111 protein-coding genes, 1 tRNA gene, 1 pseudogene and 1 riboswitch (2 of these 114 only partly in view) are annotated in these 114,280 nt (G+C 68.6%); of the genes and pseudogenes, 50 read left to right on the top strand and 63 right to left on the bottom strand.

The annotated features are described in order from the left end of the window. Positions 1-918: the final stretch of a trehalose-phosphatase gene (gene otsB, locus BS329_RS04080; RefSeq protein WP_076155801.1), read on the top strand. Its footprint begins 1,611 nt before the window's first position; only the last 918 of its 2,529 coding nucleotides appear in the window; its start codon lies beyond the left edge, outside the window; the stop codon is at positions 916-918. Between the two features lie 339 nt (positions 919-1,257). Here otsB and BS329_RS04085 read toward each other — a convergent pair whose 3' ends face one another. Both BS329_RS04085 and BS329_RS04090 read right to left on the bottom strand, forming a co-directional pair. Continuing rightward, on the bottom strand, positions 1,258-2,214 hold the full coding sequence (locus tag BS329_RS04085; protein ID WP_076155802.1) for a glycoside hydrolase family 6 protein: 957 nt from the start codon (positions 2,212-2,214) through the stop codon (positions 1,258-1,260). Between the two features lie 117 nt (positions 2,215-2,331). Beyond that, positions 2,332-2,997 (bottom strand): C39 family peptidase, encoded by a 666-nt coding sequence (locus tag BS329_RS04090; RefSeq protein WP_076155804.1) that lies wholly within the window; start codon positions 2,995-2,997, stop codon positions 2,332-2,334. Between the two features lie 158 nt (positions 2,998-3,155). Here BS329_RS04090 and BS329_RS04095 point away from each other — a divergent pair, with 158 nt between their 5' ends. Together BS329_RS04095 and BS329_RS04100 are read left to right on the top strand one after the other, a co-directional pair. Next, positions 3,156-3,797: an RNA polymerase sigma factor gene (locus BS329_RS04095; protein ID WP_084749427.1), complete on the top strand. Its 642-nt coding sequence runs from the start codon at positions 3,156-3,158 to the stop codon at positions 3,795-3,797. After that, positions 3,784-4,917: a CU044_5270 family protein gene (locus BS329_RS04100; protein ID WP_076155806.1), complete on the top strand. Its 1,134-nt coding sequence runs from the start codon at positions 3,784-3,786 to the stop codon at positions 4,915-4,917. Before BS329_RS04095 ends, BS329_RS04100 begins: the two co-directional genes overlap by 14 nt. Here BS329_RS04100 and radA read toward each other — a convergent pair. Both radA and BS329_RS04110 read right to left on the bottom strand, forming a co-directional pair. After that, positions 4,914-6,272: a DNA repair protein RadA gene (gene radA / locus BS329_RS04105; RefSeq protein ID WP_076155807.1), complete on the bottom strand. Its 1,359-nt coding sequence runs from the start codon at positions 6,270-6,272 to the stop codon at positions 4,914-4,916. The two genes, BS329_RS04100 and radA, sit on opposite strands and share 4 nt — an antisense overlap. 120 nt (positions 6,273-6,392) lie before the next feature. Beyond that, on the bottom strand, positions 6,393-7,109 hold the full coding sequence (locus BS329_RS04110) for a copper chaperone PCu(A)C domain-containing protein (protein ID WP_076156790.1): 717 nt from the start codon (positions 7,107-7,109) through the stop codon (positions 6,393-6,395). A 297-nt stretch (positions 7,110-7,406) separates the two neighbouring features. Between BS329_RS04110 and BS329_RS04115 the strand changes: the two genes are divergently transcribed. The 11 genes from BS329_RS04115 (at position 7,407) to BS329_RS04165 (ending at position 15,516) form a co-directional block, all read left to right on the top strand. Continuing rightward, positions 7,407-7,898, top strand: a complete 492-nt coding sequence (locus BS329_RS04115) for a CarD family transcriptional regulator (protein ID WP_005165253.1) — start codon at positions 7,407-7,409, stop codon at positions 7,896-7,898. Between the two features lie 59 nt (positions 7,899-7,957). Further along, positions 7,958-8,605, top strand: coding sequence for an IspD/TarI family cytidylyltransferase (locus tag BS329_RS04120; protein WP_076155809.1), 648 nt, complete (start codon positions 7,958-7,960; stop codon positions 8,603-8,605). Then, complete coding sequence (ispF, locus tag BS329_RS04125; RefSeq protein WP_076155810.1) at positions 8,602-9,072, top strand: 2-C-methyl-D-erythritol 2,4-cyclodiphosphate synthase; 471 nt, start codon at positions 8,602-8,604, stop codon at positions 9,070-9,072. The genes BS329_RS04120 and ispF overlap by 4 nt, the downstream gene beginning before the upstream one ends. 29 nt (positions 9,073-9,101) lie before the next feature. Continuing rightward, entirely contained in the window at positions 9,102-9,497 is a 396-nt protein-coding gene (locus tag BS329_RS04130; protein ID WP_076155811.1) for a PPOX class F420-dependent oxidoreductase, read from the top strand. Positions 9,498-9,510: 13 nt separating this feature from the next. Beyond that, on the top strand, positions 9,511-9,906 hold the full coding sequence (locus BS329_RS04135; protein WP_076155812.1) for a PPOX class F420-dependent oxidoreductase: 396 nt from the start codon (positions 9,511-9,513) through the stop codon (positions 9,904-9,906). Between the two features lie 105 nt (positions 9,907-10,011). Then, positions 10,012-10,698, top strand: a complete 687-nt coding sequence (locus tag BS329_RS04140; RefSeq protein ID WP_076155813.1) for an HAD family hydrolase — start codon at positions 10,012-10,014, stop codon at positions 10,696-10,698. Positions 10,699-10,744: 46 nt separating this feature from the next. Continuing rightward, entirely contained in the window at positions 10,745-12,136 is a 1,392-nt protein-coding gene (gene cysS / locus BS329_RS04145) for a cysteine--tRNA ligase (protein WP_076155814.1), read from the top strand. A 36-nt stretch (positions 12,137-12,172) separates the two neighbouring features. Then, positions 12,173-13,129 carry a 23S rRNA (guanosine(2251)-2'-O)-methyltransferase RlmB gene (gene rlmB / locus BS329_RS04150; RefSeq protein WP_076155815.1) on the top strand — a complete coding sequence of 319 codons (957 nt, stop codon included), beginning with the start codon at positions 12,173-12,175 and terminating at the stop codon, positions 13,127-13,129. Between the two features lie 101 nt (positions 13,130-13,230). Beyond that, positions 13,231-14,664 (top strand): MBOAT family O-acyltransferase, encoded by a 1,434-nt coding sequence (locus BS329_RS04155; RefSeq protein WP_076155816.1) that lies wholly within the window; start codon positions 13,231-13,233, stop codon positions 14,662-14,664. 13 nt (positions 14,665-14,677) lie between these two features. Continuing rightward, entirely contained in the window at positions 14,678-15,028 is a 351-nt protein-coding gene (locus BS329_RS04160; RefSeq protein WP_076155817.1) for a hypothetical protein, read from the top strand. An 8-nt stretch (positions 15,029-15,036) separates the two neighbouring features. Continuing rightward, a complete protein-coding gene (locus tag BS329_RS04165) occupies positions 15,037-15,516 on the top strand; it encodes an HIT family protein (RefSeq protein WP_076155818.1) in 480 nt (159 codons plus the stop codon). A 58-nt stretch (positions 15,517-15,574) separates the two neighbouring features. Here BS329_RS04165 and BS329_RS04170 read toward each other — a convergent pair whose 3' ends face one another. Further along, a complete protein-coding gene (locus BS329_RS04170; protein ID WP_076155819.1) occupies positions 15,575-16,306 on the bottom strand; it encodes an alpha/beta fold hydrolase in 732 nt (243 codons plus the stop codon). 87 nt (positions 16,307-16,393) lie between these two features. On the opposite strand from BS329_RS04170, the gene BS329_RS04175 reads away from it, so the two are divergent. The 5 genes from BS329_RS04175 (at position 16,394) to BS329_RS04195 (ending at position 20,180) form a co-directional block, all read left to right on the top strand. After that, entirely contained in the window at positions 16,394-16,954 is a 561-nt protein-coding gene (locus BS329_RS04175; protein WP_076155820.1) for a TetR/AcrR family transcriptional regulator, read from the top strand. Beyond that, complete coding sequence (locus BS329_RS04180; protein WP_076155822.1) at positions 16,951-17,556, top strand: transglutaminase-like domain-containing protein; 606 nt, start codon at positions 16,951-16,953, stop codon at positions 17,554-17,556. Before BS329_RS04175 ends, BS329_RS04180 begins: the two co-directional genes overlap by 4 nt. Positions 17,557-17,812: 256 nt before the next feature. Further along, positions 17,813-18,751, top strand: coding sequence for a hypothetical protein (locus BS329_RS04185; protein WP_143252896.1), 939 nt, complete (start codon positions 17,813-17,815; stop codon positions 18,749-18,751). 40 nt (positions 18,752-18,791) lie between these two features. Beyond that, complete coding sequence (locus BS329_RS04190; RefSeq protein ID WP_076155825.1) at positions 18,792-19,430, top strand: hypothetical protein; 639 nt, start codon at positions 18,792-18,794, stop codon at positions 19,428-19,430. A 66-nt stretch (positions 19,431-19,496) separates the two neighbouring features. Further along, a complete protein-coding gene (locus BS329_RS04195; RefSeq protein WP_076155826.1) occupies positions 19,497-20,180 on the top strand; it encodes an HD domain-containing protein in 684 nt (227 codons plus the stop codon). Here BS329_RS04195 and BS329_RS04200 read toward each other — a convergent pair. Together BS329_RS04200 and BS329_RS04205 are read right to left on the bottom strand one after the other, a co-directional pair. After that, positions 20,177-20,827 carry a class II aldolase/adducin family protein gene (locus BS329_RS04200; protein WP_076156793.1) on the bottom strand — a complete coding sequence of 217 codons (651 nt, stop codon included), beginning with the start codon at positions 20,825-20,827 and terminating at the stop codon, positions 20,177-20,179. The two genes, BS329_RS04195 and BS329_RS04200, sit on opposite strands and share 4 nt — an antisense overlap. A gap of 156 nt (positions 20,828-20,983) precedes the next feature. Continuing rightward, entirely contained in the window at positions 20,984-21,955 is a 972-nt protein-coding gene (locus BS329_RS04205) for a coiled-coil domain-containing protein (RefSeq protein ID WP_076155828.1), read from the bottom strand. Positions 21,956-22,078: 123 nt separating this feature from the next. Between BS329_RS04205 and BS329_RS04210 the strand changes: the two genes are divergently transcribed. From BS329_RS04210 to BS329_RS04225, 4 genes are all read left to right on the top strand, one after another. Then, positions 22,079-23,308 (top strand): DUF445 domain-containing protein, encoded by a 1,230-nt coding sequence (locus BS329_RS04210; RefSeq protein ID WP_076155830.1) that lies wholly within the window; start codon positions 22,079-22,081, stop codon positions 23,306-23,308. A gap of 47 nt (positions 23,309-23,355) precedes the next feature. Continuing rightward, positions 23,356-24,582, top strand: a complete 1,227-nt coding sequence (locus BS329_RS04215) for a DUF445 domain-containing protein (RefSeq protein ID WP_143252843.1) — start codon at positions 23,356-23,358, stop codon at positions 24,580-24,582. Positions 24,583-24,627: 45 nt separating this feature from the next. After that, positions 24,628-25,851, top strand: a complete 1,224-nt coding sequence (locus BS329_RS04220; protein WP_076155832.1) for a DUF445 domain-containing protein — start codon at positions 24,628-24,630, stop codon at positions 25,849-25,851. A 387-nt stretch (positions 25,852-26,238) separates the two neighbouring features. Beyond that, positions 26,239-27,552, top strand: a complete 1,314-nt coding sequence (locus tag BS329_RS04225; RefSeq protein ID WP_076155833.1) for an alginate O-acetyltransferase AlgX-related protein — start codon at positions 26,239-26,241, stop codon at positions 27,550-27,552. Here the strand turns inward: BS329_RS04225 and BS329_RS04230 are convergent. The 3 genes from BS329_RS04230 to BS329_RS04240 are packed head-to-tail and all read right to left on the bottom strand — an operon-like array spanning position 27,549 to position 30,200. Beyond that, a complete protein-coding gene (locus BS329_RS04230; protein ID WP_076155835.1) occupies positions 27,549-28,430 on the bottom strand; it encodes a metal ABC transporter permease in 882 nt (293 codons plus the stop codon). The genes BS329_RS04225 and BS329_RS04230 overlap by 4 nt on opposite strands. 4 nt (positions 28,431-28,434) lie before the next feature. Further along, positions 28,435-29,268 carry a metal ABC transporter ATP-binding protein gene (locus BS329_RS04235; RefSeq protein WP_076155836.1) on the bottom strand — a complete coding sequence of 278 codons (834 nt, stop codon included), beginning with the start codon at positions 29,266-29,268 and terminating at the stop codon, positions 28,435-28,437. After that, entirely contained in the window at positions 29,268-30,200 is a 933-nt protein-coding gene (locus BS329_RS04240; RefSeq protein ID WP_076155838.1) for a metal ABC transporter solute-binding protein, Zn/Mn family, read from the bottom strand. Before BS329_RS04240 ends, BS329_RS04235 begins: the two co-directional genes overlap by 1 nt. A gap of 200 nt (positions 30,201-30,400) precedes the next feature. On the opposite strand from BS329_RS04240, the gene BS329_RS04245 reads away from it, so the two are divergent. The 4 genes from BS329_RS04245 to BS329_RS04260 all read left to right on the top strand — a co-directional run bounded on the left by BS329_RS04245 (position 30,401) and on the right by BS329_RS04260 (position 34,061). Continuing rightward, complete coding sequence (locus BS329_RS04245; protein ID WP_076156798.1) at positions 30,401-31,501, top strand: LacI family DNA-binding transcriptional regulator; 1,101 nt, start codon at positions 30,401-30,403, stop codon at positions 31,499-31,501. 52 nt (positions 31,502-31,553) lie between these two features. Then, on the top strand, positions 31,554-32,054 hold the full coding sequence (locus BS329_RS04250) for a beta-class carbonic anhydrase (RefSeq protein ID WP_076156800.1): 501 nt from the start codon (positions 31,554-31,556) through the stop codon (positions 32,052-32,054). A 77-nt stretch (positions 32,055-32,131) separates the two neighbouring features. Beyond that, positions 32,132-33,007, top strand: a complete 876-nt coding sequence (locus BS329_RS04255) for an HhH-GPD family protein (RefSeq protein WP_076155840.1) — start codon at positions 32,132-32,134, stop codon at positions 33,005-33,007. An 88-nt stretch (positions 33,008-33,095) separates the two neighbouring features. Next, entirely contained in the window at positions 33,096-34,061 is a 966-nt protein-coding gene (locus tag BS329_RS04260; RefSeq protein ID WP_143252844.1) for a peptidoglycan recognition protein family protein, read from the top strand. Here BS329_RS04260 and BS329_RS04265 read toward each other — a convergent pair. Beyond that, positions 34,006-35,160 carry an MFS transporter gene (locus BS329_RS04265; protein ID WP_076155842.1) on the bottom strand — a complete coding sequence of 385 codons (1,155 nt, stop codon included), beginning with the start codon at positions 35,158-35,160 and terminating at the stop codon, positions 34,006-34,008. The two genes, BS329_RS04260 and BS329_RS04265, sit on opposite strands and share 56 nt — an antisense overlap. 174 nt (positions 35,161-35,334) lie before the next feature. Between BS329_RS04265 and BS329_RS04270 the strand changes: the two genes are divergently transcribed. Then, positions 35,335-36,792 carry a M1 family metallopeptidase gene (locus BS329_RS04270; protein ID WP_076155843.1) on the top strand — a complete coding sequence of 486 codons (1,458 nt, stop codon included), beginning with the start codon at positions 35,335-35,337 and terminating at the stop codon, positions 36,790-36,792. 28 nt (positions 36,793-36,820) lie between these two features. On the opposite strand, the gene BS329_RS04275 is transcribed toward BS329_RS04270, so the two are convergent. The 3 genes from BS329_RS04275 to BS329_RS04285 are packed head-to-tail and all read right to left on the bottom strand — an operon-like array spanning position 36,821 to position 39,813. Continuing rightward, positions 36,821-37,813 (bottom strand): LysR family transcriptional regulator, encoded by a 993-nt coding sequence (locus BS329_RS04275; protein WP_076155845.1) that lies wholly within the window; start codon positions 37,811-37,813, stop codon positions 36,821-36,823. Beyond that, complete coding sequence (locus BS329_RS04280) at positions 37,810-39,123, bottom strand: purine-cytosine permease family protein (RefSeq protein ID WP_076155846.1); 1,314 nt, start codon at positions 39,121-39,123, stop codon at positions 37,810-37,812. Before BS329_RS04280 ends, BS329_RS04275 begins: the two co-directional genes overlap by 4 nt. Before the next feature lie 3 nt (positions 39,124-39,126). Further along, positions 39,127-39,813, bottom strand: coding sequence for a tRNA-dependent cyclodipeptide synthase (locus BS329_RS04285; protein ID WP_076155848.1), 687 nt, complete (start codon positions 39,811-39,813; stop codon positions 39,127-39,129). A gap of 167 nt (positions 39,814-39,980) precedes the next feature. On the opposite strand from BS329_RS04285, the gene BS329_RS04290 reads away from it, so the two are divergent. The 3 genes from BS329_RS04290 (at position 39,981) to BS329_RS04300 (ending at position 41,847) form a co-directional block, all read left to right on the top strand. Next, complete coding sequence (locus BS329_RS04290; RefSeq protein ID WP_076155849.1) at positions 39,981-40,934, top strand: LysR family transcriptional regulator; 954 nt, start codon at positions 39,981-39,983, stop codon at positions 40,932-40,934. Between the two features lie 91 nt (positions 40,935-41,025). Further along, complete coding sequence (locus BS329_RS04295; RefSeq protein ID WP_076156804.1) at positions 41,026-41,376, top strand: rhodanese-like domain-containing protein; 351 nt, start codon at positions 41,026-41,028, stop codon at positions 41,374-41,376. Between the two features lie 30 nt (positions 41,377-41,406). Beyond that, entirely contained in the window at positions 41,407-41,847 is a 441-nt protein-coding gene (locus BS329_RS04300) for a thioredoxin family protein (RefSeq protein ID WP_076155851.1), read from the top strand. 17 nt (positions 41,848-41,864) lie between these two features. Here the strand turns inward: BS329_RS04300 and BS329_RS04305 are convergent, their stop codons facing one another. Continuing rightward, the gene (locus BS329_RS04305; RefSeq protein WP_143252845.1) at positions 41,865-42,647 is read right to left on the bottom strand and encodes an alpha/beta fold hydrolase; all 783 of its coding nucleotides are present in this window, start codon (positions 42,645-42,647) and stop codon (positions 41,865-41,867) included. Between BS329_RS04305 and BS329_RS04310 the strand changes: the two genes are divergently transcribed. Then, positions 42,646-44,088, top strand: coding sequence for a M1 family metallopeptidase (locus BS329_RS04310; RefSeq protein ID WP_076155852.1), 1,443 nt, complete (start codon positions 42,646-42,648; stop codon positions 44,086-44,088). The genes BS329_RS04305 and BS329_RS04310 overlap by 2 nt on opposite strands. Positions 44,089-44,390: 302 nt before the next feature. Here BS329_RS04310 and BS329_RS04315 read toward each other — a convergent pair whose 3' ends face one another. Next, positions 44,391-45,587, bottom strand: coding sequence for an FAD-dependent monooxygenase (locus tag BS329_RS04315; protein WP_244197028.1), 1,197 nt, complete (start codon positions 45,585-45,587; stop codon positions 44,391-44,393). Between the two features lie 61 nt (positions 45,588-45,648). Between BS329_RS04315 and BS329_RS04320 the strand changes: the two genes are divergently transcribed. After that, the gene (locus BS329_RS04320) at positions 45,649-45,957 is read left to right on the top strand and encodes an antibiotic biosynthesis monooxygenase family protein (protein WP_076155856.1); all 309 of its coding nucleotides are present in this window, start codon (positions 45,649-45,651) and stop codon (positions 45,955-45,957) included. Continuing rightward, positions 45,950-46,762, top strand: coding sequence for an SIR2 family NAD-dependent protein deacylase (locus BS329_RS04325; protein WP_076155857.1), 813 nt, complete (start codon positions 45,950-45,952; stop codon positions 46,760-46,762). Before BS329_RS04320 ends, BS329_RS04325 begins: the two co-directional genes overlap by 8 nt. A gap of 146 nt (positions 46,763-46,908) precedes the next feature. Here the strand turns inward: BS329_RS04325 and BS329_RS04330 are convergent, their stop codons facing one another. Beyond that, positions 46,909-47,922, bottom strand: coding sequence for an endonuclease/exonuclease/phosphatase family protein (locus tag BS329_RS04330; protein ID WP_084749378.1), 1,014 nt, complete (start codon positions 47,920-47,922; stop codon positions 46,909-46,911). Between the two features lie 125 nt (positions 47,923-48,047). On the opposite strand from BS329_RS04330, the gene BS329_RS04335 reads away from it, so the two are divergent. Then, complete coding sequence (locus tag BS329_RS04335) at positions 48,048-49,025, top strand: ATP-binding cassette domain-containing protein (RefSeq protein ID WP_076155859.1); 978 nt, start codon at positions 48,048-48,050, stop codon at positions 49,023-49,025. Further along, positions 49,022-49,819, top strand: coding sequence for an ABC transporter permease (locus BS329_RS04340; protein WP_076155861.1), 798 nt, complete (start codon positions 49,022-49,024; stop codon positions 49,817-49,819). The genes BS329_RS04335 and BS329_RS04340 overlap by 4 nt, the downstream gene beginning before the upstream one ends. Before the next feature lie 73 nt (positions 49,820-49,892). On the opposite strand, the gene BS329_RS04345 is transcribed toward BS329_RS04340, so the two are convergent. Continuing rightward, on the bottom strand, positions 49,893-53,075 hold the full coding sequence (locus BS329_RS04345; protein WP_076155863.1) for an AfsR/SARP family transcriptional regulator: 3,183 nt from the start codon (positions 53,073-53,075) through the stop codon (positions 49,893-49,895). Positions 53,076-53,271: 196 nt separating this feature from the next. On the opposite strand from BS329_RS04345, the gene BS329_RS04350 reads away from it, so the two are divergent. Together BS329_RS04350 and pcp are read left to right on the top strand one after the other, a co-directional pair. Then, positions 53,272-54,687, top strand: a complete 1,416-nt coding sequence (locus BS329_RS04350; protein ID WP_076155865.1) for a M1 family metallopeptidase — start codon at positions 53,272-53,274, stop codon at positions 54,685-54,687. Between the two features lie 27 nt (positions 54,688-54,714). Continuing rightward, positions 54,715-55,350, top strand: coding sequence for a pyroglutamyl-peptidase I (gene pcp / locus BS329_RS04355; protein ID WP_076155867.1), 636 nt, complete (start codon positions 54,715-54,717; stop codon positions 55,348-55,350). A gap of 136 nt (positions 55,351-55,486) precedes the next feature. Here the strand turns inward: pcp and BS329_RS04360 are convergent, their stop codons facing one another. The 4 genes from BS329_RS04360 to BS329_RS04375 form a co-directional block, all read right to left on the bottom strand. Continuing rightward, positions 55,487-57,247 carry an Hsp70 family protein gene (locus BS329_RS04360; protein ID WP_076156812.1) on the bottom strand — a complete coding sequence of 587 codons (1,761 nt, stop codon included), beginning with the start codon at positions 57,245-57,247 and terminating at the stop codon, positions 55,487-55,489. Between the two features lie 185 nt (positions 57,248-57,432). Then, a complete protein-coding gene (locus BS329_RS04365; protein WP_076155869.1) occupies positions 57,433-57,771 on the bottom strand; it encodes a helix-turn-helix domain-containing protein in 339 nt (112 codons plus the stop codon). Between the two features lies 1 nt (position 57,772). Continuing rightward, positions 57,773-58,042 carry a type II toxin-antitoxin system RelE/ParE family toxin gene (locus tag BS329_RS04370; RefSeq protein WP_244197029.1) on the bottom strand — a complete coding sequence of 90 codons (270 nt, stop codon included), beginning with the start codon at positions 58,040-58,042 and terminating at the stop codon, positions 57,773-57,775. Positions 58,043-58,459: 417 nt separating this feature from the next. Next, on the bottom strand, positions 58,460-61,018 hold the full coding sequence (locus tag BS329_RS04375) for an ATP-dependent Clp protease ATP-binding subunit (RefSeq protein WP_076155872.1): 2,559 nt from the start codon (positions 61,016-61,018) through the stop codon (positions 58,460-58,462). A 416-nt stretch (positions 61,019-61,434) separates the two neighbouring features. Between BS329_RS04375 and BS329_RS04380 the strand changes: the two genes are divergently transcribed. Next, positions 61,435-62,193 (top strand): (2Fe-2S)-binding protein, encoded by a 759-nt coding sequence (locus BS329_RS04380; protein WP_143252901.1) that lies wholly within the window; start codon positions 61,435-61,437, stop codon positions 62,191-62,193. Here the strand turns inward: BS329_RS04380 and BS329_RS04385 are convergent. Continuing rightward, the gene (locus BS329_RS04385) at positions 62,190-62,771 is read right to left on the bottom strand and encodes a TIGR03086 family metal-binding protein (RefSeq protein WP_076155876.1); all 582 of its coding nucleotides are present in this window, start codon (positions 62,769-62,771) and stop codon (positions 62,190-62,192) included. The two genes, BS329_RS04380 and BS329_RS04385, sit on opposite strands and share 4 nt — an antisense overlap. Before the next feature lie 66 nt (positions 62,772-62,837). Here BS329_RS04385 and BS329_RS04390 point away from each other — a divergent pair. Beyond that, positions 62,838-63,706: pseudogene (locus BS329_RS04390) on the top strand (AraC family transcriptional regulator). Here BS329_RS04390 and BS329_RS04395 read toward each other — a convergent pair. Next, entirely contained in the window at positions 63,688-64,041 is a 354-nt protein-coding gene (locus tag BS329_RS04395; protein WP_005165380.1) for a histone-like nucleoid-structuring protein Lsr2, read from the bottom strand. The pseudogene BS329_RS04390 and the gene BS329_RS04395 overlap by 19 nt on opposite strands. 151 nt (positions 64,042-64,192) lie before the next feature. Continuing rightward, entirely contained in the window at positions 64,193-65,704 is a 1,512-nt protein-coding gene (lysS, locus tag BS329_RS04400; RefSeq protein WP_076155880.1) for a lysine--tRNA ligase, read from the bottom strand. A 95-nt stretch (positions 65,705-65,799) separates the two neighbouring features. On the opposite strand from lysS, the gene BS329_RS04405 reads away from it, so the two are divergent. After that, positions 65,800-66,573: a class I SAM-dependent methyltransferase gene (locus tag BS329_RS04405; RefSeq protein ID WP_076155882.1), complete on the top strand. Its 774-nt coding sequence runs from the start codon at positions 65,800-65,802 to the stop codon at positions 66,571-66,573. Further along, positions 66,570-67,340: a class I SAM-dependent methyltransferase gene (locus BS329_RS04410; RefSeq protein WP_076155884.1), complete on the top strand. Its 771-nt coding sequence runs from the start codon at positions 66,570-66,572 to the stop codon at positions 67,338-67,340. Before BS329_RS04405 ends, BS329_RS04410 begins: the two co-directional genes overlap by 4 nt. A 133-nt stretch (positions 67,341-67,473) precedes the next feature. Here the strand turns inward: BS329_RS04410 and BS329_RS04415 are convergent, their stop codons facing one another. From BS329_RS04415 to BS329_RS04445, 7 genes are all read right to left on the bottom strand, one after another. After that, positions 67,474-68,265: a type III pantothenate kinase gene (locus BS329_RS04415; RefSeq protein WP_076155886.1), complete on the bottom strand. Its 792-nt coding sequence runs from the start codon at positions 68,263-68,265 to the stop codon at positions 67,474-67,476. A gap of 4 nt (positions 68,266-68,269) precedes the next feature. After that, on the bottom strand, positions 68,270-68,764 hold the full coding sequence (gene panD, locus BS329_RS04420; protein WP_076155888.1) for an aspartate 1-decarboxylase: 495 nt from the start codon (positions 68,762-68,764) through the stop codon (positions 68,270-68,272). Between the two features lie 12 nt (positions 68,765-68,776). Beyond that, the gene (panC, locus tag BS329_RS04425; RefSeq protein WP_076155890.1) at positions 68,777-69,685 is read right to left on the bottom strand and encodes a pantoate--beta-alanine ligase; all 909 of its coding nucleotides are present in this window, start codon (positions 69,683-69,685) and stop codon (positions 68,777-68,779) included. Then, positions 69,682-70,617 carry a Rossmann-like and DUF2520 domain-containing protein gene (locus tag BS329_RS04430; protein ID WP_425266351.1) on the bottom strand — a complete coding sequence of 312 codons (936 nt, stop codon included), beginning with the start codon at positions 70,615-70,617 and terminating at the stop codon, positions 69,682-69,684. The genes panC and BS329_RS04430 overlap by 4 nt, the downstream gene beginning before the upstream one ends. 135 nt (positions 70,618-70,752) lie before the next feature. Further along, positions 70,753-71,922 (bottom strand): PrsW family intramembrane metalloprotease, encoded by a 1,170-nt coding sequence (locus tag BS329_RS04435; protein ID WP_084749379.1) that lies wholly within the window; start codon positions 71,920-71,922, stop codon positions 70,753-70,755. 28 nt (positions 71,923-71,950) lie between these two features. Further along, positions 71,951-73,999, bottom strand: a complete 2,049-nt coding sequence (locus tag BS329_RS04440) for a DUF6779 domain-containing protein (RefSeq protein WP_076155894.1) — start codon at positions 73,997-73,999, stop codon at positions 71,951-71,953. A 69-nt stretch (positions 74,000-74,068) separates the two neighbouring features. Further along, complete coding sequence (locus tag BS329_RS04445; RefSeq protein ID WP_076155896.1) at positions 74,069-74,530, bottom strand: DUF3180 domain-containing protein; 462 nt, start codon at positions 74,528-74,530, stop codon at positions 74,069-74,071. A gap of 60 nt (positions 74,531-74,590) precedes the next feature. On the opposite strand from BS329_RS04445, the gene BS329_RS04450 reads away from it, so the two are divergent. Then, on the top strand, positions 74,591-75,532 hold the full coding sequence (locus BS329_RS04450) for a MerR family transcriptional regulator (RefSeq protein ID WP_076155897.1): 942 nt from the start codon (positions 74,591-74,593) through the stop codon (positions 75,530-75,532). 354 nt (positions 75,533-75,886) lie between these two features. On the opposite strand, the gene folK is transcribed toward BS329_RS04450, so the two are convergent. From folK to dacB, 13 genes are all read right to left on the bottom strand, one after another. Next, positions 75,887-76,390: a 2-amino-4-hydroxy-6-hydroxymethyldihydropteridine diphosphokinase gene (gene folK, locus BS329_RS04455; RefSeq protein ID WP_076155899.1), complete on the bottom strand. Its 504-nt coding sequence runs from the start codon at positions 76,388-76,390 to the stop codon at positions 75,887-75,889. After that, positions 76,387-76,746 carry a dihydroneopterin aldolase gene (gene folB / locus BS329_RS04460; RefSeq protein ID WP_076155901.1) on the bottom strand — a complete coding sequence of 120 codons (360 nt, stop codon included), beginning with the start codon at positions 76,744-76,746 and terminating at the stop codon, positions 76,387-76,389. The genes folK and folB overlap by 4 nt, the downstream gene beginning before the upstream one ends. Then, positions 76,739-77,581: a dihydropteroate synthase gene (gene folP / locus BS329_RS04465; RefSeq protein WP_076155902.1), complete on the bottom strand. Its 843-nt coding sequence runs from the start codon at positions 77,579-77,581 to the stop codon at positions 76,739-76,741. The genes folB and folP overlap by 8 nt, the downstream gene beginning before the upstream one ends. Beyond that, the gene (gene folE / locus BS329_RS04470; protein ID WP_076156816.1) at positions 77,578-78,192 is read right to left on the bottom strand and encodes a GTP cyclohydrolase I FolE; all 615 of its coding nucleotides are present in this window, start codon (positions 78,190-78,192) and stop codon (positions 77,578-77,580) included. The genes folP and folE overlap by 4 nt, the downstream gene beginning before the upstream one ends. After that, positions 78,161-80,587, bottom strand: a complete 2,427-nt coding sequence (gene ftsH, locus BS329_RS04475) for an ATP-dependent zinc metalloprotease FtsH (protein WP_076155904.1) — start codon at positions 80,585-80,587, stop codon at positions 78,161-78,163. The genes folE and ftsH overlap by 32 nt, the downstream gene beginning before the upstream one ends. Positions 80,588-80,777: 190 nt before the next feature. Continuing rightward, positions 80,778-81,611, bottom strand: coding sequence for an ESX secretion-associated protein EspG (locus BS329_RS04480; protein ID WP_076155905.1), 834 nt, complete (start codon positions 81,609-81,611; stop codon positions 80,778-80,780). A gap of 175 nt (positions 81,612-81,786) precedes the next feature. After that, complete coding sequence (locus BS329_RS04485) at positions 81,787-82,581, bottom strand: ESX secretion-associated protein EspG (protein WP_076155907.1); 795 nt, start codon at positions 82,579-82,581, stop codon at positions 81,787-81,789. A gap of 210 nt (positions 82,582-82,791) precedes the next feature. After that, entirely contained in the window at positions 82,792-84,165 is a 1,374-nt protein-coding gene (locus BS329_RS04490) for a WXG100 family type VII secretion target (protein WP_076155908.1), read from the bottom strand. 17 nt (positions 84,166-84,182) lie between these two features. Beyond that, positions 84,183-84,548, bottom strand: a complete 366-nt coding sequence (locus tag BS329_RS04495) for a hypothetical protein (RefSeq protein WP_076155910.1) — start codon at positions 84,546-84,548, stop codon at positions 84,183-84,185. Between the two features lie 144 nt (positions 84,549-84,692). Then, positions 84,693-85,256: a hypoxanthine phosphoribosyltransferase gene (gene hpt, locus BS329_RS04500; RefSeq protein ID WP_076155912.1), complete on the bottom strand. Its 564-nt coding sequence runs from the start codon at positions 85,254-85,256 to the stop codon at positions 84,693-84,695. 13 nt (positions 85,257-85,269) lie between these two features. Next, a complete protein-coding gene (tilS, locus tag BS329_RS04505; RefSeq protein WP_076155913.1) occupies positions 85,270-86,244 on the bottom strand; it encodes a tRNA lysidine(34) synthetase TilS in 975 nt (324 codons plus the stop codon). Further along, positions 86,241-87,269 (bottom strand): zinc-dependent metalloprotease, encoded by a 1,029-nt coding sequence (locus BS329_RS04510; RefSeq protein ID WP_076155915.1) that lies wholly within the window; start codon positions 87,267-87,269, stop codon positions 86,241-86,243. The genes tilS and BS329_RS04510 overlap by 4 nt, the downstream gene beginning before the upstream one ends. Positions 87,270-87,380: 111 nt before the next feature. Continuing rightward, positions 87,381-89,429, bottom strand: coding sequence for a D-alanyl-D-alanine carboxypeptidase/D-alanyl-D-alanine endopeptidase (dacB, locus tag BS329_RS04515; RefSeq protein ID WP_143252846.1), 2,049 nt, complete (start codon positions 89,427-89,429; stop codon positions 87,381-87,383). Positions 89,430-89,580: 151 nt separating this feature from the next. Between dacB and BS329_RS04520 the strand changes: the two genes are divergently transcribed. Further along, complete coding sequence (locus tag BS329_RS04520; RefSeq protein ID WP_076155917.1) at positions 89,581-90,099, top strand: inorganic diphosphatase; 519 nt, start codon at positions 89,581-89,583, stop codon at positions 90,097-90,099. Between the two features lie 120 nt (positions 90,100-90,219). Here the strand turns inward: BS329_RS04520 and BS329_RS04525 are convergent, their stop codons facing one another. From BS329_RS04525 to BS329_RS04550, 5 genes are all read right to left on the bottom strand, one after another. Continuing rightward, positions 90,220-91,488, bottom strand: a complete 1,269-nt coding sequence (locus tag BS329_RS04525; RefSeq protein WP_076155918.1) for a serine hydroxymethyltransferase — start codon at positions 91,486-91,488, stop codon at positions 90,220-90,222. Positions 91,489-91,509: 21 nt separating this feature from the next. Further along, a riboswitch (ZMP/ZTP riboswitch) is annotated at positions 91,510-91,593 on the bottom strand. 143 nt (positions 91,594-91,736) lie between these two features. Next, entirely contained in the window at positions 91,737-92,168 is a 432-nt protein-coding gene (locus BS329_RS04535; RefSeq protein ID WP_076155922.1) for an uL11 family ribosomal protein, read from the bottom strand. A 34-nt stretch (positions 92,169-92,202) separates the two neighbouring features. Continuing rightward, positions 92,203-92,724: a gamma carbonic anhydrase family protein gene (locus BS329_RS04540; RefSeq protein WP_076156822.1), complete on the bottom strand. Its 522-nt coding sequence runs from the start codon at positions 92,722-92,724 to the stop codon at positions 92,203-92,205. A gap of 86 nt (positions 92,725-92,810) precedes the next feature. Continuing rightward, the gene (locus tag BS329_RS04545) at positions 92,811-94,037 is read right to left on the bottom strand and encodes a M14 family metallopeptidase (protein WP_076155923.1); all 1,227 of its coding nucleotides are present in this window, start codon (positions 94,035-94,037) and stop codon (positions 92,811-92,813) included. 115 nt (positions 94,038-94,152) lie between these two features. Next, positions 94,153-94,740 (bottom strand): TetR/AcrR family transcriptional regulator, encoded by a 588-nt coding sequence (locus BS329_RS04550; protein WP_076155925.1) that lies wholly within the window; start codon positions 94,738-94,740, stop codon positions 94,153-94,155. Positions 94,741-94,863: 123 nt separating this feature from the next. Here BS329_RS04550 and BS329_RS04555 point away from each other — a divergent pair, with 123 nt between their 5' ends. Continuing rightward, positions 94,864-95,328, top strand: coding sequence for a GreA/GreB family elongation factor (locus tag BS329_RS04555; protein ID WP_076155927.1), 465 nt, complete (start codon positions 94,864-94,866; stop codon positions 95,326-95,328). Between the two features lie 157 nt (positions 95,329-95,485). On the opposite strand, the gene BS329_RS04560 is transcribed toward BS329_RS04555, so the two are convergent. The 6 genes from BS329_RS04560 to BS329_RS04585 all read right to left on the bottom strand — a co-directional run bounded on the left by BS329_RS04560 (position 95,486) and on the right by BS329_RS04585 (position 101,736). After that, the gene (locus tag BS329_RS04560) at positions 95,486-97,018 is read right to left on the bottom strand and encodes a PstS family phosphate ABC transporter substrate-binding protein (protein ID WP_076155928.1); all 1,533 of its coding nucleotides are present in this window, start codon (positions 97,016-97,018) and stop codon (positions 95,486-95,488) included. A gap of 72 nt (positions 97,019-97,090) precedes the next feature. Further along, entirely contained in the window at positions 97,091-98,578 is a 1,488-nt protein-coding gene (locus BS329_RS04565) for a flavin-containing monooxygenase (RefSeq protein ID WP_076155930.1), read from the bottom strand. Continuing rightward, complete coding sequence (locus BS329_RS04570) at positions 98,575-99,060, bottom strand: NAD(P)/FAD-dependent oxidoreductase (RefSeq protein ID WP_076155931.1); 486 nt, start codon at positions 99,058-99,060, stop codon at positions 98,575-98,577. The genes BS329_RS04565 and BS329_RS04570 overlap by 4 nt, the downstream gene beginning before the upstream one ends. Continuing rightward, positions 99,057-99,986: a reductase gene (locus BS329_RS04575; protein WP_076155933.1), complete on the bottom strand. Its 930-nt coding sequence runs from the start codon at positions 99,984-99,986 to the stop codon at positions 99,057-99,059. The genes BS329_RS04570 and BS329_RS04575 overlap by 4 nt, the downstream gene beginning before the upstream one ends. After that, positions 99,986-100,810, bottom strand: coding sequence for an SDR family NAD(P)-dependent oxidoreductase (locus BS329_RS04580; protein WP_076155934.1), 825 nt, complete (start codon positions 100,808-100,810; stop codon positions 99,986-99,988). Before BS329_RS04580 ends, BS329_RS04575 begins: the two co-directional genes overlap by 1 nt. Then, entirely contained in the window at positions 100,807-101,736 is a 930-nt protein-coding gene (locus BS329_RS04585) for an alpha/beta hydrolase (protein WP_208619146.1), read from the bottom strand. The genes BS329_RS04580 and BS329_RS04585 overlap by 4 nt, the downstream gene beginning before the upstream one ends. A gap of 44 nt (positions 101,737-101,780) precedes the next feature. Here BS329_RS04585 and BS329_RS04590 point away from each other — a divergent pair, with 44 nt between their 5' ends. Further along, a complete protein-coding gene (locus tag BS329_RS04590) occupies positions 101,781-102,434 on the top strand; it encodes a TetR/AcrR family transcriptional regulator (RefSeq protein WP_076155938.1) in 654 nt (217 codons plus the stop codon). Between the two features lie 367 nt (positions 102,435-102,801). Here BS329_RS04590 and BS329_RS04595 read toward each other — a convergent pair. Then, positions 102,802-102,875 (bottom strand) — tRNA-Thr (locus BS329_RS04595). 140 nt (positions 102,876-103,015) lie between these two features. Here BS329_RS04595 and BS329_RS04600 point away from each other — a divergent pair. Continuing rightward, positions 103,016-104,716 (top strand): hypothetical protein, encoded by a 1,701-nt coding sequence (locus tag BS329_RS04600; RefSeq protein ID WP_143252850.1) that lies wholly within the window; start codon positions 103,016-103,018, stop codon positions 104,714-104,716. A 467-nt stretch (positions 104,717-105,183) separates the two neighbouring features. Here BS329_RS04600 and BS329_RS04605 read toward each other — a convergent pair whose 3' ends face one another. The 6 genes from BS329_RS04605 to BS329_RS04630 form a co-directional block, all read right to left on the bottom strand. Next, a complete protein-coding gene (locus BS329_RS04605; RefSeq protein WP_076155939.1) occupies positions 105,184-106,392 on the bottom strand; it encodes a DNA polymerase III subunit delta' in 1,209 nt (402 codons plus the stop codon). Beyond that, positions 106,389-108,443, bottom strand: a complete 2,055-nt coding sequence (locus tag BS329_RS04610) for a bifunctional MFS transporter/dTMP kinase (protein WP_076155941.1) — start codon at positions 108,441-108,443, stop codon at positions 106,389-106,391. Before BS329_RS04610 ends, BS329_RS04605 begins: the two co-directional genes overlap by 4 nt. A gap of 142 nt (positions 108,444-108,585) precedes the next feature. Next, positions 108,586-109,200, bottom strand: a complete 615-nt coding sequence (locus BS329_RS04615) for a hypothetical protein (protein WP_244197030.1) — start codon at positions 109,198-109,200, stop codon at positions 108,586-108,588. 10 nt (positions 109,201-109,210) lie between these two features. Further along, positions 109,211-110,299 (bottom strand): hypothetical protein, encoded by a 1,089-nt coding sequence (locus BS329_RS04620; RefSeq protein ID WP_244197031.1) that lies wholly within the window; start codon positions 110,297-110,299, stop codon positions 109,211-109,213. Positions 110,300-110,481: 182 nt separating this feature from the next. Next, positions 110,482-111,255, bottom strand: coding sequence for an ESX secretion-associated protein EspG (locus tag BS329_RS04625; protein WP_076155945.1), 774 nt, complete (start codon positions 111,253-111,255; stop codon positions 110,482-110,484). After that, positions 111,248-112,039, bottom strand: a complete 792-nt coding sequence (locus BS329_RS04630; protein WP_076155947.1) for an ESX secretion-associated protein EspG — start codon at positions 112,037-112,039, stop codon at positions 111,248-111,250. The genes BS329_RS04625 and BS329_RS04630 overlap by 8 nt, the downstream gene beginning before the upstream one ends. Before the next feature lie 112 nt (positions 112,040-112,151). Between BS329_RS04630 and BS329_RS04635 the strand changes: the two genes are divergently transcribed. The 3 genes in view from BS329_RS04635 to BS329_RS04645 are tightly spaced (at most 11 nt apart) and all read left to right on the top strand, a layout consistent with a single transcriptional unit that may run on beyond the window. After that, positions 112,152-112,745, top strand: a complete 594-nt coding sequence (locus tag BS329_RS04635) for a TetR/AcrR family transcriptional regulator (RefSeq protein ID WP_076155949.1) — start codon at positions 112,152-112,154, stop codon at positions 112,743-112,745. Further along, complete coding sequence (locus BS329_RS04640) at positions 112,742-113,389, top strand: VC0807 family protein (protein WP_076155950.1); 648 nt, start codon at positions 112,742-112,744, stop codon at positions 113,387-113,389. The genes BS329_RS04635 and BS329_RS04640 overlap by 4 nt, the downstream gene beginning before the upstream one ends. An 11-nt stretch (positions 113,390-113,400) precedes the next feature. After that, a protein-coding gene (locus BS329_RS04645; protein ID WP_076155952.1) for a carboxylesterase/lipase family protein crosses the window boundary here: on the top strand, positions 113,401-114,280 show its 5' portion. Its footprint extends 650 nt past the window's final position; only the first 880 of its 1,530 coding nucleotides appear in the window; its start codon is at positions 113,401-113,403; its stop codon lies off the right edge, out of view.

Genomic DNA, 114,280 nt, shown 5'->3' on the forward strand with positions numbered 1-114,280 from the left:
ACCGAGGAGGCCGAAGGCTACCTTCGCTGGCTGCACGGCGTACTGTCCACTTTGGCCGGTCCGGAACGGCTGCATCCGCTCTACACCTTGGCTGGCAGCGTGATCGGCGCCGAGGCGGTCATCGAGTCGCTGCCCGGATACGCCGGTTCGCGGCCGGTCCGCGTCGGCAACCTGGCGAACCACCAGGTGCAGCTGGACGTCTTCGGCCCGGTCGTCGAACTCGTGCAGACACTGGCGGAAGCGCGCGGCGAGCTGCGCGACGAGGACTGGCAGATGGTGCGCGCGATGGCCGAGGCCGTCACGCGGCGCTGGAACGAGCCGGACCACGGCATCTGGGAAGAGCGGCACGTGCCGCGCCACCGGGTGTACTCGCGAGTGATGTGCTGGGTGACCATCGATAGGGCGGTCAAGCTGGGCGAGGTCTACGGCCGTCAGGTACCGGGCGCGTGGCCCTCGCTGCGCGACGAGATCGCCGCGGACGTGCTGGAGAAGGGCTGGAACGAAGAGGTCCAGGCCTTCACCACCGCCTACGACGGAACGGACCTCGACGCCGCGTCGCTGTTCGTCGGGCTGACCGGGCTGATCGACCCGGCCGACCCGCGGTTCCAGTCGACGGTGACCGCGATCGAGGCGGAGCTGCGCAGTGGGTCCACTGTGTACCGTTACCGCCGCGACGACGGCCTTCCCGGCGGCGAAGGCGGTTTCCACATCTGTGCGGCTTGGCTCATCGAGGCGTACCTGCTCACCGGGCGCCGCACCGAGGCCGAGGAACTATTCACGCAGATCGTCGACGCCGCGGGACCGACCGGTCTCCTGCCCGAGCAGTTCGACCCGATCGCGGAGCGCTCGCTGGGCAACCACCCGCAGGCGTACTCGCACATCGGGCTGATCCGCTGCGCGAACCTGCTCGCCCGCTAGGACACGCGTGAAGTCCCTCGGGTCGCCCGAAGGACTTCACGAGTCGGGCGCTCCGGACTTGCACGAGGCTGCCTCACCGCTCTCCGACCGCGTGTCGCGAAAGCCACTTCGGGGACGTCTGATGTCCCGAAAGTGGCTTTCGCGACACGCCTCGGCATCACGGGAGCCGCCCCGCCTCAGACGCCACGAAGGGGCCCTTCACCGCATTGCACGCGGTGAAGGGCCCCTTCGGTTACTTGGAGGCGTCGCGCCGGCTGCTGTCCAAGGGGTCGTGGCCTTCGCCTTCTCGGGAGAACGAAAGTCACAGACGAACAGCCGGCGCGACGGGTTTCGGGTGGGTCAGGTGCCGCTGATCAGGCGCAGGGCCAGGTCGGGGCTGAACTGACCGGCTTCGACGTTCGGTGCGATCCCGCATTTGCCGTCGGAGTCACCGGGCACCTTGACCCAGAGCAGCATCTCGGCGCCGCCGCCGGTCTGCGAGGGCGTCCCGAGCTTGCGCCCGGCCGGGTTGCACCACTCGGATCCCTTGGGGCCGTTGCCGTTGCGGCTCGTGTCGATCACGAAAGGCTTGGTGTAGCCGTACTTGCTCGACAGCGCAGCACTGACACTTCGGCCGTAGTTCGCCGAGTCGGTGGTGGTCTTGTAGTTCGACACGTTGATCGCGAGACCGCGGATCGACTTCACCCCGACGGCGTTGAGCCGGTCGGCCATGGTCGCGGCGGGGATCCAGGTCGCGTTGCCGCCGTCCATGTAGGCCCAGGTGTTCGGGGCCTTCGCGGCGAACTGCTCGGCGGCGTACTTGAGCAGGTCGAGGCGGGTCTGGCGCTCACCGGTCGGCAGGCAGTCGACCTGCGCGAGGGCGTCCGGCTCGATGACGACGACCGCGGGCTTGCCGCCGATGCCGTCGGCGAAGTTCGAGATCCAGGTCCGGTAGGCCTCCGGGCTGCCCGCGCCGCCACCGGAGTGGCCGCCGCAGTCGCGGCCGGGGATGTTGTAGGCGACCAGGATCGGCAGCTTGTCGGCCACGTCGGCGGCGTAGGTGTAGCCGTCGACGGCCTTCTTGACGTCGCCGCTCCAGTTGCCGAACCAGCGCGCACCCGCCTTGGTGGAGATGGCGGCCTTGATCTTGTCGGCGGTGCTGCCAGGGTGGTCTTTCACCCAGACCGCGGGGTTGGAGTTCGGGTCCGTGTAGAAGCCGTTGGTCTTCTCAAGGGGGTTGCCGTCGGCGGCCTGGGCCGGCGCGGCGATGAGGGCCAGCATTGAGGCGGCCAGCAGACCGAGCGTCTTGATGCGCATATCCCGATCTTCGAACCCGCCCGTACAAGATTCGTACAACTCTCCGCGAGTCGTCCTCTGGTTGCGGTAGTTGGTAGCGCGAACTACCGCAACTAGAGGACGAAACGCGGGAGGGGGTCAGGCCGAGTAGCCCTTCGGCGGGATCAGGGTCGCGAGCTGGTTGAAGGTGAGCCAGTAGATCTGGTTGCCGCCGAAGTTGGCCGGGTCGGCGATCTTCACCGTCATGTTGTCGCTGTTGTAGCCGATGATCGTGAAGTAGTGGTAGATCGTGTAGTTCGGGTAGCCCGGCGGGTGGTTGTTCGCCGGGGCGACGATGTTCGCCACGATCGCGTAGCCCTTGTCGACGTCGAGGACGATGTCGCGCCACAGGAGGTCGCGCTGCGCCTGGGTCGGCGGGTCGTTCGGCATCTCCTTGGTCTCGTACCAGCCGCCCCCGACGTGGGCGTTGAGGACACGGGTGACCTGGCCGATCCAGTCGGTGCCGTTGGTGCTGGTCGGGAGCTCGTTCGCGAGCTGCTGCTGGCTCGGCGGATTGCCGTTCTTGGCCGAGATGGCGATCCGGGTGGCGGCCGGGCCACACCAGTAGCCGGTCTCCTGGATCTGGTACTGGATGGTGAGCTCCGCGGCCGCCTTGACGCCCTCGACCTTGGCGGGCGGCGCCATCGACTTCACGAAGTCGGGAGCGGGTACGACGTGCCCCGCTTGAGCGACGGCCACCGCCGGCACGGTGATCAGTGCGGACACCGCGAGCGCGGCGACGAGCGCGGTCCTGAGTCGGCGCATGGTAATCCTTCCCCAGTTTCAAGTTTCAATGGTGAATAGTGCACAGAATTGCCCGTTCGACCATGTTTGTCTTGATCTCCACCTGCGTCCTCCCTGATCGGCCCACGACGAAAGTAGGGTCGGATGAACGCCCGGGAGGCCATCGGGCAAGAGTGAGCGTGCAGGTGATGAAAAACGATCACGAGCAGGCGGGCTCGCGGGGGCAGGACAGACCGGATCTCGGTGGCCCCGACCCCGCGCCCGTCTTCGGCGCGCTCTTCGACGCCCACGCGGCCCCGTTGCAGCGCTACCTCGCGCGCCGCGTCGGCACCGAGACCGCGCACGACCTCGTCGCCGAGACGTTCCTCGTGGCGTTCCGGCGGCGGGAGACGTACCGCCCGGAGGCCGGGACGGCCCGGGCGTGGCTCTACGGCATCGCGACCAACCTGCTCCGGCACCACGTCCGCACCGAGACCCGCGCGCTCAACGCGACGGCCCGGCTGGCGGCCACCTCCCAGATGATCTCGGCCGGACACGACGGCCGCGTCGCCGAGCGGGTCGACGCGCAGTCCCGCGCGGCCCAGCTGGCCGGCGCGCTGGCCGAGTTGAGCGTGGCGGACCGCGACACCCTGCTGCTGGTCTCCTGGGCGGGTCTGGACCCCGGCGAGGTCGCCGAGGCGCTCGGCATCCCCGCCGGCACCGTCAGATCCCGGCTGCACCGGATCCGAAGATGGTTGCGCGCCAACGCACCGGAGATCAACTCGCAGTCCACAAAGGACGAATTAACTCGCGAAGGAGAGGGTGAAAGTGCCGGGCGGTAGCATCAGGAAGGTGTGGTCCGACGCCGAACTCGATCAGGCGCTGGCCGACCTCCGTTCCGGGCCGGAAGTCCGGCAGGACGAACTGTCCCGCGCCAAGGCGGCGCTGCTGCGCGCCGCGGGTGAGGTCGAGGACGAAGCCCTCCCCATGGCAGCGCCCCCGGCGCGGAAACGGCCGGGCTCGTGGCGGTGGATCGCGGCCGCGGCCGCCGCGGCGCTGGTGTCCGGCGGGGCCATCGTGGTGACGAACGTCTTCGTCGGCGACGACGGCCAGGACACCGCGGCCCACCACACGGCAGCCGCCCCGGACATGGACCCCCTGAAAGACCTGCGCGGCGCTGATCTCCCCCTGACCGGTCAGCAGTACTGGCTCTCCACCGAGTCGACCTGGAAGACGTGGATCGGCAAGAAGAGCGGGGTGATCTACCAAACGCGCGAGACCACCGAGCGATGGCTGCCGTCGGACTGGGCCCTCAAGCATATGACGCGGGTCACCAGGACCGGTGAGATCCGCTGGTTCAAGGGCGACTACGAGACGGCGAGGGCGAAAGGCGAGGCGATCCCCGGCGCGACGGTCACCTCCGGCTGGGAAGGCCCGGGGCGGATGCCGACGGGTGGACCGGCTGCCGGTCCGACCACGACGAGTTCACCGCCGGGCGCACCCGTCTCGACCCAGCGGGACGAACCGCCGCGAAGCAACTGGCTACTTCCGAGCAAGGAATTCCTCGAAGGGCTGCCCACCGACCCGGCGAAGCTGCTCGAACGGCTGCGCGAGGCCAACAAGGACGGCAAGGTGAACGCGGCACCCGAGATGTACGACATGGCCCTCAGCGTCATGCGTTCGTCGCACGGCTACAGCGACCTTCGGGTGGCATTGTGCAAGGCGCTCGCGAAGGCGCCGGGTATCACGCTCGAGACGAACGTGACCACTCCCGACAAGCGTCCGGCCATCTCGTTCACCGTCCGGGAGACCGACCAGATCAGGACGTTCGTCGTGGACCTGGCGACGGCACACCTCGCGGGCCACAACGCCGAACGGAACCGGTCCGACCCCGGCTTTCCCGGATTGTCGATCCACGACACGACGGTGACGACGCAGATCACCGACCGGGCGGGTCCCTAGCGGGCGTGCTTGGCGGCGTTGAGCGCGCTCGCGACGTCCGCGACCTCCAGCACCCGGATCCCCGGCGGGATCTTGCCGGAATCCGGCGGCACCAGCGCGTAGGTGAAGCCGAGCCGGGCGGCCTCCGCGAGCCGCCGCCCGATGCCCGGTACCCGCCGGACCTCGCCCGAAAGGCCGACCTCACCCATCGCGACGAGCTTGGGTGAGAGCGGGGTGTCCCTCGCCGACGACATCAGCGCCAGCACCACCGCGAGGTCGATCCCGGGCTCGGTGATCTTCATGCCGCCGACCGTCGCCACGTAGACGTCCTTGTCGCCGACCTTGATGTTCGCCCGTTTCTCGACCACGGCCAGCACCATCGCGACGCGCGCCGAATCGAGCCCGCTCACCGCGCGCCGGGGCTGCGGCGACTGGGTCGCCGAGACCAGGGCCTGGACCTCGCCCAGCAGCGGGCGCTTGCCCTCCATGGTCACCGTGACCGCGGTGCCCGCGACCGGCTCGGCGGTGTGGCTCAGGAACAGGCCCGAGGGGTCGGGGACGCCGACGATGCCCTCCTCCACCAGTTCGAAGCAGCCGATCTCGTCCGCGGCGCCGAAGCGGTTCTTGATGCCACGCAACATCCGCAGCGTCGAATGCTTGTCGCCCTCGAAGTGCAGGACGACGTCGACCAGGTGCTCCAGCACGCGTGGACCGGCGACCGAGCCGTCCTTCGTGACGTGGCCGACCAGCACGATCGGCAGCCCGCGTTCCTTGGCCAGCGCGACCAGCCCGGAGGTGACCGCGCGGACCTGCGTGACCCCGCCCGGCGAGCCCTCCACCTGAGGTGAGGCCATGGTCTGGATCGAATCGACGATCAGCACACCCGGTTTGACCGCGTCGACGTGGCCGAGGATCGCGGCGAGATCGCTTTCGGCGGCGAGGAACATCTCGTCGTGGACGTTGCCGGTGCGCTCGGCGCGCAGGCGCACCTGCCCGGCCGACTCCTCGCCGGTGACGTACAGCGCGCGGCCCGCGGTGGCCGCCCACTGATAGGTGACCTCCAGCAGGAGGGTCGACTTGCCGACACCGGGCTCACCGGCGAGCAGGATGACCGCGCCCGGCACGAACCCGCCGCCGAGGACGCGGTCCAGTTCGGAGACGCCGGTGGGCTTGGCACGCGCCGTCTCGACGTCGACCTCGCCGATCGGACGTGCCGGGGCGCTGGGCGCGCCCGCGGCGACCCTGGCTATCGCGGGGCGGGCGTCGCCGCGCTCCTCGAGCGTTCCCCATGCTTGGCATTCAGGGCAGCGCCCGACCCACTTCGGCGCCTCGTACCCGCATTCACCGCAGCGGTAGGTGCTGCCTTTCTTGACCACCCCGCGAGGCTAGCGGCCACCACCGACAATCCACGGCAGCGACGGACCTCGTAAGTACATGAAGGCCCCCTTCCTTGCGCTAGGCGCAATGAAGGGGGCCTTCATGTACTTCTGGGAGATCTAGTGGCCGCCGCCCTTGGCTTCCTTCTCCGGGGCGGGCGCCCGGCTGCCCGGGTGCGACGGCGCCGCGACCGGCAGGTCCAGCGTGATCGAACCGGAGTTCTTGAAGACGAAGGTGACCTTGATCGTCTGGCCCGCCCACACCGGCTGCTTCAGGCCCTGCAACACGACGGTGGCCTTGCCCACCTCGGCGGACTGCTCCGGGCCCGCGGACGGCGTGACCGTCCCGGCGACGCTCGACGACGGGGCGCCGGACTCGCTGCTCGACGGGGCAACCGAAGACGACGGGGCCCCGGAGGAGGACGGCGCGGAGGAAGCGGCGCTCGTCGGAGCGACCTCCTTGGTCGATTCGACCGCGTCGGAGGGACCGATCACGAGCGCGTGGGTCGAGACGATGACCTTGGCGCCGGAGATCTTGGCGTCACCGGTGGCGGCCTCGGAGGAGACCGAGACGAGCTCGTCGTCCTGCTTGCCCTGGTTCACGATGGTCAGCGACAGCGGCACGGCGGCGCCGGCCGGGTACGCCTGGCCCTCTTCCGGGAACTGGAGCGCGGCGTTCCGCAGCACCAGGTCCTTCGCCTGCGCGTACGTCCCGTTGACCGCGGGCTGCTGCGAGTCGGTCTGGGTGATCTGACCAGCACCGCAGCCAGCGAGCACGAGCGCGGCGCCGAGCGCCAGCACACTTGCGCCGAACACGCGACGATTCTGCAGCCTCACGTCGGAGTCCTTCCATCTCACGGCCTCTTCACCGCGAAGACTAGCCGGGCGGCTTCGCGGACGAAGAACCCGGTGCGTGTTGACACGCCACCAATGCGGTGACGTGCCCAAGATCAACCGTCCACAAAGGAATTGGAAAACGTTCGCTTCTCACCTGCATGAGCATGGGCGAATTGAGTTTGTCAACCCCCGGGCGGAGCACCATCAGGCCGCTGACCTGCGACGACGATCGCGGGCCGCTAGGTGGGCCTCGTCGGCACGTGCTAAGATGAATTCAGCGAAAGGGGCAGAGGACACATGGTTTTCAAGGTCGGAGAGACCGTCGTCTACCCGCACCACGGTGCCGCACTCATCGAAGCCATCGAGACCCGCGTGATCAAGGGCGAGGAGAAGAAGTACCTCGTCCTCAAAGTCGCGCAAGGGGATCTTACGGTTCGCGTGCCCGCTGACAACGCCGAGATCGTCGGTGTTCGTGATGTCGTCGGGCAAGAAGGACTGGACAAGGTTTTCGACGTTCTGCGTGCTCCGCACACCGAGGAGCCCACGAACTGGTCTCGTCGGTACAAGGCCAACCTCGAGAAGCTCGCCTCCGGCGATGTGAACAAGGTGGCCGAAGTGGTGCGCGACCTCTGGCGACGAGAGAAGGACCGCGGACTTTCAGCCGGCGAGAAGCGCATGCTGGCGAAGGCGCGGCAAATTCTGGTCAGCGAGCTGGCGCTCGCGGAGGGAACCGACGAGGACAAGGCTGAAGTCCTCCTCGACGAAGTTCTGGAAACCGCGGCAGTCTGAACCGGCGGGTGTCCCACGCCAGGTGAGGCTGCGCGGGATACCTCTACGATCGTGCGCATATGAGCACCGTTCCCCTGAGCACGATCGTGTTCGTCACTGCCGTTCCACACCATGCCTCCGACGCGGAGCTCGCTCTCGCGCCGGTCAATGGTGAAGCTCTACTCACGCACACTGTGCGGGGGCTGCTCGCCCTACCGGATCTCGATCTGGTGGTCGTGGCGGCCCCCGAGCGGTGTGCGCTGTCGTTTTCGGCCGCTCTGCGCGACTTCCCGCAGCGTTGCCGGATAGTACCCGGCTCGTCGCTCAAAGAAGCTTTCGACACCGTCGAAAAAGAGATCGCCGGGGATCCCGTCTTCCTCGTGCACGACGCTTTGCGTGCCTTCACTCCCGCGGACACGATCCGTACCGTCGCGGACGCTGTCCGTGCGGGATCGCCTTTCGTGGTTCCCGTACTACCGATGGCTGACACGGTGAAAATGACCGACGCGGCGAAGGTCATCACGGGCACCGAAGACCGCTCGTACCTGCGTACGGCGCAAACCCCGTTCGGCTTCACGCGTGAGACTTTTCTCTCGTATGTCGACAAACCGTCCCTCGACGGCGCGCACACCGTCGCCGGGCACCCCGATGCGATGCGGGTCACGAATTCGTTCGAACTGAAACTGGCCGAGGCGATCGCGCTGGCCGGGAAAGAGGAAACGCTGTGAGGATCGGCAACGGCGTCGACGTCCACCCCGTCGAGGAGGGCCGCGAATGCTGGATCGCCGGTCTCCGCTGGCCCGGCGTCGACGGTTGCGCGGGGCATTCCGACGGCGACGTCGCGGCGCACGCGTTGTGCGACGCCCTGCTGTCCGCGGCCGGGCTCGGTGATCTCGGTGCGGTGTTCGGCACCGGGGATCCGCGGTGGGCGGGCAAGCACGGCGTCGAGTTCCTCGCCGAGGCGCGGCGGCTGGTCGAGGCGGACGGCTGGACCGTCGGGAACGCGACCGTCCAGATCGTGGGCAACGCGCCGCGCGTCGGGAAGCGCCGCGAAGAGGCGCAAAAAGTGCTGAGCAAGGCTGTCGGCGGGCCGGTGAGCGTCTCCGGGACGACGACCGACGGGCTCGGCCTGACCGGACGCGGCGAAGGCATCGCGGCGTTCGCGACGGCGTTGCTCCTGCCCTCGCAGGAATAGGGCACGCCGGGGATCGGTTCTCCCCCGTCATGGCAGTCACACTTCCCGAACCGGTCCGAGAACTGGTGGACGGCAAGAACTTCGCGACCGTGGCCACGCTGGACGCCGACGGCGGTCCGCAGACCTCGGTCATCTGGGTGGGCCTCGACGACGGCGATCTGGTCTTCAGCGCCACCGAAGACAGGCTGAAGGTCCGGAACCTCCGCCGCGATCCGCGCGCGAGCGTGTCGATCACCGACGCGGAGAACCCGTACCGGCACACGCAACTGCGCGGCACGGTCACGATCACTCCCGACCCCGAGAAGACCTTGCCGAAGCGGCTGAGCCACAAGTACCTCGGCCAGGACCCGCCGCCGGAAGGCCCGGAAGCCGAGCGGGTGATCGTCCGGCTGCGGGTGGACAGGATCGCCGGGAACGTTCGTTGATTAGGCTCATCCCATGGGTGTGACCTTCAACGATGAGACCAAGAAACTCCTCGACGGCAACAACTTCCCCGTCCTCGCCACCATCAACGCCGACGGCTCCGCGCAGACGTCCGTGCTGTGGGCGAAGCGGGACGGCGACACGGTGATCTTCGCGACCGTCCGCGGCCGTCTCAAAGAGCGGAACATGGCCAGGGACCCGCGGGTGTCCGTGTCGGTGTTCGATCAGGAGAACCCGTACAACTACGTCGAGATCCGCGGGACCGTGGAGATGACCGACGAGGGCGGGCGCGAGCTGATCAACGAACTCTCGCACAAATACCTCGGCAAGGACTACCCGGACGAGCCGGCGGAGGTCGTCCGCGTACTGGTCCGGATCACGCCCACCAGGATCACCGGCAACGCCGCCTGACGCTGTTATGAACGGACCGTTTATAACAAGATTTGTTATGAACGGTCCGTTCATAACACAAGCGGGAGGAGGCCAAAGCCCCCCGATCGTGGCTAATGTGGGGTCGTGACCTATCGCGCTGTGTTGTTCGACTTCTCCGGCACGGTCTTCCGGCTCGAGCAGGACGAGACCTGGCTCGCCGACCTCACCGATCACGAGGGGGAAAACCTCGACCTCGAGGCCCAGACCGAACTGATGCGCCGGATGACCGCGCCCGTCGGCCAGGTCGTCGACCTCGACGAGGAGCACCTGTACGCCTGGCACAACCGCGACCGCGACCCGGTGCTGCACCGCAAGGTGTACCTCGAGGTCCTCAAGCGGTCCGGGGTCCCGCACGCCGACCAGGCCGTCGCGCTCTACACCCGGCTGATCGATCCCACCCAGTGGACGCCGTACCCGGACACCGAGGCCGTCCTCAAGGGCGTCGCAGGCAAGGGCGTCAAGGTCGGGGTGCTGAGCAACATCGCCTTCGACATCCGGCCCGCCTTCAGCCGCCGCGGCTGGGACGCCTTCGTCGACGAGTTCGTCCTGTCCTTCGAGGTCGGAGCGGTGAAGCCGGAGCCGGAGATCTTCCGGACGGCCATCGAGCGGCTCGGCGTCGACCCGGCGGAGACGCTCATGGTCGGCGACAGCGAGGAGGCCGACGGCGCCGCACGCGCGGTCGGCTGCGCGTTCGCGCTGGTAGAGCCGCTGCCGACGACCGAGCGGCCCGACGCCCTTCTCGGCGCCCTGCGGACCCATAACGTGCTGTAATACGGTCACTGCGACGCCGCTCACGCGGACCCCGTACCCTTTTAGGGTGGCACTACACCTCTATGACACCGCGACCCGGAGCGTGCGGGAATTCCACCCCGCCCGTAGCGGAACGGCGTCCATGTACGTGTGTGGTGCCACCGTGCAGGGCATTCCCCATATCGGCCACATCCGCGGCGCGCTGAACTACGACGTCCTGCGTCGCTGGCTCGTCCACAGTGGACTCGACGTGCTGATGGTCCGCAACGTCACCGACATCGACGACAAGATCCTCACCAAGGCCGCCGAAGCGGGCCGTCCCTGGTGGGAGTGGGCCGCCACGCACGAGCGCGCCTTCGAATCGGCGTACGAGTCGCTGGGCTGCCTGCCCGCTTCGATCTCCCCACGGGCGACCGGGCACGTCACGCAGATGGTCGAGTTGATGCGGCGGCTGATCGACGGCGGGCACGCGTACGCCTCCGGCGGCGACGTGTACTTCTCGGTCAAGGCGTTCGACGGCTATGGCGACCTGTCCGGGCAGAAGCTCGACGAGGTCCAGCAGGGCGAGACCCTCGCCGAGGGCAAACGCGACCCGCGCGACTTCACCCTGTGGAAGAGCGCGAAGCCGGGTGAGCCGTCGTGGCCGACGCCGTGGGGTGAAGGCCGCCCCGGCTGGCACCTCGAGTGCTCGGCGATGGCGACGGCCTATCTCGGCCCCGAGTTCGACATCCACGGCGGCGGTATCGACCTGGTCTTCCCGCACCACGAGAACGAACGCGCCCAGTCCAACGCGGCGGGCGACCCGTTCGCGCGGTTCTGGCTGCACAACGCCTGGGTGACCATGGCGGGCGAGAAGATGGCCAAATCGCTGGGCAACACGGTGTCGATTCCGGAGATGCTCAAGAACTACCGGGCCCCCGAACTGCGGTACTACCTGGTCCAGCCGCACTACCGGTCGACGGTCGAGTACTCCGACGGAGCCGTCGCCGAAGCCGCGCAGGGCTACCGGCGGATCGAGCAGTTCCTCCGGCGTACCGCGGGCATCGCCGGTGAGGTCCACCTCGGCGAGGTGCCGAAGGACTTCGCCGCCGCGCTCGACGACGACCTGGCCACCCCCCAGGCGTTCGCAGTGCTGCACAACACGGTCCGCGACGGTAACGCGGCCCTCGACGCAGCCGACAAGTCCAAGGCACTCGAATTCGCCGCCTCCGTGCGCGCGATGACCGACGTGCTCGGCCTCGACCCGCTCTCCGCGCGCTGGTCCGAGGCGGGCGGCAACGAAACGCCCACCCGGCAGGCACTGTCCGATCTCGTGGAAGGGCTGCTCACCGAACGGCAGCAGGCCCGCGCCGAGAAGGACTTCGCCCGTGCGGACGCCGCGCGTGACCGCCTCCAGCAGGCGGGCATCGTGGTGGAAGACACCCCGAACGGTCCACAGTGGACCGTAAAGGACGTCTGACACTTACTCGCTTTTCTAGCTCAAGGATTCTCACTGATGGCAGGCAACTCCCGGCGCCAGGGCGCTATTCGCAAGCCCGGCACCAAGAAGGGTCAGGTCGTCGGTTCCGGCGGCCAGCGCCGGAAGGGCCTGGAAGGCAAGGGCCCGACCCCCAAGGCCGAAGACCGGCCAGGGCACAAGGCGTACCGCATTTCCAACGCGCGGGACCGCAAGGAACAGGCACGGCAGAAGAAGGCCGACAAGCCGGAACTGATCGCCGGCCGCAACCCGGTGGTCGAGGCGCTGCGCGCCGACGTACCGGCCACCGCGCTGTACGTCGCGGTCAACATCGAGATCGACGACCGCGTCAACGAGGCCGTCCGGCTCGCCGGCGACAAGGGCATCTCGATCCTGGAGATCCCGCGCGAGGAACTCGACCGCAAGACCAACCGGGCCATGCACCAGGGCCTCGGCCTCCAGGTTCCGCCGTTCGAGTACGCGCACCCCGGCGACCTGATGGCCGCGGCGAAGGACTCGGGCAACACTCCGCTGTTCGTCGCGCTCGACGGCGTCACCGACCCGCGCAACCTCGGTGCCGTGATCCGCTCGGCCGCCGCGTTCGGCGCGCACGGTGTCCTGCTGCCGGAGCGGCGCAGCGCCGGGATGACGGCGGTCGCGTGGCGGACCTCCGCCGGCACCGCCGCCAAGCTGCCGATCGCCGTCGCGACCAACCTGACCCGCCAGCTGAAGGCGTGGAAGGACGACGGCCTGATGGTCGTCGGCCTCGACGCGGACGGCTCGGTCGACATCGACGAACTCGACCTCGCGGCGGACCCGCTGGTCATCGTGCTCGGCTCGGAGGGCCGCGGCCTTTCCCGGCTGGTCAAGGAGACCTGCGACGCGACCGTGTCGATCCCGATGGCGGCCGGTGTCGAGTCGCTCAACGCGTCGGTCGCGGCCGGGGTGCTGCTGGCCGAGGTGGCGCGCCGCCGCCGTCTCACGGGACGTGTCTGACCCCGCACTTCGCCGACACGTAGTTCATCGACATCGGGCGGGGCCCTCAGGCTAAGGTCACCAGCGGATAACGCGTAACCGCTCTGGGAGACCCCGCACCCATGTCGTTCATTTCGCCGCTGTTCCTGTGGTACTTCATGCCGGCGGTACTGCTCGCCGTGCTGGTGTGCCCGCGCAGCTGGCGGAACGGCATCGTCGCCGCGGGCAGCCTGATCTTCTACGCCACCGGCGCCGGGCCGTACACGCTGGTGCTGATCGGCTGCATGGTGGTCAACTTCCTGGCCGGGCCCGCGCTGGAGCCGAACGCGTGGGACCTGCAGAACAAGCGGCGCAAGCGGCTGCTGCTCGGGGTCATCGGCCTCAACGTCGGCATGCTGCTGATCTGGAAGTACGCGGGTTTCGCGACCCAGCAGATCGCGGCCGTGACGCACTGGTTCGGCGGCGGTTTCCCGGTGGCCGACCTGGTCATCCCGATCGGCATCTCGTTCTACACGTTCCACCACATCTCGTACGTGGTGGACATCTACCGCGGTGAACGCCGCGCGCTGCGCAACCCGGTGTCGTTCGCCGCGTACATCGCGATGTTCCCGCAGCTGGTGGCCGGGCCGATCGTGCGCTACCGCGAGATCGCCGACCAGCTGCCGCAGCAGCGCTCGCACCGCCTCGATGACATCGCCGCCGGTTTCCCGCGCTTCGCGCTCGGGCTGTGCAAGAAGACGATCATCGCGGACTCGCTCAGCCCGATGGTGGACGCGTGCTTCACCACTCCCCCGGATCAGATGACCTTCGCGATCGCCTGGCTCGGCGCGATCGGCTACACGCTTCAGCTGTTCTTCGACTTCTCCGGATACTCCGACATGGCGATCGGGCTCGGCCGCATGCTCGGCTTCCGGCTCCCGGAGAACTTCGCGAGGCCGTACTCGTCGGTGACCATCACCGAGTTCTGGCGGCGCTGGCACATGTCCCTGTCACGCTGGTTCCGCGACTACGTCTACATCCCGCTGGGCGGCAACCGCACCGGCGCCGGGCACACGTACCGGAACCTGTGCGTCGTCTTCGTGCTGACCGGGTTCTGGCACGGCGCGCAATGGACGTTCCTGATCTGGGGCGTCTACCACGGCGCGCTGCTGATCGTGGAACGCGCTTTCGGCTACGACGTCACCCCGAAGACCCCGGCCGCCCGCATCGGCCGCCGCGCGCTGACGCTCGTGCTCGTGGTCTTCGGCTGGGTGTTCTTCCGCGCCAAGGATTTGCCGCACGCGCTCGGCATGATCGGGCACATGGTGCTGCCGGACTTCACCGGCCTCACCGACGTCGTCGAAAGCGCCGTGACCAACCAGCGGCTCATCATCCTGCTGTGCGCGCTGGCGATCATCTTCCTGCCCGCGCATCCGGTGACCGGCCCGCTGCTGGAGTCTTCGCGGAGCCGCCCGGCGACGGCGCTGCGGATCGGCGTGATGACCGTGGGGCTGATCTACGCGGCGATCCTGATCGCGACCGGGACGTTCAGCCCGTTTCTCTACTACCAGTTCTGATGGAGCACCGAGAATGACCGACCTGGCCAGCCAGCCCGGCGTGATCCCCTACGTCGACAACCACGACGGTCCTCGTCGGCTGCTCGTCGTCGACATACCTCCCTTCAGTGCCAACGCGGTGCGCCACTACGCGCCTTTCGCGAGCATCGACGGCAGGCAGTACGTGGTCTCGTGGGGCTCGGTCACGTTCGAGATCCCCGCCGACCGGAACGTGCATGTCAGCGTGCATCTCCACACCAACTACGCGACCGGGGTGACCTCGACCCCGTTCGCGTCGATCGTCCTGGCCCCGCACCCCGGGCCGGTCCGGCTGGCGACCCAGTTCACGACCAACGCCGAAGGCTCGCTCATGCCGGTCGGCTAGCTTGACTCATGACCGATGACTGGAAACGGGATCGGATCGGCTCGGCGCTGCGCGGCGAGAACCCGACGGTGCTTCGACGACTGGGCGCGGGATTCGCGGTGATCGGCGATACCCAGTTCCTGCCTGGCTACTGCGTCCTGCTGACCGACACCCCCGGCGTCGGCAGGCTGACCGACCTGCCGAAGACGCGGCGGCTGGAGTTCCTGGCAGACATGGAGATGCTCGGCGAAGCGGTCGAGAAAGTCTGTGCACGGCGGGACCCCGGCTTCCGTCGGGTCAACCTGGAGATCCTCGGTAACACTGACCCGTTCCTGCACGCGCATATCTGGCCACGCTACGACTGGGAGCCGGCGGACCTCGTCGGACGGCCGGTCTGGCTCCACCCGGCGGATCGTTGGCGGATCGCGGAATATCTCTTGAGCACTCGGCACGACTCACTGCGTGAGGCGCTGAAACAGGAAATCACCAGTCTCGGGGCCACGGCCTGACGTAGCCCTGGCGCAACCGGCGACGGGTGCGCCAGGGCACCGGCTCAGACGAGTCCGGTCAACAGGTCGGCGAAGACCCGTGGCCTGCTGAAGTAGCCGACGTGCGACGAGGCAGGCCGCGGGCCGCGTCCAGCACCAGCCGGGAGAACTCCTCGCCGCGCGCCATCGGCAGGTAGTGCCCCGCCTTCGGGACGATGATCAGCCTGCCGTCGGCGCAGGCGTCGAGGAAGCGGCGCTCGTGGCGGCGGAAGTGGTCGCGGGAGCCGTTGATCAGCCAGGTCGGTCCCGGGTAGGTGCCGAGTTCGGCGAGCACGTCGAAGTCGGCGAAGGCCTTGGCGACGTCCGGGATCACCTCGGTCGCGATGCCGCCGCCGATCACGGCCTCGGCGAGCTTCGGTGGCAGCACACTCCGGAACTGCCGTCGGCCGAGTCCTTCTCCTCGATCCGGGAGCCGCATGAGCAGGCGGTGCGCGATGCGGAAGGGCGCCTCCAGTGTCCTGCCGGGCAGGTAGGTCGAATCCGCGATGACGAGACCGGCGACCCGGTCCGGATGCCTCGCGGCCGCGGCGATCGCGACATAGCCACCCAGCGAGTGCCCGACGACCAGCGCGGGCTCCTCGATGCCTTCGACCACGGCGTCCACCGCGCCGGTCAGGGTGAAGCGCTCACCTCGGCGAGTGCCGTGCCCGGGCAGATCGACTGCTCGCGCGGAAGGGCCCGAGTGTTCGAGCGGCCCGGCCCAGGCGGCACCGCTGAGCCGGATGCCGTGGACGAAGACGATGGGGACCATGGACTACCTCCTGAATGCAACGCACCGTTGCGTTGCAAAGTACTGGCGTTCGACGCACAACGCAACGGTGCGTTGTATTGTCGTCCGATGAGCACGCAGAACGGTCCCCGCAAGGTCGAGGCGATCTTCGCCGCGACTCTCGACCTGCTGGCCGAACACGGCTACGAGAAGCTCGCCATCGAGGCCGTCGCCGCCCGGTCCGGCGTCAACAAGACGACGCTGTACCGGTGGTGGCCGTCCAAGGACGCGCTGTTGGCCGCGGCACTGCGCGAATCGGGTCTGTTCGCGCTCGACGTCCCGGACACCGGCGGCCTCCGCGGCGACCTTCTCGCCGTGGCGACCCAGATCCACCGGTTGCTGACCTCGGAACACACCGCGCCGGTCGTCACGGCGACGTTGACGGCGGGCCCTCGCCGTCCGGAACTCGGTGAGGTGTCGCGGAGTTTCTTCGCCGACCGTCTGGCACGCGAAGAGCCGATCTTCGACCGTGCCGTGACGAGGGGCGAACTGCGATCCGGCGTCGACCCGGTCGTGGTGATGGATCTGCTCGCGGGGGCGATCTGGTTCCGGCTGCTCCTGCGCGGCGGCGAGGGTGGCCCGAAATTCCTTGAAGAAGCCGTCGACACCGTACTGAACGGAGCCGCGTGAAAATCACCTTGGAGGTCGAATCCGAGCGGCTCGACGATTACCTGACCGCCGACGCGGTCATCGATCACGATCATCCACTGATCCGCGAAACGGCTGACGCACTGGCACCGACCGGCGGCACCGAAGTCGACGTGATTCGTTCGATGTTTCACTTCGTGCGCGACGACATCGCCCATACGGTGGTTGCCGCCGATTCCCGCGTCACTCTTATGGCCTCCGAGGTTCTGCGCGAGCGGGTCGGCCTCTGCTACGCGAAGGCCCACCTGCTGGCCGCTTTGCTTCGCAGCCAAGGCATCCCGGCCGGGTTCTGTTATCAGCGGATCGGCGTCCTGCACGGGCTCAACGGCGTGTATCTCGCCGGCCTGGACCGGTGGATCCGGCTCGACCCGAGGGGGAACAAAAATGGCGCGAACGCCCACTTTCCCTTCCTGCGACAGAGTTCACCGGAAGATGAGCGGCTCGCGTGGACACTGGACCCCGCCAGAGGCGAGATCGACTTCCCCACGGTGTACACCGCGCCGTCTTCGGCCGTTGTCGAAACACTGTCGTCCGCGAAGCCCGGCCCCGCCTGGTACGAAGGGATCCTTCCGCACGCTCCGTGAGCGGTTTTTCCGCGTTTCGGCGAAACCTCGGCCGCGAATAAGGTATAGCCGTGCGTTACGTTCGCTGTTGGTATCTTTCCCCCGAATTTCTTATTTCGGCATGGTCACGAGGCGCGTAGAGTAACTCCCCGCACTCGAACAGATACGCAATGCGTTCGTCCGTTCGGGTGCGGATCAAGGAGGTGACCCCGTGCCCGCGGACGCCGACCGGCTCCGCCGTACCCCACTGCAAGAGATCTTCTGGACCAGGACGAGCTTGTTGCTCACCGTACTGGTCGTCGTCGCGGGCCTCAGCCTGTGGATCTCCAGCATGATGGATCCCGGCGCCGGTAAAACCCTGCTCACTTCACTGGGCACCGGCACCCTGATCTCCGCGGTGGTCGGCTTCGGCCAGACCCTGATCACCGCCGCCGCGTCACAGCGCGCGCTGGTGACCCCGGTGATCGAAGAAAGCCGCCGCGCCCTGGAAGCGCTCAGCGCCGAATATCGTTCACTCAACAGGGAATTCTTTCCCACCCACGTGTTCGAGGCGACCGCCGATCCGGATCCGTTGTTCAACCGGGTCATGACCGAAGACCTCGACGTGGCCCGGCACTACTTCTTCCGCGGGTTCTCCGGCAGGCACGCCGCGGCCCGGTTGCTGTTGTCCCGCACCGAAAGGGAGCTTCGCGTGGTCATCGCCGACCCGCGCGACGAGGGGGCCATCAGTGGCAGGGCCCGCTATCTCCTGCGGAGCGAAGAGGCGGGCATGGACTACGAGACGATCCAAACGCGGCTCAACGACGAGATCAGCATCGGCCTGGTCGGGCTGTTCCTGGCCCGCAGCCGGTGCTCGCTGGTGGACATCACCGTCGTCGCCGACCCGCCGCTGGACCGGCTCGAGGTGTTCGACGAGAGCGTGTGGGTGACCCTGTACAGCGACATCCGCGGCGCGACCACGCTGTATCCGCGGACCTTGCGGTTCAGCGAAGGTTCCTTCCTGTACAACAAGGAACGCTCCGAGTTCCTGCGCGTGTCCCAATCCCGTTCCGGACGGCACTTCCGCATCTCCACCACGACGACGAGGGCGGATTTCCTCGCTCTGTACGAAAAGATCACGGGCGCTCCCCTGTCCGAAGAGAACTTCCTCGAACTGGAAGGGAAATTCCACTCCTTCCGGAAGGAGTTCACCACACTCGCCGAGTTGAACCCCTGACCTCTCGGCGTCGCAAAGTACTAGCACTGAGGAGCTGAAGTTGCTCACTCGCTTGTCCCCCCTCACCCGGTTGTCCGCGTTGCTCCGCACGACGGACCTGCCGCTGGCCCAGCATTGGCAAGTCGTCGACGAGATCTTCCGGGACTGGACGTCGAGACCCGATCTGCGCGCGGACCTTCGGCAGCACCTGGATTCGCTGAGCCCGGACGAGGCGAGCGCGGTACTCGGCCGATCCCGCGAGACGACCACCCATTTCGCCTGGTGCCTGCTCGACTCCCCGACGGATCCCTTTTCGATCTGGCTCCACGAGTACAAGGCGCCGGAGGACTGGCGTGCGGGCTACGCCGATTCCGTGCACAACCACAGGTATCACTTCTGCACCACGATCCTCCGTGGTCACTACGTCCACGAGCGTTATTCGACTCTGCGCGATCAGCTCTCCGGATTGATCACATCGGTTCGGTTACGACGTAGCGCGCTGTGCCAGGCCGGGTCGGTAGGCGTCATGTACGCGGACGAGTTCCATCGGATTCCCGAAGCCACCGAAGGGACTATGACGTTTTTGGTGAAATCACGCCCGGTAAGCGAGTTCAGTCTTTCCTATGACCCGAAGACCGGAATCGGGCATCGTCACGTTCCGGTGGAGGTCCGATTGGGGGACCTGGCCGGCCGCATCTAACTACACACCGCCGTCGAAGGCGCATACCCTTACTCCACCCGTCCGTAAACGGGATCGGAGAGGTGTATGCGCGCGCGAAAGAACACGATTCCTGCCAAGGCCATCGACGCCGTCGAGCATCGCGTCCGGCAACTGTGCTGGCGCTATGCGGACAAACTACAGTTCCACGGCTGGCATCACGTCAGTTTCGTCCGGGCCAAGGCCGCGGGATTCGCCGAGCACAACGGTGCGGATCGCACCGTCGTGGAGGTGGCGGCACTGGTGCACGACGTGAACTACATCGTGCTCCGGAACTCCCCCGCGGCCGCCGGTCGAGACCTCCGCCTGGGCATCCTGCGGGAGTGCGGGGTCGGGGAAACCGTGGCCCGGCGGATCGACGAGATCATCGACGAGGCCGAGATGGCCACCCGCGGCAGGCACATCTCGCTGGAGGCCCAAGCGCTGAGCGACGCCGACACGTTGTTCAAAGCGCTGCCGGTGACACCCGTCGTACTCGCCCATCGCTATTTGCGGGAGAACGGGCTGAGCCTCCGCGAGCTGGCACACAAGATCGTCGGCGAGCAACGCGATGTCCACGACAGCGGCTACTACTTCTACAACCCGAAGGCCGCCGAGACCTACTCGCGGTGGGCTCTGGCGAATCTTCAGCTGTGGCAGTGCATCAAGGAAGCCGTCGACGACCCCAACGTCGTCGAACTCCTCGACGCGGTGCACGCGGTGGATCTCGAAGCGGAGCCCGCGGCCTCCTAACGCTGTCCGTAGCCGCGGAGCTTTTCCACGACGTGCTCGATTTCGGCGGGCGGGAGCAGGTTCGGCGTTCCCGCCGCCCGCGCCGTCAGCCAGACCTGGCAGACCCATTCGAGCTGCTGCGCCCGGCTGTACGCGGAGCCGAGACCGTCACCGAAGGTGATCGTGCCGTGGTTGGCCAGCAGGCAGCCCCGGCGGCCTTCCAGGGCCTCCAGCATGGCTTCGGCGAGTTCCTCGGTGCCATACGTCGCGTAGGACGCGACGCGGACCGTCGGGCCGATCGCGGCGAGCATGTAGTGGATCGGCGGCACCTCGGTGACGAGCGTGGAGACGGCCGTGGCGTGCACGGAATGCGTGTGCACCACGGCGGAGACCGCCTTGCCGTCCGGATCCGCCGCCTCCCGGTAGACAGTGAGATGCATCGGGAGTTCGCTGGTCGGTTCGAGCGAACCATCGACGATCTCGCCGTCGAGGTCCACCACGGGCACGTCTTCCGGCCGCAGCCCGGCGTAGTCGACCCCGGTCGGGGTCACCGCGACCAGCTCGCCCTGCCTCGCGGAGACGTTGCCGGACGTGCCGATCACCAATCCGTCGGTGGTCATCCGGCGCGCGAAGGCACAGACCGCCAGACGCTCTTTGGCCAGGATCACCGTCACGACCTCCACAGTCCACGACCCACTCGAGCGAGCGGACCCCGCCGCCGCGGGCGCACAACGTGCCAATGAGCTTCCCTGCGGTTCTGTACCGAACTGCACACCAGAGGCTGGACGACGACGAACTGTTCGCCGTCGTCCAGCGTCGAGAGGTCAGGAAGGGCGTGGGCCGTTGGTCTTGGCAGGAGCCGGCTTGTCGGATGCTTCGGCCGCCTTGGGTGCGGCAGCGACTGCGGGGGTCTCGGGGGCGGGAGCCAGCAGCTTGATGGCCTCCTGGACGGCGACGTCCGTGGCGGAAAGCCGCTCGGCGACCTTGGACCGGAGTTCCAGTGCGAGCTTCCGGGCCTGCTGAGCTTCGGCCTGCTGGGTCTTCGCGTCGGTGAGAGCCTCCGCGGCCTGCTCCTGCTTCGCGGCGATGTCCTCCGCCGAAGACTTCTCCGACTTGGCGATCTTCTCCGCCGAAAGCCGCTCGGCTTCGGAGCGCTTGGCCGCCGAGATCCGGTCGGCTTCCGCGATCTTGTCCGCGGATGCCTTCTTCGCCTCCGCACGACGAGCCGCCGAAGCCTCCTCGGCCTTCTTGTCCGCGGCAGCGCGAGTCCGGACGCTCTCCATGTCCAGTTCCTTGCGCTTCTGCGCCGCCTCGGAGTTCAGCCGCTCGATCTCGGCCTTGGCGTCCGCGGCCAGTTTCTCGCGTTCGGCCTGCGCGTCCTTGGCCGCCTTGTCGCTCGCGCGCTGCGTCTCGTGGGCGTACCTGTCCGCTTCGGCGCGGGTCGACTTGGCGTCGGCTTCCGCGGCCGCCTTGAGGTCGGCGATCTCCTCCTCGGCGAGCTGCATCATCATGCGGACGCGTTCGGCCATCGCGCCCGCGCCGGACGGGCTCGCGCTCATCCGCACGAGGGCGGCCTTGGTCTCGTCCAGTTCCTTCTGGGCGTGGCCGAGCGCCTTGGTGAGTTCACCGGCGGTCGCCACGGCCTCGTCGCGGTTGCGCGAGGTCTGCTTGAGTTCGGTCGACAGTTCGGCGAGCCGCTCGTCGACCTGGCGCTTGTCGTATCCGCGGACGGCGCCCGCGAACTGGGGCGATTTCGCTGAGGGCGCCTGAGGCGCCGTCTTCTCAGGAGCGACCATGGCGGACACCTTAATGAGCTTGGGCCCGTCGGGTAGTACCGCCAAACGGCTGCACTCGGCGTGTGACCGGCCGATCACATGGCATCCTGCATTGTTGACAGGCCGTAAGCAGGGGAGGCCCGGTTGGACATCTCGGCGATCCTGGACGACATCAGGGAGCACTGGCACGTCTACGCCACGATGCCCTTCATCGCCGCGCTCATCGGCTACCTCACGAAACGCGTCGCCATCGAGATGATGTTCCGGCCACTGGAGTTCGTCGGGATCAAACCCTTCCTCGGCTGGCAGGGGGTCATCCCCGCCAACTCGCGGCGGATGGCGACCACCGCCGTCGACCTGCTGACCAAGAACCTCGTCGATCCGCAGGAGATCTTCTCCCGGCTCGATCCCGACGAGGTCGTCAAGGAACTGGAGGAGCCGCTCCTCAAGGCCGTCGAGGACGTCACCCGCGAGGTGATGGAGCAGTACCAGCCCAAACTCTGGGAACTGCTCCCGACGCGGGCGCAGCGGATGCTGGTCGACCAGGTCCGGGCGCAGGCGCCGAAGGTCGTCGCACGGCTGATGCGCGAGGTGTCGACGAACATCGACGAGGTCCTCGACGTCAACGAGATGCTGATCAACGCGATGGTCCGGGACAAATCGCTGACCTGCCGCCTGATCAAGGAGGTCGCGACCCCGGAACTCCGCTTCATCGCCCGATCCGGGATCTGGTTCGGCTTCGTCATCGGCCTGGTCCAGTTCGTCGCGTGGGCACTGACGAAGCAGCCGCTGATCATGCCGATCTTCGGTTTCGTCACCGGGTTCGTCACGGACTGGCTGGCCCTGAAGATGATCTTCTATCCGCGTGAGCCCCGCCGGTTCCTGTTCTTCGGCTGGCAGGGCATGTTCCAGAAACGCCGCCAAGCGGTCGCCCGCGACTACGGCGCGTTGATCGCGGACGAGGTCCTCACCGTGCGGAACGTGATGGAGGCCGTGCTCACCGGGCCGAAGTCGGACAAGCTGTTCTCGATGATCAGCCGTGAGGTCCGGCGGACCATCGACGCCCAGGCGAGTATCGCGAAACCGTTGGTGGCGCTGACCATCGGCGGCAAGCAGTACCAGGAGATGAAGGTGGCCGCGGCGGAGAAGGCGATCGCGTATCTCCCCGAAACGGTGAAACACGTGGAGAGCTACGCCACGGACGCGCTCGACGTCCGCAACACGATCGTCGTCAAGATGCAGCAACTGACCCCTCTCGAGTTCGAAGGGATCTTGCGACCCGCCTTCCAGCAGGACGAAGGGAAGCTGATCGCGGTCGGCGCGGTGATCGGCGGACTCGTGGGTGAACTTCAGGTCCTGCTACTCCTCCATTGAGGACAGGCGGCTAGGTTCCCTCTAGCAAGACGCGGGAGGGGCTTCGAGTGGACGCCGTCGTCGCCGATCTCGGCGAGCACTGGCCGGTGTACGTCAGCATGCCGTTCATCGCGGCGCTGATCGGCTACGTCACCAAACGCGTCGCCATCGAGATGATGTTCAAGCCGGTGGACTTCGTCGGCGTCAAACCGTTCTTCGGCTGGCAGGGCGTGCTGCCGGCGAACGCCGAACGGATGGCGGCCACCGCCACCGAGATGCTGACGAACAACCTCGTCGACCCGAAGGAGATCTTCGCCAGGCTCGACCCGGCGCAGGTGGCGAAGGAGATCGAGCAACCGCTGCTGCGGGTCATCGAGGACGTCACCCGCGAGGTGATGGAGCAGTACCAGCCGCGGCTGTGGGAGGTGCTGCCGAACACCGCGCAGCAGATGCTGCTCAACCGCGTGCAGGCCGAGGCGCCGCGCGCGATCACGAAGATCATGGGCGAGATCGCGGAGAACATCGAGGACGTCCTCGACCTCAAGCACATGGTCGTGACGAACCTGGTGCGCGACAAGGCCTTGCTGAACCGGCTGATCCGCGACATCTCGCGACCGGAGATGCGGTTCATCGCGCGGTCGGGGATCGTGTTCGGCTTCTCACTCGGTTGCGTGCAGTTGCTCGTGTGGGCACTGACGAAGTCGCCGATCGTGCTGCCGCTGTTCGGTATCGGCATCGGCTGGTTCACCGACTGGATCGCGTTGAAGATGATCTTCCTGCCGCGTGAGCCGAAGCGGTTCTTCGGCTTCTACACCTGGCAAGGCGTGTTCCAGAAACGCAAGGACCAGGTGGCCGCGGACTACGGCGACATGATCGCGCGCGAGATCATCACCATCCCGAACCTGCTCGAAGCCGTGTTGAGCGGGCCGAAGTCGGACAAGCTGTTCACGATGATCACCCGCGAGGTGCAGCGGACCATCGACGCACAGGCCAGCGTCGTGAAGCCGTTCGTCGCGATGGCCGTCGGGAGCAGGAAGTTCCAGGAGATGAAGCGGACGGCGGCGGCGAAAGCGGCGGCACGGATCCCCGAGACGATCCGGCACGCCGAGGCTTACGCGGTCAACGCGCTCGACGTCCGGAACACCATTGTGGACAGAATGCGGCAGCTCAACCCGCTGGAATTCGAGCAGTTGCTGCGTCCGGCGTTCCGGCAGGACGAGTGGAAGCTGATCGCGGTCGGCGCGGTGATCGGCGGCCTTGTCGGTGAACTTCAGGTGCTTCTGCTGCTTCACTGACGTGCACCGGATACCGTTTCCCATCCCACGAGCGAGGAGGTCGGAGTGGACGCCGTCCTGGACGACCTCGCCCGGCACTGGTGGCTGTACGCCGCGATCCCGTTCGTCGCCGCGCTGATCGGCTACGTCACCAAACGCGTCGCCATCGAGATGATGTTCAAACCGCTGGACTTCGTCGGGATCAAGCCGTTCCTCGGCTGGCAGGGCGTGGTGCCCAAGCACGGTGGGCGGATGGCCGCCGTCGCGACCGAGTTGCTGACGTCGAACCTGTTGGACGTCAAGGAGGTCTTCCGCCGGATCGACCCGGCGATCATCACGCGCGAGATCGAGCAGCCGCTGCTGCGGGCTGTGGACGAGGTCGCCCGCGAAGTGCTGGAGCAGCACCATCCCAGGCTCTGGGAGGTCATGCCGACGATGGCGCAGGAACTGCTGATCAAGCAGGTCCAGGCGTCGACGCCGCGGCTGGTGCGCGGGTTCATGGCGGAGATGACCGAGAACCTCGACGAGGTGCTCGACTTCCAGCATATGACCGTGCAGCGGCTGACCAGGGACAAGAAGCTGCTCGTCCGGCTGATCCGCGAGACGTCACGGCCGGAGATGGCGTTCATCGCGCGCACAGGGATCTATTTCGGTTTCGGGCTCGGCGTCGTGCAGGCGTTCGTCTGGGCGGTGACGAAGGAACCCTGGGTGCTGCCGATTTTCGGCGGGTGCATCGGGCTGTTCACCGACTGGCTGGCGATCAAGCTGATCTTCGTGCCGCGCGAGCCGGTGCGGGTCGGCCGGGTGATCCTGCAAGGCAAGTTCCAGCGGCGGCGGGCCGAGGTCGCGCACCAGTACGGCGAGATGATCGCGAACGAGATCCTCACCGTGCCGAACCTGCTCGACGCCGTCCTGCGCGGGCCGCGGTCGGACCGGCTGTACGCGCTGGTCGAACGGCTGGTGGCGCAGGCCGTCGACGAGCAGGCGAGCATCGCGAAACCCATGGTCGCGATGGCCGTCGGCGGGCCGCGGCTGCGCGAGATCAAGCAGGCGGCCGCGCGGAAGGCGCTGGAGCGCCTGCCGCCGACGATCCGCCATGCCGAGGGATACCTGACCGAAGCGATGGACGTCGCGAAGATCGTCGAGCGGCGGATGCTCGGGCTGACGCCGCTGGAGTTCGAGGGGCTGCTGCGGCCGGCGTTCCGGCAGGACGAGTGGAAGCTCATCGCCGTCGGCGGGGCCATCGGCTTCCTGGTCGGTGAGCTGCAGGTCCTCCTCATGCTCCACTGACGCCGGGTCGCGTTTAGCCCGCTAAACGCGATGCGGGCCGACCTGCGTTTAGCGGGCTAATCGCGATCCGGGCGCGGGGCTGGGGCGGTTGGCCGGATCGCATTTAGCCCGCTAAACGCGCTTTGGGGGCCGACCTGCGTTTAGCGGGCTAATCGCGATCCGGGGCGCGGGGCTGGGGTCGGGGGTGTCCGCTGGCGGGCATCCCCCCGTGTCCTGAGGCATCGCGTTTAGCCCGCTAAACGCGACCCGCGGCCGACCCGCGTTTAGCGGGCTAATCGCGATCCGGGGCACCAGCCTGGGGCGGGTGGCCGGATCGCGTTTAGCCCGCTAAACGCGCTTTGGGGCGGTTCTCACGTGCGGGTGACACGGGGTGATTACGGTGGAGGGGTGGCGTCCGAATCCCAGCAACTGCCAGCCGTCCACGAGGCGTGGCTTCCGCGTGAGCACGCGCTGCACCGTCCCCGCCACGGCGGCAGACAGCTGACCGCGCTGATCAGCGCGCTTCTGTTCTTCACCACCCCCGCCCTGCTGTGGGTCTTCGGCGTGCGGCCGGGGGAGATCGAGAACCACAAGCTCGCGAGCTTCCCGGGCCTGGACAAGGGCTGGGGTTTCTTCACCGACCTGCCGACCTGGGCCATCGACCAGCTGTCGTTCCGGCCTGGCGCGATCGCCGCCGCCGACGCGATCAGCCGCGGCGTCTTCGGCGAGGGTGCCCCGCTCGACCAGCCGCCACCGCAGCAGCAGGCCGGCCCGATTCCCGCTCCGCCCGCGCCGACGCAGTCCAAGACCGCACCCACCCAGGGCCCGACGCCGAACGCCGCGTCCGGTTATCGCCGCGTCGTCCAGGGCCGCGACGGCTGGCTGTACTACGGCTACGACGCCGACGCGAAATGTGATCCGTCCCGGCCGCTGCCCGAAACCATCGCCAAGATCAACGAGCTGCGGCGCGCTGTCGAGCAGTCCGGAAGGCGGTTCGAGTTCGTCGTCGCGCCGGACAAGTCGACGATGGTCCCGCAGTTCCTGCCCGACACCTATCCCGGCAAGGACTGCTCGCGTTCGGCCGAGGCGACCACCTGGCACCGGATGCTCAAGGACGCCCGCGCGATCGATCTGCGGCCCGAGCTGCGCGCGTCCGAAGGCCGGGTGCAGCGGCCGATCTACCCGCCCAACGACACCCACTGGGCCGACGAGGGCGCGCTGGTGATGACGCGCGCCATCGCGAACGCGATCAAACCGGGCGTCACGCAGACCTGGGTGAGCGTGCCCATGGGCCAGTACGACGCGGCCGCCGACCTGCCGCCGCTGATCAGCAAACAGGGCACGAAGACGAACACGCTCTACAGCCTCCGCCCGGACGGCCTGGTCGAGCGCGCGGGCGAGACCAACGGCGACATCGACCGGCCGGTGTACCGCACCGCGAGCCCGCTGATCGGGACCGTCGACGAGAAGGTCCTGATCTACGGCGACTCGTTCACGAAGGCGTCTTCGCGGTATCTCTCGGGCGCGTTCACGAACCTCACGATGCTGGCGCATTTCACTCCGAAGACGTCGCAGGCCGAAGCAGTCGACGCTTTCGTGAACGCCAACGCCGTGGTCCTCGAAGCCGTGGAGCGCAGTGTGGCCGGAGGACAGCTGGCGTTCATCGACCCCGGTTTCCTCGAAGCGGTCAAGAAGGCGCTCGCCGAGCACCCGATCCGCTAGCGCGACGCCGGCTGCGGTGTCGCCGTCGGTTCGACGCGGACCCGCGAGGAGCGGCCGCGCAGCCAGGCGATGAGGCGGCAGACCAGGTAGATCACGAACGAGATCGTCGTGACGAACGCGCTCACCGGTTTCCCCGGCGCGAGCGAGAGGATGATCCCGCCGAGCGCCGCGATCTCCGCGAACACGATCGACAGCACGGTCGCCTTCCACGGGCTCGCGGTGACCCGCGCGGCCGCGGCGGCCGGGGTCACCATCAGGGAGACCACGAGCAGCGCGCCGACGATCTGCACGCCGAGCGCGCTCGAAATCCCGACCAGCACGGCGAAGATCAGCGACAGCAGCCGCACCGGCACACCACGCGCCGTCGCGACCGCGGGATCGACCGTGGCGAACAGCAGCGGCCGGTAGATCACCGCGAGCACCACCAGCACGACGACCGACGCGCCGACGAGCAGGTTCAGGTTGGTGGAGTCGATGGTGATGATCTGCCCGACGAGGATGCCGAACTTGTTGGCGCTGCGGCCTTCGTAGAACGAGAGCAGCAGGACGCCCATGCCGAGCCCGAAGGCGAGGATCACGCCGATCACCGAGTCGCGTTCGGACTCGCGGCCGCCGAGGATCCCGATCAGCAGGGCGGCGATGACCGCGCCCGCGAGGCCGCCGAGTTCGACGCCGATACCGAGCAGCAGCGCGCCCGCCGCGCCGGTGAAGGCCAGTTCGGCGGTGCCGTGCACGGCGAACGACATCCGCCGCATGACGACCAGCGGGCCGAGCACCCCGGCCACCAGCCCGAGCACGGCGGCCGCGAGCAGCGCCGTCTGCACGAAGTCGAGACCGAGGAGTTCGCCGGTGAGGGCGAAGTCGAACATCTTGTCCACGGCGCTACGAAACCTGTTCGTCGATACGGTGGGGTTCGTCCTCGCACAGCGCGCTCTGCGCCCCGGCGACGTGGATCTGCCCGCCGACCTTGAGCACCTCGATCCGCGTGCCGTACAGCTCGGACAACGTCTCCGAGTTCATCACCTCGTCCGGCTTGCCGACCCGGAACTGGCCGTTCACCAGATAGAGCACCCTGTCCACAGAGGACAGGATCGGGTTGATCTCGTGGGTGACGAACAGGACGGCGGTGTCCGCCGAACGCCGCCGCTCGTCGATCAGCTCGGACACCGCACGCTGATGCGCGAGGTCGAGGGAAAGCAGCGGCTCGTCGCACAGCAGGACTTCGGGGTCGCCGACGAGCGACTGCGCGACGCGGAGCCGCTGCTGCTCACCGCCGGAAAGCCGGCCCACCGGTTGTTTCGCGTACGCCTGGGCTCCGACGGACTCGATCGCCCGCGACACCAGCTGACGTCGTTTCGAAATCCCGAAGAGCCCGGTCCCCCACCGGTGCCCGTCCAGGCCGAGGCCGACCAGGTCCACCCCGCGCATCGTCAGGCCCTCGTCCAGGGCGCGTTGCTGCGGGATGTAACCGATCCGCCGGTTCTGCCCACCGGGGCGCCGCCCCGCGATCTCGACCGTGCCCTCCGGCAGTCCCTGCTGACCGAGCAGCACCTTGAGCAGGCTGCTCTTCCCTGAGCCGTTCGGCCCGAGGATCGCGAGGAACTCGCCGGGCTCGACGTCGAGGTCGAGCCCGGACCAGAGGGTCCTGGTGCCGAACGCGAGGCTCGCCCCGCGGACACGGACCGCGGGACGCGCCTCGGGAGGTACGGAGGTCACTACTTCAGTGCTCCCGCCAGCGCGTCCACCGACTTGGTCATCCATGCAATGTAGTCGGTCACACCCTGGGGAAGTGTTTCGGTGACGTCGACGACCGCGATCCCGGCGCTCTTGGCGTCGCCGACGACCTGCTGGGTGACCGGGGTGGTGGTCTGCGCGTTGTTGATCAGCGCCTTGACCTGCTTGCCGGAGATGAGCTGCTTGACCTGGTTGAGCGCGGCGGCGGGCACGTCCTGTTCCGCTTCCACGGCCTCGGCGAAGGCCGGCGGAGTCGCGTCAGTGACCTTCGCGCTGTCGAGCAGGTAGTGCGCGACGGGCTCGGTCGCGACGACCTTGCCGCCCGAGGCCCCCAGCCCGGTGACCTTCTTCAGCAGTTCCTGCGTCTTGCCCTTGAACGCGGTCGCGTTGGCGGTGAAGGCGTCCTTCGACGCGGGCTGGATCTCGCCGAGCTTCGCGGCGACCTGGTCGGCGATCTTCTCGACGCCGGGCAGGCTGTACCAGACGTGCTCGTTCTCGTTGCCGGTCGCGGCGATGTCCACGGCGACCAGCTTCTGCGCGTCGGTGGCCTGGTCCGCGAGCTTCGAGAAGAACTCGTCGTAGCCGCCGCCGTTGGACAGCGTCAGCTTCGCGTTCTTCGCGGCGATGGCGTCGCTCGCGGTGGTCTCGTAGGAGTGCGGGTCGCCCGAGGGGTCGTGGATGATCGAGGTGACCTCGACCTTGTCGCCGCCGACCGCGGTCACGACGCTGCCCCAGACGTCGGTCGAGGCGACGACCTTGATCTTCTCGCCGCCGCCCGGGTTCGCGGCGGACGCGTTCTGCGGGCCGGAAGCCGTCGACGCCTTGTCACCGGACGCGCAAGCCGTCGCGCCGAGCGCGAGGACGGCCAAGGCCGACACGGCCGCGAAAACACTCTTAGTACGGCGGGAATTCATTTACTGCACTCCTGCGGATGCCCAGGCCAGGTGTCCCAGCTGCCGGGTAATGGAAACCGTTGTCAGATTCAACTGTACCCCATCCGGCTGAAGGCGCCCGCCATCCAGGTGAGAGCTGTACCCAGGGTCACTCTGAATCGAGACCTGCCACACGTCGGGTGATGCTTCTGCAAAACGTTCTGAACCGTTACGGTTTGCGGATGGGCCGTCCTATCCGCACCAGGAGGCAGGCGACACTGGCGTCGTTGGCCGCAGAGCTCGGTGTGTCGAGGACCACCGTCTCCAACGCCTACAACCGACCGGACCAGCTGTCTCCTGAGCTGCGCCGACGCGTCCTCGAGACCGCGCGCCGCCTCGGCTACCCGGGTCCGGACCCGGTGGCCCGTTCACTGCGGACGCGCAAGGCGGGCGCTGTCGGTCTTTTACTCACCGAAAACCTCTCCTACGCCTTCCGCGATCCCGCCGCCATCGGCGTGCTCGAAGGGCTCGCGCTGGCCTGCGAGGACGCGGGCGTCGGCCTGCACCTGGTCCCGGCGAGCCCGGGCCGGGAGGACGTCGCGGCCGTGCATCGCGCCGGCGTCGACGGTTTCGTCGTCTATTCGGTGCCCGACGACGACCCGCATCTGGGTGCCGTGCTGGAGCGCCCGGTGCCGACGGTGATCGTCGACCAGCCGCGGGTGGACGGCGTCGACCGGGTCGGCCCGGACGACGCGGCCGCGGTCACCGCGATGGCCGGACACCTCATCTCGCTGGGTCACCGGCAGATCGGCGTGCTGTGCATGCGGCTGGCCCGCGAGCGCAACGACGACTTCGTCTCCATCCAGCGGCAGAGCGCCGCGCACTTCCACGTCCAGCGGATCCGGCTGGAAGCGCTGGCGGCCGCGTTCTCGGCGGCGGGCGTCGACTGGGCGACCGTGCCGGTGGTCGAACGCTTCGACCACACCGTGGACGACGGCGCGTCGGCCGCGCGCCAGCTGCTCGACGCGTATCCGCAGGTCACCGCCGTGATCTGCACTTCGGACATCCTCGCGCTCGGTGCGCTGGCCGAAGCGGAACGCCGGGGACTGCGGGTGCCGCAGGATCTGACGGTCACCGGTTTCGACGGCATCACCGAGGCCGAGCGCTCCGGGCTCACCACGGTCCACCAGCCGGTGCTCGAGAAGGGCAAGGCGGCGGGCAAACTACTGCTCAGCGCGGCCGACCGGGTCGGGCCGAAGGTGATCACCCTGCAGACGGAATTGCGGGTCGGCCGCACGTCGGCGCCACCGCGAACGGCCGAAGAACGCTGGTTCGGGCCGTGACATGAGCCCTGAAATGTTGCCCTCCCCCGGCCTGTCCGGTTCCAATGGTCCGGTGACCTCCATCGACGTACTGCTCAAACGAAATCAGGAGCTGGGCGATGTCACTCCTGGTGACCGCTCCTCCCCGAGGCCATCGCTCCACGTGGCGATCCTGACCTGCATGGACGCCCGTATCCGGGCATTCGAGCTCTTCGGCCTGATCCAAGGCGAGTCACACATCCTGCGCAACGCGGGCGGGGTCGTCACCGACGACACGATCCGCTCGCTCGCGCTGAGCCAGCGGAAGCTGGGGACCCGCGAGGTGCTGATCGTCCAGCACACCGAATGCGGTCTGTCCATGGTCACCGAAGACGACTTCAAGGACGAACTCGAAGCCGCCAGCGGGCTGCGCCCGACCTGGTCGGTCGAGGCGTTCCGCGAGGTCGAGGACAGCGTGCGCCGGTCGGTGCAGCGCGTCCGGCGCAGCGACTTCCTGCCGCACACCGACAACGTGCGCGGCTTCGTCTACGACGTGAAGACGGGGCAGTTGTCCGAGGTCGCCGACGCGCGCTGACAGAAGTACATGAAGGCCCCCTTCCTTGCGCCTAGGTACATGAAGGGGGCCTTCACGTACTTCTTTAAGCTGGCCGGGTGGGCGTCGACGCGGATGTGCTGATCGAGTGGTTCGGCGAAGTGGGGCGCGACCTGCCCTGGCGTGAGCCGGAGTGCACCGCGTGGGGCGTGCTCGTCAGCGAGATCATGTTGCAGCAGACGCCGGTCGCGCGCGTCCAGCCGATCTGGCTCGAATGGATGGCGCGCTGGCCGGTGCCGTCGGCGCTGGCGGCGTCCTCGCCGGGGGAGGTCGTGCGCGCCTGGGGCAAGCTCGGCTACCCGCGGCGCGCGTTGCGGCTGCACGCCGCTGCGACCGTCATCGCCGCCGAGCACGGCGACGTCGTTCCGTCCGATGTGGACGTTCTGCTCTCGTTGCCGGGGATCGGCGCGTACACCGCACGCGCGGTCGCGGCCTTCGCCTACGGCAAGCGGGCGCCGGTGGTGGACACCAACGTCCGGCGCGTGGTGGCCAGGGCGGTGCACGGCGCGGGTGACGCCGGACCGCCGTCGAACACCCGCGACATGGCCGACGTCGAGGCGCTGCTGCCGAAGGAGGACGCGCCCGCCGCGAAGCTCTCGGCGGCGCTGATGGAACTCGGCGCGCTCGTCTGCACCGCCCGGTCGCCGCGCTGCGCGGACTGCCCCATCTACGACGACTGCGCCTGGCAGCACGCGGGCAAACCCGCCTACGCCGGGCCCCCGAAGCAGGTCCAGAAGTTCGCCGGTACCGATCGCCAGGTGCGCGGGCTGCTGCTCGACGTCCTGCGCGGCACCGAAGGACCGGTCGAAAAGGCACGGCTGGATCTCGTCTGGGACGAATCCGGGCAACGTGATCGCTGCCTCGACTCCCTGCTGGTCGACGGCCTGCTCGAACAGACCGGGGACGGCCTGTTCGCACTCCCTGGCGAACACTGACGTATTACGACAAAAGTTGGTCAATGGTTGTCTTCGGCGTGCCGGCGGGTTAGCTTTCCGGCCAACGCGCATGATGGGAGTTACGCCCGTGGCCGACTTCGACCGACGTACCGCGCTCAAGGGCGGCCTGACGGCGAGCGCCGTCGGGCTACTGGGGACAGCGACGACTTCCGCCGCCGCCGCGGCGCCCGGGGCAGTACGAGAACCGACGATCCACGCCACGGCGGCCTGGGGTGCCCGGCCGCCGAACGGGGTGATCGAGGTGCAGAACCACAAGCCGACGTACATCGTCGTGCACCACACCGTCGAACCCGGCAACGTCACCGACTACACGCTCGAACACGCCTACTGGGCCTCGCGTTCGATCCAGAACTTCCACATGGACACGCGGGGCTGGGTGGACAGCGGCCAGCAGTTCACGAACAGCCGCGGCGGGCACATCACCGAGGGCAGGCACCGCAGCCTGGAGATCCTGCGTGGCGGGACCCGGCACGTGCTCGGCGCGAATGTCGGCAACAACAACAGCACCTGTATCGGGATCGAGAACGAGGGCCTCTACAGCAAGGAAGACGTCACTCCGGCGCTCTGGGACTCGCTGGTGAAGATGGTCGCGTACATCGCTTCGCAGTACGGGATCTCGCCGGAGTTCATCAAGGGGCACCGGGACTTCAACTCGACCGAATGCCCGGGGACCGTGCTGTACGACCGGCTTCCGGAACTGCGCGCCGAGGTCGGGAAACTGCTCGGCTCCGCGTCACCGAAGGTCGACCTGCCCCAGTGGCCGCTGCTCAAGCCCGGCGACACCGGACCGCGAGTGCGGATGGCTCAGGAACTCCTGCGGGCACGCGGGTTCGCCGTCCCGGCCGACGGCGTGTTCGGAGAGTCCACAAAGGACGCCGTCGCCGAGGTCGCGGCCAGGAACGGACTGGAGCGCGACGCCTGCGGCGCGACCGTGGCGACCGACGAGACCGGGTTCCTCGGCTCCGACATCTGGCCGCTCATCGTCGGGTCGGGCACTGATCCGCGGGCGCTGAAAGCACGACTCGCCGGCTGAACAGCAGTGGCAGGAGCACCACGAAGGCGGCGCACCAAGGAAGCAGGGACGTTCCCAGCGGCAGCAGCACGCCGCCGACGAGCGCTCCTCCCGCGACGGCGCCGTTCCAGGCCGCGATCGTGAGCGACTGGGCGGCGTCGGCCGTGGGGCCCGCGATCAGCGCGGTGACGGCCTGGAAAGCGGTGGGCGCGCCACCGAACGCCAGCCCCCACAACGCGGCGGCGAGCAGCACCAGGCCGTGGACGCCGTCGCTGAGTCCCATGAGGACGATGGCGGCGCCCGTCAGCCCCGTGCAGACCATCAGAACGACGCGCGGGCGGTGGTCGAGCGCGGCACCGACGGCGACCAGCCCGCCGACCGTGGCGCAGCCGAACACCAGCAACGCCGCGCCCAGCATCCCCGCCACGTCCATCCCGGCGAGGACCGGGCCGATGTAGGTGTAGGCCACGTTGTGCCCCAACGAGAACAACGCCACCGTCGCCAGCACGGGACGCATACCCGGCAGCCGTGACGCGGCCAACGGGCGAGTGGGGCCCGCCGGTTCCCCGGGTAGGGCGGGCACCGCGACGAGCACCCACACCAGCAGCGGCACGGTGATCAGCGCCATCGCGGCGAACGCCCAGCGCCAATCGGCCAGTTCACCGAGCGCGGTACCGGCGGGCACGCCGAGGGCGAACCCGATCGGGGTGCCCGACATGGCGACGGCCAGTGCGCGCCCGATGAGCGCCGGTGGGGCGAGGCGCATCGCGTAGCCGGCCACGAGCGACCACATCACCCCGGTCAGCGCGCCGGAAACGACCCGCGCGGCCAGGATCAGCGGGTACGACGAGGACACCGCGATCAGCAGGTTGGTCACCAGGAAACCCACGATCAACGCCAGGAGCAAGCGTTTGCGCGACACCCGGAGGGTCATCGTGGTGAGCGGGATGGCGGTGAGCGCGGCGGTGATCGCGTAGACCGTCACCAGCTGCCCGGTCGCCGACGGGGAGACGCCCAGATCCGCGGACATGCCCAGCAGCAGCCCGGCGGGCAGCACTTCGGTGAGGCAGCCGAGGAAGACCGTCGTCGTCAGCGCGAGCAGTGCCGGGAGGGGCAGCATTCCTCGACGATCTCTTGCCTGGCGCGGCGCGGGTAGTCCCGGGCGGGTATGCCGTGGGGTTATCGGCGACAGGCCAGGGATAACCCGGCGGCATGACGGGCTGGCAGTGCCGCGCGCGGCGCGGGCGCCCGCACGATGACCGGGCACCCTCCCCCGTAGAGAGAAGGCCCGTTCATGACCGTGCGGATTCGGTGGCAGGAGCCACTGTGCACCGCGTTGCTCGCCACCACGATGATCGGCACCTGCCAGGCCCAGGCGGCGGCGCGACCGGCACCCGGCAGTGACGGGTACGTGCACGTCTCACCCGACGGCACCGTCCTCGGCGCCGATCCTTACTACCCGAAGGACGGCAACGGCGGTTACGACGTCGACAGATACTCGCTCGCGCTGGACTACTCGCCGTACTCGACACAGTTGAGCGGCAAGGCGACGATCACCGCGACGGCCACCCAGGACCTCAGCCGGTTCGACCTCGACCTGCGCGGTCTCACCGTGCGCTCGGTCAGCGTCGACGGGGTCGCCGCGACGTTCCGGCGGGCGGGCGAACACGAGCTGGTGATCACCCCGCGGACCCCGCTGGCCGAAGGTACGCGGTTCACCGTGGTGGTCGGCTACGACGGGCGGCCGGAGCCGATCGGCACGGCGCGGGGACGCGTCGGCTGGCTGGCCACCCCCGGCGATTCCGCCGTGGCCACCGGCCTGCCGCGTTCGGCGATGACCTGGTTCCCGGTCAACAACACCGAAGCCGACAAGGCCACCCTGCACGTCTCCGTCACCGTCCTGGACGAATTCTCCGTGCTGGGTAACGGTTCTCAGATCTCGGACGTTCCCGCGGGCGCCGGACGGCACACCGTCACCTTCTCGGAGGACACCGCCCTCGCGCCGAGCACGACGATGCTCGGCATCGGACGCTGGGAGGTCGAGAGGATCACACTTCCCGGTGGCCGGACGGCGATCAACGCCTACCACCCGTGCGCCGTCGACAAGCGGAAGATCGGCGGCAAGCTGCCCGAGGTACTGGAGTTCCTCACCGGGAAGTTCGGCGACTACCCGCAATCCACGGCGGGCGGGCTGTTCCTCGACCGCGCCCTCGGCTATACGCACGGCGCCCAGACCCGGCCGGTGTACGGCCGCACGGCCACCGTCGCCGATCTGGTGTACGCCACCGCGTACCAATGGTGGGGAGCCGGCGTGAGCGGCAAGATGTGGCGCGACGCGCTGATGCCCGAATCCATCGCGCGGTACGCGGTGTGGTTGTGGGACGAGGCCAAGACCGGCGCCGACCTCGACCGGCGCTACCGCGACCTGGTGGCAAAAGTGAGCGGGGACGCCGGATTCTGGGCGCCGAAGCTCACCGATCCTGGCAAGGGGACCGAATTCGCGCCGACCACCAAGGCGGTGCTGATGGTGCACGCGCTGCGCCGTCTGATCGGCGACGACGCGTTCTTCCAGATCATGGCGGGCTTCCCGATGATCAACCCGCAGGGCAACCAGAACTGGCACGACTTCGAACTCTACGTCTCCGCGATGACCCAGCTCGACCTCGGCGAGTTCAACCACGCGTGGCTCTACGGCACGGTACGGCCACCGGACGAGCACCTCTACCCCGGGCCGTTGCGCCCGTCCCGATGAGGACTCCCGCCCGGGCGACGTGACCCGATCATCCGTCGTCCGGGCGGGGCCCTCGAGAGTCCAGATATCGGGCGTAGACCGGTGCCGTCCTCGCTTCGGCCCAATACGCTTCGACCACGGCCGCGAGCAGTTCCGCCTGCCGCCCCGCCACGAAGGTCTCCCGGTTCCAGGCGAGAATATGCCTGCGCGGCAACACATCCCCGCGCAGCGGCCGGGTCACCAGGCCGAGGTTCCGCGGATCGCAGATCGGCTGCGAAAGCCCGATCGCGCCCGCCCGGACCACCAGCAGCGCCACCTGCTGCGAAGTCACCTGATGGCTGACCGACGGGCTGAAGCCGTGCCGCGCGCAGGTTTCCGTGAAGTACCTGGTGAACGTGGTCGCCGACGAGTCGGACACCATCACCCACGATTCGTCCCGCAGCTCGCTCAAGTCGATGATCTCCTTGTGCGCCAACGGGTGGAACTCCGGCAGCAGGACGAAGGTCGGCTCGGTCACCACCACCGCGGTGTCCACACTCGCGGGGATTTCGAGCTCGTGTCCCGGATAGTCCTTGACCAGCCCCAATTCCGCGCGTCGCTGTGCCAGCAGCGGCAGCAGCCGCTCGGGGTGGTCGTCGTGCACGACCTGCACCTCGGAGACCTCCGGCCACAACCGGGTCACCAGTGACGGCAGGCGCGCGACCAGCGCGCTGGCCACCGCGACCACCCGGACGACGTCGGGCGGGCCGCTGGGGCAGACGCGCTGCTCGATGTCTTCGAGCAGGTTGTCCAGCTGTGGCAGCAAAGCGGCAATCCGGCGCAACAGCAACTCGCCCATCGGCGTCGGTGTCACGCCACCCTCGCCCCGATCGAACAGTTGGTAGCCCAGCATGTTCTCCAGCCGTTTGAGCTGCGCGGACACCGCGGGCTGGGTGACGCCGAGAGCGATCGCGGCACGGGAAAGGCTGCCCGTGTCCGCGATCGCCCGCATCACCCGCAGGTGGTGAACATCCAGCTGTACGACGTCGAACTCCCTTGTCACATACGGGTTTTCGCCCCGTCGGAAGAAGTCATCGCCACGGAAACCGATCCGGCCGTGGTCCGTCTGCCGAGAATAATATACAGGAGAAAGGCGCCGAGAACGGAATTCACCGTGGGAATTCCCCACGGCAGCCAAATTCCCACCGCGGCCCCGGCGACCCAGCAGATCAGCGCGACGGGAACCCACGCCGGGCAATCCGGCGGCAACTCCCCGGACGCGCGCGTGGCCTCAAGATCCGGTTTCCAGCGCCGGACCACGTAGTACTCGGCGATAACCACCCCCGCCACCGGTGGCGTGAGCACGCCCACCCAGGTCAGGAAGGTGGTGAAGTGATCGAGGATGCCGACCGCGGAGAGCACCGTGCCGAGACCGCCGAGCAGCAGGGTCGCGGCGGTGCGGCCGAGGCGCCGGGACAGCAGCACCTGCACGGTGTTCACGAGGCCGAGTGAGGAGGAATAGAGGTTCCAGTCGTTGATCTTCAGGATCGCGGTGACCAGGATCAGCGTGCCGAGCACCCCGGACGACGAGGTGATGATCCCGACCACGTCCGCGCTTTTCGCCGCGTGCGCGAGCAGCACCCCGATCAGGCCGATCAGGTACTGGCCGAGGGTGATGCTGACCAGGGTCTGCTTCACGACGTCGGCCGCGGTCCGGTTGAACCGGGTCATGTCCGGGGTCATGATCGCGCCCATGATGAACGCGCCCGCCACCAGCGTGGTGCCCTGTGCCAGCGACATCGACGGTCCCGGCGGCGGTTCCGCCATCAGCGCGGGCAGCGAATGGCCGCCGAGCGCGGCGATGATCGAATACCCGGCCAGCGCGAGGAAAGCGGGCACCGTCAGATACGCCGTCCAGGCCATCGCGTGGAAGCCGAACACGACGATGGCGGTGACCAGCGCGCCGCCCGCGAGCGCCCACACCCACACCGGCGGACCACCCATCAACGCGTGGAGACCGTGCGCGAACACGTCGTTCTGCACGCCGAACCAGCCTGCCAGACTCAGCGTCATGAGCAGCCCGACCAGCGATGATCCACCGGTACCGAACCCGGTCCAGCGCGCGAGCACCGAGGTGGACAGCCCTTCCCGGGTGCCGGCGATGCCCATCAGGATGGTGATGATCTCCAGCAGCACCGAGCCGATCGTGATGGCCAGTACCGCGTCCCAGAAGGTCATGCCGAAGCCGAGGACGGCGCCGAGCAGGAACTGGTGAAACGAGGACACCTGCCCGAAGCGTTGCAGCGCGACGGAAACCCAGGAGTAGCGGCGTTCGGCGGGTACCCTGCGCAGCGAGAAGTCGTCGTGTGCCACGCCTCACTCCACCCGTTCCGGGACAGCCTGTTCGAGAACGACGAAGCCCTGTCCCCGCAGTGGCCGCCAGGAGAGTTCGCCGCGGTAGAGCCGTTCGAGGAACCCGACCCGCTGGTGATAGGCGAACACGGAACTGCCGACACCGGCCACGGCCACGGTGCCGACGAACATCGGCAACTCGGCGAGGAAGTAGCGGACCGCGCTGCGCAACTGGTCACGCGTGGGGTGTTCGCCTTCGGGCAGCCGCCGGTCCAGCACCCAGCCCGTCGCGCCGAGACACTGCTCGGCGAACTCCGGGTCGGTGGCGAACCGTTGGTGTGCCTCGGAAAGCAGGCCGAGGTAGACACGGTCGGTTTCGAGCACCGCGGCGTCCAGGATCAGCGTGTGCGGATCCGACGGACACACCTGCCGCAACGCGCGGACGATCTTGTTGCGCGTGTAGTTGCCTTGCCGCTGTGCCTTCTGCGCGGCGCGGACCGGGTCGTAGCCGAGCGCCTCCATGGTGAACGCCGACGGCCCGTCCGGGACGAAGAAATGAAAACCTCGAAAGGCCGACATGGCCCAGCGGGCGAGATCGGCGATACGGTCCACCGTGAAATAGCTGTTGAACGGGCTGATGCCGACGCAAACGTGCTCGGCTCGCGCCAGCGGATCGGCGCAATGCTCGGTGAGCGGCAGTGGTCGCAGCAAGACGGCTCCTGGTTCGCGGGATATGCGGGAGAAGAGGCGTCGATCGAACGTAGCCACGCCCCGGCGGTCCGGGTATTGCCGGTAAATGTTGTCACCGGGTTATAGGAAATTACGGATCTCGACTTTCGGAGGTGCCGGACACGGACGGAAGCGCGGTATACGGAGGCATGGAGATTCAGGTTCGGCATCTTCGCGTGATCTGTGAGATCGCTTCCTCCGGCAGTCTCAACCGTGCCGCGGCCGGCCTGGGGCTCGGGCAGCCCGCGCTCAGCCACCAGTTGCGCCGGATCGAGCGGATGGTCGGCGGCCCGCTGTTCCACCGCGACCAGCACGGGGTGCGGCCCACCGAACTCGGCTCCCTCATCCTGCGGCGGGCGAGGGCGATCGTGCTCACCTTCGACGAGCTGGAGCACGACTTCCACCGCCAGGAACCCGTGACGGGCGAATCGCTCCGAATCGGCTGGAACGACAGCGCCATCACGAGTTCGCTGCTCGACGGACTGCGCGACCTGCGGCCGAGCGAACCGTTCCGCACGCGGGCGGACACCTCGCGCACCCGGCTGCTGGCGCAGGTCGCGAACCGCGGCATCGACCTCGCGCTGATCATGATCTGCGGCGGACGCGGCCTGCCGGTGCCGCCGGAGGTGCGGACCGTGACCTTGGCCAGTGAGCCGTCGTTCGTCGCGATCCCCGCCGGGCACCCGCTCGCCGGTGAGGAGGAGATCGAACTCGCCGAACTGGCCGGGGAGGACTGGATCGTGTCGAACGGGGGCGACGGCTGCCGGGTGGTGTTCCGCGAAATGTGTCTCGCGCACGGTTTCGACCCCCGGATCACGCACGACGTCGACTTCGACACCGCGCGGGAAGACCTTGTCAGCGGCGGGTACGGCGTCGGGCTGGTCCAGCCGACCCGGCCACCGTCGGACGGCCTGGTGATCCGGCCGCTGGCGGGTGCGCCGATGTGCGTGCGGCACGTGCTCGCCTGGCGCGAGGACGGCCCGTGCGCGACCGGCGTCCCGGAACTCGCCCATGAGGCGAAGGCGGGATATTGGCGGCTGGCCGACCGGACGGCGCCGTACCGGACCTGGCTGCATCGCCACGGCAGGCTGACGCCTCGATAACCCTTCGGCATCCCGAGACGGCACTAGAGCGCACTCCGGAAGACGGCCGACGATGGGAATCGTCAATCACGGTCATCCGGGAAGGGGCACCATGCTGCCGTTGATCACTCGTACGGAACTGCTCTCCCTGATGGAGGCCGGAACGGTGGTCGTGGTCGACACGATGCCGGTCGCCTATTTCGACAAGGAGCATCTTCCGGAAGCACGGAACATTCCGGGTTTCCCGTATGAACAGGCCGCCGAATTCACCGACCGCCTGGCGGCGTCGGTGCTTCCGGACAAGGCCGCCGCGATCGTCGTCTATTGCGCGAACACGCCGTGCCGCAACAGTGAGTTCGTCGGACGGCGCCTGCTGGAACTCGGGTACACGAACGTCCGCAAGTACCGCGAAGGCATCGAAGACTGGGTTTCGGGCGGCTTGCCGACCCACTGTTCGTCCTAAGTGGACTTACCTGATTCGAAGGAGTACGTCTTGTCCAAGTACCAACGGTTCGTCTGCGTGCTGGCCGGTGTGCTGGCGCTCGTCACCGGTGTCGGCGCCGGTGTGGCATCGGCCGCGCCGTCGCCGTCGGCCGAGAACGTGGTCACGGTGACGTCGGCCAACTACGCCGAAGTCATGAACATCTCGAAGCAGAAGCTGGTCATCATGGACTTCGGCGCGACGTGGTGCCCGCCGTGCCGTCAGATGAAGCCGGTGATCGAACGGCTCGCCGCGGAATACGGCGGCCGGTTCCTGCTCGGCGAGGTCGACGTCGACCAGAGCCGGGACCTGTCGAGCCGATACAACATCCGCTACCTGCCGACGCTGGTCGGTGTCCGCAACGCCGCCGAGCTGCCGTCCTCGCGGAACGTCGGCTACCCGGGTGAGGCGCGGCTGCGCGCATGGATCGACGCCCAGCTGGCCAAGGGCTGAGCGAGCGGCTCCGGGACCTACCCGATGACGTCGGAGAGAAAGGCTTCGACGGCACCGAGGTAGGTCTCCGGGGCCTCTTCGTGCACGACGTGCCCGGCTCCCTCTACGACGATGTGGCGGCCGAGGCCGCCGGGCACGCGGGCCGCGAGTTCGGCCTGCTGCCCAAGCGGCATCGCCGTCCGCTCGCCTTCGATGGCCAGCAGCGGGCATTGGACGCGTTCGACGTACTCCCAGAAATCCCGGCGCCCCCATTCCGCCGCGATTTCGTACAGATCGGGGAGTGCGGCGATCAGGTGATAGCCGTCTTTCCGTTCTTCGACGCATTCGATGAAATAGTCGCCGGTTTCGCCGAAGAACTCGCGCACGTGGGCCAGCGACCGGAACGGGACCGGCCAGGATTCGAAATAGCCGCGCCAGTCGTCCACGGACCGTCCGCGCTGGTCGGGCGCGAAATCCTCGCAGACCACCGCGCGGACGAGGCCGGGATGCGTGGCCGCGGTGACCCAGGCGTGCAGGCCGCCCATCGAATGTCCGATCAGGACCGCGGGTTCGCCGAAGGTCCGCAGCACCGCGGCGACGTCTTCGGCGAACCGTTCGGTGTGCCATGGCCCGCCACGCGGACCGCGTCCGTGGCCGCGCGCGTCGAGACCGTGGACACGCCCGTACGGTTCGAGTCTTCCGGCGACCCGCCACCACGTCGTCGCCCTGCCCATCAGCCCGTGCAGGAGGACGATCGGCGGTCCTTCGCCGCCGAAAGTGATCAACCCGTCGCGGTGAAGCACCACTAAGCTCCCCTCCATGCGCAGCCGAGTCCCCGCCGCCGGCCTGATTCTGGGCGTCGTCGGCGCCCTGATTATCGGTTGCAGCGTCGATGACCCCCCGGCCGCTCCCCCTCCGCCGCCGCCGATGAACCCGGCGCCGGGCGCTTCGGGCGCGGGCGACCCGTATTACCCGATGGACGGCAACGGCGGTTACGACGCGATCGAATACCAGGTCGGGATCACTTACGACCCCGCGAAGGGGCGGCTCGACGGCGACACCACGGTGATCGCGAAAGCGACCCAGGACCTCAATCGGTACAACCTGGACTTACGCGGCTTGACGGTCCAATCCGTCGAAGTGGCGGGAAAACCGGCGAAGTTCGCTCGTGAGGGCGAATTCGAGCTGGTGGTGACCCCCGCCGAGCCGATCCGGAACGGGACCACCTTCCCCACGAAGGTCGTCTACGGCGGCGACCCGTCGGCGACCCCGAAAGCGGGCGGCAGCGAGAACGGCTGGCAGAAGTCGAAGGACGGCGGCGCGTTCATCGTCGGCGAGCCGCATTCGGCGTCGTTCTGGTATCCCGTCAACGAAACCCCGCGTGACAAGGCGATGTTCACCCTCACCGCCCGGGTGCCGGACGGCTGGATCGTCATCTCGAACGGCCGCGAGATCCAGAAGACCTCGGCGAACGGCTGGTCCACGACGTCCTGGCAGGAACGCACGCCGGTGGCGGCCTATCTGACCACGGTGGCGATCGACAAGTTCACCGTCGACCGGATGGCCCTCCCGGACGGGACGCCGCTGGTCAACGCGTACGCGCCCGGCGCGGAAGACCGGCGCGACACCGGCAGGCGGCTGCCCGAGATCATCGGTTTCCTGACCTCGAAGTTCGGGCCGTACCCGGTGGACGCGGCGGGCGGGATCTACCTGGACGAGGACATCCACTTCTCGCTGGAGACCCAGACCAGGCCCACCTACGCGAAATGGGCCGACTTGATCACCGTCGTGCACGAAACCGCACACCAGTGGTTCGGCGATTCGGTGACCCTGAATTCGTGGTCCGACATCTGCCTCAACGAATGTCTGGCGTCGTACGCGCAATGGCTGTGGCAGGAATCGCGGGACGGCCAGAACCTCGACGACCGTTACCGCGCCGCCCTCGAGATCATGCGGGGAAGCACGGACTTCTGGGCGCCGAAACTGGTCGGGATGGGGGCCGGGCAGGAATTCCACAGTGTCTACGACAAGGGGATCCTGGCCATCCACGCGCTGCGGCGGAAGATCGGCGAAGGGGCGTTCGCGCGGCTGCTGAAGGAGTGGCCGGCGGCCCATCGGAACGCCAACGCTTCCTGGGCGGATTTCGAGGCGTTCACGATCAAGCTCGCCGAGCAGGACCTGCGGCCGTTCTTCGACGCCTGGTTCCACAGCACGGTGCTCCCTCCGGACGCCGAACTGCTCCCGGGCACCCTGCGAGGCTGACCTCCGCGATTCGTCCTCTGGTTACGGTAGTTCGTGTCACGAACTACCGCAACCAGAGGACGAATCGCGGAGGAGAGTGCGTGGGTGCCGTCGGACGGTGCCCCCAAAGTGGCATTGGGAGCGTTGGGTGCTCCCAAAGTGGCATCGGGAGCACTGGGCGCCCCCAAAGAGGCATCGGGAACACTGGACGCCCCCAAAGAGGCACTGGGGGCATCGGCCTGAGCGGCTCACGAGGATCGCCACTCACGACCGGCCGACCCGGCACCCTCGTGCACCCTCGCCTGACCCCCGCAAGTAGTCCTCTAGTGGCGGGGAGCGGGGTAGTCCGGCAGGTCGATCCCGTTCACCACGTCCCGCATCCTCCGCGACGCCAGCGCGGCGATCGGTTTGAGCCGCATCGCCCGCATCGTCAGGTACCGCATCCGCAGGGCCGTCCGCGACTTCGCGAAGATCGTCTCCGCGTTGGCCCGCCCCATCGCCTGCGTGTTCTCGACGAACTCGCGCATCACCGTCTCGTACCGCTTGAGCCCGGTGCCGAGGTCGGCGGCGAGTTCCCCGGCGAGGACGTACGCGCCGACGAACGCCAGGCTCGTGCCCTGCCCGGAGAGCGGCGAAGGGCAGAAGGCGGCGTCACCCAGCAATCCGATCCGGCCGCGCGACCAGGATTCCATGATCACCTGGGCGCACGAGTCGAAGTAGAAGTCGGGGGCCTCGTCCATCCGTTCCAGCAGCCAGGGCGCCTCCCACGCCATCCCGGCGGCGAACCCGCGGACCAGCGCTTTCTGCGCCTGGACGTCGCGATAGTCGTAGTCGACGTGCTCCGAGGCGAACCCGAAGTAGGCCATCGCCTCGTCGCCGTCACGAAGGGCGCGGATCCCGGCGGACCGGCCGACGTCGTCGAAACCGACCGCCCAGTCCCGCAGGCCGAGCCGGTTCGGCACGCGGAAGAACGCCAGGTACGCGCCGAGGTGCCGCACGTACTCCGACTCCTCGCCGAACGCCAGCGCCCGCACTCCCGAATGCAGCCCGTCCGCCCCGATGACCACGTCGAACGTCCGTCGCGCACCACTGGCGAAGGTGACGTCGACGCCGTCTGCCAGTTCGTCCAGCGCGGTGATCCGGTCGCCGAAGACGTACTCCGTCTGCTCCCTGGTCGCCTCGTACAGCACGTCGGTCAGGTCGCCGCGCAGGATCTCGATCTCGGCGATGACACCGTCACCGCCGAAGTCGTCGGCACGGATGGTGGCCTTCGTGCGGTTTCTCCGGTCGACGAGCGTCTCGCCCTTGGTGTCGGTGCACGCCGCGCGGATGCGTTCGTCCAGGCCCATGCGGCGGGCGACCTCCTTGGCCGTTCCGCGCAGGTCGACAGCCTGACCGCCGGGGCGCAACGACGGCGCGCGCTCCACGACGGTCACGCGGAAGCCGTATCTGGTCAGCCAGAACGCCAGCGCGGGACCGGCGACACTCGCACCGGAGATGAGGATCTTCTTGTCGGCCATTCTCCGGAAGGTCCCACGCATCACATCGCGGCGCAAAAGAGTTTCGCCGTAGGGTGGCGGCATGGCAGTCGTGAAGATCAACGCGATCGAGGTCCCCGAAGGCGCAGGCCCCGAGCTGGAAAAGAGGTTCGCCGCACGGTTGCACGCCGTCGACAACCAGCCCGGCTTCCTCGGCTTCGAACTGCTCCGCCCGGTCTCCGGCGAGACGCGCTACTTCGTCTACACGAAGTGGGAGTCCGAAGAGGCGTACCAGGCTTGGGCGTCCGGCCCGGCGCGCGAGGCGCACGCGGGCGAGCGCGCGAAGCCGGTCTCCAGCGGCGCGAACCTGTTGGAATTCGAGGTCGTCCAGGCTTCGAAGCCGGGTGAGTGAGCTCGAGCGAGCCGCGGAACTGATCGACGGCGCCGGCGCGCTGCTCGTCTGCGCCGGCGCCGGGATGGGCGTCGACTCCGGCCTGCCCGATTTCCGGGGTGACGAGGGTTTCTGGACGGCGTATCCGCCGTACGAGCGGCTGGGCATCAGCTTCGTGGAACTCGCCGACCCGCGGCATTTCGCCGAAGACCCCGAACTGGCCTGGGGTTTCTACGGGCACCGGCTCGCGCTGTACCGGGACACCGTCCCGCACGAGGGCTTCCGGATCCTGCTGTCCTGGGGAGCGCGGACACCCGGCGGCACCCGCGTCTTCACGTCCAATGTGGACGGACAGTTCCAGAAGGCCGGCTACCCGCACGTCGCCGAAGCGCACGGGTCCATCCATCATCTTCAGTGCTTTGCCCGGTGCACCGGCGAGATCTGGGCCGCGGACGACATCGAGGTCCCTTTCGACAAGGACACGATGCGCGCGCTGAAACCGCTGCCGTCGTGCCCGCGCTGCGGCGGTCTCGCGCGGCCCAACATCCTGATGTTCGGCGACTATGACTGGCTGGAACGGCGTAGCCAGGCCCAGCTGGACGAGCTGACCGCGTGGCGCCGCGCGCATCGCGACCTCGTGGTGGTGGAACTCGGCGCGGGACAGGCCGTGCCGACCGTGCGGCGCTATGCGGAACTGGCCAGCGCCGCGACCGGTTCACTCGTCCGCGTCAACCCGCGCGAGCCGCGGATCCGGCACGGCCGGGGCGTCTCGCTGGCGAGCAACGGGCTCGACACCCTCAAAGCGCTGGACGCCCTGCTCTCTTGAGGCCGGATCCACCCGCCCGTCCCGGAGGGTCGCCGCGGTGGTGATCCGCTCCGCCGGGCAGCCCGGCGGCGGCTGCCCCGGCACACAGGCCGCGAGCAGCGACAGCGCGAGATCTCCTCATGAGCGGGGAGACTGCCAGCGGAAGGTCACCTTCCGGGCAGGACGACCTCCGCGTAGACGGCATCGTGATCGCTGCCGGGCATCTCCAGCACCTTGAAGTCCGCGATGGCCGTCCGCTTGTCCGCCAGCACGTGGTCGATCGGCACCGGCGGCACCATCCCGTTCGTCCAGGTCCCGTGCAGTGCCTTCCCCAGCTGATCGGCCGCGTCGACGTATCCCCTGGTCAGCAGCTCACGGAAGAGTGCGTGGTCGAAGCCGGCGTTGAAGTCGCCCGCCAGGATCCGGATGTCGTGCTCGGCGTCGGCGTAGGGCAGGTCCTTGGCCTCGTCGACCCAGGCGTGCCTGTCCCACATCGGCGCCGCCGGATGGACCGCGACGACCTCGACCCGGACCCCGTCGCCGAGGTCGACGCTCGCGCTCGGCTGCTTGCGGTTCGAATCACCGCTCAGCTTCAACGGCGTGAGCGGGTGCTTCGACACCAGCCCGGAGCCGGACGCCCATTCCGCCGGGTTCAGCAGGTGGAACGGCAGGAGCTGGAACAGCCCGGCGCGCTCCAGCCCGGAGACCGCCTCGGGCGTCATCTCGGTGAGGCTCAGGACGTCGACCTGGTGGTCCTTCACGTAGCCGACGATCGTGGCCGGATCCGCCCGCCCGCCGAGCATGTTCGACGCCAGCACCCGGACGTGTTTCCCGCCGAGCGCCTTCTGCTCGTTCGCGAACGCGCGGGGCAGCACCAGCGTGGCGATCGTGAAGGTCAGCACCAGCGCGACCGCCCCCGTCCACCAGCGCCGCGAGCCCAGCGCGAGGACGGCGAGCACCAGTGTCGCGATCCCCGCGTACGGCGTCAGCGCGAGCGCCGCGATCGTGTACGTGGTGCCGTCGAACCCCACCAACCGCATCGCCGTCAGCACCGCGAACGGCACCAGCGCGCCGATGAGCAGACCGCTGACCAGCTTCCCCCGCGGGCTCACACGCACCCGGTCTTCGATCACCATGACGTCGAGTATGCCGATCAGGGGCGGCGTGGCGGCGGTCTCCACAACACCTTCACAACCTCCTCACCTCGCGCCTACCAGCGCTTATCAGCCGGTGTCAGCGCGCTGTGCGCGGTCTGCCAGCCGGGAGGGGCACCTTTGTCCGCGGGGCGAGATCCACGGGAGGAAACATGACTCACGCGATCAGGGCCGAGGGCCTGGTCAAACACTATGGGGAGACGAAGGCGCTCGACGGGGTCGATCTGGAGGTCCCGGCGGGCAAGGTGGTCGGGGTGCTGGGGCCGAACGGCGCGGGGAAGACGACCGCCGTCCGGATCCTGGCCACCTTGATCCGGCCGGACCGCGGCCACGCGAGCGTCTTCGGTTACGACGTCGTCAAGAACCCGATGGCGGTCCGGAGCGTGATCGGGCTGACCGGGCAGTACGCGTCGGTCGACGAGGACCTCTCCGGCACGGAGAACCTCGTGCTGATCGGCAGGCTGCTGGAGTTCTCCAGGGCCGACGCGAAGAAGCGGGCGGCCGATCTGCTGGAGCGGTTCGAGCTGACCGAAGCCGCCGGGCGCGCGATCAAGACCTACTCGGGCGGGATGCGGCGGCGGCTCGACCTCGCCGCGAGCCTGGTGGGCCGTCCCAAGGTGCTCTACCTGGACGAGCCGACCACCGGACTCGACCCGCACGCCCGCAACGAGGTCTGGGCCGTGGTCCGGACGCTGGTCGCGGACGGGACGACGGTGCTGCTCACCACGCAGTACCTGGAGGAGGCCGACCAGCTGGCCGACACGATCACCGTGTTCGACCGCGGACTGGTCGTGGCGAACGGCAGGGCCGACGAGCTCAAGCGGCGGACCGGCGGCCAGACGTTGCAGGTCCGGCCGACCGCGCTCGCCGATCTCGACGCCGTCGAACGCATCCTGGCCGGGCTCACCGGCGTCCAGCCGAACCGGGACGACGACACGGGGCTGCTCACCGCGCCCGTCGCCGACCCCGTCCTGCTGTCCACCCTGGTCCGCAAACTGGACGAAGCCGGGATCACCGCGGACGAGCTGGCGCTGCGGCTGCCCAGCCTCGACGAGGTTTTCCTCGCGCTCACCGGCAAGCGACCCGACGAGTCCACAAAGGACATCAAGCCGGAAGGGAGCCTGGTATGACGACCATCGCGGCGCCCGCGCCGAAGCGCGTTTCCCTGTCCAGCAGCGTCCACCACGGGCTTTCCCTCGCCTGGCGCGGCATCCTGAAGATCCGCAAGAACCCGGAACAGCTGGCCGACGTCACCATCGCGCCGATCATCTTCCTGGTCATGTTCGTGTACCTGTTCGGTGGCGCGCTCGCCCCGAGCATTGACGACTACCTGCAGATGATCGTGCCCGGCATCATGGTGTTCAACATCCTGCAGGCCAGCATGACCGTCGGGGTCCAGCTCAACACCGACGTCACCAAGGGCGTGTTCGACCGGTTCCGCGCGATGCCGATCGCCAGGTCCGCCCCGCTGATCGGCGCTGTGCTGGCCGACATCGTGCGCTACCTGGTGTGCATCACCGTGCTGATGATCGTCGCGACGATCATGGGCTACCGGATCCAGACCGGCCCGGCGGAGTTCGCGCTGGCCGTGGTGCTGGTCATCGCGTTCGCGCTGGCGTTCTGCTGGGCGTCGGTGTTCGTCGGGATGCTGGTGAAGAGCCCCGGCGCGGTGCAGGGCCTGATGTTCGTGGTGCTGATGCCGCTGACCTTCGGCAGCAACGTGTTCGTGCAGACCGGCACCATGCCCGGCTGGCTGAAGGCGTGGGCGGACATCAGCCCGGTGACACAGATGTCCGACGTGCTGCGCGGGCTGATGAACGGCGGGCCGGTCGCCGGGCCGCTGACCGGCGCGCTGATCTGGATGGCGGCCGCGGTCGCGGTCTTCTTCCCGCTCGCCACCTGGGCCTATCGGAAGCGCGTCTGACGGGGGTCAGGGGGAACGCGCATGAAGTACATGATGGCCCCCTTCCTTGCGCCTGGCGCAAGGAAGGGGGCCATCATGTACCTACTTCGGCGCTCAGCGCGGAGAGCAGTTCGGACCGCGGCAGGGCGGCGTCCTGGGCGAGCAGGGCCTCGTACCGCTCCTCCCCGAAGTGCTCGCGGAGGTCGTCGATCAGCTCCCGGATCGACGGTTCGCCGAGGTCAAGCCTGCCGCGCAGGAGATTCGCCGTGCCGAGCAGCCGGACGGCGCCGCCGGGCCGCCCTTGCCGGAACCGGATCAGGGCGACGACCTCGACGATCCGGGCGAGGTCGGGCATGTCGCCCCGCTCTTTGGTGGACTTCACGACGACGGCGGCCGCGCGTTCGGCCTCGTCCAGCTCTCCGGCGGCCAGCGCCACCTCCGTGTCGATGAACCCGCCGAACTCCTCGCCGAACATGCCCGGCAGTGGCACCTTGGCCATCAGCTCCCGGAACCGCGCGGCGACCTCGCGGGCCTCGTCCACCCGGCCGGCGCGGCTGAGCAGGTCGGCCTTGCCCACCAGCACCATCACCGCGAGCTGGTCGTTGCCCGTGTCGATCGCGTAGCGTTCCGCCTCCCGGATCTCGCGCATCGCCGTGTCGAGGTCACCGGCCCGCGCGTACTCCGTCGCGAGCCGCCAGCGCTGCTGGATCACGTCGTCCTGCGAACCCAGTTCGAGGGCGAGGGCGATCCCTTGCCGGTACAGCGAAAGCGCGGCTTCGTGGTCACCGGACATCGAGATGTCGGACGCCTTCATGCCCACCGCCATCGCGGTGCCCCACCGGTCGCCAACGGCCGAAAACCCTTCGAAGGCCCGGTCCCTCGCCCGTCCCGCCCCCTCGGAGTCCCCTTCGTCGCCGAGGATGAAACTCTGCGCCCACGAAGCGGCGGCACGCGCCCACGGATCCGGGCTCAGCAGTGCCCGTGCCACCTCGCGGTGCGCGAGTTCCTTGTCCTGGCAGAAGAACGCGAGCATCGGCAGCCCGAGAGCCAGCCCCGCGAAGCGTTCCTGCGCGTTCGTCCGCACACACTGATCGATGAGTGCGAGACCCTCTTTCGCGTCGCCGATACCGGGCACCATCGCCATCATCGCGCGGATCGCCTGGAAAGCGGCGGCGAAGTCCTCCTCCAGCCGGTCACCGAAGGCGAGCACCTCGGCGACGAACCCCTCCAACCGGTCACTGTCGCCCTTGATCAGCCAGTACCAGAAGGAGTTGCCGAACAGGCGCGTCGCCATCTCCACGTCGTCCGCGTCGATCGCCTGCCGGAGCGCGGTCACGAGGTTGCCGTTCTCGGCGTCGTATCGCGAGATGGCGATGAGCTGATTCCTCGTCCGCAGCGACGGCTCCAGCCGCTCGGCGAGTTCTGCGTAGTAGCGATGGTACGCCTTCGTCAGCAGCGCACGCTCTCCCGCCTCGTCGAGACGCTCCGCCGCGTAAGCCCGGATGGTCTCGAGCATGCGGTAACGAGGCTCGCCCTGATCACCGGCCATGGCGTCCACAATGGACTTCTCGACCAGGGAACCAAGGACGTACAGCACGTCTTCGGCGGGCAGTCCTTCACCGGCGCAGACGCTCTCGACCGCTTCGACCTCGGCACCCGCCCCGAAGACCGACAGCCGCCTGGCGAGGACGCGTTCGGCGTCGTCAAGCAGATCCCAGCTCCACTCGACCACGGCGCGCAGCGTGCGCTGCCTCGGCAACGCCGTCCGGCTGCCCGAGGTCAGCAGCCGGAACCGGTCATCGAGACGCTGCGAGATCTGCGCGACGGTCATCGACCGCAGTCGCGCGGCGGCCAGTTCCAGTGCCAGCGGCATCCCGTCCAGCCGACGGCAGATCTGCGCGACGTCGTCCACGGTGGAATCGTCGAGGACGAAGTCCGGGCGCACCGCCATGGCCCTGTCGACGAACAGCCGGATCGCCCCCGCTTCGGCCGCCTCCGGCACGGTCGGCGTGCCGTCCGGTACGGAGAGCGGGCCGAGCGGGCACAGTGTCTCGCCGTCGATGGCCAGCGCCTCGCGGCTCGTCGCGAGGATCCGCAAGGTCGGCACGCGGCGCAGCAGGGTGTTCGCCAGCTCGGCGGCCGAATCGACCAGATGCTCGCAGTTGTCCAGCACCAGCAGCGCTTCGCCGACGCCGAGCGTCTCCACGGCCCTGGCCAGCGCGTCCACCGGACGCCGCATCGGATCGCCGTGCGAGAGGCCGAGGTCCCACAGTTCCAGCGCCGCGAAGACCGCGCCGGGCAGATCGCCGGGATCGCGAACCCCGGCGAGCGGCACGAACCAGACGCGCCCGCGCGCGTGCGCCGGGTGCCGCGTCGCGACCTCGGTGGCCAGCCGCGTCTTCCCGGCGCCGCCGGGCCCGACCAGCGTCACCAGCCGTGCGCCCGCGAGGAGTTCGGCGACCAGTTTGAGTTCGTCGTCACGGCCGACGAAGCTGGTCAGCCGGACCGGGAGATGGTCTGCGGCCGCCGGCGGGGGGCCGAGTTCGCCGCGCAGCGCGGCGAGGTGAATCTCCTGGAGTTCGGCCGAAGGGTCGACGCCCAGCTGATCGGCCAGCGCCGCCCGGACCTCCTCGTAGACGGCGAGGGCGTCGGACTGCCGGTCCGCCGCGCACAACGCCCGGATCCACAGCCCGGCGAGACGTTCGCGAAGCGGATTCCCAGCGGCCGCTTCCTTGAGATCCGCCAAGACCCGGTCTTGCCCCCCGAGCCGGATCTCGGCCTCGAAGCGATCTTCGGCGGCTTGGAGGCGCAGATCCTCCAGCCGGGTCGCCGGTGCCCGCGCGAAGGGAGCGTCGAGCACGTCGGACAGCGCTTGGCCCTGCCAGAGGCCGAGCGCTTCGGCGAGGATCGCGGCCGCACCGGCGTCCCGGCCCGCCGCCAGCTCGGCCCGCCCCTCCGCGGCCAGCCGTTCGAAACGGCACACATCGACGTCCTCGCGGGCGACGTCCAGCCGGTAGCCGCCAGGGCCCGAGTCGAGCGTGACGCCGTCGGCCCGCAGGACCTTGCGCAACCGCGAGACCAGGGATTGCAGCGCGTTCACCGCGTCGGCCGGCGGTTCCGCGCCCCAGAGACCGTCGATGAGGACCGTCGCCGGGACAACTCGGCCGGGGTCCAGCGCGAGCCTGGCCAAGAGCATGCGGAGGCGGACACCGCCGATGTCGACCGGGGTGCCGTCACCGGCCTCCGCTCCGACCGGGCCCAGCAGCGTCACACGCACGACCCCAGCTTTCCAGAACCCGCGACCCGTTAGCCCGGCCAGGCTGTGTATCTCAGAGCGCGCGGTCGGCTTCCGGACTCCGATCAGGCGACGGAAGTGGGGATTATCCGGGCACGAAGGAGCTTTCCGGGCGGGTAACCGAGGTCAGCGGGCTACGTTCGGGGCCGAAGCGACAGCCGATCGACTGGGAGCGTGAATGAGGTACCGGAGTGCGGCCGTCATCGCCGCCGTTCTGGCCGCGAGTGTCCTCGGCGGCGGGACAGCCCTCGCCGACACCGGAAAACCCGGCGCCGACGGCGCCGGCGACAGCTACTACCCGCAGGACGGCAACGGCGGCTACGACGTCGGTGACTACAACCTGAAAATCGGCTACGAACCGGCCACCAGGCAGCTCACCGGCCTGCAGACGATCACCGGCCGGACAACGCAGTCCCTGAGCTCGTTCAACCTCGACCTGCACGGGCTGACCGTCGACTCGGTCAAGGTCAACGGGCGGACGGCGGCCTTCACCCGCACCGGTGACCACGAACTCGTGATCACCCCGGCTCGTACGCTGCGCGACCACGAGCGGTTCACCGCCGAAATCGCCTACCACGGTGTCCCGCAGCCGATCCAAGATCCGATGCTGGGCGAAAACGGCTGGCAGTACGCGAAATCCGGCGGTGCGTTCGCCGCGGGCGAGCCGAAGTCCGCGACGACCTGGTACCCGGTCAACGACACCCCGCGCGACAAGGCGACCTTTCACCTCACGATCACCGTGCCCTCGGAATGGGGCGTCATCTCCAACGGGCGCGAGCGCGGGAAGTTCGAGAACGGCAAGAACACCACGTACTTCTGGGGTGAAGAAACCCCGGCGGTGCCGTACATGACGACGGTCGCGATCGACAAATGGGACTTCGAGCGGACGAAGCTGTCCGACGGCACCCCGGTCGTCAACGCCTACGCCCCCGGCACCCCAGCCGCGACCAAGCAGGCCGAGGCACGGCTGCCGGAGATCATCGACTTCCTGGCGTCGAAGTTCGGGCGGTATCCGGTGGACGCGGCGGGCGGCATCTTCCTCGCCGAGCCGATCGGCTTCTCGCTGGAGACGCTGAGCAGGCCGATCTACTCGGGCGCGGCGGGCAACGTCGGAACGATCGTGCACGAGAACGCCCACCAGTGGTGGGGTGACTCGGTCGCCGTCGACAAGTGGAAGGACGTCTGCCTCAACGAATGCTTCGCCTCCTACGCGGAGTGGATGTGGTCCGAGGCGAAGTCGGGCCAGGACCTCAAGGCGCGCTACCTGACCGCCGTGCAGAAGGCGACGGACCGGTTCTGGGCCGGAAAGCTGTACGACATGGGACCCGGCAACGAGTTCACTTCCGTGTACTCGAAGGGCCCGATGGCGCTGCACGCGCTGAAGAACTACATCGGCGCGGCCCCGTTCGACCGCATCCTGAAGACGTGGCCCGCGCTGCACCGCGACGGCAACGCGAGCCTGCCGGAGTTCGAGAAGTTCGCCGAACGCGTCGCGCACAAGAACCTCCACGGCTTCTTCGACGCATGGTTCCACGGCGACACCAAACCGGCGCCCGAGTTTCTCTACCCCGGGGACCTCAAGCCGGCCGCCTGACGTCGGTCACACGTTAGGGTGAGGGGCATGACGTCAGTGCTCCTCACCGGTTTCGAACCGTTCGGCGGTGAGCGGGTGAACCCGTCGTGGCAGGCGGTTTCCCTGCTCACCGGCCGACGGCACGACGCCGTCGCCGTCGAACTGCCGTGTGTGTTCTCGCGCTCGCTGGTCACCTTGCGCGACGCGATCGACGAGTACCGGCCGGAACTGGTGATCTGCGCCGGGCAGGCGGGCGGCCGTGCCGGTGTCACCCCGGAACGGGTCGCGATCAACCTGATCGACGCGCGCATCCCGGACAACGCGGGTTCACGGCCCGTCGACGTCCCGGTGATCCCCGGCGGGCCCAACGCGTACTTCACGACCCTGCCGGTGAAGGCGTGCGTCGCGGGAATCGAGGCCGCGGGGCTCCCGGCGTCGGTCTCGCATACCGCCGGGACGTACGTGTGCAATCAGGTCTTCTACGGGCTGATGCACTTGCTGGACAACGATTTCCCCGGCGTGCGGGGCGGTTTCGTGCACGTTCCCTACACGCCCGAACAGGCCGCGCGGACGACCGCGCCGAGCCTCGCCGTGCATCGGGCGGCGGAAGCACTGGGGATCATCGTCGACACGGCGCTTGCGGTGACCGAGGATCTTTCGACGCCCGCGGGCACCCTGCACTGACTCAGTACAGGTCCTGCCGGTGGTCCACGGAGATCGCGGCGCGCATCATCGTTCGCTCACCGCCTTCCGCAGGAGCTTCGCGGCGATGCCCGTGGTCTCGTTGAGCTTGTCGTGGCCGGTCCAGATCGCCCCCTGATCAGGGCTTCAGCTGGGCGGTGAAGAAATCGACCATTTCCTGGGTCGTCCGCGCCGACCCGTCGCGACGGGTCGAAACGAGCATCGCGCTCACTGGCGCGTCTTCGGTCCCGAAGAGCACGATGCCGCTTCGCTTGCCGACGCCCGCCAGGTAACGCCCGCGCAGGCCGTCGGTCGCCCAGGTGCCCTCCACGGGCTTGCCCTTGGTCATCTGACGCCGGGCGTCGTCCTCCAGATTGGTCATCGCGACCCCCTGGTAGTAGTTGATCGCGTTCGACGCCTCGTCGTCCTTGTACACGCACGTGACCGCCGACGCCGCCCCCATCGCGGCGGCCGCGTCCGGCGCGTCCCGGCAGTCGTCTCGCCGCGGGATGACGGCGGCGATCCGGCGGAGGCAGTCAGTGAACCCCTGCGCGTCCTTCTGGCCCGGCTGGTCGCAGGCCGGTCGCGTTTCCGGGGCGGCGGCGACCGGTTCTTCCTTGCCGCCGAGCAGGACGATCGTCGTCACGATGGCCGCGAGAGCGAGCCCGACGACGCCGTACGCCGTGGGCTTGCGCCAATCCCGGCCCGGCGGGGGCTGCGGCGGCGTCCAGCGCGGAGGTTGCGGACGCCGAGGCGGCGGCGGCTGGACCGGCGGCGGCTGACTTCGCACCGGCGGCGCGACAGGCGCGAAGGCGGGCACGGTCAGCTGGGAGTCTTCGCCGCCCGCCGGCACGTGGTGCAACCCGAACGCGACCGCCGTCTCCGGCTGGTCCTGCGTCGTCGGCGTGATCCTGAGCTGGTTCGCCAGCAGACTCGCCAGCAACGGCATCCGGCTCGGCCCGCCGACGAGGTAGACGCCGCCGAGCTGGGCCGGGGCGAGCCCGGCGCGGCGGATGGTGGCGGCCAGGAGTTCGGCGCTGCGCAGGAAACTCGGCCGGACGAGCGCCTCGAGCTCCATCCGGCTGACCCGCACGTCCCCGAACGGCTCCGGCATCGGGATTTCGGTCTGCCGGTGCCGGGACAGGCTTTCCTTGGCGTCACGGACGTCTTGCAGCAACGACCGGCGCGTCCGGCGGTCGCTGACCGACTGCGGGCGCAGGATCCGTTGCCACCGCGCGGGTTCGGAATGCGACACCTCGCGGCCGATGTGCACCAGCAGGGCCTGGTCGATGTCGAGACTGCCGAGATCGGGCAAGCCGTCCTCGGCGAGCACGGCGAACCCCTGTGCGCTGACACCGACGACCGCGCAATCGAAGGTGCCCGCCCCGAGGTCGTACACCGCGATCGGACCGGGCGGGCGGTGGCCGTGGTTAAGGGAGGCGTAATGCGCGGCGGCCGCGACCGGCTCGGGGATGAGCAGTGTGGTGCCGAATCCGGCCTTGAGCGCGGCGTCGCGGAGGATCTGCTTGCGCTCCGGGCCCCAGCCCGCGGGATGGGAGACGCGCACCTGCGCGGGCGGACGCTGGAGGAGCAGCTCGGCCTCCTCCCCGACACGGCGGAGGACGGCGGCGAAGGCGTCCGCGATGGGGAGCGTGACGTCACCGAGCTGGAGCGCGCCCTCGTCGATACGCCGCTTCGGGTTCGCTTCGAACCGGCTCGGATCCAGGCGGGCGCGGCGTTCGGCGTCGCGGCCGACGAAGACGGTGCCGTCCTTGTCGGCGTAGATCGCGGACGACATCGTCACCGACCCGTCGATCTCGACGACCTGTGTCCCCCTGCCGTGGATCGAGAGCACCCCGACCGTGCTGGAGGTACCGAAATCGATCGCCAGAACGTCCACCTGACCCCCTCCCGGACCCGATGGCATCGTCTCATCCCCCCGATCACGCGTGTCGTCCACCTGATCACACGCGTCGTCCGTCTGATCACACGCGTCGTCCATCCACGCACGCAGACCCTTCGCGCGGGAAAGGCGAACTCACGTGGTCGAACGCGGGACTCGCGTGATCGGGAGTCCAGAACGGGTCACACGGCAGTCGAAATGGTGACGTCGTGATCGTCGAAATCGGCGACCACCCGCATCCGGCCACCCAAGGCGACGATGTACCTGTGAAGCGTGTCCAGTTCCATCTGGCTCGGATCACCCTGCTCGAGCTGGCTGATCCGCGGCTGGCTCACGCCCATTCGCTTGGCGACTTCGGCCTGACTCATCCCCACGTCCTCGCGAAGTTTCGACAGTCGAAAGCCGAGAACGTACGCCTGCGCGGCTTCTCGCGCCTCAGCCCGCGCGGCTTCGACGTCGCGGCCCGCCTCACGATCCGCGGCGAGCTTCTCGGCCTTGACCTCTTTCCAGGACCGACCCATTTCAGCATTCCTCCATCGCGTCCAGATGCCGCCGGTATCGCTCCTCCGCGGCCCTGCGCACCGGATCGAAGACGAACAAGATCCTGATCTCGGTGTGCCCCGCCGACGCCGGGCGCGACTCTTTCAAGTTGTGCCTGCGCGAGCCACTGATCCTGTCGACCAGTGGCCGTCCGAGCCATGGTCCTTCACGAGCCAGCATGTCGATCGCCTCTTCGATCCGGTCGGCCGTACGCGGTTCTTCCCGGCACAACGCCGTGAACCAGCGATCCACTTCGTCGTGAAGCTCGATCTCCCACTTGCATCAAGCGGCCATAATGCAGACCTTATATCGGCCAGGGCGCCAAAGCCAGAGTTCCCACCAAGGTGCGCTTCCACCACCGGATGTTCCGCAGACGCAAGGCCTCACCACTCACGAACCTCGCGCCTGATCACACGCGTCGTCCATCCACGCACGCAGGCCCTTCGCGCGGGAAAGGCGTAACTCGCGTGATGGGACGGACGACACGGCGACTCATCGGCCTTGACGTCTTCCGAGAGCGGGTCATATCGGTCTCCGGGGGTACGCGGTCCGGCCTCAGGACCGGAACCAGCCAGCCCCGCGCCCGACCCACTCCCCACCACCAATCCAGGTCAACGGAAATGCCCGCCGCGGTCAACCCGCGACGGGCATTCCCTTCAGAACCGAGACCTACTCCGCCTCGGCTTCACCGTTCTCTTCGCTCGTGCCGGCACCGATGCTGACCGGCGGGGCGTCCGGGACCGACGAGGGCCGGGCTTCGCCGCGGAAGACGAAGTGCGCCTTGTCGTCCTTCTCGCCCTCTTCGTCGTTCCAGCCTTCGACGTCGACCAGGATGATCTGGCCGGCCTGGATCTCGCCGAACAGGATCTTCTCCGACAGCTGGTCCTCGATCTCGCGCTGGATCGTGCGGCGCAGCGGCCGCGCGCCCAGCACCGGGTCGAAGCCGCGCTTGGCGAGCAGCGCCTTGGCCTTGGGCGTCAGCTCGAGCTCCATGTCCTTGGCCTTGAGCTGCTTCTCGACCCGGGCGGCCATCAGATCGACCATCTGGATGATCTGGTCCTTGGTCAGCTGGTGGAAGACGATGATGTCGTCGATCCGGTTCAGGAACTCAGGCCGGAAATGCTTCTTCATTTCCTCGTTGACCTTTTGCTTCATCTTCTCGTACCGGTTGGCGGTGTCGCCTCCCTGCGAGAACCCGAGCGAGACGGACTTGGAGATGTCCGAGGTACCCAGGTTCGAGGTGAAGATGAGCACGGTGTTCTTGAAGTCGACCGTACGACCCTGGCCGTCGGTGAGACGACCGTCTTCGAGGACCTGCAGGAGCGTGTTGTAGATCTCCTGATGGGCCTTCTCGATCTCGTCGAACAGCACCACCGAGAACGGCTTGCGCCGCACCTTCTCGGTCAGCTGGCCGCCCTCTTCGTAGCCGACGTAGCCCGGAGGGGCACCGAAGAGCCGCGAAGCGGTGTAGCGGTCGTGGAACTCGCCCATGTCGATCTGGATGAGCGCGTCGTCCTCGCCGAACAGGAACGCCGCGAGCGCCTTGGACAGCTCGGTCTTACCGACACCGGACGGACCGGCGAAGATGAACGAGCCCGAGGGGCGCTTCGGGTCCTTCAGGCCGGCGCGGGTGCGGCGGATCGCCTGGGAGACGGCCTTGACGGCGTCCTCCTGGCCGATGATCCGCTTGTGCAGCTCGTCCTCCATGCGGAGCAGACGGGTGGTCTCCTCCTCGGTGAGCTTGAACACCGGGATGCCGGTCCAGTTGGCGAGGACCTCGGCGATCTGCTCCTCGTCGACCTCGGCGACGACGTCGAGGTCGCCGTCCTTCCACTGCTTCTCCCGCTCGCCCTTCTGGCCAAGGAGGGTCTTCTCCTCGTCACGGAGGCGCGCGGCGCGCTCGAAGTCCTGCGCGTCTATCGCGGACTCCTTGTCCCTGCGCACGTCGGCGATCTTCTCGTCGAATTCGCGCAGGTCCGGCGGCGCGGTCATCCGGCGGATGCGCATCCGCGCGCCCGCCTCGTCGATCAGGTCGATCGCCTTGTCCGGCAGGAACCGGTCGTTGATGTAGCGGTCCGCCAGGGTGGCCGCCTGCACCAGCGCGCCGTCGGTGATCGAGACGCGGTGGTGCGCCTCGTACCGGTCGCGAAGACCCTTCAGGATCTCGATCGTGTGCTCGAGCGACGGCTCGCCGACCTGGATCGGCTGGAAGCGGCGCTCCAGCGCGGCGTCCTTCTCGATGTACTTGCGGTACTCCTCGAGCGTGGTCGCGCCGATCGTCTGCAGCTCACCACGGGCCAGCATCGGCTTCAGGATCGACGCGGCGTCGATCGCGCCCTCGGCGGCACCCGCGCCGACGAGCGTGTGCAGCTCGTCGATGAACAGGATGATGTCGCCGCGGGTCTTGATCTCCTTGAGCACCTTCTTGAGGCGCTCTTCGAAGTCACCGCGGTACCGGGAACCGGCGACCAGGGAGCCGAGGTCGAGGGTGTAGAGCTGCTTGTCCTTCAGCGTCTCCGGGACCTCGCCCTTGACGATGTTCTGCGCGAGCCCTTCGACGACGGCGGTCTTGCCGACGCCGGGCTCACCGATCAGGACCGGGTTGTTCTTGGTGCGCCGCGACAGCACCTGCATGACCCGCTCGATCTCTTTACCGCGGCCGATGACCGGGTCGAGCTTGCCTTCGCGGGCCTGCACGGTCAGGTTGCGGCCGAACTGGTCGAGCACCAGCGACGACGACGGGGTGCCTTCACCTCGTCCGGAGCCGGTCTCGGTCGACTCCTTGCCACCCTGGTAGCCCGACAGCAGCTGCAGGACCTGCTGACGCACCCGGTTGAGGTCCGCGCCGAGCTTGACGAGCACCTGTGCGGCGACGCCTTCTCCTTCGCGGATCAGCCCGAGCAGGATGTGCTCGGTGCCGATGTAGTTGTGGCCGAGCTGGAGCGCTTCGCGCAGCGACAGCTCAAGCACCTTCTTGGCCCGCGGGGTGAAGGGGATGTGCCCGCTCGGGGCCTGCTGCCCCTGGCCGATGATCTCCTCGACCTGCTGGCGGACTCCCTCCAGCGCGATGCCCAGCGATTCCAGCGCCTTGGCGGCGACACCTTCACCCTCGTGGATCAGACCCAGGAGGATGTGCTCGGTGCCGATGTAGTTGTGGTTGAGCATCCTGGCTTCTTCTTGGGCCAGGACGACCACCCGCCTCGCGCGGTCGGTGAACCTCTCAAACATGTGCACTCCCTCGACTGCTGCGACGGCGGCCCGTTTCCATCGTGCTTTCACCGCGATGGATTCAGCACCGTGAGACCACTCTAGTAGCCAAGCGGTCGCGCTGGCGTACCACTACGGCTGATTGCGGCCCGTTCGCGCCCGGCCCGTTCTCCGGCCGTGCGCTCTTTCATCTTCCGGTTGCCCTGCACCTTTACGTCAAGCCCAACGTGCGAACACGCACTCGGATTCCGCCGAAGGTGCCTTGTCCGCTGAGCGCGAACACGGCAGGCGGCAAGGACTGCCCAGTGGATGGACACCCGTCCGGAGTAGTCACGGAGCGATTGTAAGGTTAGGCTAACTAATGAAGGGAGGCTGGTGTGTCGTATCTCCCCGCGCTCGTGTCACCCGAAGACGGGCTCGGAGCCTCCCTGTCGAGGATGCCGGAAGCAACCGGGATCCGCGGATCCGTGCCGGAGGCCGAGCCGGGCTGGGTCCACTGTGACGACCTTCTCGACGAACCGGACCGTCTCGTGCGATGGCGAGACCGTCTCGGCGGCTGGCTGGCTGAGCGGTATCCTGCGGCGCCCGCGATTCCCGAGCGGACCCCGGCGACCTGGATCCTGTCCTGGTACCTGCACGTTCCGGCGTTCGCCGGCGCGATGCTGCTGCACCACGAACGCCGTGTCCCGTCGCTGGCGCCGCCCGCGCTGGCCTTCCGGATCGGCGGCGACCGGCCGCACCCCGACTCGATCGCCATCCTCGGCGACGGGTTCCACTGCCTGCCGACCGACCCGGGTTCGGCGCATCCGGGAGCCGTCGTCGTCCGGGACGAGCGCACGCTGGCGGCGATCCTCCGCGGCCGCTTCATCGCGCACGCGAACAGGTTCATCGACGTCTACGGGCCGTTGACGCGGCTCGGTCGGCGACAGCTCTGGGCGGCCGCCACGGACGCGCTCGACAACGCGCTGTGGTCGGCGGGACAGCTGGGCGGGACCCCGGACGCAGAGGGTGCGGGGGTCGCGGACGCCGCGCTGGTCCTCGGGTCGCGATTCCCTCCGTTGACATCGGCGTCGAAGCTGCGACTGGCCACGGGAGCCGACGGACGCCGCGAGTGGACGAGAAACCGCGAAAGCTGCTGTTACTCCTATCTGTTACCCGCGGAATCGGAATGCGGCGGCTGTCCGCGAATCCGTTAAGAAGTCCAGCCTGGATTCCGCCCGGTGGCGCCCAAGGCGCGTTCAAAGGTGGTCGCGCCTTCCGCGACGACGACTTCTTCGCCGTACACCTTCATCGCCCGCGCCTGCTCTCCGATCTCCAGTGCGATGGCGTGGACGGCATCGGCGACTTCAGGGAGCACGGCGAACTCCGCGCCGGTCGCCTTGGCGAGGTCCCAGCCGTGGAAGACGAACTCGTCCAGGACCATGTATCCCGCCATCGACGCGGGCATCTGACTGCCGCCGAAGGCGGTCTGCCCCTCCCACGCCTGAGGCGTGCCGAAGACCTCGGCGAGCCGCGCTGTCTGCTTCTCCAGCGCGTCGAGCCAGTCGTCTCCGACGAGCCCCGCCTCCGCCTCGCCCGTCGCCGACTCGGGCGGCGACGCCTTGCGTCCGGCGGCTTCGAGCCAGGGACCCCAGTAGAGAAGGTGGTTCAGCAACGCACGGACGTCGTAGTCGGCGCACGGGGTGCGGGCGGTGAACTCGGACTCGCCGATCCCGCGCAGGATTCCGGCGAATTCCGCGGCGGCGGGGGTAATCAGGGCAGCGTATTCGGGCATACGGGCATGAGTTCACGGGAAGGGTCGCGCTGTCTTGAAGAAACGCGACACGATTAGGTTGAGCGGGTGAGCGGGCACCGGATCCCGGCGGGGATCGTCGACGCGCGAGGGGCGAACGCGGCGTTCAGCCTCGTCAGGAGGCCGCCGACGCCGGAACTGCGGCCGTTCGTCGACCATCACTGGATCCTGCGCTGGGATCTGGGCGACCGTCCGCCCCACGAACAGGTGGTCCTGCCCAATCTCGCGGTGAACGTCACGTTCTTCAGCGACGCCACAGGGGCGTCCGGACCGGGGAAACGGCCTTTTCGCTATGTCGTAGCGGGTACGGACCACGGTATCGGCGTGCGATTCCGGCCAGGGGCTTTCCGGGCATTCCTCACCGGTCCGGTAACGATGATCTCCGGCCGTTCCGTTCCGCTCACCGATCTCTTCACCGGCGCCGTACCGGTGACGGAATCGGTACGCAATGCGACGAACGACTTCGAAATGGTCCGCCGGTGCGAGCAACTACTCCTCACGAAACAGCCGGTGCTCACCGCGGCGGCCAGGACGGCCATCGAGGCGGTGGAAACAATCGCGGCCGAACCGGCCATTACCAGAGTCGGCGAGCTGTCAAGCCGAACGGGCTTGTCTCACCGAAGTCTGCAACGCTTGTTCGCCGAACATGTCGGCGCCGCCCCCAAATGGGCGATTCAGGTATACCGGTTGAACGAAGCGGCGGCACGGATCGCAGCCGAGGAACGGCCCGACTACGCGGAACTGGCGACGGTGCTGGGCTATAGCGACCAAGCACACTTCAGCCGGGATTTCCGCTCCGTGACCGGATGGGCGCCCACCGAGTACGCCCGCTTGAACCGTGTACAAGAACAAGAAAGCCGCCGGGAATAGTTCCCGGCGGCTCGAGGGTCGAAAGACCTCAGTTCTTCTTGTGGTAGGCCTCCACGACCTCGGACGGGATACGTCCACGGTCGGAAACCTGGAAGCCGTTCTTGCGGGCCCAGGCGCGAATGGCCTGGTTCTGCTCGCGGTCGACGGTCGCGGGGCGGGCGGCGGCCTTCACGCCGGCGACCGGACGAATGGCGGTGCGCTTACGGCCACCCGCGCGGCGAGCGTGCTCCACATACTGGGCCAGCGCGTCACGAAGCTCTTCCGCGTTTTCCGCGGAAAGGTCGATCTGGTAGCTCACACCGTCCAAACCGAACTCGACGGTCTCTTCCGCCTCTGTGCCGTCGAGGTCGTCAACGAGCGAGACGAGCACCTTCTGTGCCATCTGTTTCCTCCTGCTGGGGGCTTACACGAATGATCTGGTACGGGGCATGCCCCGGACAGAAGACTTTGTCTAGCGACATTAATACCCGCTACCGAGACATAACGCAAATCTTGTTTACCAGAACGATCGAGGTATCTGTCACGCGGACGGGTTATTCAGGCCGTACGAGCGGGAACAGGATGGTCTCCCGGATACCAAGGCCGGTCAGCGCCATCAGCAACCGGTCGATCCCCATTCCGACACCACCGCTCGGCGGCATTCCGTACTCCAGCGCACGGAGGAAATCCTCATCCAGGTTCATGGCCTCACTATCGCCCTGCGCACCCAGCCGAGCCTGTTCCACCAGACGCTGGCGTTCCACCACGGGATCGACCAGCTCCGAGTATCCGGTGGCGAGTTCGAATCCGCGCACGTACAGATCCCACTTCTCCGCAACCCCCGGCTTGCTGCGATGTTGCCTGGTCAGCGGGGATGTCTCGACCGGAAAATCACGGACAAAAGTAGGTTCGTGAAGATGATCGCCGACGAGGTGTTCCCAAAGTTCTTCGATGAGTTTGCCGTGCCCTAACTTCGGGTCGAGCTCCAGCTCACGCCCTTCGGCATAGGAACGCAGCTTGTCCACCGATGTCTCGGGAGTGATCTCTTCCGACAACGCCTCGGACAACGACTCGTACATTCCGAGTGTGGTCCACTCGCCGGACAGGTCGTACTCCGAACCGTCGACAAGAGTGACCACCTGAGTGCCGAGAACGTTCTGCGCCGCCTCCTGGATGAGCTGGCGCGTCATCACCGCGTTGGAGTCATAGGTCGCATACGCTTCGTAGTACTCGAGCATGGCGAACTCGGGCGAGTGTGACGAGTCGCTGCCCTCGTTCCGGAAGTTCCGGTTGATCTCGAAGACCTTCTCGATACCGCCGACCACGCAACGCTTGAGGTACAGCTCCGGCGCGATCCTCAAGTAGAGGTCGAGGTCGAAGGCATTCGAATGCGTGACGAATGGCCGTGCCGCCGCGCCCCCGTGCAGTGTCTGGAGCATCGGGGTCTCGACCTCGAGGAATCCCCGGCCGTGAAACGAGTCACGCAGGGAACGCAGCACACCGGCGCGGGTACGGACCACGTCCCGGGCCTTGGGACGCACGATCAGATCGACATAACGCTGCCGGATCCGCGTTTCCTCGGCCAGCTCTTTGTGCGCCACGGGCAACGGGCGCAATGCCTTCGACGTGATCCGCCAAGAGTCGGCCATCACGGAAAGTTCGCCGCGCTTGGAGGTGATGACCTCGCCGTCGACGAATACGTGATCACCGAGATCGACATCGGACTTCCACGCCGCGAGCGCGTCTTCACCGACCTTGGCCAGGCTGATCATCGCCTGCAACTCGGTGCCGTCGCCTTCACGGAGGCTCGCGAAACACAGTTTGCCGGTATTGCGCAGGAACATGACCCGGCCGGTGATGCCGACGGTCTCGCCGGTGGCCGTGTCGACTCCAAGGCCGGAATGCTTCGCCCGTACTTCGGCCAGTGAGTGCGTCCGGGGCACCTCGACCGGATACGGATCGATACCCTCCGCGATTATCCGGTCGCGCTTGTCCCGGCGCACCCGCATCTGTTCCGGCAGGTCTTCGTCGGGGCTCACGCCCTCGGATGCGGGGATTTCAGTCATGCGCACAGCGTACGAACCCGTCGCTTCCCTACGCCAACCGGATTACCTTTTCCGGCTCCGGCCCAGCCGGTTTTCTCTCCATTAACCTGGCTCCCGTGAACTCATCCACGCCCGGCGTCGAAGCCGCACTGCACGCACGACGCGCCGCCTCGTTCGGCGCGAAGGCCGCCGCCTATGCCGCACATCGGCCCGACTATCCGGAAAAGGCACTGGCCTGGGGGCTGGGCGGCGAGAGAAACACCCCGGAACACGTCCTCGACCTCGGCGCGGGGACCGGCAAGCTCACCGGAGGGCTGCTCGCCCTCGGCCTCGTGGTCACCGCGGTCGAACCGGACGCGAAGATGCTCGAAGAGCTCACCAAGACATTCCCGGCGGCGACCCCGCTCATCGGGACGGCCGAGAACATCCCCTTGCCGGACGAATCCGTGGACGCCGTGGTCGTGGGCCAGGCCTTCCACTGGTTCGACCTCGACCGCGCCTATCCGGAGATGGCCAGGGTGCTGAAACCGGGCGGAGTCGTTGTCGCGCTGTGGAACCACGACGACGAATCCGTCGGCTGGCTGGCGGAATTCAACGCGCTGATCAAGACCTCGGCGAGCAGGCGCTGGCTGAGCGACTACGAATCGCTGCCGGAACACGAGGCCTTCGAACCGTTCGAGAAGAAGACTTTCGGTCACAAGCAACCCAGGACGGCGGAAACCCTGGTGGAGACTCTCGCCACCCATTCGCACATGGTGGTGGTTCCGGCGGAGGAACGCGAAGCCAAGCTTCGTACAGCGCGGGAATTCCTCGACCGGAACCCGGAAACCGCCTCGGGGGAATTCGACCTGCCGCTCACCACGACCGTCTTCCGGGCGCGTAAGCGATGACCGACTGGAAGGCCGCGTTCACCACGATGTTCGGCGCGCCCGCGTCCGCGGTGTCGGCCGGGATCTGGGCCGAGGTCTACGGCGACGAGTACCCCGCCGAACTCGACACCTACAGCTTCGTGACCCGCACCGACCTGCACCGCATCGCCGCCGAAGCGCGGCTGGAGCCGGGTGGACGGCTGGCCGACATCGGCTGCGGGCGTGGTGGGCCAGGGCTGTGGGTCGCCGCGCGCACCTACGCGACGCTCACCGGGGTCGACATCGCGGAGACGGCGCTGGCTTCGGCACGGCGTCGCGCGGAGGCACTGCCCTTCTCGGACGTCGAGGCGACCGATTTCCAGATCGGCAGTTTCTCGGAAACCGGTCTGGACGACGCGTCGTTCGATGCGGTGATGAGCGTCGACGCGCTGCTGTTCGCGCCCGACAAGCCCCGCGCCTGCGAGGAGTTCGCGCGGATCCTCGTGCCAGGCGGCCGGTTGCTCGTCACCACCTGGGACTTCGACGGGCAGCCTCAGAACCGGCCGCCTCAGGTACCCGACCACCGGCCACTGCTGGAATCGGCCGGGTTCGACGTCCTCACCTACGAGGAGACGCCGGACTGGCGGACGCGGCAGCGGCGGACCATGGAGTTGTCGCTTTCGCGGGTGGCGGACCTGGCCGCGGAGTCGGGCGAGGATCCGTCGAAGCTGCGGGCGAGCCTCGAGCAGACCCTCCGCAACCAGGACCTGATGACCCGGCGGGTCCTCCTGATCGCCTCCCGCCGGTGACGGAAGGCGAAACTCGCGTGATTGAGCACGTAACTCGCGTGATCAGAAGCGCAACTCGCGAGTTACGCCTCCAGTCACGCGAGTTACGCCTCCAGTCACGCGAGTTACGGGTCTGAGCACGCGAGATCGATGTTCAGTCACGGCGGGCGGAAGTGTGGTGGCGCTCGTAGACGAGGCGCAGGCCCAGGAGGGTCAGGTCCGGGACGTGTTCGGTGATCGTCTCCGATTCCTCCAGCACCAGCGGCGCAAGGCCACCGGTCGCGATCACCGCGACCGGATCCGTCCCGGACGGCGAAAGCTCGCGCTTGATTCGCTTCACCAGGCCGTCAACCTGGCCTGCGAAGCCGTAGAGAATGCCGGATTGCAGGCATTCCACGGTGTTCTTCCCGATCACCGACCGCGGCGGCACCAGTTCCACCTTGCGCAGCGCCGCGGCGCGGGCGGCCAGCGCGTCGACCGAGATCTCGATACCGGGCGCGAACGCGCCGCCGAGGAACTCGCCCTTGGCGGAGATGGCGTCCACATTGGTCGAAGTCCCGAAATCCACCACCACACAGGCGGTCGTGGGGTGCAGATGGTGCGCGGCCAGGGTGTTCACCAGCCTGTCCGCGCCCACCTCCTTGGGGTTGTCGACCAAAAGCGGCACCCCCGTGCGCACCCCCGGCTCGATGACGATCTTCGGCAACCCGCCGTAGTACCGCGAAAGCATGACCCGCAGTTCCCGCAGCACGGCGGGAACCGTGGACAGCGCGCTGATCCCGGTCACCGCGTCCGCGTGCGCGCCGAGGAGCCCGCGCATGGTGAGCGCGAGTTCGTCGGCGGTGATCCGCGCGTCGGTGCGCATGCGCCAGTCACCGGCGAGCACCGGTCCCTGATAGAGACCGAGCACGATGTTGGTGTTGCCGACGTCGACCGTGAGCAGCAAGGGCTCAGCTTTCGGCGTGCAGCAGCGCGTCGAGACGGCGGGCGTCGGCGGTTTCGGCGACCGGGAAGGTCATCGTGTCGTCGTCGGCCAGTGTCACGGTGCCGCTGAGCAGTCCGGATCCCTCCGGCGCGTGCCCTGGGTTGGCGCCCTTCTCGACGATGCGGTTGTCCGCGTCGACGAAGATGACCCGCGGCCGGAACGCGGCCGCCTCGGCGTTCTCCATCTGCGCGTACGAAATCAGGATCACCAGATCCCCGGGGTGCACCAGATGCGCCGCGGCGCCGTTGATGCCGAGCACCCCGCTGCCGCGTTCGCCCGCGATCACGTAGGTCTCGAGCCGTGCGCCGTTGGTGACGTCCACAATGGACACCTGCTCGCCCGGCAGCAGATCCGCCGCGTCCATCAGGTCTTCGTCGACGGTCACCGATCCGACGTAGTGGAGATCGGCCTGGGTGACCGTCGCCCGATGGATCTTCGATTTCAGCATGGTTCGGTACATCGTGGACTCTCCCTATTCCCCTGCGTCCAGCGCGTGTTCCGGATGGTCCGCGGCGGCGCCGAGCACCACGCCGACGTTGTCGATCAGCCGGGTACTCCCCACCCTGGCCGCGATCAGCAACCGCGCTTCACCGTCGACGGGCGCGGGCCCGAGGTCGGTTCCCCTCAACTCCAGATAATCGATCTCGACCGCGGGCCGCGCGGCGAGGGTCTGCCTGGCGGTCGCCAGCACGGCGTCCGCGCCGTCGCGCCCGACGAAGGCACCCGCGGTGAGCGCCGCCGACAACACGATCGCGTCCTCGCGCTGTTCAGGAGTCAGGTAGACGTTGCGCGAGGACAACGCCAGCCCGTCACGTTCCCTGACCGTCGGCACCCCGATGACCCGGGTGTCGAAGTTCAGGTCCCGCACCATTTTCTTGATCAGCACCAGCTGCTGATAGTCCTTCTCCCCGAAGAAGGCGTAGTCCGGCCGCACGATGTTGAACAGTTTCGCCACCACGGTCAGCACGCCGGCGAAATGCCCCGGCCGCACCGCCCCTTCGAGCTCGTCGCCGAGCGGGCCGGGGCGCACCGTGACGGCGGCCCCTTCGGGGTACAGGTCCGACGCCTTGGGCAGGAAGCCCAGTTCGACGCCGTCCTCCTTCAGCACCTCGAGATCCTTGTCCAGCGGACGCGGGTACGCCTCGAAGTCCTCGCCTTCCCCGAATTGCAGGGGGTTCACGAAGATCGACGTCGCGACGACGGTGTTCGGCAGCCGCCTCGCCCGGCGGATCAGCTCACGATGCCCCGCGTGCAGGGCGCCCATGGTGGGCACCAGCGCGACCTTGCGGCCGACCCCGTGCAGGGCACGCGTCACCTGGCTCACCTGCTCCGGCGGCTGGAAGGTGTGCAGCGTGCCTCGGGCGAATTTGGGTGTGGTCACTGGTTTTGCTGCCCTTCGGCGGGGTCTGCTGGATCTGCGGGTTCACTGAGGAGTTCGGTGAGCTCGGCGGCGGCCGAGGCGTCCAGGAGCCCGGCGGCGTCGCCGCGCGCCAGCGTGCGCTTGGCCAGCGCGCGATAGCTCGGGGCGATGTCGGGGCCACGTTCGGCCAGCACCGCGAGATGCTTACGCACGGTGCCGAGATCACCACGGGCCACCGGCCCGGTCAGCGCCCGGTCCCCGTGTCGCAGAACATTATCCAACGCCGCCGACAACAACGGAGCCACCAGGCGTTCGGGCTGGGCGATTCCCGCTTCCCGCAACAGTTCCGCGCAGTCGGCGACCAGTGTCATCAGGTGGTTCGCGCCATGCGCCAACGCCGCGTGATAAAGCGCTCGCGCTTCGTCAGGGACCCGGACGGGCTCCGCGCCCATCTCCACGGTCAGCGCCTCGCCGACGTTCCACGCCGCTTCGTCACCCTCTGCGGCGGTGACGCCGACGCTGCACGTGGCCAGCCTGTCGAGGTCCTCCTCGCGGCCGGTGAAGGTCATCACGGGGTGCAGGGCCAGCGGCAGGGCCCCGGCCTCGGCGGCGGGCGCGAGGACGTCGATACCGTGCGACCCGGAGGTGTGCACCACGATCTGGCCCGGCCTCAGTGACCCTGTCGCGACGAAACCACGCACCATCCCGGCGAGCGCGTCGTCGGGCAGCGCCAGCAGGACGAGGTCGGCGCGGCGGGCGACCTCGTCGGGCGGCAGGAGGGGCACGTCGGGGAGCAGGAGCTCCGCCCGGCGTACCGAAGCGTTGGAAAGGCCGGAAGCCCCTACGACGGTGTGACCGGCCCTCGCCAACGCGGCGCCGACGACACTGCCGACCCGGCCCGCGGAGACGACTCCCACGGCCAGGCGAGCGGGCCTCATCATGGCGTGCGCCAGTGGACGCTCATGGTCGAAAACTCCTCAACTCGTTCCAGTCCCGCTCTGCGGTCGCGGGTACCGGACGACGGCGCGAGGGTAACCCTCCGGCCCGCGTCCGAACCGGCCCTCGTGACCAGCTTCACCTGATACGGGTCACCCGCGTGGAGCACCGTCCGCCAGCCTCACCGCGTCGGCCCGCGACGTCTTGAGCACTCGCAGCAGTTCACGCTGCCGCTGTTTGCCCTCGTCGGTGAGCTTCGGACCACGCCGCAGGAACGCCAGCTCGGTCACGCTGGCCTGGTAGCGGCCGACGGCCTTCGCCGCGTCGCGGCCCGACTGCTTCCGCGCCTGTTTCCGCCACGACCGCCGTCCGGACAGGCTGGCCAGCAGCGGCACCTCGGACGGGGCGATCCAGCGTGCGTCGACCATCATCGGCAGCGCGGCCGCGACGATCCGCTGCTCGCGGCGCCGCTGCATGACCACCACCGAGAACACCCCGATGAACAGCGGCACCATGATCAGGAAGTAGACGTTCAGGAAGGTCTTGGCGCCACCGAGCAGCGCGGCGCCGTTCCACAGCGCGTGCAGCAGCACGGCGACGACGTAACCGCCGATCGGCGCCAGGATCCTCAGCGCGCGGATCTTGCTGCTCGCGGCGACGCCGAGCCCGATCCCGGTCATCACGGCGAACAGCGGATGCGTGAACGGCGAGAGCACACCGCGCAGGAAGAACGCGGCGAGGACGCCGGCGCTCGTGCCGTCGCCGAACCCGTTCTCGGCGAACGCGCGGCCGAAGTAGTAGATGTTCTCGGTGAACGCGAACCCGGCCGCGGTGAACCCGGCGTAGACGATGCCGTCCACGACGCCGTCGAACTCGATCGGACGGCGCCACCACAGCAACAGGATGAAGGCGGCCTTCGCGGCTTCTTCGACCAGCGGCGCGGAGACCAGGCCACTGATCTTGCCGCCGCCCCCACTGCCGAGCAGCAGGTCACCGACGGCCTCGGCGCCACTGTTGAGCAGCAGGGCGATGATCGTCGCGACGCACGCGCCCCAGACGAACGACAGCAGGAGGAGCTTCGGCGGTTCCGGTTCCCAGCGGTCGACCCACAGGAACGCGGTGACCACCACGCCGACCGGGACGAGCGCCGCGAGCACACCGATCGTCACCGCGGGCAGGCCGACCTTCTCGGTCACCGTGCCGAAGACGAACAACCCGCACAGCGCGACGGCGATCAGTCCGAGCACCGGCAGCAGCACGGTGATCGACCGGGACCGGCGGGCCCGGCCGAGGCCGGGCTCCGGGGAGGAAGGCTCGCTCACAGCGGGTCACCCTACCGTCGGTATGCGCTCAGTCCTCCGCACGCCGCCTACGCCGCGGAGTGGACTCGTTCGCGCCGTTGGCGGCGAGCAGGTCCATCACCGAACGGCCGGAAGCGTGGGAACCGGCGTCAGGGGTCTCCGGACGGCTGTGCGACGACCCGTTGCGGGACGGCGCCTCGTCCTCCGGCTTCGCTCTCTTGCCGCCGTGACGGCCACCCGAGGATTCGGTGCTCTGCCAGGCCGGGGGCTCGCCGTCCGGACGGCGGCGACGGCCACCACCGGTGGGCTCCGGGACCTGGGGAACGGGGGTGAGCGAGACCGAGGAGTCGTCCGACGCCCGGCGACGACGGCCGCCGGACCGGTTCTGCGTCACGCGAAGTTCCTCGGGCAGCGTCGGGTTGACCGCGGGCGGCTCCTCGGCGCCGCCACTGTGCCGCGACGGCGTCTCGGCGGCCGGACGGCGCACCGGTTCGGGCTCCGGCGGCCGCACGGGCTCGGCCACGACCGGGATCGACAGCGGCGTCGGGGGCTCCGGGTCACGACGAGGCGGCGAACCGGCGGGCTGGGGACGCTGCTGGGAGCCGGCGGGCTGGGGGCTGGCGGGCTGGGGCTTCGAAGGCGGCGCGGGCCGCAGCCGGTCCTGGAAGTCGTCCTTCCTGGGGAACGCGGCGCTCAGATCGGAGACCGGGCGCTCCTGCGTCCACGACGGCTTCCACTCGCCGGTGGCCTCCATCGGCTCCGGGGTGGGCTTGTTCGCGGGCGGCGGCGTGCCACCGGCCGGACGAGGCCGGTCGACCGGCTTCATTCCGGGCCGGGTCAGGCCGAGTTCGCGGTTCGGCCGGGGACGGTCGGGCTCGACCTTCTTCACCGGCTTCGCCTGCGCGGCGGGCTTCACCGGCGGCGCCTGTTTGCGGGTCTGCTCCTCCGGCCGCGGGGCGGAAGGACGCTGCGCGGTGCCGGCGTCGAGACGCTGCTGCAACGACGGCTGCTGCTGCGGACGGCGCTGGGGTTCTTGACGCTGGGGTTCCTGACGCTGGGCCTCGGAACGCTGGGCCTCGGGACGCTGGGGGTCCGGGCGCTGGGGCTGCCGGGCGACGGTGGGCATCGACGGCTGCGAGACCTCGGCGCGCGAGACACCCGGCATGGACGGGCGGGACACCTCGGCCGGGGTCACCGGCGGCGGGGTCTTGCGTTTGGCGTCGACCTTCGGCATCGGCCGGGAGACCTCGGCGGGCGACATGCCGGGGTTGGACAACTCGAGCCGCTCGCGACGGGCGGCTTCGGCGGCGAGTGCCTCGGCCGCCTTCGACGCGCGGGCGTCCGCCTTGCGCATGCTGCGGCGAGTCGATTCGTCGACCGGCTTCGGCCGGGGCACCTGATTGTTCTGGCCGTAACCGTTGGTGCCATTGACCTGACCGTTCGACGGCTTGCGACGCGCGGCGGCCGGGGCGCCGTTCCGCGCGGACGCGGGTTCGAGGACGCGGTCGATCAACTCGGTCGGGCGTTCCCGGCCGTGGTCGCGCTCGTCGACGTCGATCGTGGTGCTCTTGGCGGCCATCAGCTGGGGTTTGCCGTTGCCGTTCTCGGACCCCGCGCTCATCAGCTGCTTGTTGTCGAGGGACCGCATCCGGGTGGCCTGCGCGGTGAGCGCGACGCGTTCGAGGAGAACCTCGCCGCCACCGAAGAGCGATTGGAGGCTCTCGCGCAGAGCGCTCACCTCGGCTCTGAGCGCTTCGAGTTCGTCCTGCGAGCGGGTCTCGGCGGCCTGCCGGGTCTCCGCTTCCATCTCCAGCTCGAACTCGCGGCGGGCGGCGATCTCGCGTTCCAGCTCCAGCTCGTAGACGGCCTGCGCCTCGGCGACGGCGTCCTCGCTCTGTGACACGTTTTTGCGGTAGCGGACCGCCAGGAACGCACCGATCAAAGCGGCCCACAGCGCCGCGACGATCCCCAGCCGCAAGTAGCGGAGGTCGTCGGAAAGCACCAATGCGAGAGTCGCGCCGACGGCGAGAACCAAGCCGACGACAAGCCACGGCCTACCCGCAAGGCGGCCGCGCGAGTCGTCACCCACCCCGGTCATGCCCAACACCGTACCTTCTAGTAATCCGAACGAGACCTAGTCGGTACTTCGAGCGGTGGCTCCCGAGCGTTAACCGGTCGGCTCCGGATCGCGCTCCCGATCGCCGCCTTCGGGGGTCCGGCAGCAGTGTTCGAGCCACAAAGCCGCAGCTACCAGCGCCACCGAGCTGACGATCCCGACCATCGCCGAACGGAGATCGCCGCTCGCCGCGAGGAGTTCGTCACGTCGCGGGAAAAGATACGCGAAAGCCGCCAGCCAGACCCCCGTCATGACGGATCCGGCCAGTGACGAGGCCTTCGCGAGGGCCACCGATCGGGCGACGGAAATCGCGGCGAGCACCCGGCCCTCCCGGATCCGCGAACGGATGATGAAGGCGAGCACGGTCTGGCAGAGCGCGAGGACGAACAGGGTGATTCCGGCGAAGAGCGGAAGCGCGGGCATGGATCCGTACGCGACCTGGAAGAGCAGGTAGGCCAGGACCAAACCCAGGAGGCCGGCCACCGCCAGCTCGCGTGGCCGGGTGAAGCGCATGGCCCAACGCTACCTGGCAGGCTTGACTCTCCACCAACTGGAGAGTCGAACATGAAGCATATGGGCACCGCCGCGGTATTCACCATCGGGGAGCTGGCCAGACGGACCGGCCTGCCGGTGAAGACCATCCGCTTCTACTCCGACGAAGGGCTCCTGCCGCCGACGGACCGCACCGATTCCGGCTACCGCCTCTACGACGCCACCGCGATGGCGCGTCTGGAGCTGGTCCGGACGTTGCGGGAGCTCGGGCTGGGTCTCGCGGACGTGGAGCGGGCGCTGACCAGGGAAGCGACCATCGGGGACCTCGCGGTCCGGCACGTCGCGGCCCTGGACGAGCAGATCCGGCGGCTTGAGCTGCGCCGGGCGGTCCTGCGCGCGGTGGCCAAACGGGACTCACCACTGGAGGAGGTCGAACTGATGAACAAACTCGCGTCGATGTCGGACGAAGACCGCAAACGTTTGCTCGACGAGTTCTGGGCGGACATGGTCGAAGGGCTGGAACTGGATCCGCAGTTCTACGAGCGGATGCGCTCCGCGAAGCCGGAACTGCCCGACGACCCGACACCGGAACAGCTGGAGGCCTGGATCGAGTTCGCCGAACTCGTGCAGGACGACGAGTTCCGCGCGTCCATCCGCCGGATGAGCGAGTGGCACTCGCAGCTCCGCAAGGAGGACGGCGCAGACTTCGGCGAGCAGCAGCAGCAACTGTGGATGGCTTGGAGCGAGAGGGCGTCGGAGGCGCTCGAAGCTGGCCTCGCACCGGACTCGCCTACGGGCCGGGAACTCGCCGAGACGATCTTCTCGGAGTCTTCGCGGAACGGCCGCGACGCCGGAGACCCGGTCTGGCGGAAGAAGCTGGCCGACGGGATGGCGATCAGCATGGATCCGCGGGCGGAGCGGTATTGGTTCCTGCTGGGGAAGATGAACGGCTGGCCGTCGTTCCCCTCGCAGATGCCGCAGGCCGAGTGGGTCGTCGCCGCCCTGCGCGCCTCCCTGAGGTAGCAAGGGACCTTTGCTCTCGCCCGCCCCCTCTCCCGCAATTCGTCCTCTAGTTGCGATGGTTCGCGTCGCCAACTACCGCAACCAGAGGACGAAACGCGAGGGGCGGCGAGGGCTCGCGAGGCTGCCCCGGCCCGGCCCGGCCCGGGGCGGGGCGGGGCGGGGCGGGGCGGCCGGTCGTGAGTGGCGATCTCGTGAGCCACTCAAGCCGATGCCCCCAATGCCCCATTGGGGGCACCCAGCGCCCCCAAAGCCCCATTGGGGGCACCAGCCGACGACACCCACTCCGCGTTTCGTCCTCTAGTTGCGGTCGTTCGTGACACGAACTACCGCAACTAGAGGACGAAACGCGGGGGGTCAGGTGAGGGGGAGGGTGAGGGTGAGTGAGGTCCGGCGCACGGAGGTGACGTCGGAAGCGGGCCGGGCGGCGAGGAGGCCGGCGACGGGGCCGTGGCCGGGGAGCACCGCGGCGGGCTCGATCTCCAGCCAGGGGATCAGCACGCTCGCGCGCTCCGGCGTGCCGGGATGAGGGAGCAGCAACTGGGGGTCGTCGGAGCGCACCCCGTCCACGGTCACGATGTCGACATCCAGCGTGCGCGGTCCCCAGCGGACCTCGCGCACGCGTTCCGCCGCCTGTTCGGCGGCCTGCCCCGCCCGCAGCCAGTCCCAGTGGTCACGCGCCGGGTCGTCGACGAGGACGACGGCGTTGAGGAAGTCCGGCTGGTCCTCGACACCCCACGCCTTCGTCTCGTAGACCGACGACACCGCGACGACCGACGGCCGGAAGGCGTCGACGGCCGACTGGAGGAACGCGAGCCGGTCCCCCAGGTTGGAACCGAGCGACAGCAGCGCGCGGCTCATCGCTCCCGCCGCACCGTCACCGCGACGTCGTCGAAGTTCAGCGGGATCGGCGCGGACGGCTTGTGCACGGTCACCTCGACGGCGGTCGGCCGCTCGTCGCGCAGGACCTCGTCGGCGATCTTCCCGGCGACGCTCTCGATGAGGTCGTACGGTTCACCCGCCACGATCCCGGCGGCGAGTTCCGCGAGTTCGCCGTAGTGCAGCGTCTTGGCCAGGTCGTCGGACGCGGCGGCCGGGCCGAGGTCCAGCCATACGACGATGTCGACGGCGAACTCCTGCCCGTCGCGCTTCTCGTGGTCGAAGACCCCGTGCCTGCCGAAGACCCTCAAGCCGGTCAACGTGATCCGGTCAGACAACGGGACTCCCCTTTCGCCAAGCGGCCGCGACGGTCACGGCGTCGATACTCGCGCCGACCTCGTGCACCCGCACACCCCACGCACCCGCCGCGGCGGCGAGCGCGGAAACGGCCGCGGTCGCGTTCTCCCGGCCGTCCGGCGGGGCGGGCTTTCCGTCCTTTCCGGACAAAAGACGCCCGAGGAACCGTTTGCGCGAAGCACCGACGAGGATCGGGAAACCCAAGGACAGAAAGAAATCCAGGCCGTTCAACAGCGCCCAGTCGTGCTCCGCGTTCTTCGCGAAACCGAGACCGGGGTCGAGCACGATCGCACTCTGGTCGACGCCGGCGGAGACCGCTTCGTCCACTCGGGACAGCAACTCGGAGCGGACATCCGCGACGACGTCCTCATAGGACGCCAGCGCGTTCATGTCCTTGCTGTGCCCGCGCCAGTGCATCAGCACATACGGGACACCGGTCTCGGCGGCGACCTTCGCCATGTTCGGATCGGCCAGCCCACCGGAGACATCGTTGATGACCGACGCGCCCGCCTCGACGGCGGCGAGGGCGACCTCGGCGCGGGTGGTGTCCACGGACATCGCGACACCGTCGGCCGCCAGCGACCGGATCACCGGCATGATCCGGGAAATCTCGGTGTCGGCGTCCACTCGGGACGCACCAGGCCGTGTCGACTCCCCGCCGACGTCGATCAGATCCGCGCCGCGGGACCACATCGCGTGCGCGTGCTCCAGCGCCTGCTCGATCCCGAGGTAGCGGCCACCGTCCGAAAAGGAATCGGGGGTGACGTTGAGGATGCCCATCACCGCGCAGCGGCCGGGCTGGGGCAGGACGGTCATCGACGGCCCATGATCAGGTCCAGCGCCTCCGCCCGCGAGGACGCCGAAGACTGCAACAGACCGCGCACCGCCGACGTCGTCGTCCTGGCGCCGGGTTTGCGGATGCCGCGCATGGCCATGCAGAGGTGCTCGGCCTCGATCACGACGATCACGCCGCGGGGCTTGAGCTTGCGCATGAGCGCGTCGGCGACCTGTGAAGTGATGCGTTCCTGGACCTGGGGGCGCTTGGCGTAGAGATCGACGAGGCGGGCCAGTTTGGACAGACCGGTGACCTTGCCGTGCTCATTGGGGATGTAGCCGACGTGGGCGACACCGTGGAAGGACAGGAGATGGTGTTCACAGGTCGAAAACATCGGGATGTCCGTCACCAGGACGAGTTCTTCGTGCGCCTCGTCGAACGTGCGGTCCAGCACGTGGTCCGGCTCGGTGTAGAGCCCGGCGAACATCTCCCGGTAAGCGCGAGCGACCCGGGCGGGGGTCTCAAGGAGACCGTCCCGGTCCGGGTCCTCACCACAGGCGAGCAGGAGTTCGCGTATGGCTTTCTCGGCCCGTTCTTGGTCGAAGACCGGGCCTGGGCCGTTATCGCTTGCTGTCGTCCTGTCCGTCGTCACGCCGTTGCTGTCCTTCGTCCTGCTGACCGCCGGGCTGGCCGGGCTCGCCACCGAACCAGTTGTCACGCGGACGGTCTTCGGCGGGACGCCAGGGCTGGCTCGGCTGGCCGCCCGGCTGGGTCGCCGGGGTCCATCCGGGAGGTGCCCCGTAGTTCGGCGGACCGCCAACGGGCCCACCCTGATAACCGCCTGCCGGACCGCCCGGCTGCTGCCCACCATATGCCTGGGGCCAGTGGCCGGTGCCGTTCGGCCCACCGTTCGGGCGGCCACCGTTGGGGTAGGCGCCCGGCTGCGGCGGAGCGTAGGGGTTCGCGTTCGGGTCGGCGGGCGGGACCGGGGCCGCGTACGGCGGGCCACCGGGAAGGTCGCCGCCGCCCTGCACGGTGCCGACCGGGGTCGGCGCCGGCTGGAGCACCGGCTGTTCCTTCTTCTCCTCCGGCGGGGGCCACGGCTCGCCGCGCTCCATCGCCAGCTCGCCGGGGGTCTTGATCGGCGGCTTGTCCGACGGCTTCCGCTCGCCGAACTCGTTGAAGATGGTGATGTGCGGGCGCTTCTCGACGGTCGCGAAGATCCGCGCGAGATCCTTGCGGGTCAGTGTCTCCTTTTCGAGGAGCTCGATGACCAGCTCGTCCAGCACGTCGCGGTAGGTGCTCAGCACGTGCCACGCCTCGGTGTGCGCGGTCTCGATGAGCTTGCGCACCTCCTCGTCGATCTCGTGCGCAACCTCCAGCGAGTAGTCCGCCTGGCGGCCCGCCGAGCGGCCGAGGAACGGGTCGCCCTGCTCCTGGCCGTACTTGACCGCGCCGAGCCGGGCGCTCATGCCGTATTCGGTGACCATCGCGCGGGCGATCTTGGTCGCCTGCTCGATGTCGGAGGAGGCACCGGTGGTGGGCTCGTGGAAGACGAGCTCCTCCGCCGTCCGGCCGCCCATCGCGAAGACCAGGCGCCCGATCATCTCCGAACGGGTCATCAACTCCTTGTCGTCCTCCGGGACGAGCAGGGCGTGACCGCCGGTGCGCCCGCGCGGCAGGATCGTCAGCTTGTAGACCGGTTCGATGTCCGGCATCGCCCACGCGGCGAGCGCGTGCCCGCCCTCGTGGTAGGCCGTGATCTTCTTCTCCTTCTCGGAGATGATCCGGCTCTTGCGGGCGGGGCCGCCGACGACGCGGTCGACGGACTCCTCCAGTGCGGCGTCGGTGATCACGTGCCCGTTCTGGCGGGCGGTGAGCAGCGCGGCCTCGTTGAGCACGTTCGCCAGGTCGGCGCCGGACATGCCGACGGTTCGCTTGGCGAGGCTGCTCAGGTCGGTGCCCTGCGCGATCGGCTTGCCCTTGGCGTGCACCTCGAGGATCGCCCTGCGGCCGCGCATGTCCGGTGCGGACACCGGGATCTGGCGGTCGAACCGGCCGGGACGCAGGAGCGCCGGGTCAAGGATGTCGGGGCGGTTGGTCGCGGCGATCAGGATGATGCCGCCGCGCGCGTCGAAACCGTCCATCTCGACGAGGAGCTGGTTCAGCGTCTGCTCACGTTCGTCGTGGCCGCCGCCGAGGCCGGCGCCGCGCTGGCGGCCGACCGCGTCGATCTCGTCGACGAAGATGATGCAGGGCGCGTTCTGTTTGGCCTGCTCGAACAGGTCGCGGACTCGCGAGGCGCCGACACCGACGAACATCTCCACGAAGTCGGAACCGGAGATCGTGTAGAACGGCACGCCCGCCTCGCCCGCGACGGCTCGCGCGAGCAGCGTCTTACCGGTACCGGGCGGCCCGTAGAGCAGGACGCCCTTGGGGATCTTCGCTCCGAGTGCCTGGTAGCGCGCCGGATTCTGCAGGAAGTCCTTGATCTCGTACAGCTCTTCGACGGCCTCGTCGGCACCCGCGACATCCCCGAAGGTCGTCTTGGGCATGTCCTTGTTGAGCTGCTTGGCCTTCGACTTGCCGAAGTTGAGGACGCGGTTCCCGCCGCCCTGCGCGTTGTTCATCATCCACATCAGCAGGCCCAGCACCAGCGCCAGCGGAATGGCGAAGATCAGGATCTGGGTGAGGATGTTCTGCTGGGTGACCTTGGTGGTGAACTTGACCGGGTTGTCACCGTTCTTGAGGCCGATGAGCTGGCCGTAGACGGTGCCCGCGACGTTCGCCGGGTACTGGGCCATGATCTGGTCGACCTGCTGGCCCTCGACCTCGATCTTCTTGTTCAGCAGCAGCTTGATCTGCTGCTCCTTGTCCTCTTGCGAGGCTTCCTTGACGTTGTTCGCGGTGATCTGCTGGTTCGCGATCGAGATCGGCACCTGGGTGTAGCCACGATCACTGTCGAAGATCGTGTTGTAGGCGAGAAACGCCAGTACCGCCGCGAGAATCCAGAGCACTGGGTTCTTGAGCACGCTCTTCCGGTTCATACGACTCGGCCCTGGTGGCCTCGACCCTTCCTGGTTGGGCGGCTCCTGCTGTTTCCCGCCATCACGATCTTGACGACCCATGGTGCTCCGACACCCGCCCCTCAGGATACCGCCCGCCTGGACGGACGAGGGTGGTGAGCCTCTCGCACGTCAACGGCGGACGTCGCATGAGGGTTCCCGGAGCGCGACCCTAGCGTGTGTCGACCGCCACACCGGCGGCCATTTCGCCCAGCCTCATCCGCAGTGTCTTGACGTCGGCCGGGGAGACGGTGACCCATTCGCGGCCGTCCGGACCTGCCTGTGACGTGCTGAGATACCGTCCGCTGACGGTGTCGAACCAGCCGAGGACACGGGACCGCTGCTTGGCGCCGACGTGGGACCGGCTGTTCGCTGCCAGCTGACCGCCACGCAGCCGCGGCTGGCCGGTGAGCTTGCCGAACGCCTCGCGCGGGTCCGCGGTGACGCGTTCGCTGAGTGAGACGCGGGGCTTCTCTTTACGACGGGTTTTCGCCGCTTCGGGCTCTTCGCCCTGCTTCGTCGGGTTGACGGCGGCGCGGATCGGCTCGGTCCGGCGGGCGTCGTCGATCGGCAGCGTGACGGACGCCTCGGAGCCGCGCTGTCCCGGTGGGAGCAGGTCGACGACGGCGGTGGGGAGTCCGTCGGCCGGTGCTCCGCGCAGCCAGATGCCGGACTGGTCCTGGATCGCGATCACCGCGTCGCGGCCGTCGGTGGCGCCGAGGACGGCGATCGTCGGGGCCTGGAACTCGGGGATGTGCAGCGCGTCGATGGTCAGCGAGCCGCGGGCGAGGAGATACAGCCAGTCCTCGATCTTCCGGTCCAGCCTCCCCCGGCTGTCGCGGAGGCCGCGGGCCTTGAGTTCGACGTCGGTGCGGTCGCGCAGCACCCGCCGCTCGGCCTCGGTCGCGCCGTGCGAGCGCACGCGCAGCGGATACGGCAGGTCGCCGAGTTCGGCGGACTCCCAGAGGAAGTCGAACGCCATCGGTGTGAAGTGTTCCTGGTGCATTGCTCCGTGCCCTCCCGGCACCTCGGCTGCGGGGCCTGTGCGTGGCTAATCGCTGTGCGTCAGAACGCCCGGGGGTTCACGATAGCGAAGGGGTACGACAGGCGGTGGCCGGATGGCCGAAAGGACCTCTTGCTGAAGTCTCGCCCCAGCCGCCACATGCCCGCGTGACGGGAGGTCAGCGCGAGACGGAAGCGTCGGCCGCGATCTTGCCCAGCATCTCCGTCAGCCGGTGCCGCAGCGTCGCCGGGTCCGCGGGCGCGATGGTGATCCAGTCCCGTCCGTCGGAACCGCGGGTCGCCTGGGTGAAGTACCGGCCCGACTGCGTGTCGAACCAGCTCAGCACCGAAGACCGGCTCCGTGTGCCGTGCCTGCTGCGCGCGTTGGCGCCGAACTGGCCACCGCGCAGCCGCGGCTGCGCCTGGAGCCGGGACAGGGCCTTGCGGTCCTCGTCGGACGTCGCCGTGCCGTCGACCTGCGGCTGGCGGCGCTGGAGGAAGTCCGCGCCGGAAGCGCCGACGAGTCCGTCCAGCGGGAGGGTGATCGACTTCTCGGTGCCGCGCGAGCCCGGCGGCAGGAGGGAGACGATCGCGCTCGCGAGGCCGTCCGCGGCGATCGGGTGGAAGTGGAAACCGCGCTGATCCTGCACCGTCAGGAGGCCCTGTCCGCCGAGCAGCGACGCGACCGCGAGGAGCGGTTCGGTGTTGGGATTGTTGAGCTGGACGCAGTCCAGGCTCAGGTCCGGCCGCGCGAGGACGCCGAAGTAGTCCTCGATGTGGGGCTCGGGACGTCCGCGTTCGTCGGCGAGACGACGCTGGTTCAGTGACCGGAACGTCTGCTTCCGCAGGGCGTCACGCTCGTCGACGGTCGCCCCGTGCGAGCGGAGCCGCAGCGGGTACGGCAGCTCCCCGGCGTTCGCGGCCTCCCACAGGAAGTCCAGCTCGACCGCGGTGAGCAGGTCACCGTTCGCCATCGTCCGCCCCTAGTGTCTTTGGTGAACCCGCGTCCGCGATCGGCGTCGGCAGGACACTGCCTGGTCATCTGTCTCACGACCGCGGGCAGGGCGTCCTGCCACCGCGATAGCGGGGCCTTCGGCCGGCGCGGATTCACGCGCTTCGCCGACAGGCTCGCACAAGTCAGCGGGCGCGCGGCCGGATCGGCCGCGCGCCCGGTGAAAACCGCTCTAGCGATCGTCGTCTTCGGTCCAGGCGCCGATGACCGGCGGCGGGGTCGCCTCGTTGGCACCGAAGGCGTCGTCCGGGTCGGGCTCGATGAGGAACGACGCGTGCGTGTGCTCCTCTTCCTGCTCCGCCTGCGCGCCGTGGGCACCCATGCCCATACCGCCGCCCATGCCCTGCATCGGCGGGGTGGGGCCGCCACCGATGGTGCCGCTGGAGGACACGAGGCCCTGCTGCGGCACGGCCTGGGACGCGGCGCTCTGCGCGGGCGCGTTGTCGGTCGCCGCGGCGCCGGTGCCGTCGGTGTCCTTGGCGCCGGACTTGTTGCCCTGTCCGAGCGCCTTGGCACCGGCGTAGCCGAGACCGCCGCCGAGGGCGGCCGCGGTGAGTGCCTGGCCGAGCCCGTTGCCGCCGCTCGCCGGGGCATGCGGGGCGGTGATCGGCGCGCCCGCACCGGACGCGACACCGGCGCCGGGTGCGACACCCGCGGCAGGCAGGTTCCCGGTGGCGGGGTTGTAGCCCGCCTGCGAGAACACACCCGAGTCCGGACCGGCGTGGATCGGGACGCCGGCGCTGCCCTGCGCGCCGCCGTAGCCGTGCGTGCCCGCGAGGACCGGGGCACCGGAGACGGCGCCGGAGTTGAGACCCCCGCCGCCGACGTTGCCGACACCGCTGAACGAGGCGCTGTTGTGCGTGGCCGTCGGCTTCATGCCGAGGGATTCGGGGCCGAAGCTCGGGGTCGAGCTGTCGACCTCGCTCATCTCCTTGGTGTAGGCCTCGAGGAACCTGGCCTGCTCCGCCCGCACTTCCTTGTCCTGGTCGGCGAGGGGTTTCTGGTCGGTGATCATGCCGACCGGGCCCGCCGCGAGAGCCTGGCCCATCGCACCCTCGGGGGTGTAGTTGGTCGGCTTCGGCATGAGCTTGACCTTGGTGGCGGCGTCGGCCTGCTTCTGCAGCCTGTCCGACATCGTGGTCGCGGCTTCGGAGGCCTGCGAGCCCGAGTTCGCGATGGCGACCAGCGAACCCTGTGCGCTCGCCGCGCCCTGGCCGATCCAGGCGGCGCCCAGTTCGGAGATCGCGGTGTAGAGGTCGTTCGAGGCCTGGCTCAGCTGGGTCCCGTGCGAGCTCCACGACTGGCTGATCGAGGTCGCGGTGCTGGGGTCGTTGCCGAGGTTGGCCTGGTTCCACAGGTCCTGGCTGGTCGCGGCACTCTCCCAGTTCGGCGGGTTCGTGATGGCGCGGTCGGCGCCGATGTCGAACCCGTCCGAGCGGCCGCGGGCGGACGAGACGATGCCCTCGGCGTGCGAGTTGTCGCCGAGCTGGACCGGGGTGCTGCTGGTGCTCTCGCCGAAAGAGTCGGCGCTGTGCTTCGGTGGCATGGCTTTCTGACTCCCCCTCAGACGTTCCGGAACGGCTCTGCCGCGGCCTGGTCGATCTCGTGGTACCTGGCCATCGCGATCACGATGCCGGACTCGGCGGCCTCGTACTGCTGGTAAAGGTTCTGAAGCGCGGCCGCGTACGAGTCACCGCCGCCGTCGGCCCGGTTCGCCACCTTCGCGGCGATCGCGTTCCCGACCGGGTTGTTGCCCAGCTTCGGAGGCTGGCCGAGGTCACCGGCCCGGTGCAGCAGGGCTTCGACGGCGTCCTTGCCGGTGCGGATCTTGTTCAGGACGGTCTGGGCCGCGTCCGGGTCGATCCCGACCTGGCCCTGGGCCGCGGCGTTCTTGAACGCGTTCGCGTCCGCCAAGCTGCTGTTCCCCATCTGAGCTCTCTCCGTTTCCCCCGGGCCAGGCCACGACGGCATCGTGGCGAAGGTCTTCGCATAGGTTAACGCACTTGATCGCAGCCTATGACGCGTTCACCGTGCTCAGGGTTCCGTATTCCCGCATCCGCGGGCAAGCGGTTCTCAGGACGTGTAAACGTGCGGATCCAGGGTGCCGATGTAGGGCAGGTCCCGGTAACGCTCCGCGTAGTCGAGGCCGTATCCGACTACGAATTCGTTCGGAATGTCGAACCCGATGTACTTGACCGGTACATCGACCTTGACCGCCTCGGGCTTGCGCAGGAGCGAGACGACCTCCAGCGAGGCCGGGTTGCGGCTGGCGAGGTTCTTCAGGAGCCAGGACAGCGTGAGCCCGGAGTCGACGATGTCCTCGACGATGAGGACGTCGCGGCCGGCGATGTCGCGATCGAGGTCCTTGAGGATCCGCACCACGCCGGACGACGAGGTCGCCGAACCGTAGGAGGAGACCGCCATGAACTCGAGCTGCGAAGGAAGAGGGAGTGCCCTGGCGAAGTCCGTCATGAACATCACCGCGCCCTTGAGCACGCCGACGAGCAGGAGGTCTCCCTGTCCGGAGCCGGGGCCGTCGACCGGGTAGTCCGCGGCTACCTTCGCGGCCAGCTCGGCGATCTTGTCGTTGATCTGCTGCTCGGTGACGAGCACGGAGGCGATCTCGCCTTCGTACACAGGACGATCCCCTCTAGGTGGTGGATTGGGGTGCTTCGACCGAGAGCCTGCCATGCGCCCGTTCGGCCACCAAGTCGCCGGGTAGCCAGACCCCGCCTTGACCCCGCCAGTTCCCCACCAGCGCGTCGACCGAACGCAGGTGGGCGTCGGTGAGTTCGCGCACTCCGGAGTCCAGCAGCCACCTGCGCAGGACTCGTCGTCGCAGGGCGGGTGGCTCGGTGGCGAGCACCGCGACGTCGAGTCCTTCGTCGGTGAAGGCACGCAGGTAGACGTCGCCCGCGAGTGTGTCCAACGCCTCGGTGTCCTCGCGCAGTTGCGCCGCCGTGCGGGCGAGCGAGGCCGCGACACCGCCGGACAGCACATCCTCCAGAAGGGGCAGTACTTCCGTCCGCAACCGGACACGGGTGAACCGCGGGTCCTCGTTGTGCGGGTCCTGCCACGGTTCGACGCCGAGCGCCCGGCACGCCTGCCGGGTGGTGGCGCGGGTGACGCCGAGCAGCGGCCGTCCCCACGGCGGGTCGTGCGGCCGCATCCCGGCCAGCGAGCGCGGTCCCGATCCCCGGCCGAGGCCGAGCAGGACGGTTTCGGCCTGGTCGTCGAGGGTGTGGCCGAGGAGGACGAGACCGTGGCTTTCCGGCAGCGCCGAACGCAAGGCGCGATACCGGGCCCGGCGGGCCGCGGCTTCCGGCCCGCCCGCGCCTCCGACGCTCACCCGTAGGACTTCGGCGGTGTCGACACCCAGCTCACGGGCCGTGTCGGCCGCCTTCGCCGCGGTTTCGGCGGAACCGTCCTGGAGGCCGTGGTCGACGACGAGCGCCCGCACCCTCAGCCCCGCGCGAGTGCCGACGAACGCCGCCGCCGCGGCCAGCGCGAGCGAATCCGCGCCGCCGGAAACCGCGACACACACCTCGTCGCGAGGATCCGCCGACGTCAGGAGGTCCCGCACGGCCGTCCGCACGGCCGCGATCGCCGGATCCGGCCCGCTCACCCGTGCAGGCGCCGCACCCAGGCCGCCGGATCGGTGATCTCGGCCCGGGTCGGCAGCGTGTTCGGCGACGTCCAGACGGCGTTGAAGCCCTCCATGCCGACAGCGTCGACGACGTGCTTGGTGAACTTCGCGCCCTGCTCGTACTGCCGCATCTTCGCGTCCACCCCGAGCAGGCTGCGCAGCACGCGGTCGACCAGCCCGCCGCCCTTGCGCCGCGCGGTGAACCGCGAGCGGATCAGCTCGACACTCGGCACGACCCGCGGCCCGACGGCGTCCATGACGAAGTCGGCGTGCCCCTCCAGCAGGGTGGAGAGCGCGAGGAGCCGGTCGAACACCGCGCGCTCGCTCGGCGACTGCAGGAGTTCGGCGAGACCGGCGCCGCCGGCCTTGCCCTTGCCGATCTGCTTGATGGTGTCCGGGAGACGGCCGACCAGATCGCTCAGCCCGTCGGCGTCGCGGCCGGCGAGCCCGCCGATCAGGCGCTCGACCTCGTCGGCGAAGTAGTCGCGCAGCCAGGTGACCGCGGTGAACTGGAGCCGGTGGGTGCCTTCGTGCAGGCAGACCCACAGCCGGAAATCGTGGCCGGGGACGTCCATCGCGCGCTGGGCGGCGACCACGTTCGGCGCGACGAGCACCAGCTGGCCACGGCGTTCCGGCCCGCCGAACGGGTCGTACTGGCCGAGCACGCGGGAGGCCAGGAACGCGAGCACCAGCCCGGTCTGGACGCCGGCGCCACCGGCCAGCACGGGGCCGAGCGGACCGCCCTGCGCCTGCGGCAGCGCGCGGCCGGTGAGCGCGTCGAGCCCGGCGGCGGCCGAGCGGACCCAGCCGGGCCGGTCGACGACCTCGGCGGGCAGCAGCGGCAGTTCGAGCCCGAGCCCGGTCAGCTCGCGGACGTGCCCCTCCGCCTCGCTGGTCAGCTCCCGCAGATCGGCGACGGCTTCTTCGGCCTCTTCGCGGTCGACCGCCGGGCCACCGCGCACCAGGAGGGCGCCCGTCGAGGCGGCCAGGGACCAGTCGACCATCGAACGTGTCTTGGTCGGCGTTTCCTCAGTCACTCTTATGACGCTACCCGCTGAAAGCCCGGATTCCGCCGCGACTTCCTCACGCTCCGATTCCGGTCGTTCACGCCGAACTCAGCGGCAGCCGCACTGGTGCAGGGTCGCCGCGACGACGTCGAGCGCGGCCCTGCCCTTGTTCTGGTCCGAACCGGACGACATCAGCGCGAACACCAGCATCCGGCCGTCGGTGTCCAGCACCACACCCGCCAAGGTGTTCACCCCGGACAGCGTCCCGGTCTTGCCTCGCACCCAGCCCCGGCCCGCCGCGGACGCCGGATCGGCGTAGCGCTTCTCCAGCGTCCCGCTGCCACCCGCGACGGGGAGGCCAGCCAGCAGCGGCCGCAGTTTGGCCGTCCTCGGATCCTTGCCGTCCGGCGCCGCCGCGACCGCGAGGATCTCGCTGAGCACCTTCGCCGGGATCTTGTTCTGGTCGGACAGGCCGCTGCCGTCGTTGATCTGGACGCCGGTGAGGTCGAAGCCCGCCTGCTTGAGCACGTCCATCGTCGCGGCCGCGCCGCCGGTGAAGGACGCTTCACCGCCCTTGGCGATCGCGATCTGGCGAGCGAGGACGTCGGCGAGCATGTTGTCCGAAAGCTGCAACAGCGAGTTGGCGAACTCGACCAGCGGCTGCGACTTGACCTCGCCGAGCACCTTCGCGTCCTTCGGCGCCGTCGTCGTACCGCCGGCTTGGGCTTCGAGCTTCCCCGCGATCTTCTGGGTCAGCGCGGCCGCCGGATTCGCGATCCGGGGCGCGTGGTCGCTCTTCGGGTCGTTGCGTCCGCCGTCGGCCATCACCGGGACGACCGCCGCCATGTAGGTGTTCCCGGCGGCGGTGTCCTCCGGGTCCCAGCCCTTCGCGGCCGTCGGCCCCTTGAACAGGCTGACGTCCAGCTGGACCTTGGTGATCTTGCCGCCGGTGGCCTTCTTGACCTGGGCGACGAGGTCGTCGACGTGGGCGGCGCCCGGGTACAGCGGCGAGTCGGTGCCCAGCGGAAGCGAGGTCAGCGACGGGTCGCCGCCCGCGACCAGGATGGCCGTGCCCGGATCGGCGCCCTGGACGATCTTCGTCGGGATCTGCATCCCGTGGTCCAGTGACAGCAACGCGGCCGCCACGACGAGGATCTTCGTGGTCGACGCCGGGGTCAGCGGGGTGCCGGAGTTCTTGTCCCAGAGGACGTCGCCGGTCGCCGCGTCCACGACGGTGCCGGTGAGCGTGCCGAGGTCGGCGGAACCGGCGGGACCCGCCAGCGCGGACGCGAGACCGTCCTTCGTCGGCCCGGCGCCGTTGATGTCCGGCCCGTGCAGGACGCGGGAAATGCCCGCGGGCTTGGGGATGTCGGCCTTCGGCGCGTTCGGCGCCCAGGGCAGGCCGAGCCGGTTCGACACCTTCGGCATCGCGGAGGCGCCACCCACCCCGGCGAGCAGCAGGACGACGACCACGGCCGTGATCACCAGGACCTTGCGCTTGCGCTTCTTCGGCTTCGGCGCGGCCGCGGCGGCCGGAGGCTCCTCGGAGGGCGGTTCCGGCTTCTGGATCCCGACGGTGGCTTCGGCGTCGAAGCGCTTTTCGGCCGGCTCGATGCGGACCGGACGCGCGTGCATCGTCGCGGACGGGACCGGCGCGGGACGCGGCGGCTCGACCCGGTTCTGCTCGGGACGGCGCGGTATGTCTTGGACCGCTTTCTCCTGGACCGGCGGCTCCTGCCGCGGCTCGGGGTCACGCGACGGAGTGGCGGCGCCCCGGTCGAACTGGTCCCAGTCCGGTTCGTCCCCGCGCTGAGACTGGGCGGGTTTCACGAAGACCGTCTTCGGCTCGGCGGGCCGCTCCGGCTTCTCCGGCTCGACCGGCGTCACCGGGGCGAAGGCGGACCACTGCGGCGTGGGGGTCACCGGGACGTCCGGTTCGTCCTCGACCTCGACGACCGGCTCGAACCAGGAGCCGCTTTCGGGTGTGACCTTCGGCACTGACAGCTCTTCGGTCTTGCCGTTCGCCAGACCCGACATGGGCAGCCAGACGGTGCTCTGACCTTCCCCCTTGGTGCCCTTGGGCTCGGTGGAAGAGGTGTCCTTGTCGTCCGACGGCCACCTCGGGTCATCGTTTTCCGGCACGTAACGCTCCTTCATCCGCCGTCCGGGAAGGGGCCAAGCTCACATACGACCACATCGATGCGACCGCCCGAGCCCCCGTGGTCCACACTAGTGAAGACAAGACGATGATTTCGGTGAGCCGTCCGCGACGCCCGCGCGGACCCATGACGAGAGCAGCGAGGCCGGCGTGGAATTCGACGTCACTATCGAAATCCCCAAGGGGGAGCGCAACAAGTACGAGGTGGACCACAAGACCGGTCGGATCAAGCTCGACCGGACGCTGTTCACCGCCACTCAGTACCCCGCCGACTACGGCTTCATCGACGACACCCTCGGCCAGGACGGCGACCCGCTCGACGTGCTGGTGCTCGTCCAGGAGCCGACCTTCCCGGGCTGCCTGATCCGCTGCCGCGCGATCGGCATGTTCCGGATGACCGACGAGAAAGGCCCGGACGACAAGGTCCTCGCGGTTCCGACGAACGACCCGCGCCTGGAGCACCTGCGCGACATCCACCACCTGAACGAGTTCCACAAGCTCGAGATCCAGCACTTCTTCGAGGTGTACAAGGACCTGGAGCCGGGCAAGAGCGTCGAGGGTTCCTCTTGGGTCGGGCGTTCCGACGCCGAGGCCGAGATCAAGCGTTCGTACGAGCGTGAGACCGACCGGCTGGCCAAGGAGGCCGTCGACGGTCCCGCGGCTCACTAGTCGCTTCGCAAGGCCGAAGGGGCCCTTCACCGCACGCGATGCGGTGAAGGGCCCCTTCGTCATACCCCGCAAGTAGTCGACTAATTGCGGCCAGTCCTAAGTCGATCCCATGCCGATGACTCAGGCCGAGTAGCCCGGGATCGGGAACGGCGCCAGGAACTCGCGGATCTCGGCGGCGACGGTGTCCAAAGCGGACTGTTCCCCGGCCGCCGCGGCGGTGATCGTGCGGTCGATCCACTCCGCCACCTTGACCTGATGCTCCGGCTCGAGCCCGCGCGTGGTGATCGCGGAGGTGCCGAGCCGGATGCCGGACGGGTCGAACGGCTTGCGCGGGTCGAACGGCACGGTGTTGTAGTTCAGTTCGATCCCGGCCCGGTCCAGCGCCTGCGCGGCGGGTTTGCCCGGCACGTTCTTGTTCGTCAGGTCGATCAGCAGCAGGTGGTTGTCGGTACCGCCGGACACGAGGTCGTATCCGCGCTCCACCAAAGCCTCCGCCAGCGCCTTGGCGTTCGCCACGATCGCGTGCGCGTAGTCGCGGAACTCCGGCTTCTGCGCCTCGCCCAGCGCCACCGCGATCGCCGCGGTCGTGTGGTTGTGCGGCCCGCCCTGAAGACCGGGGAACACCGCCTTGTCGACGGCCTTCGCGTGGTCGGCGTCGGAAAGGATCATCGCGCCACGCGGGCCGCGCAGGGTCTTGTGCGTGGTCGTGGTGATGACCTGCGCGTGCCCGACCGGCGACGGATGCGCACCACCGGCGACGAGACCGGCGATATGCGCGATGTCGGCGACCAGGACGGCGTCGACCTCGCGGGCGATCTCCGCGAACGCCGGGAAGTCGATGGTGCGCGGGATCGCGGTGCCGCCCGCGAAGATCAGCTTCGGCCGGTGCCGCAACGCGAGTTCACGCACCTGGTCGAGGTCGACGCGGCCGGTCTCCTCGCGGACGCCGTAGCGGACCGGCGTGAACCACTTGCCGGTCGCGGAGACACTCCAGCCGTGCGTCAGGTGGCCGCCGTCGGGCAGCGCCATGCCGAGCACGGTGTCGCCCGGCTTCGCGAAGGCGAGGTACACGGCCAGGTTCGCCGGCGAACCGGAGTACGGCTGGACGTTGGCGTGGTCGGCGCCGAAGACGGCCTTCGCCCGCTCGATGGCAAGGTTCTCGATCTGGTCGACGAGCTGCTGGCCCTCGTAGTACCGCTTGCCGGCGTAGCCCTCGGAGTACTTGTTGGTGAGGACGGTGCCGGTCGCTTCGAGCACCGCCTGGGAGACGTAGTTCTCGGAGGCGATCAGGCGGATCTTGTCGTGCTGGCGCTTCGCCTCGTCCTCGACGAGCCCGGCAATCCGCGGGTCGGCGGCGGCGAGCGCGGACAGTTCTGGCTGGTGTGTCATGGCGTGCTCCGGCTCAGGAGTGGCCTTCACCCAGGCGCGCGGTGCCGGCCTGAATTCGCTTCCCGGTGGTGCTCCACCTCAAATGCGCCAGTCGCTGGTGCCCCCGGAGCCTAGTGCACTCCGCCCGGGCCGGAGTCGGCATGCGGACGATGTTCGCCGCACCATCGGCGGCCGCCTGCTCGCCGGGCAACGCCTCGACCACCCCGGCGAGCCACGGGTTCCCTTGCGAGAGCGGCCTTTTCGCGACCTCATGGTGCTTCGATCGCGACGCCCATCGAGCGGGCCGTGCCCGCGATCGTGCGCATGGCCGCGCCGAGGTCGCCGGTGTTGAGATCCGGCAGCTTCCGTTCGGCGATCCCGCGTAACTGGTCCTGGGTGAGCTTTCCCGCGACCTCGTGACCGGGACGGCCGGAACCCTTGCCGCCCAAGGCCTTCTTGATGAGGAACGACGTCGGCGGGGTCTTCAGCCGGAGTTCGAAGGAGCGATCCTCGAACACCGACACGACCACCGGGACGATTTCGCCGCGCTGCGCCGCCGTCGCCGTGTCGTAGGCCTTCTTGACCTCTACGAGATTCACGCCGGTCTGGCCGAGTGTCTTGCCGAGGTCGACCACCGGCGCGTTGCCGGCGGTCAGCTCGAGCGTCGCCTGATGCGTTTTCTTCTTCGACTTCGGTGCCATACGCCCGAAGCTAAGGTCTCCAGTTACCGGAGAGTCAATCGATCGGCTTGCTGCCTTCCGCGTGCCTGCGCGCCAGTTCCCGGTAGATCGCCGCGTTGTGCTCGACCCACAGCTTCGCGTTGCCGTCGAGCGGGACGTGCTTCTTCGCTGGGCTGCCCATCGCGACGGTCTCGGGCGGGACGACCATCCCCGGCGTCACCGTGGCACCGGCGGCGACCAGGGCCTTCGCCCCGATCTGCGCCTTGTCGAGCACGGTCGAGCCGTTCCCGATCAGCGCCTGCTCGCCGATCGTGCAGTCGTGCACGAGGCACTGGTGCCCGACGGTGACGTTCTTGCCGACCTCGGTGACCCCGTCGTTGACGTGGATGACCGAGTTGTCCTGGATGTTGGCGCCTTCGCGGATCACGATCTTCCCGAAGTCGGCGCGCAGGACCGCGCCGTACCAGACGGAAGCGCCCTTCTCCACGATCACGTCACCGATCAGGGTGGCGGTGGGGGCGATCCACGCTTCGGGATCCACCTGGGGACGGTGCCCCTCGAATTCGAACAGCGGCATGCCCCGCACCCTATGCCGCCCGAGCGCGTGAAGGCCCCCTTCCCTCGGCTGAGCCGAGGGAAGGGGGCCTTCACGCGCCAATACGGTCAGCCGATGGCGGTGTTCAGCAGGAGGTCCACGGCGCGGTCGTTACGCGTGGTCTCCCGCACGATCACCTCGTCGGGCGGGTAGAAACCGGGGTTCGAACCCCGCGGGTACATCTCGAAGGTGAAGCTCAGGATCTTGTGGGTGCCCCACATCCAGTCGTCGATCGTCCCGTCCGTGATGTACAGGTCGCTCGACTGCTGCGGCGTGTAGCCGTTGGTCGCCGCCAGCTGACGGCCCACCGTCTGGAACCGCTGCGCTTCCGCGGCGGTCATGCCGGGGGCGGTGTCGTTGTAGGTGAAGCCGAACGGCCACAGGACGAGCTCCGAGTAGGTGTGGAAGTCGATGCTCGCCTTGATCTGCTGGACGCCGCCGATCTTGCGTGAGTTCACGAAGTTGGACACCGCCCTGGTCTCCGGGGCGGAGAACGCCGAGGGGCCGCGGTAGGTCTCGCTGGTGGTCGAGCCCGACGAACCGCCGCAGCAGCCCCAGTTGTAGGCCCAGTTGCGGTTGGGGTCGGTGCCGTTGCCCTGGCGGTTCTTGCGCCAGTACTTGTAGCTGCCGCCGGAGATGTCGTACTCCGAGCCGTCCGGGTTGACGTTCGGGATCACGTAGATCTCGGTGCTGTCGACGAATCGCTTGATCGCCGGGTCGGACGCGTAGCCCTGGGTGAACCGGTTCACGATCCGCAGGCACATCTCGGTGGTGAGGTGTTCGCGGGCGTGCTGGTTGCAGGTGAAGAGGACTTCGGGCTCGTTCTCGTCGGTCGCGACGTTGTCGCTGATCTTGAGCATGTTCAGCGCGCGGTTCTGGTACGAGTTGCCGACGCTGCTCAGCCTCGCGATGGAGCCGAAGTTCGTCTGGGCGTTGCGCAGTTCCGTCGTGACCTCGGCGTAGTTGTGGTAGCCGGAGTCGGACGGCGGGAAGTCGTTGATCGCGTTCGCGCCCGGCTTCTCCGACCGGTCGACGACGCCGCGCTGTTCGACACGGAAGCCGAGCGAGCGGATCTTCGCCGCGTCGCGCGCTTCGCCGATCACCGTGGTCGTGGAGCCGGAGGTGCCGAGGACATCGACGCCCAGCCGGGAGATCTGGGTGCGCTGCTGTGACGTGCCGGTGCCGAAGACCTCGTAGATCTGGACCTGCGCGTCTTCGGTCTGCTGGTCGGCGGTCGCCGGACTCGCGGCGACCGGGATGGTGAACGCCGCGACGGCCGCGATCGCCACGGCCATGCACCGTCTTATGCGCATCGTCGTCTCCTAGCTCTCAGGCAAGGGAAGGGAACCTCACCATGGCCGGAGCGGGCAGACCGAACAATCCGTAACGGTACGGATCTAATGCGTATTTCTACCCGTAGTTCGCGAAGCAGAGCGCTTCGATGTCGCCGCGCAGTGCGGCGAACGGCCGCCGCCGGACGCGCTGCTGGACGATCGCGCCGAGCAGATAGGACAGCAGCGCCCGCGCCCGCGCGCGGGGGTCTTCCACGTCGAGCGGTGCGAGCAGTTCCGCGAGCAGTTCGGTGATCGACGTCAGCATGACGTCGATGGCCTGCGGATGCTGCGCGCGGCCCGCCGCGATCCAGTATTCGAACCAGAGGAAGGCCGCGTCCGGGCGGCCGGAGAACTCGGCGAGGAACGCCTCCAGCGCCGCGAACAGCCGCTCGTCCGGGTGATCGTGTTTCTCCGAAATTTTGCGCAAATCGGCGGTGAACGTTGTGATGTGCGCCGCCATCGCGCGGTCGATCAGGACGTCGATGTCCGCGAAGTAGTAATGAATCGCACTCTTCGTGAGGGGTCCGGCCTCCGCGATCGCGCGGACGGTGCAGCCGGCGAGCCCGTCCCTGGCGAGCACGGCACGTGCCGCTTCGACGATCTGCTCCTGTTTCTGCAGCTGATTGGGGGAGAGCCGCGCGCTGCGGCCGGGAACGGCGGTCACGAAGTTCCTTACACCAAGTAGTCAGGACGGTAGCCCTGAAGCTTAGGGCAACCGTCCTGCCCGATCACAGCGGGTGAAAAATCGAGGTGGCTAGCGGCCGATCTGTGGCGGACAATGCGCGGCATGGTGACCACAGGGGACAACGGGTTCAGCCCGGCGGCACGCCGGCAGCTGGAAAAGGAACTCGCCGATCTGCGTGCGCAGCGCGACGCGATGGCGCCGCTCGTCGGCGAACAGGAACGAACCGGCGACGCGGCCGATCAAGCGGAGGTGCTGGACCGCGCGGAGGCCGCCGCCTACCTCGACCGGCGCATCGCCGACGTGGCCGCGAAACTCGAGCACGGCGGCCGCAACAGCAAGGGCCTGCTTCCCGACGGCACCACCGTCACCCTCAGATTCTCCGACGGCGACGAAGACGAACTCCACATCGTCACGATCCCGGGCGAGGACGCCGACGCCTCCACGGTCACCTCGGACAGCCCGCTCGGCCTGGCGCTCGTGGGCGCCAAGGAGGGCGACGAGATCAAGTACCGGACACCGCGCGGCGAGACCAGCGCCACCGTCGTCACCCTGAAGCCGCCTGCCTGACCGATTCGTTCCGTGAAGGGCCCCTTCACGTCCTTGGCACGCCGTCGCCGCATGTCGCGAAAGCCACGTTCGGGACATCAGACGTCTCGAACGTGGCTTTCGCGACACAGCGGTGGTGGCGGGGCGAGAAGCCCGCTGAAGTACATGAAGGGGGCCTTCACGTACCCGGACGGCAGAGGACCGGATTCGCCAGTTCGGCGCACGGCCGGTGCCCGTGTGACCGGACGATGTCCTTGCCGACCTGGTTGGTCAGATACCGCAGGAAGCTCGCGACGAGCGAGTCGGCCTTCGGCTCGCCGAAGGTGTAGGCGTACTCCGTCTCCCAGAACGGGTACGCGGCGTGGATCGCGCCCTCCAGGGTCGCCTGGTGGCCGTCGATCCGGACCGGCAGCACGTCCTCGCGTTTCGTCGCCGCGCCCAGTTCGCTGTAACCGAGCGCGCCCGGCACCCGCGCGATCGCGTCGAGGACGTCGTTCGTGGACGGCTTCGCGCAGCGCACCACGCCCGGCTGGGTTCCCGGAGCCTGCTTGAGGCAGTCGTCGGAGTTGTCGCCCGGCTCCCGCTTGCCGTCCAGGATCCGGACCTCGAACGTCCGCCGCGTGCCGGAGTCGGAATGCCGGTCGACGAGCCGGACGGGCCGGTCCTTGCCGCCGATCTCCTTCCAGTTCGCGATCTTGCCGTCGTAGACGTCGCGGATCTGCGCGAGCGAAAGATCCTGGACGCCGGCTTCGGCGTTGATCACGAGGGTGAACAGCGAGAACGCGACCGGACGCGGCAGCAGTTGCGGGAAGCCCTCGCCCTTGGCGCCGTCGGAGAACGCCAGCATCCCGTCGTTCGCGGCTTGGTTCAGGCTGCCGAGCCCTTCCGCGCTTCCCCGGCTGTCGAACGAAAAGGACGCTCCTGGGCACGTCTTCGCATACGATGCCGTCGCTTCCTTCAGCACCGGCGCGAACGCCGTCGATCCGGTGATCACCAGCTTCCCGGACGCGCAGTCCAGCGGCGGCGGCTTCTCGTCGAAGACCAGCGAACGGGTCAGCTGGAAGATGCTGACCACCACGAGGAAGAGGATCAGCGCCATCACCGAACCGGTCGGTCCGGTCCGGCTCTTGGTCTCGCGGAGCGTGCCGCCCTTGATCTCGCCGACGACCTGGGGATCGTCGAAATCGTCGGTCGAACCGTTCGGGATCCGGTCGAGGACGGCGAGGATCTTGTAGTGCGCGCCGCGGTTCAGCGGCACCCTCGGCAGGTCGATCACCCCGACGGGCCGTTCGGGATTCTCGTCGCGCGCGCCGAAACCGGAGTCGTCGCCGAAACATTCGTGCAGATGCGGCGAGCTGAGTTCGGTGACCACCATCCCGGCCACGGTGCGGCCAGGGAACTTCACGCGGACGCCGACGCGGTCGTTCTCGTTGACCGCGTAGTCGTCGGTGTCGATGTCGGTGGTGCCGCTGTTCTCGATGCGCAGCAACACGAACGACGGGTCGACGAGCCGCTCGCCGTTCTCGTGCTGCAACTGCGCCAGCGCGTCGGCCGTCGGCGCGAAGCCTCGCTCGGACGCCGTCGGGGTGTCCATCTGCACGCGGTAGCCGAGCCGTTTGCGGCCGACGAGCACGAACTCCCACAGGAACGCGACGGCCGGGACGGCGATCCCGACCACCGCGAGCAGGACGTCCCAGGGAAAGCCTTCCAAGACCAGCCTCCAGGTTCGGGAAATCGAACCTAAGGCTCATCCCGGCCGGGGACGGCGGACTTCAGCCAGTGTTCACCGGCCGTCCGCGAAGGCGTAGTCGGCGAGGTCGAAGAACCGGCTCGTCACCATCGTTTCCAGCGTCGGCGACGCACGGAAGGGCACGTCCCCGTTCGCGTCGAAGTAGTAGCTGTTGGCCAGCGAACAGCTGTCCTGGAAGAACACCTGGTGCTTGCGGCGGTCCAGCATGCTCCGGAAGTACCGGTCGTTGGCCTCGTTCGTGACCTCCACCCGGGTCGCGCCGGTCTTTCGCGCGTTGCGCAGGCACCGCACGATATGCGCGGTCTGGGTCTCGATCAGGTTGAAGTACGAGGAGCCGTTGTAACCGTAGGGGCCGAGAATGGTGAACAGGTTCGGGAAACCGGGAACGCTGACCCCTTGATAGGCCTGGAACCGGTTCTCCTCCCAGAACTTCTCCAGATCGGTTCCGCCAGCCCCGCGCACGGTGAACGCGGGCATGTTGCCCTTCTCGAAGACCTTGAACCCGGTCGCCAGCACCAGGACGTCGACCGGATGCCCGGTGCCGTCGACGGTGCGCACGCCGGACTCGGTGATCGCGTCGATGCTCGTGGTCTCCAGCGTGACGTTGTCCCGGTTGAACGTCTGGAGGTAGTCGTTGGAGAAGCTCGGCCGCTTGCAGCCCAAGGCATAGCGTGGAGTGAGCTTCTCGCGGGTCTCCGGATCCTTGACCGCGCGGCGCAGGTGCGCGAGCCCGATCCGCTCGCCCGCGCCCGCGGTCGGCAGGAGTTTGTGGAAATGCGCGGCCAGCGGGAAGGTCAGCTCGACCAGTGCCTGACTGGCCAGCCGGGACAGCCGTTTCGCGCCGGGCAGCCGTCGCATCGCGAGCCGCACCGGCCCCGGCAGCGCGGCGTCCGGTTTCGGCAGGCACCAGATCGGCGTCCGCTGGAACACCGTCAGCTGCCCGGCCTCCGGCGCGATGGACGGGATGACCTGGACGGCCGAGGCCCCGGTCCCGACGACCGCGACGCGTTTCCCGCGCAGGTCGACGGTGTGGTCCCAGCGGGCGGTGTGCATGACCGTGCCGCGGAAGTCGGCGAGCCCGTCGATGTCCGGCGGTTTCGGCTGGGTGAGCACGCCGGTGGCGCCCACGACGAACCGCGCGGTCGTCGACCAGCCGTCGGCGGTTTCGAGGCGCCACAAGTGCGTTTCGTCGTCGAAGGTCGCGGCGACGACCTTCGAGCCGAGGCGGGTGCGGCGGCGGATGTCGTACTTGTCGACGCAGTATTCGGCGTAGGCCTTCAGTTCCCGGCCCGGCGCGTAGACCCGCGACCAACCGGAGATCTGCTCGAACGAGAACTGGTAGCTGAACGAGGGGATGTCGACGGCGACACCGGGATAGGTGTTCCAGTGCCACGCGCCGCCGACGCCGTCGCCCTCTTCCAGCATCAGGAAGTCTTCGAAACCCGCTTTTCGAAGCAGGATCGCGGCGCCGATGCCGGAGAAGCCGCCGCCGATGATCGCGATCTCGTGGTCCGGGGTCATCCGGGACGTCCTTTCAGGGCGAAAAACGAACTGGCGCCGAGCACGACGACGTCGGCCTGGTGCTCGACGCCTTCCGCGGTACGGATTCCGTAGGGCGCGAAGGCGTAGACGGGCCAGGTGACGAGCTTGCAGCCGGGTCGCCGCAGCGCCCCGTAGTAGCCGAGGCCCGGCGCCGTCCGCCGCGAGCCGAACCGCCGGTCCGGCGTCAGCAGTCTGCGGATCCAGGGGTCTTTCACCTGCCAGCGCAGGAAAACGCGGGCGACGGCGATGCCGAGGACGTTCGGCCCGGGTACCGGCATCGGCACCACCCAGTCCGGTTCCTCCTGGAACACCTTCACCGACCGCGCGGTGGCCGCCACCTCGGGCACGATCTGCGCCGCCTCGCGGCCGGGCGCGACGACGGCGACGCGCTGCCCGGCGAAGTCGTGCCCGAACCATTCGGTGCCGCGCAGCACCTCGCCGCGGAATTCGCCCAAGGTCATGACGCGACCGGTTCGTGGGTGATCTCCTCGGTCCACGACTGCGGTTTGCCGAGCAGCCGGGCGGGGATCAGGCGGGTCACCTTCACCATCGGGTCGGCGAGCAGCCGGTGGTAGACGTGCGAGCGGTCGACGATCATCGCCGCCTGCGCCTTGAGCACGTGGTATGCCGGGATGCGTTTGGTGAACTCGCCGCGGCCGCCGATGGTGGAGAACCGCTTCACGGCGTTGTACAGCTTCTTCTCCGGCAGGCCCATCGCGACGATGTTGTCCCGCATCTTGTTGATCAGCGGGACGAACACCACGATCAGCCCCAGTACGACCTGCGGCCTGAGCGAGCCGATCGATTCGGTGAGCAGCTTGTGCGTCGAACCGGCGCCGATCAGTTCGAGCACCTCGAAATCGGCGGTGATGTGCCGCGACTCGTCGGAGTTGATATGCCGGAACACCTGATGGCACACCGGATCGGAGACCTCGTCCAGCAGGAACTTCACCAGCGCGCCGTCCAGCGCGCATTCCAGCAGCGGGATGAGCGTGGCCAGCGCGGTCAGCGGCATCGAGTCGCCGTGATCGTCGAGGACCTTGATGGCCAGCTTGACGTTGATGTTCGGCTCGGGCATCGAGCTGTCTTCGTCGAGCATGCCCCACCGCTTCATCAACGCCAGTTCCGCGTTGGCGTGCTTCTGTTCCTCGGCGTGGAAGTACCGGTAGATCTCCTGGATCACCGGCGTCGGCGCCTTCTTGGCCAGCGAGGCGAACCCGCGGGCGCCGACGTGCTCGATCCACACGAGGTCGGCCATGAACGGCCGCATCTTGGCGCGCAGTTCGCCGGTCATCGTCTCCGCGCCGGGCGCGTCCCAGTCGATGTCGGCCAGCGACCACTGCTTGTCCTTGACGGTCTGGAGCAGCGCCTCGAAGTCGTAGGCCATCACTTCTCCTTTGCGGCGGGGAGGAACCGGCCGAGGAGGCCGGCGATCCGCGTGTACGGGACGGGCACGAAACGCTTGGCGTGCCAGAGAAGCTGAGCGTCGGGCTGCGGTACCACGTAAAGCCGTCCACGGTCGTGGGCGTCGAGTGTCATCCGCGCGACGCGTTCCGGCGAGAACCCGACCAGATCGGAGACCCGCTGCGCGAAGCCGCGCGCTTCGGCGTCGATGAGTTCGCCGCCGAAGATGTCGGTACGGACGAAGGTCGGGCACAGCACGGTCACCGCGACGCCGGTGCCGGACAGCTCGGCGGCCAGTGTTTCCGAGAGGCTGACGACCCCGGCCTTGCTCACGTTGTAGGCCGCCATTCTCGGCGCGGCGGTGAACCCCGCGGCCGAGGCGACGTTGATGACTCCACCCGCCTTCGCCGCCCGCATGGCGGGAACGAAGGTGTGGCAGCCGTGGATCACGCCCCAGAGGTTCACGCCGAGGGTCCGCTGCCAATCGGAGAGCGGGGTCTCCCCCACGAGCTTGCCGCCCGCGCCGATCCCGGCGTTGTTGACGACGAGGTCCGGATCGCGGCCGAGCCAGGACCGGGCCTGGCTCGCGAGTTCGGCGAATTCGTCCACAGTGGACACGTCACAGGCGACGGCGACCGCCTCGCCTCCGTTCTTGAGTTCCGCCACGGTTTCCTCGGCGGACGCGAGGTCGATGTCGGCGCAGACGACACGGCTTCCACGCCGGACGAGTTCCGCCGCGATCGCCTTCCCGATCCCGCTGCCCGCCCCGGTGACGACGGCGTGCGCTCCGTGAGTCCGTTTCGTCACGATGCCTTCCTCAGTGCCGCTGGAAGATGCCCGGTCAGGAACCGGCAGGCCCGCTCCATCGCCGGTGCCGCCTCCGGGATGAACCGGGTCAGCGCCTGGAAGACGTGCATCTGGCCGGGGACAACGTCCAGTTCGCAGTCGGCCCCCGCGCGGCGCAGGGCTCTGGCCAGCTCGATGGCGTCGGCGGCGAGCATTTCGAGGCCGCCTGCCTGGATGATCGTCGGCGGGAACCCCTTGACGTCGTCGAAGGCGAACCGCAGCCGCGCCGACGCGAGGTCGGCGTCCACCGTGTACAGACCGACCAGCTTGGCCGCCGCCGCGGCGGAGATCATCGGGTCGCGGCGCATGCGTTCCCGTTGGGCGGCCAAGGAGAACGTCACGTCGAACAGCGGCGAGAAAAGCGCCATCGCCGCGGGCGGGTCTTTGCGTTCGGAGATCAGCTGCGTGGCGAGATCGACCGCGAGATGCCCGCCCGCGGAGTCGCCCGCGACGAGGATCCGCCGGTATCCCTGATCGAGGAGCCGGTCGTACGCCGCGCGGACGTCGTCGGCGGCGCTCGGGAAGCGATGCCGGGGCGCGAGCCGGTATTCGCAGGCGAACACCGGCAGCCCGGTGCCCGCGGAAACCCGCGTGGTCAGCCCGCGATGCGTGCGGGCCGAGCAGAGCGCGTACCCGCTGCCGTGGATGTAGAGGACCACACTGTCGGCACTGTCGGCGCCGGGCCCGCGGACCCACTCGCCGTGGACACCGGGTTCGACGCGGCTTCCCTTCAGCGGTGGCGACGCCAGCCACAAACTCGTGGCGATGAAGGCACGGGAGAACCTGATCCCGGCCCGGTTGGCCGGAATCGCGTTGGCGATCGGCCGCACGAAAGCGGTCGTCAGCGCGGCGGCCAACGCGGGTCGCAGGCCATTCTGCGGTCGCATGCCCTCAGAATGAATCCGGGGGCGTCTGCTGTCAAGATGGAGCGGTGACCTCGTCCCGCCGCTACAGCGGCAAAACCGCCGTGGAGCGCCGCGCCGAACGACGGCTGGCCCTGCTCCGCGCCGCACTGGACATCTGGCAGGAACAGGGCTGGGCGGCGGTCACCATGCGAGGCGTCTGCGCGCGGGCGAACCTGACCGACCGGTACTTCTATGAGAGCTTCGCCAACCGCGACGCGCTGCTCGCCACCGCCTGGGAACAGGTCCGCGACGAGACGCTGCGAATGGTCCTCGACGCTGTCGCGTCCCGGATCGAGCAACCCGCCCTGGACCAGCTTCGCGCCGCGCTGGACGTCGTCGTCCACCATGTGCGGGAGGAGCCGGCGCGGGCGCAGATCCTGTTCGGCGACCACGCGGGCAGCGCGGTGCTGGAGCAACTTCGACGGCAGACCGTCCAGGAGACCACCGGTCTGCTGATCGAACTCGCCCGGCCGCATCTGAAGCCCGACGTGGACGGGCTGGAGTTCCGCGTCAACGTCCTGCTGGGCATCGGGGGCTTCGTGGAGATCATGCTCGCGTGGCGCTCCGGCGCCCTCGACGCCGACGCGGACACGCTCGTCGATCACCTCACCGGAGTGGGTACTTCGCTGTCGCGGATGTTTCTCAAAAGCTCCACCGACAGGGAATTTCCGGTGGATTGAGCGCTGATCTCGTTCACGGTTCAGCGGCTGGAGTCACAACGGATCACCCGCGTGAGCAGGACGCACCGACTGCAGGAGACCTGGCAATCCACGGAAAGCCTGGTCCACCGCGTCAAGGCGGTCCACGTCCCACGCGACAACATGGCCTCGACTAATCCGCTGGGATTCATGTCGCTGATGAGCGACGGCGACGATTCAGTTCTTCGAAGAATGCGGCGCGCTTCTCGAAGTCGACGCCATCGATTTGAGACTCGGATCGGGTGAACTTGACCAAGCGTATGCCGCTCCGGCCCGACGGCTGGGCCAGTCACTCGACCCCAAGGTCAGGGCCCCATCCGGAGTGTCCGGATGGGGCCCTGACCTGCGGAGCCGCCTAGGGGAATCGAACCCCTGACCTATTCATTACGAGTGAATCGCTCTGGCCGACTGAGCTAAGGCGGCAGACATCGGGCTCGCGTCCGATGACGGTGACCAGTGTAGCGGAGGGCTTGAACGTCACCTTCCGGGGCCACCGTCGTTAGGGTCCTATGACGCCGGTCTCAGTCCCCCAAGATCGGCCATCCCCACTGGAGGACCTGTTCATGCGGCGACGACTGCCCCGTGTGCTGGCGCTTCCGGCCGCCGCGGCTCTGCTTCTGCTGACCGCGGCTCCGGCGATCGCCCAGGACATCCCGACCACGCCGATCCCGGATCCGGCCAATCCGGGACAGCCGCCGATGTCGGCGCCGATCGGCCCGCAGCCGCTCGGGAAGGCGGTGGGTGACGCGGGGGCGGCGCTCGGCGTGCTCCGGCTGCTGCCCAACGCGGTGCCGACGAGCGCGATCCTGCCCGGCGCGGACAAGCTGCTGCCGAAGCAGTCCGCGCTCGAAGCCGGGATGGGGCTCTCCAGCGCGCAGGCCAACTCCGAGGCCTACCTGAATTACGAGAAGTCGATCGCGCAGTCGTCGCCGTTCGGGCTGTCGGCCGCGGGCAACGCGCCGCAGACGCCGGGCAGCCTCGTTCAGACGGCGCTACCGGACAACCCGAAGCCGATCAACGGCGGCCTCAACGCGCCGAAGAACCCGCTGTTCAACCTCGGCCTGTTGAACGGCGAGGCGCACGCGCGCTGGAGCCCGACGCTCGGGCCGTGCGTCGGCACGATCGCCGACTCGAGCACGTCGATCGCGAACCTCGCGCTGCTGCCGACCATCCCGAACATCCCGGGCGCCGACCAGCTGACCCAGGCTTCAGAGCAGCTCAGAGCCGGTCTTGAAGCACTTCCTGGCCCACTGGCGAGCCTGGGCGGACTGCTTTCGGGCACCGGCACCAGTGCCGATGGCAAGGGCGCGGTGCTGAGCCTGCCGAACACGCTGTCGTCGCGCTCGACCGTGCGGCTGGTCGACATGCCCGGCACGAAGAACAAGGCCGTCGAATCGACCTCGACCCTGCAAGCGGCCAGCATCGAACTGTTGAAGGGCACGCCGCTCGGCCTGACGATCAAGGTCGCCAGCCAGCCGACGCTGCGGGTCACCTCGACCGGCGACAAGAAGACGTCGAAGGTCGAGTACAGCGCGCCGGTGCTGCAGATCGTGCGCGGCGACAAGGTGCTGTTCACCCTCGACGCGAACAACCCGACCAAGGACATCCCGATCGGCATCCCGCTGCCGTCGCTCAAGCAGGTGCCGGGCTTCGAACAGCTGAAGAACGTGCCGGTCATCGGCGGTCTCGCCGAAATGCTGAACGGGGCCACGAAACAGCTTCCCGGCGGTGAGGCCGGGAACGGGCTCACCCTCGACCTCGGGGTGCTGAAGCTGTCGATCGCCGGGCTGAACCAGAAGTCGAGCGACACGAACTCGCCGTTCAAGGGTTTCCAGCTGGGTGCCTCGGCGCGGCTGCTGGACCTGCAGATCCTGCCGACCACCGCGCTGCAGAAGGCCCTGCCACCGGACGCGGCGAAGAACCTGCCGTCGTCGCTGGCGCAGATCTCGCTCGGCGAGCAGATCGCCCGTGCGCACGCACCGGCCGGCGGTGTCGAATGCGGCACCGTGACCCCGCCGCCCGCGGGCAACAACGGTGGCGCGGCGCCGAAGGGACCGGTCAAGAACCTGGCCTACACCAGCGGCGCGTACGACACGGTGCCGATGTTCTGGTCGGGTACCGCGATGCTGCTGCTCGGTGTCGTCATCGTCGCGGCCATGCCGGGACGGCGCCGGCTTTCGGTGGTCCCGGTTCGGCTGTCTTCGCCTTCGCCTTCGCCGAAGGATGATCCGGACTTTAAGCCTTCGCCGCGACCGCGCACCTAGCCGGGGCGAGGAGGTGATGAACGGTCCTTTCGCGCCTTGCTCCCGCGTGGGAGGCCCGTTCGTACCGCCCCTCGATCGCCGGTGAGTGGTTGCCGACGTGATCGTGAGTTGCGATTCGGGTCAGGGCGGGACGCTCCCCAGCGACCCACCGGTCCAACGATGGCGGGTGAAGGCCCCCTTCCCGCGGCTCAGCCGAGGGAACGCGACCTTCACCCCTCCCTCCCCAAGTACATGAAGGCCCCCTTCACTGCGCCAGGCGCAGTGAAGGGGGCCTTCATGTACTTCAAGCGAGCAAGGGTGCGCCCCCCAGGCCCGACCCGAATCCTCGTCACTTACCCACAGCACTTGTCCACAACCACCTCAACCTGTGGACAACTCCCGCCACCAGCACCTTTCCACCCCCAACCCCGGTAAACTGGACTCGGGGTCGCCCCCCTTGGGACGGGCGGGGGGTGGGGTACGGCGGTTCAGCCTTGGCGCAGCGTGGTGACCATGGCTTCGACGGCGATCCGCGGTTTCACGTTCAGGTCGATGGCCTCGCGGCATTCCAGTACGGCTTCGAGGCGGCGCAGGATCGAGTCCGGTGCCCAGGCGGAGGCGGCCTGCGAGATCTCCGACGCGTGGTCGGGGTGGTTCAGCGTCGCGTTCGCGCCGCTCGCGGTCACGAGCACGTCCCGGTAGAACGCGGCGAGGTCCACCAGCGCGAGATCGAGGGTGTCCCGCTGGGTCCGGGTCGCACGTGACTTCTGGCGCTTCTCGAGTTGCTTCACCGCGGCTTCGGCGGCGCGTTTCGCGCCCGAGACACCCTTTCCGATGCCGTCACCGCCCATCGCGGTGCGGAGTTCGGACCGTTCGGCCTCGTCGCGGACCTTGCTCTCCTCACCCGCGTCGGCCTCGGCCGCGCTGATCAGCTGATCGGAGCAAGTGAACACATCGGACGGACGACGCAGGCCGAGCGGGATCCGCAGCACCGTAGCCCGCCGCTGCCGGGCCGCCTCGTCGGTGGCGAGCCGCCGCGCACGGCCGACATGTCCACTCGAGACGGACGCCGCCCATCGCGCGCGTTCGGGATCGATACCGTCCCGTTCCACGAGCACCTGCGCGATCGCCTCGGCGGGCGGGGTCCGCAGGGTGACCAGACGGCACCGCGAGCGGATCGTCACCGACACGTCGTCCGGGTGGTCGGACGGCGCGCACAGCAGGAAAACCGTGCGGTCCGGCGGCTCCTCGACGGCCTTCAGCAACGCGTTCGACGCGCCCTCGGTCAACCTGTCGGCGTCTTCGATGACCACCACCTGCCACCGCCCGGTGGTCGGACGGCGAGCGGCTGACTGGACCAGCGCGCGCATTTCGGCGACCGAGATCGAAAGGCCTTCCGGCGCGACGAGCTTGACGTCGGCGTGCGTGCCGGCGAGCACGGTGCGACAGCCGGGGCATTCCCCGCAACCGAGACCGGTGCCGCACTGCAACGCCGCCGCGAACACCCTCGCGGCGGTCGAGCGGCCCGAACCCGGCGGCCCGGTCACCAGCCACGCGTGGGTCATCGCCCCCGGTGCGACAGGCTGGTTCTCGACGATCCGCGCGGCCGCCGTCGACGCCGAAGAAAGGAGGCGCGCGGCGGGCTCCTGGCCGACGAGCTGCTTCCAGACACCGATCAGCACCGGGGCTTCCGTCATCTCGCCTCGACCTTTTCCTCCGCCGGAGCGAGCCCGGCGAGCCGTCCGACCAGCACCGCGCGGACCGCGGTCCGCACCCTGTCGCTCACTTCGCCCTCGGTACCGTCCGCGTCGACCACCACGTACCGGTCCGGGTCGGCGGCGGCCATCTCCGTGAGCAGATGCTGCACCCGCCACTGCGCGTCCAGCGACTCCGACTTCCGCATCACCGTGCCGGGATCGGCGTCCAGCAGGACGGTGATGTCCGGCCGCAGCCGGTTGGTCGCCCAGTCGGCGAGCCCTTCGAGTTCCTGGCTGTCCAGCCCGGCGACCGCCGACAGATGCGCCAGCGGCGAGTCCACGAACCGTTCCATCACCACGACGGAACCGGCGTCGAGCGCGGGCTGGATGTCCCGTTCCACGATGTCCGCCCGCACCGCGGCGGCGGCGAGCGCCTGCGCCCGCGCACCGGTCAGCGAAGCACCGGCTAGCAACTTCGCGAGCCGTTGGTCGTCCAGTGCCGGGTCCGCGGCCAGCACGACGGGACGCGTCCCCGCGCGCAGCCACTCGGCCAGCCGCGCGGCCTGGGTCTCGGTGTTGATGGCGCGCGTGCCTTCGAGCGCGATCAGCAACCCGTTGACGCGGCGCGGGCTCCGGCGCAACGCGTTGCGGAGATCGGCGAGGATCGGCTCGGCACGCCTGTCGTCCATCTGCCGATAGGCGACGAGGCCGGCGATCAGCGCCAGCACCCCGCCGCCGATCATCACCGGCCTGCTGCCGTCGATCGTGATCGTGCCGCCCCACAAGGTGATCTCGGTCTGCTGGACCGCGCTGATCAGCACCGGCACCAGGATCGTCGAGCCGAACAACACGATCTTCATCAGCGACTGGTAGATCGCGTTGATCCGGCCGCGGATGGAGTCCTCGATCCGCGAACCGATGATCGTGACGCCGGTCAGGAACGCCGTCCCGGCCCACACCCCGACGGCGGCGACCGCGACCAGCGAAACGGCGAGGTGCGGCGACAGCGCGACGACGATGAGACACAGGCCCGCGGCGACGATCGAGATCCCGAACAGCCGGTCGTGCGCGAGCCGCCGGGCGAGTTTCGGAGCCAAGGCCATCCCGGTGGCGAGACCGAGGAAAACGGCGAGAACGAGGAGGTTGAACGCCGCGTCACCGCCGAGCAGGCTGGACGAGTACGGCTTGGCCGAACCGATCACCGCGCCACCGGCGGCGAACGCGCCGAACGCGCCGATCATCAACCCGCGCACCAACGGCGTCGTCCGGACGAACCGGGCGCCGTCGGAGATCATCTGGCGGAAGCCGAACTTCTCCTCGTCGGCCGCCTTGACCTTGGGTTTTTCGACCGCGTGGACGTTGCGCAGCGAAAGCTCGGGGATGCGGGTGGCGATCACGATCGCGCTGGTCAGGTACAGCAGGCCGGTGATGACGACGGCGACCTTCGCGATACCGAGCTGGGCATCGCCCTGGAAGAAATGGAACGTGGTGTTACTGCCGGTGAGCACGGCGTTCGCCCCGGCCGCGGTGATCACCGCGAGGCCGTAGGTCATCACCATGCCGAGCTGGTTGGCCGTCTCGACCTGGTCCGGGCGGCGCAGCAGGTTCGGCACCGCCGCGTCCTTCGACGGGATCCACATCATCGAGCAGCAGCCGACCAGGAAGTTCCCGACGAACACCCACCACGGTGTGCCGACGAACGCGATCGACAGCAGGAACCCGCATCGGCCGAGATCGCAGAGCACCATCACCTTGCGCCGGTCGAACCGGTCGGCGAGCAGCCCGCCGAGCGGGGCGAACAGCAGGCCCGGCAGCAGCGACGTCAGCACGACACCGACGAACGCGAAGTTCTGCGCGGCGTAGCTGTCGGTCAGCTTGGTGACCAGACCGGTCAGCGTGAGCAGGTTCAGCCAGTCCGCGACACTGCACAGATAGCTGACACCCCAGAGCCGGCGGAACGGTTTGATCGCCAGCACCCGCCGCGCACGGTGGATGGTGGAGGCATCACGGCCCGAAGATCCGCCCGTGCCCGCTTCGGGCACTGACTGCACGCCCTCGCTGATACGCCCACCCCACTAGTCACGCGGCGCCGGGCGACCCGGGTGTACGCCGAATCCCCCGACCGTATGGCCAGGGTATCCCGATGGGTGACGTGGGGACGGACGGCCCCGTCCGGCGCTACCGCCGGACGGGTTACCCGAAGATCCCCGCGATGCTGTTGAACAGGCTGGCCAGCAGCTGAATGGCGAGCACCGCGAAGACGATCATGAGCGCGATCGCGATCATCACACCGGTGGTGTTCGACGACGGCTTGCCGAGCCTCGGAAACTGCACCGGACGCTTGGCACGCCGTACTTCGAACTCGTCCTCTTCGTCGACCTCGACCGGCTCTTCCTGCTTGAACCGGCGAGGCTGGCGAAGCAGTTGCGGCGGCCTCGACGGCCACGTGCGCTGCTGGGGCAGGATCCCGATCGGCGTAGCGCCTTGCTCACCGACCGTGCTGACGATCTTCCCGGGCGGGAGGATCGCGGACTGCTCCGCGCCCGGCGTCCGGGTGGGCTGCTCGTCCGCCAGCAGAGCGGCGTTGACCATCCGGCTCACGTATTCCGGGTCGGGCTGGACCGGGCCGGGCACCTCCACACGGACTTCGTCGTCCCCTGCCAGGGAAGTCGATTGCGCGGGCGCGTCGGTCGTGACCAGCCCGGACATCGGGTCGGTGAATGTGTCGCCGGGAGGATCTGCCTGAGTGCCGTCGCCTTTCACGAATTCGGGAGCATCGAAGAAGGGGGCTTCGCCCTTCCCGTTCATGGTGACCACCTCACTGGGGAATGTCCTCTGCTTCCAGGGTAACCACCTCGGCCCGGCGCACATCCGCCCAATGGGCAAGGTAAATGTCACGCGCGGCAAGGCTGATCTTCACATCCTCCAGCAAAGGTTCGAAGAAAGAACGCCGGTACCGGGCATCTGTCGCGGTTGAAGCGGCGAAGTACAAACCGGAGAAAACCGCAAGGAAAAGGGAGACATTGACGAGTGCGGAACTCACCGGTAGAGGGACACCCAGCAGTGTTCCTGGCGCCGATTCACGGCCGGCGAACACCGTCACGACCTCCGGCCGGAGGATCAGCGCCCCGAACACGATGAAGAAGGCGAACACCAGTACTCCGAACGCCACGATCTGCACCGCCTGGGCGAGGAACAGCACCAGGCCGATGTTCAGTCGCTCTGTCTTCGCAAGAGTGGTCATCGCAGGCGCACGCCGACCCGGCGGCGGAGTGTCGTCGTCGAACGGCGTGCCGCGCAGGACGGCCGCCCCGGGTTCCAGGGTCCAGGACTTCAGCTCCTTCATCTCGTCGGACAGCATCGACGCCAGGAACACCGCCCCGATCACCACGAGGAAGCCGGCCACCAGCCACAACCGCCCCGGGCTCAGGCGTTCCACGGCCTGCCACAGCTCGGCGGTGAAGAAGCTGAACATCACCACCAGCAGGAGCAACGGCAACGCCCGCGACGCGAGCATGCCGATGGCCCTGACCTGCGCGACCGCGCTCCGCGCCGCCCAGGTCAGGATCGAGCCGACGCCGACCCGCACCAGCAGCATCAGCACGGCCAGCGCCGCCAGGTTGGTGAGCACGGCCAGCCACAGCGGGTCGTCCCACGGCACCAGTCCGGTGAGCCGCTCGCCGAGCGGCAGCACCAGCACCCAGAAGCCGATCGTCACGGCCATGACGGCCAGCCGGACCCGGATGCGGTGCACTGCCCGGAGCAGCTTTGCCATCAGGCGGCCGCCGACCACCGGCACCACGACCACGGCGACCGTCAGCGCCAGCACGCCGAGGACATAGGCGAGGCCGCTCTCGCGCATCCTGGCTTCGAGCACTGCCTCGGAGACGTCGAGCAGCTTCAGCAACCCGGTTAGCAGCAGGTCGAGCAGGCACAGGAACACCAGCCCCGGCGTCGACCGGCGCACCATGCCCGCGCCGCGCCTTCGCCGGTGGATGACCATCGGCAGCCCTCGCCGCCGGAACCACGCGTCCGCCGCGCGCCGGTCCAGGTCCATCTGCCCGCCCTCCCCCTCATCGCGTGAAGCGGCTACGTCCGGCTCAAGTCCACCGCCTCGTGCAGCCAGCCCGCCAACGCCAGGCGGTCCATTCCACCGAACATCAGCCACCCTTCGGAAGGGGCGGCGTACACCACGAACCTCCCCAGATCGTTGTCGACGATCACGAATCCGTAGTCCGGGTACTCGGCGTTGAGCCCGCCGAAGGCGACCAGGTCGAGAATCGCCGTCCCGGTCCGCGGCCTGGTCAGCGTGTCGCCGACCAGGCCGACCTCTTCGTCCTGACCGGGCAGCGGCACGCCGTGCTCGTCGATCCGGATGCGCATCGGCGCCACTTCGCCCGCCGGGACGTGCGGGAGCCCGCCGAACACGCGGGCGCCCAGTTCGCCGAAGTCGCTCAGGCTGAACGTGGTCCGCCGCCCCGACCGCATCCGCCAGACGACCGCCTGGTGCCCGTCGCCGTAGCAATCGACCCGCACCGCGCGGGGCGCGGACGCGAAGACGCCGGTGAGGACGCCTCGCACCGAACCCCGCAGCATCACGCCGTGCATCTGCATCGCGGCGGGGTGGATCTCGCCGTTCTCCATCAGCCCGGCCTCTTCGAGCATCGCCGCCTTGGCCGCGTACCGCTCGGCCTGGGTGACGAGATCCGCCGGCTCGTCGTAGGACGGGCACAGGCGGCGGATCTCGTCGTCGGTGATCTCCGGGTCGTAGCCTAGGTACACGCTCCGGCGCTCGGGCACCGCGCGCAGCACCGGCTCGGCGGCGCGCTTCATCAGTTCCTTCACCGTCTTCGGCTCACGCATGGTTCTGCACCGCCTTCACGATCCACTCTTCGGCCATCGACCGGCTGGCCGGACCCCAGGTGAGCGTCCAGCCGCCGTCGGCGTCCATCGCCGCGCTGAACTGGTACCGGCCGAGGTCGTTGTCCACCAGGCCGAACGCGCCGTGCGGATACTCGGCGAGGATGGAGTTCCGCACCGCGAGATCGACCAGGACGGTGCCGTGACGCGGCCGCGAAGCACCCTCACGGATCACCTCGACGGCCTCTCGAGCCCTCAGCGGGATCAGGCCACCCGCGTCCGTCCGGATACGCACGGTCTCGCCGGGGCCGGTCGGGTGGTCGGGCAGCCCGTCGAACACCCAGCCCGGCAGCGCGCTGAGGAAACCGGACCGCAGCCGCGCTCGCCTGCCGAGCTTGTTCAGCACCGTGGTGTAGTCCTCGTCGCCGAAGAACCGGACCTCCCACGGCTCCGGGCGGGCCGGGAAGACCCCGGTCACCACGCCGCGGATGAACCCGCCGCGCAGCGCGCGGTAAAGCCCGACGGCCTCGGGGGTGACCTCGCCGCCGGGGGCCAGTCCGATCGCCGCCATCCCGCTGACGAACCGGGTGTACTGCTCCACCTCCTCGGCAAGGGTGAGCCCCGGAACCGGCTCCTCGTCGGCCAGCACGGGTGGCACGGCGAGTTCCGGATCGTAGAACTCCATCACCGAGGGACGCTCCGGAACCTCGGCGGCCAGCGGGGCGATGACCTCGTCGATGACGTCGAAGACAGCGGTCGTTGAAGTGCTCACCTGACCATTGAACACCCTGGTACCGACAATTTTTAGAACTTTTGTTCGAACGGGTGGGGTCGGTCGGCGAGCGGTCGGTGAGCGGTATCCGGTCGACGGATTTGCTCGACTGAGCTATCTTTTGCTCATGCAAGCAAAAGCGAAGACGTTCACCGAGAGTGCCCGGCGCGCACAGATCGTGGCCGCGGCCATCGAGACGATCGCGGGTCTCGGCTACGCCCGCGCGTCGTTCGCTCAGATCGCGAAGGAGGCGAAGTTGTCGAGCACTGGGCTGATCTCGTACCACTTCGCGAACAAGGAGGAACTGGTCCGCACGGTCCTCGAAGACGTCTTCGGCGAGATCAGCGCGTTCATGGCGGAACGGATGAGCACGCCGTCGTCCGCGAGCGCGGCGCTGCGGACCTACCTCGAGGCCAATCTCGAGTTCGCCGCCGCACAGCCGACCCGGATGCGGGCGCTGCTGAACATCTTCCTCGGCGGCGCGCTCGGCTACGACCCGGCGACCGAGCAGGCCGCGCTCGAACCGGTGGAACGCATCCTGCGCTGGGGCCAGGAGAGCGGCGAGTTCCGCGACTTCGACGTCCGGGTGATGGCGACGACCATCCGGCGATCGGTGGAGGGCCCGGTCTTCCTGCTCGCCGGGGCGCCGGAAACGGACCTCACCGCCTACGCGGAGGAACTGGTGACCCTCTTCGACCTGGCGACCCGCCGTCCGACATGACCTCCGCGATCCGCCAGTGGAGCATGGTGCTGCTCGAAATCGTGGTGCCCGTCGCGGGCTATTACGTGTTGCGGGGCCTGGGCACGGACGTCCTGCCCGCACTCGCCCTCGGCGCGCTGCCGACCGTGCTTTTCTTGCTGTACCGGGCGATCCGGCTGCGCGAGATCGACACCTTGGCGATCTTCGTGCTGGTCGTCTTCGCGGTCAGCGTCGGCGTCTCGTTCATCACCGGCAGTCCCCGGTTCATGCTGGCGAAGGCCGGCTGGTTCACCGGGGCGATCGGTGCCGCGTTCCTGGTCTCGCTGCTGTTCACCCGGCCGCTCGCGTTCACCCTGGCCCGCTCGATGCTCGCCAAGAGCCCCTGGGCGGAAGCCTTGCGCGCCGCCGACTGGAACGACCTGTGGCCGCGGCACCGGTGGTTCCGGCGTGCCTGGCGCGTCGCGACCGTCCTGTGGGGTGTCGCCCTGCTCGCCGATGCCGCCGGGCGGGTCCTGATGGCGTACGCCCTCCCGATGGACGCCGTTCCCGCTCTCGGCACCGCGCTGTACGGCGTCACGTTCGTCGCCGTCCAAGTGCTTCAACACCTCTACTTCCGCCATGCCGGACTGTGGCGCCGTCTCGCGGAGGAACCCGTCCACCCCTGAAGGGACATCCGATGCATCTACTACTGGCAGTCGTCACCGGCCTTCTCACGATCATCGCGGCCGCCGACCCGCTCGTCGTGCGCACCGACGCGGGACCGGTCCACGGCAAGGAGTCCGGGCCGGCCCGGACGTACAGCGGGATCAGGTTCGCCGCCCCGCCCGTCGGCGAGGACCGCTGGAAGCCGCCGCGGCCACCGGAACCGTGGGAGGACGTCGCCGACGCGACGAAACCGGGGAACATCTGCCCCCAGCGCACCGGCGGCGGCACGGAAGACTGTCTCTTCCTCAACGTCACGGTGCCGCGCGACGCGGGAAGCCGTCGGCTGCCGGTGCTGGTCTGGTTGCACGGCGGCGGCTACACCCTCGACGCGGGAAGCTTCTACGACGCGCGACGCCTGGCGGATCAAGGCGACGTCGTCGTGGTGACGACGAACTACCGGCTCGGCGTGTTCGGCTACTTCGGGCTTCCGGGGCTCGCGGGCTCCGGCGATTTCGGCCTGGCGGATCAGCTCGCCGCGTTGAACTGGACGCAGCGCAACATCGCGGCGTTCGGCGGCGACCCACGCGACGTGACACTGGCGGGGCAGTCCGCCGGTGGGATGAGCACCTGCGCGCTGCTCACGTCGCCCGCCGCGACCGGTCTCTTCCACAAGGCCGCGATCATGTCCGGCTCCTGCATGCTGGACTGGCCGACCGGTGGCCTGATCCCGAACACGGACGCCCAGACCCAGTACTCGCCGCTGGCCGAAACCGAAGCCGACGGCGTGGCGGCCGCCGCGCGCCACGGCTGCACGGGCCCGGACACGATCGGCTGTCTTCGCCGCCTCCCGGCCACGGATCTGGTGAAGGACCACCAGACCTTCGCCAACCACCTGACCTATCACACCTCGC

Source organism: Amycolatopsis coloradensis, assembly GCF_001953865.1.
GTDB lineage: Bacteria > Actinomycetota > Actinomycetes > Mycobacteriales > Pseudonocardiaceae > Amycolatopsis > Amycolatopsis coloradensis.

Excerpts from the sequence above, each read along its gene's own strand:
- BS329_RS04410 (WP_076155884.1), top strand. The coding sequence starts at position 66,570 with ATGACCGACTGGAAGGCCGCGTTCACCACGATGTTCGGCGCGCCCGCG.
- BS329_RS04605 (WP_076155939.1), bottom strand. The coding sequence starts at position 106,392 with ATGACGGAAGCCCCGGTGCTGATCGGTGTCTGGAAGCAGCTCGTCGGC.
- BS329_RS04335 (WP_076155859.1), top strand. The coding sequence starts at position 48,048 with ATGACTCACGCGATCAGGGCCGAGGGCCTGGTCAAACACTATGGGGAG.
- BS329_RS04445 (WP_076155896.1), bottom strand. The coding sequence starts at position 74,530 with ATGCGCTTCACCCGGCCACGCGAGCTGGCGGTGGCCGGCCTCCTGGGT.
- BS329_RS04170 (WP_076155819.1), bottom strand. The coding sequence starts at position 16,306 with ATGGTCCCCATCGTCTTCGTCCACGGCATCCGGCTCAGCGGTGCCGCC.
- BS329_RS04545 (WP_076155923.1), bottom strand. The coding sequence starts at position 94,037 with ATGGCCGTGGCGATCGCGGCCGTCGCGGCGTTCACCATCCCGGTCGCC.
- BS329_RS04490 (WP_076155908.1), bottom strand. The coding sequence starts at position 84,165 with ATGCCACCGAAGCACAGCGCCGACTCTTTCGGCGAGAGCACCAGCAGC.
- BS329_RS04450 (WP_076155897.1), top strand. The coding sequence starts at position 74,591 with ATGGGCACCGCCGCGGTATTCACCATCGGGGAGCTGGCCAGACGGACC.
- BS329_RS04240 (WP_076155838.1), bottom strand. The coding sequence starts at position 30,200 with ATGAATTCCCGCCGTACTAAGAGTGTTTTCGCGGCCGTGTCGGCCTTG.
- BS329_RS04310 (WP_076155852.1), top strand. The coding sequence starts at position 42,646 with ATGCGCAGCCGAGTCCCCGCCGCCGGCCTGATTCTGGGCGTCGTCGGC.
- BS329_RS04195 (WP_076155826.1), top strand. The coding sequence starts at position 19,497 with ATGCGCGCGCGAAAGAACACGATTCCTGCCAAGGCCATCGACGCCGTC.
- rlmB (WP_076155815.1), top strand. The coding sequence starts at position 12,173 with ATGGCAGGCAACTCCCGGCGCCAGGGCGCTATTCGCAAGCCCGGCACC.
- BS329_RS04565 (WP_076155930.1), bottom strand. The coding sequence starts at position 98,578 with ATGACCCCGGACCACGAGATCGCGATCATCGGCGGCGGCTTCTCCGGC.
- folK (WP_076155899.1), bottom strand. The coding sequence starts at position 76,390 with ATGAGCCGCGCGCTGCTGTCGCTCGGTTCCAACCTGGGGGACCGGCTC.
- BS329_RS04540 (WP_076156822.1), bottom strand. The coding sequence starts at position 92,724 with ATGCCGCTGTTCGAATTCGAGGGGCACCGTCCCCAGGTGGATCCCGAA.
- BS329_RS04375 (WP_076155872.1), bottom strand. The coding sequence starts at position 61,018 with ATGTTTGAGAGGTTCACCGACCGCGCGAGGCGGGTGGTCGTCCTGGCC.
- BS329_RS04085 (WP_076155802.1), bottom strand. The coding sequence starts at position 2,214 with ATGCGCATCAAGACGCTCGGTCTGCTGGCCGCCTCAATGCTGGCCCTC.
- BS329_RS04340 (WP_076155861.1), top strand. The coding sequence starts at position 49,022 with ATGACGACCATCGCGGCGCCCGCGCCGAAGCGCGTTTCCCTGTCCAGC.
- BS329_RS04130 (WP_076155811.1), top strand. The coding sequence starts at position 9,102 with ATGGCAGTCACACTTCCCGAACCGGTCCGAGAACTGGTGGACGGCAAG.
- pcp (WP_076155867.1), top strand. The coding sequence starts at position 54,715 with ATGACGTCAGTGCTCCTCACCGGTTTCGAACCGTTCGGCGGTGAGCGG.
- lysS (WP_076155880.1), bottom strand. The coding sequence starts at position 65,704 with ATGACTGAAATCCCCGCATCCGAGGGCGTGAGCCCCGACGAAGACCTG.
- BS329_RS04155 (WP_076155816.1), top strand. The coding sequence starts at position 13,231 with ATGTCGTTCATTTCGCCGCTGTTCCTGTGGTACTTCATGCCGGCGGTA.
- BS329_RS04270 (WP_076155843.1), top strand. The coding sequence starts at position 35,335 with ATGACCGTGCGGATTCGGTGGCAGGAGCCACTGTGCACCGCGTTGCTC.
- BS329_RS04115 (WP_005165253.1), top strand. The coding sequence starts at position 7,407 with ATGGTTTTCAAGGTCGGAGAGACCGTCGTCTACCCGCACCACGGTGCC.
- BS329_RS04350 (WP_076155865.1), top strand. The coding sequence starts at position 53,272 with ATGAGGTACCGGAGTGCGGCCGTCATCGCCGCCGTTCTGGCCGCGAGT.
- BS329_RS04570 (WP_076155931.1), bottom strand. The coding sequence starts at position 99,060 with ATGACCTTGGGCGAATTCCGCGGCGAGGTGCTGCGCGGCACCGAATGG.
- BS329_RS04600 (WP_143252850.1), top strand. The coding sequence starts at position 103,016 with ATGCGGCGACGACTGCCCCGTGTGCTGGCGCTTCCGGCCGCCGCGGCT.
- BS329_RS04315 (WP_244197028.1), bottom strand. The coding sequence starts at position 45,587 with ATGGCCGACAAGAAGATCCTCATCTCCGGTGCGAGTGTCGCCGGTCCC.
- BS329_RS04525 (WP_076155918.1), bottom strand. The coding sequence starts at position 91,488 with ATGACACACCAGCCAGAACTGTCCGCGCTCGCCGCCGCCGACCCGCGG.
- BS329_RS04625 (WP_076155945.1), bottom strand. The coding sequence starts at position 111,255 with ATGCGTGAGCCGAAGACGGTGAAGGAACTGATGAAGCGCGCCGCCGAG.
- BS329_RS04480 (WP_076155905.1), bottom strand. The coding sequence starts at position 81,611 with ATGCACCAGGAACACTTCACACCGATGGCGTTCGACTTCCTCTGGGAG.
- BS329_RS04295 (WP_076156804.1), top strand. The coding sequence starts at position 41,026 with ATGCTGCCGTTGATCACTCGTACGGAACTGCTCTCCCTGATGGAGGCC.
- BS329_RS04120 (WP_076155809.1), top strand. The coding sequence starts at position 7,958 with ATGAGCACCGTTCCCCTGAGCACGATCGTGTTCGTCACTGCCGTTCCA.
- BS329_RS04440 (WP_076155894.1), bottom strand. The coding sequence starts at position 73,999 with ATGACCGGGGTGGGTGACGACTCGCGCGGCCGCCTTGCGGGTAGGCCG.
- BS329_RS04485 (WP_076155907.1), bottom strand. The coding sequence starts at position 82,581 with ATGGCGAACGGTGACCTGCTCACCGCGGTCGAGCTGGACTTCCTGTGG.
- BS329_RS04635 (WP_076155949.1), top strand. The coding sequence starts at position 112,152 with ATGCAAGCAAAAGCGAAGACGTTCACCGAGAGTGCCCGGCGCGCACAG.
- BS329_RS04160 (WP_076155817.1), top strand. The coding sequence starts at position 14,678 with ATGACCGACCTGGCCAGCCAGCCCGGCGTGATCCCCTACGTCGACAAC.
- BS329_RS04380 (WP_143252901.1), top strand. The coding sequence starts at position 61,435 with ATGCCGGAAGCAACCGGGATCCGCGGATCCGTGCCGGAGGCCGAGCCG.
- BS329_RS04575 (WP_076155933.1), bottom strand. The coding sequence starts at position 99,986 with ATGGCCTACGACTTCGAGGCGCTGCTCCAGACCGTCAAGGACAAGCAG.
- BS329_RS04265 (WP_076155842.1), bottom strand. The coding sequence starts at position 35,160 with ATGCTGCCCCTCCCGGCACTGCTCGCGCTGACGACGACGGTCTTCCTC.
- BS329_RS04305 (WP_143252845.1), bottom strand. The coding sequence starts at position 42,647 with ATGGAGGGGAGCTTAGTGGTGCTTCACCGCGACGGGTTGATCACTTTC.
- BS329_RS04365 (WP_076155869.1), bottom strand. The coding sequence starts at position 57,771 with ATGGGTCGGTCCTGGAAAGAGGTCAAGGCCGAGAAGCTCGCCGCGGAT.
- panD (WP_076155888.1), bottom strand. The coding sequence starts at position 68,764 with ATGTACCGAACCATGCTGAAATCGAAGATCCATCGGGCGACGGTCACC.
- ftsH (WP_076155904.1), bottom strand. The coding sequence starts at position 80,587 with ATGAACCGGAAGAGCGTGCTCAAGAACCCAGTGCTCTGGATTCTCGCG.
- BS329_RS04585 (WP_208619146.1), bottom strand. The coding sequence starts at position 101,736 with ATGCGACCGCAGAATGGCCTGCGACCCGCGTTGGCCGCCGCGCTGACG.
- BS329_RS04385 (WP_076155876.1), bottom strand. The coding sequence starts at position 62,771 with ATGCCCGAATACGCTGCCCTGATTACCCCCGCCGCCGCGGAATTCGCC.
- BS329_RS04320 (WP_076155856.1), top strand. The coding sequence starts at position 45,649 with ATGGCAGTCGTGAAGATCAACGCGATCGAGGTCCCCGAAGGCGCAGGC.
- dacB (WP_143252846.1), bottom strand. The coding sequence starts at position 89,429 with ATGAAGGAGCGTTACGTGCCGGAAAACGATGACCCGAGGTGGCCGTCG.
- BS329_RS04495 (WP_076155910.1), bottom strand. The coding sequence starts at position 84,548 with ATGGGGAACAGCAGCTTGGCGGACGCGAACGCGTTCAAGAACGCCGCG.
- BS329_RS04245 (WP_076156798.1), top strand. The coding sequence starts at position 30,401 with ATGGGCCGTCCTATCCGCACCAGGAGGCAGGCGACACTGGCGTCGTTG.
- BS329_RS04615 (WP_244197030.1), bottom strand. The coding sequence starts at position 109,200 with ATGAACGGGAAGGGCGAAGCCCCCTTCTTCGATGCTCCCGAATTCGTG.
- BS329_RS04290 (WP_076155849.1), top strand. The coding sequence starts at position 39,981 with ATGGAGATTCAGGTTCGGCATCTTCGCGTGATCTGTGAGATCGCTTCC.
- BS329_RS04090 (WP_076155804.1), bottom strand. The coding sequence starts at position 2,997 with ATGCGCCGACTCAGGACCGCGCTCGTCGCCGCGCTCGCGGTGTCCGCA.
- BS329_RS04555 (WP_076155927.1), top strand. The coding sequence starts at position 94,864 with ATGGTGACCACAGGGGACAACGGGTTCAGCCCGGCGGCACGCCGGCAG.
- BS329_RS04165 (WP_076155818.1), top strand. The coding sequence starts at position 15,037 with ATGACCGATGACTGGAAACGGGATCGGATCGGCTCGGCGCTGCGCGGC.
- BS329_RS04510 (WP_076155915.1), bottom strand. The coding sequence starts at position 87,269 with ATGGTCGACTGGTCCCTGGCCGCCTCGACGGGCGCCCTCCTGGTGCGC.
- BS329_RS04395 (WP_005165380.1), bottom strand. The coding sequence starts at position 64,041 with ATGGCACAGAAGGTGCTCGTCTCGCTCGTTGACGACCTCGACGGCACA.
- BS329_RS04640 (WP_076155950.1), top strand. The coding sequence starts at position 112,742 with ATGACCTCCGCGATCCGCCAGTGGAGCATGGTGCTGCTCGAAATCGTG.
- folP (WP_076155902.1), bottom strand. The coding sequence starts at position 77,581 with ATGACCGTCCTGCCCCAGCCCGGCCGCTGCGCGGTGATGGGCATCCTC.
- BS329_RS04535 (WP_076155922.1), bottom strand. The coding sequence starts at position 92,168 with ATGGCACCGAAGTCGAAGAAGAAAACGCATCAGGCGACGCTCGAGCTG.
- BS329_RS04175 (WP_076155820.1), top strand. The coding sequence starts at position 16,394 with ATGAGCACGCAGAACGGTCCCCGCAAGGTCGAGGCGATCTTCGCCGCG.
- BS329_RS04135 (WP_076155812.1), top strand. The coding sequence starts at position 9,511 with ATGGGTGTGACCTTCAACGATGAGACCAAGAAACTCCTCGACGGCAAC.
- BS329_RS04205 (WP_076155828.1), bottom strand. The coding sequence starts at position 21,955 with ATGGTCGCTCCTGAGAAGACGGCGCCTCAGGCGCCCTCAGCGAAATCG.